Annotated in this window: 104 protein-coding genes (1 of these 104 cut by a window edge); 43 read left to right on the top strand and 61 right to left on the bottom strand. The window is 68.9% G+C overall.

Going from position 1 to position 115,343, the window contains the following annotated elements; all coding sequences use genetic code 11:
* A protein-coding gene (locus IG75_RS0112330) for a tripartite tricarboxylate transporter permease (protein ID WP_030521370.1) crosses the window boundary here: on the top strand, positions 1-236 show its end. 1,144 nt of this gene lie to the left of the window's left edge; only the last 236 of its 1,380 coding nucleotides appear in the window; its start codon lies off the left edge, out of view; its stop codon occupies positions 234-236.
* Positions 237-368: 132 nt separating this feature from the next.
* On the opposite strand, the gene IG75_RS0112335 is transcribed toward IG75_RS0112330, so the two are convergent.
* Positions 369-554 carry a hypothetical protein gene (locus IG75_RS0112335; RefSeq protein ID WP_030521371.1) on the bottom strand — a complete coding sequence of 62 codons (186 nt, stop codon included), beginning with the start codon at positions 552-554 and terminating at the stop codon, positions 369-371.
* Between the two features lie 71 nt (positions 555-625).
* Between IG75_RS0112335 and hisD the strand changes: the two genes are divergently transcribed.
* Complete coding sequence (hisD, locus tag IG75_RS0112340) at positions 626-1,954, top strand: histidinol dehydrogenase (protein WP_030521372.1); 1,329 nt, start codon at positions 626-628, stop codon at positions 1,952-1,954.
* Between the two features lie 361 nt (positions 1,955-2,315).
* Here the strand turns inward: hisD and IG75_RS0112345 are convergent, their stop codons facing one another.
* Positions 2,316-3,200 carry an SDR family oxidoreductase gene (locus IG75_RS0112345; protein WP_030521373.1) on the bottom strand — a complete coding sequence of 295 codons (885 nt, stop codon included), beginning with the start codon at positions 3,198-3,200 and terminating at the stop codon, positions 2,316-2,318.
* A gap of 544 nt (positions 3,201-3,744) precedes the next feature.
* Here IG75_RS0112345 and IG75_RS40220 point away from each other — a divergent pair.
* Entirely contained in the window at positions 3,745-4,143 is a 399-nt protein-coding gene (locus IG75_RS40220; RefSeq protein ID WP_081876833.1) for a MerR family transcriptional regulator, read from the top strand.
* Positions 4,144-4,203: 60 nt separating this feature from the next.
* Here IG75_RS40220 and IG75_RS36255 read toward each other — a convergent pair whose 3' ends face one another.
* Both IG75_RS36255 and IG75_RS0112360 read right to left on the bottom strand, forming a co-directional pair.
* A complete protein-coding gene (locus tag IG75_RS36255) occupies positions 4,204-4,611 on the bottom strand; it encodes an ATP-binding protein (protein WP_373863745.1) in 408 nt (135 codons plus the stop codon).
* Between the two features lie 327 nt (positions 4,612-4,938).
* Entirely contained in the window at positions 4,939-5,142 is a 204-nt protein-coding gene (locus tag IG75_RS0112360) for a cold-shock protein (RefSeq protein WP_030521376.1), read from the bottom strand.
* Positions 5,143-5,606: 464 nt separating this feature from the next.
* Between IG75_RS0112360 and rph the strand changes: the two genes are divergently transcribed.
* Entirely contained in the window at positions 5,607-8,255 is a 2,649-nt protein-coding gene (rph, locus tag IG75_RS0112365; protein WP_245713190.1) for a rifamycin-inactivating phosphotransferase, read from the top strand.
* Between the two features lie 106 nt (positions 8,256-8,361).
* On the opposite strand, the gene IG75_RS0112370 is transcribed toward rph, so the two are convergent.
* From IG75_RS0112370 to mftE, 3 genes are all read right to left on the bottom strand, one after another.
* The gene (locus tag IG75_RS0112370) at positions 8,362-10,038 is read right to left on the bottom strand and encodes a fumarate hydratase (protein ID WP_030521378.1); all 1,677 of its coding nucleotides are present in this window, start codon (positions 10,036-10,038) and stop codon (positions 8,362-8,364) included.
* Positions 10,039-10,269: 231 nt separating this feature from the next.
* Positions 10,270-11,487 (bottom strand): pre-mycofactocin synthase MftD, encoded by a 1,218-nt coding sequence (mftD, locus tag IG75_RS0112375; RefSeq protein ID WP_030521379.1) that lies wholly within the window; start codon positions 11,485-11,487, stop codon positions 10,270-10,272.
* The gene (gene mftE / locus IG75_RS0112380) at positions 11,484-12,182 is read right to left on the bottom strand and encodes a mycofactocin biosynthesis peptidyl-dipeptidase MftE (protein WP_081876908.1); all 699 of its coding nucleotides are present in this window, start codon (positions 12,180-12,182) and stop codon (positions 11,484-11,486) included. Before mftE ends, mftD begins: the two co-directional genes overlap by 4 nt.
* Before the next feature lie 173 nt (positions 12,183-12,355).
* Here mftE and mftR point away from each other — a divergent pair, with 173 nt between their 5' ends.
* From mftR to IG75_RS0112415, 7 genes are all read left to right on the top strand, one after another.
* Positions 12,356-12,973 (top strand): mycofactocin system transcriptional regulator, encoded by a 618-nt coding sequence (gene mftR / locus IG75_RS0112385; protein WP_036513665.1) that lies wholly within the window; start codon positions 12,356-12,358, stop codon positions 12,971-12,973.
* A gap of 117 nt (positions 12,974-13,090) precedes the next feature.
* Entirely contained in the window at positions 13,091-13,993 is a 903-nt protein-coding gene (locus tag IG75_RS0112390) for an STAS domain-containing protein (RefSeq protein ID WP_030521382.1), read from the top strand.
* Between the two features lie 12 nt (positions 13,994-14,005).
* Positions 14,006-14,395: an STAS domain-containing protein gene (locus IG75_RS0112395; protein ID WP_030521383.1), complete on the top strand. Its 390-nt coding sequence runs from the start codon at positions 14,006-14,008 to the stop codon at positions 14,393-14,395.
* Positions 14,373-14,798 carry an anti-sigma regulatory factor gene (locus tag IG75_RS0112400; RefSeq protein ID WP_036513668.1) on the top strand — a complete coding sequence of 142 codons (426 nt, stop codon included), beginning with the start codon at positions 14,373-14,375 and terminating at the stop codon, positions 14,796-14,798. The genes IG75_RS0112395 and IG75_RS0112400 overlap by 23 nt, the downstream gene beginning before the upstream one ends.
* Positions 14,791-15,435: a SpoIIE family protein phosphatase gene (locus tag IG75_RS0112405; protein ID WP_030521385.1), complete on the top strand. Its 645-nt coding sequence runs from the start codon at positions 14,791-14,793 to the stop codon at positions 15,433-15,435. Before IG75_RS0112400 ends, IG75_RS0112405 begins: the two co-directional genes overlap by 8 nt.
* 16 nt (positions 15,436-15,451) lie before the next feature.
* On the top strand, positions 15,452-17,782 hold the full coding sequence (locus IG75_RS0112410; RefSeq protein WP_051714537.1) for a SpoIIE family protein phosphatase: 2,331 nt from the start codon (positions 15,452-15,454) through the stop codon (positions 17,780-17,782).
* Positions 17,783-17,828: 46 nt separating this feature from the next.
* Positions 17,829-18,167: an STAS domain-containing protein gene (locus IG75_RS0112415; protein WP_030521387.1), complete on the top strand. Its 339-nt coding sequence runs from the start codon at positions 17,829-17,831 to the stop codon at positions 18,165-18,167.
* A 73-nt stretch (positions 18,168-18,240) separates the two neighbouring features.
* Here the strand turns inward: IG75_RS0112415 and IG75_RS0112420 are convergent, their stop codons facing one another.
* Positions 18,241-19,281: an LLM class F420-dependent oxidoreductase gene (locus IG75_RS0112420; protein ID WP_030521388.1), complete on the bottom strand. Its 1,041-nt coding sequence runs from the start codon at positions 19,279-19,281 to the stop codon at positions 18,241-18,243.
* Positions 19,282-19,411: 130 nt separating this feature from the next.
* Between IG75_RS0112420 and IG75_RS0112425 the strand changes: the two genes are divergently transcribed.
* From IG75_RS0112425 to IG75_RS0112455, 7 genes are all read left to right on the top strand, one after another.
* A complete protein-coding gene (locus tag IG75_RS0112425; RefSeq protein ID WP_245713189.1) occupies positions 19,412-20,074 on the top strand; it encodes a cyclodeaminase/cyclohydrolase family protein in 663 nt (220 codons plus the stop codon).
* Positions 20,075-20,292: 218 nt separating this feature from the next.
* The gene (locus tag IG75_RS0112430; RefSeq protein WP_063045284.1) at positions 20,293-20,577 is read left to right on the top strand and encodes a hypothetical protein; all 285 of its coding nucleotides are present in this window, start codon (positions 20,293-20,295) and stop codon (positions 20,575-20,577) included.
* Between the two features lie 269 nt (positions 20,578-20,846).
* Positions 20,847-21,998 carry a glycosyltransferase family 4 protein gene (locus IG75_RS0112435; protein ID WP_245713195.1) on the top strand — a complete coding sequence of 384 codons (1,152 nt, stop codon included), beginning with the start codon at positions 20,847-20,849 and terminating at the stop codon, positions 21,996-21,998.
* Positions 21,995-24,106, top strand: coding sequence for an amylo-alpha-1,6-glucosidase (locus IG75_RS0112440; RefSeq protein ID WP_030521392.1), 2,112 nt, complete (start codon positions 21,995-21,997; stop codon positions 24,104-24,106). Before IG75_RS0112435 ends, IG75_RS0112440 begins: the two co-directional genes overlap by 4 nt.
* Positions 24,107-24,225: 119 nt before the next feature.
* Positions 24,226-24,978, top strand: coding sequence for a L,D-transpeptidase (locus IG75_RS0112445; RefSeq protein ID WP_030521393.1), 753 nt, complete (start codon positions 24,226-24,228; stop codon positions 24,976-24,978).
* Between the two features lie 110 nt (positions 24,979-25,088).
* Positions 25,089-26,231: a DUF8176 domain-containing protein gene (locus IG75_RS37340; protein ID WP_051714538.1), complete on the top strand. Its 1,143-nt coding sequence runs from the start codon at positions 25,089-25,091 to the stop codon at positions 26,229-26,231.
* A gap of 68 nt (positions 26,232-26,299) precedes the next feature.
* Complete coding sequence (locus IG75_RS0112455; protein ID WP_030521395.1) at positions 26,300-27,292, top strand: Acg family FMN-binding oxidoreductase; 993 nt, start codon at positions 26,300-26,302, stop codon at positions 27,290-27,292.
* A 117-nt stretch (positions 27,293-27,409) separates the two neighbouring features.
* Here the strand turns inward: IG75_RS0112455 and IG75_RS0112465 are convergent, their stop codons facing one another.
* The 15 genes from IG75_RS0112465 to IG75_RS0112535 all read right to left on the bottom strand — a co-directional run bounded on the left by IG75_RS0112465 (position 27,410) and on the right by IG75_RS0112535 (position 43,279).
* Positions 27,410-28,654 (bottom strand): cytochrome P450, encoded by a 1,245-nt coding sequence (locus IG75_RS0112465; protein ID WP_030521396.1) that lies wholly within the window; start codon positions 28,652-28,654, stop codon positions 27,410-27,412.
* Between the two features lie 505 nt (positions 28,655-29,159).
* The gene (locus IG75_RS0112470) at positions 29,160-30,428 is read right to left on the bottom strand and encodes a cytochrome P450 family protein (protein ID WP_036513673.1); all 1,269 of its coding nucleotides are present in this window, start codon (positions 30,426-30,428) and stop codon (positions 29,160-29,162) included.
* 145 nt (positions 30,429-30,573) lie between these two features.
* A complete protein-coding gene (locus IG75_RS0112475) occupies positions 30,574-31,791 on the bottom strand; it encodes a cytochrome P450 family protein (RefSeq protein WP_030521398.1) in 1,218 nt (405 codons plus the stop codon).
* Between the two features lie 11 nt (positions 31,792-31,802).
* On the bottom strand, positions 31,803-32,924 hold the full coding sequence (locus tag IG75_RS0112480; protein WP_373863744.1) for a cytochrome P450 family protein: 1,122 nt from the start codon (positions 32,922-32,924) through the stop codon (positions 31,803-31,805).
* 146 nt (positions 32,925-33,070) lie between these two features.
* A complete protein-coding gene (locus IG75_RS0112485; RefSeq protein ID WP_051714539.1) occupies positions 33,071-33,694 on the bottom strand; it encodes a GTP-binding protein in 624 nt (207 codons plus the stop codon).
* A complete protein-coding gene (locus tag IG75_RS0112490) occupies positions 33,669-34,016 on the bottom strand; it encodes a DUF742 domain-containing protein (RefSeq protein WP_030521401.1) in 348 nt (115 codons plus the stop codon). Before IG75_RS0112490 ends, IG75_RS0112485 begins: the two co-directional genes overlap by 26 nt.
* Positions 34,013-34,447, bottom strand: a complete 435-nt coding sequence (locus IG75_RS0112495) for a roadblock/LC7 domain-containing protein (RefSeq protein WP_030521402.1) — start codon at positions 34,445-34,447, stop codon at positions 34,013-34,015. The genes IG75_RS0112490 and IG75_RS0112495 overlap by 4 nt, the downstream gene beginning before the upstream one ends.
* Complete coding sequence (locus IG75_RS0112500; RefSeq protein ID WP_030521403.1) at positions 34,447-36,027, bottom strand: ATP-binding protein; 1,581 nt, start codon at positions 36,025-36,027, stop codon at positions 34,447-34,449. Before IG75_RS0112500 ends, IG75_RS0112495 begins: the two co-directional genes overlap by 1 nt.
* Before the next feature lie 823 nt (positions 36,028-36,850).
* Positions 36,851-37,240: a metal-sulfur cluster assembly factor gene (locus IG75_RS0112505; RefSeq protein WP_030521404.1), complete on the bottom strand. Its 390-nt coding sequence runs from the start codon at positions 37,238-37,240 to the stop codon at positions 36,851-36,853.
* Positions 37,237-37,740 carry a Fe-S cluster assembly sulfur transfer protein SufU gene (gene sufU / locus IG75_RS0112510; RefSeq protein WP_030521405.1) on the bottom strand — a complete coding sequence of 168 codons (504 nt, stop codon included), beginning with the start codon at positions 37,738-37,740 and terminating at the stop codon, positions 37,237-37,239. The genes IG75_RS0112505 and sufU overlap by 4 nt, the downstream gene beginning before the upstream one ends.
* 3 nt (positions 37,741-37,743) lie before the next feature.
* The gene (locus IG75_RS0112515) at positions 37,744-38,997 is read right to left on the bottom strand and encodes a cysteine desulfurase (protein WP_030521406.1); all 1,254 of its coding nucleotides are present in this window, start codon (positions 38,995-38,997) and stop codon (positions 37,744-37,746) included.
* Position 38,998: 1 nt separating this feature from the next.
* Entirely contained in the window at positions 38,999-39,769 is a 771-nt protein-coding gene (gene sufC / locus IG75_RS0112520) for a Fe-S cluster assembly ATPase SufC (RefSeq protein ID WP_030521407.1), read from the bottom strand.
* A 44-nt stretch (positions 39,770-39,813) separates the two neighbouring features.
* Positions 39,814-40,992, bottom strand: a complete 1,179-nt coding sequence (gene sufD, locus IG75_RS0112525; protein WP_030521408.1) for a Fe-S cluster assembly protein SufD — start codon at positions 40,990-40,992, stop codon at positions 39,814-39,816.
* A complete protein-coding gene (gene sufB / locus IG75_RS0112530) occupies positions 40,992-42,428 on the bottom strand; it encodes a Fe-S cluster assembly protein SufB (RefSeq protein WP_030521409.1) in 1,437 nt (478 codons plus the stop codon). Before sufB ends, sufD begins: the two co-directional genes overlap by 1 nt.
* Positions 42,425-43,279 (bottom strand): helix-turn-helix transcriptional regulator, encoded by an 855-nt coding sequence (locus tag IG75_RS0112535; RefSeq protein WP_030521410.1) that lies wholly within the window; start codon positions 43,277-43,279, stop codon positions 42,425-42,427. Before IG75_RS0112535 ends, sufB begins: the two co-directional genes overlap by 4 nt.
* A 464-nt stretch (positions 43,280-43,743) precedes the next feature.
* Here IG75_RS0112535 and mptB point away from each other — a divergent pair, with 464 nt between their 5' ends.
* From mptB to IG75_RS0112555, 4 genes are all read left to right on the top strand, one after another.
* Positions 43,744-45,465, top strand: a complete 1,722-nt coding sequence (gene mptB / locus IG75_RS0112540; protein ID WP_373863743.1) for a polyprenol phosphomannose-dependent alpha 1,6 mannosyltransferase MptB — start codon at positions 43,744-43,746, stop codon at positions 45,463-45,465.
* On the top strand, positions 45,462-46,394 hold the full coding sequence (locus IG75_RS0112545; RefSeq protein WP_030521412.1) for an ABC transporter ATP-binding protein: 933 nt from the start codon (positions 45,462-45,464) through the stop codon (positions 46,392-46,394). Before mptB ends, IG75_RS0112545 begins: the two co-directional genes overlap by 4 nt.
* Positions 46,395-46,526: 132 nt before the next feature.
* Positions 46,527-47,318, top strand: a complete 792-nt coding sequence (locus tag IG75_RS0112550) for an ABC transporter permease (RefSeq protein WP_030521413.1) — start codon at positions 46,527-46,529, stop codon at positions 47,316-47,318.
* A 65-nt stretch (positions 47,319-47,383) separates the two neighbouring features.
* Entirely contained in the window at positions 47,384-48,358 is a 975-nt protein-coding gene (locus tag IG75_RS0112555) for a COX15/CtaA family protein (RefSeq protein ID WP_030521414.1), read from the top strand.
* A 199-nt stretch (positions 48,359-48,557) separates the two neighbouring features.
* Here IG75_RS0112555 and IG75_RS0112560 read toward each other — a convergent pair whose 3' ends face one another.
* Together IG75_RS0112560 and IG75_RS0112565 are read right to left on the bottom strand one after the other, a co-directional pair.
* Complete coding sequence (locus IG75_RS0112560) at positions 48,558-49,790, bottom strand: PucR family transcriptional regulator (protein ID WP_030521415.1); 1,233 nt, start codon at positions 49,788-49,790, stop codon at positions 48,558-48,560.
* Between the two features lie 138 nt (positions 49,791-49,928).
* Positions 49,929-50,279 (bottom strand): hypothetical protein, encoded by a 351-nt coding sequence (locus IG75_RS0112565; protein ID WP_030521416.1) that lies wholly within the window; start codon positions 50,277-50,279, stop codon positions 49,929-49,931.
* A gap of 137 nt (positions 50,280-50,416) precedes the next feature.
* Between IG75_RS0112565 and IG75_RS0112570 the strand changes: the two genes are divergently transcribed.
* Positions 50,417-51,382, top strand: a complete 966-nt coding sequence (locus IG75_RS0112570; protein WP_030521417.1) for a quinone oxidoreductase family protein — start codon at positions 50,417-50,419, stop codon at positions 51,380-51,382.
* 21 nt (positions 51,383-51,403) lie between these two features.
* Here IG75_RS0112570 and IG75_RS0112575 read toward each other — a convergent pair whose 3' ends face one another.
* Complete coding sequence (locus IG75_RS0112575; protein ID WP_030521418.1) at positions 51,404-52,006, bottom strand: TetR/AcrR family transcriptional regulator; 603 nt, start codon at positions 52,004-52,006, stop codon at positions 51,404-51,406.
* A 96-nt stretch (positions 52,007-52,102) separates the two neighbouring features.
* Between IG75_RS0112575 and IG75_RS0112580 the strand changes: the two genes are divergently transcribed.
* Positions 52,103-53,530, top strand: a complete 1,428-nt coding sequence (locus IG75_RS0112580; RefSeq protein WP_030521419.1) for an FAD-dependent monooxygenase — start codon at positions 52,103-52,105, stop codon at positions 53,528-53,530.
* A 71-nt stretch (positions 53,531-53,601) separates the two neighbouring features.
* Here the strand turns inward: IG75_RS0112580 and IG75_RS0112585 are convergent, their stop codons facing one another.
* Entirely contained in the window at positions 53,602-54,591 is a 990-nt protein-coding gene (locus tag IG75_RS0112585; RefSeq protein ID WP_030521420.1) for a heme o synthase, read from the bottom strand.
* A 349-nt stretch (positions 54,592-54,940) separates the two neighbouring features.
* Here IG75_RS0112585 and tkt point away from each other — a divergent pair, with 349 nt between their 5' ends.
* From tkt to pgl, 5 genes are read left to right on the top strand one after another with little or no spacing between them, the layout of a single operon-like run.
* Positions 54,941-57,082 carry a transketolase gene (tkt, locus tag IG75_RS0112590; RefSeq protein ID WP_030521421.1) on the top strand — a complete coding sequence of 714 codons (2,142 nt, stop codon included), beginning with the start codon at positions 54,941-54,943 and terminating at the stop codon, positions 57,080-57,082.
* A gap of 6 nt (positions 57,083-57,088) precedes the next feature.
* Positions 57,089-58,297, top strand: a complete 1,209-nt coding sequence (gene tal, locus IG75_RS0112595) for a transaldolase (RefSeq protein ID WP_081876835.1) — start codon at positions 57,089-57,091, stop codon at positions 58,295-58,297.
* Positions 58,298-58,302: 5 nt separating this feature from the next.
* Positions 58,303-59,877: a glucose-6-phosphate dehydrogenase gene (zwf, locus tag IG75_RS0112600; protein ID WP_030521423.1), complete on the top strand. Its 1,575-nt coding sequence runs from the start codon at positions 58,303-58,305 to the stop codon at positions 59,875-59,877.
* On the top strand, positions 59,874-60,785 hold the full coding sequence (gene opcA, locus IG75_RS0112605; RefSeq protein ID WP_174561181.1) for a glucose-6-phosphate dehydrogenase assembly protein OpcA: 912 nt from the start codon (positions 59,874-59,876) through the stop codon (positions 60,783-60,785). Before zwf ends, opcA begins: the two co-directional genes overlap by 4 nt.
* A complete protein-coding gene (gene pgl / locus IG75_RS0112610) occupies positions 60,775-61,518 on the top strand; it encodes a 6-phosphogluconolactonase (RefSeq protein WP_030521425.1) in 744 nt (247 codons plus the stop codon). The genes opcA and pgl overlap by 11 nt, the downstream gene beginning before the upstream one ends.
* On the opposite strand, the gene IG75_RS0112615 is transcribed toward pgl, so the two are convergent.
* The gene (locus tag IG75_RS0112615) at positions 61,510-62,043 is read right to left on the bottom strand and encodes an anthrone oxygenase family protein (RefSeq protein WP_051714541.1); all 534 of its coding nucleotides are present in this window, start codon (positions 62,041-62,043) and stop codon (positions 61,510-61,512) included. The two genes, pgl and IG75_RS0112615, sit on opposite strands and share 9 nt — an antisense overlap.
* An 86-nt stretch (positions 62,044-62,129) precedes the next feature.
* Between IG75_RS0112615 and IG75_RS0112620 the strand changes: the two genes are divergently transcribed.
* Positions 62,130-62,735, top strand: a complete 606-nt coding sequence (locus IG75_RS0112620; protein ID WP_030521427.1) for a TetR/AcrR family transcriptional regulator — start codon at positions 62,130-62,132, stop codon at positions 62,733-62,735.
* 220 nt (positions 62,736-62,955) lie between these two features.
* Here the strand turns inward: IG75_RS0112620 and IG75_RS0112625 are convergent, their stop codons facing one another.
* Entirely contained in the window at positions 62,956-63,678 is a 723-nt protein-coding gene (locus IG75_RS0112625; RefSeq protein WP_030521428.1) for a TetR/AcrR family transcriptional regulator, read from the bottom strand.
* Between the two features lie 75 nt (positions 63,679-63,753).
* Here IG75_RS0112625 and IG75_RS0112630 point away from each other — a divergent pair, with 75 nt between their 5' ends.
* Positions 63,754-64,068 (top strand): DUF1330 domain-containing protein, encoded by a 315-nt coding sequence (locus IG75_RS0112630; RefSeq protein ID WP_030521429.1) that lies wholly within the window; start codon positions 63,754-63,756, stop codon positions 64,066-64,068.
* 282 nt (positions 64,069-64,350) lie between these two features.
* Positions 64,351-66,591, top strand: a complete 2,241-nt coding sequence (locus IG75_RS0112635) for a thiamine pyrophosphate-dependent enzyme (RefSeq protein WP_425600713.1) — start codon at positions 64,351-64,353, stop codon at positions 66,589-66,591.
* A 97-nt stretch (positions 66,592-66,688) separates the two neighbouring features.
* Here IG75_RS0112635 and IG75_RS0112640 read toward each other — a convergent pair whose 3' ends face one another.
* Positions 66,689-68,767, bottom strand: coding sequence for a glycosyltransferase family 39 protein (locus IG75_RS0112640; protein WP_373863742.1), 2,079 nt, complete (start codon positions 68,765-68,767; stop codon positions 66,689-66,691).
* Positions 68,768-69,078: 311 nt separating this feature from the next.
* Between IG75_RS0112640 and IG75_RS0112645 the strand changes: the two genes are divergently transcribed.
* Together IG75_RS0112645 and IG75_RS0112650 are read left to right on the top strand one after the other, a co-directional pair.
* A complete protein-coding gene (locus tag IG75_RS0112645; RefSeq protein WP_030521432.1) occupies positions 69,079-69,315 on the top strand; it encodes a hypothetical protein in 237 nt (78 codons plus the stop codon).
* A gap of 204 nt (positions 69,316-69,519) precedes the next feature.
* Positions 69,520-69,909: a hypothetical protein gene (locus IG75_RS0112650; protein WP_030521433.1), complete on the top strand. Its 390-nt coding sequence runs from the start codon at positions 69,520-69,522 to the stop codon at positions 69,907-69,909.
* A 65-nt stretch (positions 69,910-69,974) separates the two neighbouring features.
* On the opposite strand, the gene IG75_RS0112655 is transcribed toward IG75_RS0112650, so the two are convergent.
* From IG75_RS0112655 to IG75_RS0112665, 3 genes are all read right to left on the bottom strand, one after another.
* On the bottom strand, positions 69,975-70,811 hold the full coding sequence (locus IG75_RS0112655; RefSeq protein ID WP_036513689.1) for an SMP-30/gluconolactonase/LRE family protein: 837 nt from the start codon (positions 70,809-70,811) through the stop codon (positions 69,975-69,977).
* Between the two features lie 96 nt (positions 70,812-70,907).
* Entirely contained in the window at positions 70,908-71,576 is a 669-nt protein-coding gene (locus IG75_RS0112660; protein WP_030521435.1) for an HAD family hydrolase, read from the bottom strand.
* A 5-nt stretch (positions 71,577-71,581) separates the two neighbouring features.
* Positions 71,582-72,058 carry a MarR family winged helix-turn-helix transcriptional regulator gene (locus tag IG75_RS0112665; protein WP_030521436.1) on the bottom strand — a complete coding sequence of 159 codons (477 nt, stop codon included), beginning with the start codon at positions 72,056-72,058 and terminating at the stop codon, positions 71,582-71,584.
* 80 nt (positions 72,059-72,138) lie between these two features.
* Between IG75_RS0112665 and IG75_RS0112670 the strand changes: the two genes are divergently transcribed.
* On the top strand, positions 72,139-73,008 hold the full coding sequence (locus IG75_RS0112670) for an alpha/beta fold hydrolase (RefSeq protein WP_051714543.1): 870 nt from the start codon (positions 72,139-72,141) through the stop codon (positions 73,006-73,008).
* 29 nt (positions 73,009-73,037) lie between these two features.
* On the opposite strand, the gene IG75_RS39070 is transcribed toward IG75_RS0112670, so the two are convergent.
* Together IG75_RS39070 and IG75_RS0112680 are read right to left on the bottom strand one after the other, a co-directional pair.
* A complete protein-coding gene (locus tag IG75_RS39070; RefSeq protein WP_156058874.1) occupies positions 73,038-73,661 on the bottom strand; it encodes a hypothetical protein in 624 nt (207 codons plus the stop codon).
* Positions 73,662-74,360: 699 nt separating this feature from the next.
* A complete protein-coding gene (locus tag IG75_RS0112680; protein WP_051714599.1) occupies positions 74,361-75,287 on the bottom strand; it encodes an alpha/beta fold hydrolase in 927 nt (308 codons plus the stop codon).
* A gap of 96 nt (positions 75,288-75,383) precedes the next feature.
* Here IG75_RS0112680 and IG75_RS0112685 point away from each other — a divergent pair, with 96 nt between their 5' ends.
* Positions 75,384-76,232 carry an SDR family NAD(P)-dependent oxidoreductase gene (locus IG75_RS0112685; protein ID WP_030521440.1) on the top strand — a complete coding sequence of 283 codons (849 nt, stop codon included), beginning with the start codon at positions 75,384-75,386 and terminating at the stop codon, positions 76,230-76,232.
* 8 nt (positions 76,233-76,240) lie between these two features.
* On the opposite strand, the gene secG is transcribed toward IG75_RS0112685, so the two are convergent.
* The 3 genes from secG to IG75_RS0112700 all read right to left on the bottom strand — a co-directional run bounded on the left by secG (position 76,241) and on the right by IG75_RS0112700 (position 79,694).
* Positions 76,241-76,474, bottom strand: a complete 234-nt coding sequence (secG, locus tag IG75_RS0112690) for a preprotein translocase subunit SecG (protein WP_030521441.1) — start codon at positions 76,472-76,474, stop codon at positions 76,241-76,243.
* A gap of 114 nt (positions 76,475-76,588) precedes the next feature.
* Entirely contained in the window at positions 76,589-78,196 is a 1,608-nt protein-coding gene (locus IG75_RS0112695; protein ID WP_030521442.1) for an MFS transporter, read from the bottom strand.
* Between the two features lie 148 nt (positions 78,197-78,344).
* Positions 78,345-79,694, bottom strand: a complete 1,350-nt coding sequence (locus tag IG75_RS0112700) for an MFS transporter (protein WP_081876911.1) — start codon at positions 79,692-79,694, stop codon at positions 78,345-78,347.
* A 145-nt stretch (positions 79,695-79,839) separates the two neighbouring features.
* On the opposite strand from IG75_RS0112700, the gene IG75_RS0112705 reads away from it, so the two are divergent.
* Complete coding sequence (locus IG75_RS0112705; protein WP_030521444.1) at positions 79,840-80,634, top strand: META domain-containing protein; 795 nt, start codon at positions 79,840-79,842, stop codon at positions 80,632-80,634.
* Between the two features lie 53 nt (positions 80,635-80,687).
* Here the strand turns inward: IG75_RS0112705 and IG75_RS0112710 are convergent, their stop codons facing one another.
* The 8 genes from IG75_RS0112710 to uvrC form a co-directional block, all read right to left on the bottom strand.
* Positions 80,688-81,443: a CPBP family intramembrane glutamic endopeptidase gene (locus IG75_RS0112710; protein WP_162183791.1), complete on the bottom strand. Its 756-nt coding sequence runs from the start codon at positions 81,441-81,443 to the stop codon at positions 80,688-80,690.
* 225 nt (positions 81,444-81,668) lie between these two features.
* Positions 81,669-82,454 (bottom strand): triose-phosphate isomerase, encoded by a 786-nt coding sequence (tpiA, locus tag IG75_RS0112715; protein ID WP_030521446.1) that lies wholly within the window; start codon positions 82,452-82,454, stop codon positions 81,669-81,671.
* Positions 82,455-83,678 carry a phosphoglycerate kinase gene (locus IG75_RS0112720; RefSeq protein WP_030521447.1) on the bottom strand — a complete coding sequence of 408 codons (1,224 nt, stop codon included), beginning with the start codon at positions 83,676-83,678 and terminating at the stop codon, positions 82,455-82,457.
* Positions 83,679-83,686: 8 nt separating this feature from the next.
* Positions 83,687-84,706: a type I glyceraldehyde-3-phosphate dehydrogenase gene (gap, locus tag IG75_RS0112725; protein ID WP_030521448.1), complete on the bottom strand. Its 1,020-nt coding sequence runs from the start codon at positions 84,704-84,706 to the stop codon at positions 83,687-83,689.
* Positions 84,707-85,015: 309 nt separating this feature from the next.
* Positions 85,016-85,993 carry a DNA-binding protein WhiA gene (gene whiA / locus IG75_RS0112730; RefSeq protein ID WP_174561180.1) on the bottom strand — a complete coding sequence of 326 codons (978 nt, stop codon included), beginning with the start codon at positions 85,991-85,993 and terminating at the stop codon, positions 85,016-85,018.
* Entirely contained in the window at positions 85,990-87,054 is a 1,065-nt protein-coding gene (locus IG75_RS0112735) for a gluconeogenesis factor YvcK family protein (RefSeq protein WP_030521450.1), read from the bottom strand. The genes whiA and IG75_RS0112735 overlap by 4 nt, the downstream gene beginning before the upstream one ends.
* On the bottom strand, positions 87,051-88,007 hold the full coding sequence (rapZ, locus tag IG75_RS0112740; RefSeq protein ID WP_030521451.1) for an RNase adapter RapZ: 957 nt from the start codon (positions 88,005-88,007) through the stop codon (positions 87,051-87,053). Before rapZ ends, IG75_RS0112735 begins: the two co-directional genes overlap by 4 nt.
* 142 nt (positions 88,008-88,149) lie before the next feature.
* On the bottom strand, positions 88,150-90,210 hold the full coding sequence (gene uvrC, locus IG75_RS0112745; protein WP_030521452.1) for an excinuclease ABC subunit UvrC: 2,061 nt from the start codon (positions 90,208-90,210) through the stop codon (positions 88,150-88,152).
* A 217-nt stretch (positions 90,211-90,427) separates the two neighbouring features.
* Here uvrC and IG75_RS0112750 point away from each other — a divergent pair, with 217 nt between their 5' ends.
* Positions 90,428-92,380, top strand: a complete 1,953-nt coding sequence (locus IG75_RS0112750; RefSeq protein ID WP_030521453.1) for a gamma-glutamyltransferase family protein — start codon at positions 90,428-90,430, stop codon at positions 92,378-92,380.
* Positions 92,381-92,452: 72 nt separating this feature from the next.
* Positions 92,453-93,799 carry a DUF1254 domain-containing protein gene (locus tag IG75_RS0112755; protein ID WP_030521454.1) on the top strand — a complete coding sequence of 449 codons (1,347 nt, stop codon included), beginning with the start codon at positions 92,453-92,455 and terminating at the stop codon, positions 93,797-93,799.
* 83 nt (positions 93,800-93,882) lie between these two features.
* On the opposite strand, the gene IG75_RS0112760 is transcribed toward IG75_RS0112755, so the two are convergent.
* From IG75_RS0112760 to IG75_RS0112775, 4 genes are all read right to left on the bottom strand, one after another.
* On the bottom strand, positions 93,883-94,383 hold the full coding sequence (locus IG75_RS0112760; RefSeq protein WP_081876838.1) for a PH domain-containing protein: 501 nt from the start codon (positions 94,381-94,383) through the stop codon (positions 93,883-93,885).
* Positions 94,384-94,386: 3 nt separating this feature from the next.
* Positions 94,387-94,866 (bottom strand): 6,7-dimethyl-8-ribityllumazine synthase, encoded by a 480-nt coding sequence (gene ribH, locus IG75_RS0112765; RefSeq protein ID WP_030521456.1) that lies wholly within the window; start codon positions 94,864-94,866, stop codon positions 94,387-94,389.
* 28 nt (positions 94,867-94,894) lie between these two features.
* Positions 94,895-96,139, bottom strand: a complete 1,245-nt coding sequence (locus IG75_RS0112770) for a bifunctional 3,4-dihydroxy-2-butanone-4-phosphate synthase/GTP cyclohydrolase II (protein ID WP_030521457.1) — start codon at positions 96,137-96,139, stop codon at positions 94,895-94,897.
* Between the two features lie 77 nt (positions 96,140-96,216).
* Entirely contained in the window at positions 96,217-96,837 is a 621-nt protein-coding gene (locus IG75_RS0112775) for a riboflavin synthase (protein ID WP_030521458.1), read from the bottom strand.
* A gap of 660 nt (positions 96,838-97,497) precedes the next feature.
* On the opposite strand from IG75_RS0112775, the gene IG75_RS0112780 reads away from it, so the two are divergent.
* Positions 97,498-97,959 (top strand): hypothetical protein, encoded by a 462-nt coding sequence (locus IG75_RS0112780; protein WP_030521459.1) that lies wholly within the window; start codon positions 97,498-97,500, stop codon positions 97,957-97,959.
* A 91-nt stretch (positions 97,960-98,050) separates the two neighbouring features.
* On the opposite strand, the gene IG75_RS37345 is transcribed toward IG75_RS0112780, so the two are convergent.
* From IG75_RS37345 to rpe, 3 genes are all read right to left on the bottom strand, one after another.
* Complete coding sequence (locus IG75_RS37345; protein WP_051714545.1) at positions 98,051-99,931, bottom strand: caspase, EACC1-associated type; 1,881 nt, start codon at positions 99,929-99,931, stop codon at positions 98,051-98,053.
* Entirely contained in the window at positions 99,931-100,296 is a 366-nt protein-coding gene (locus IG75_RS0112790) for an effector-associated constant component EACC1 (RefSeq protein WP_156058878.1), read from the bottom strand. Before IG75_RS0112790 ends, IG75_RS37345 begins: the two co-directional genes overlap by 1 nt.
* 139 nt (positions 100,297-100,435) lie before the next feature.
* Positions 100,436-101,107, bottom strand: coding sequence for a ribulose-phosphate 3-epimerase (gene rpe / locus IG75_RS0112795; protein WP_030521462.1), 672 nt, complete (start codon positions 101,105-101,107; stop codon positions 100,436-100,438).
* A gap of 237 nt (positions 101,108-101,344) precedes the next feature.
* On the opposite strand from rpe, the gene IG75_RS0112800 reads away from it, so the two are divergent.
* From IG75_RS0112800 to IG75_RS0112810, 3 genes are all read left to right on the top strand, one after another.
* Positions 101,345-101,767: an ATP-binding protein gene (locus IG75_RS0112800; RefSeq protein WP_030521463.1), complete on the top strand. Its 423-nt coding sequence runs from the start codon at positions 101,345-101,347 to the stop codon at positions 101,765-101,767.
* A 116-nt stretch (positions 101,768-101,883) separates the two neighbouring features.
* Positions 101,884-102,657: a SigB/SigF/SigG family RNA polymerase sigma factor gene (locus IG75_RS0112805; RefSeq protein ID WP_030521464.1), complete on the top strand. Its 774-nt coding sequence runs from the start codon at positions 101,884-101,886 to the stop codon at positions 102,655-102,657.
* A 193-nt stretch (positions 102,658-102,850) separates the two neighbouring features.
* Positions 102,851-105,001 carry a molybdopterin oxidoreductase family protein gene (locus tag IG75_RS0112810; RefSeq protein ID WP_030521465.1) on the top strand — a complete coding sequence of 717 codons (2,151 nt, stop codon included), beginning with the start codon at positions 102,851-102,853 and terminating at the stop codon, positions 104,999-105,001.
* A gap of 56 nt (positions 105,002-105,057) precedes the next feature.
* Here IG75_RS0112810 and IG75_RS0112815 read toward each other — a convergent pair whose 3' ends face one another.
* The 8 genes from IG75_RS0112815 to metK all read right to left on the bottom strand — a co-directional run bounded on the left by IG75_RS0112815 (position 105,058) and on the right by metK (position 115,181).
* Complete coding sequence (locus IG75_RS0112815) at positions 105,058-105,405, bottom strand: MmcQ/YjbR family DNA-binding protein (protein ID WP_030521466.1); 348 nt, start codon at positions 105,403-105,405, stop codon at positions 105,058-105,060.
* A 66-nt stretch (positions 105,406-105,471) separates the two neighbouring features.
* Positions 105,472-106,782 (bottom strand): RsmB/NOP family class I SAM-dependent RNA methyltransferase, encoded by a 1,311-nt coding sequence (locus tag IG75_RS0112820; protein WP_030521467.1) that lies wholly within the window; start codon positions 106,780-106,782, stop codon positions 105,472-105,474.
* 866 nt (positions 106,783-107,648) lie between these two features.
* A complete protein-coding gene (fmt, locus tag IG75_RS0112830; protein ID WP_030521468.1) occupies positions 107,649-108,569 on the bottom strand; it encodes a methionyl-tRNA formyltransferase in 921 nt (306 codons plus the stop codon).
* Positions 108,569-109,111, bottom strand: a complete 543-nt coding sequence (def, locus tag IG75_RS0112835) for a peptide deformylase (RefSeq protein WP_030521469.1) — start codon at positions 109,109-109,111, stop codon at positions 108,569-108,571. The genes fmt and def overlap by 1 nt, the downstream gene beginning before the upstream one ends.
* 231 nt (positions 109,112-109,342) lie before the next feature.
* Positions 109,343-110,296, bottom strand: coding sequence for an esterase/lipase family protein (locus IG75_RS0112840; RefSeq protein WP_030521470.1), 954 nt, complete (start codon positions 110,294-110,296; stop codon positions 109,343-109,345).
* 134 nt (positions 110,297-110,430) lie between these two features.
* Entirely contained in the window at positions 110,431-111,102 is a 672-nt protein-coding gene (locus tag IG75_RS0112845) for a PadR family transcriptional regulator (RefSeq protein WP_051714547.1), read from the bottom strand.
* A 480-nt stretch (positions 111,103-111,582) separates the two neighbouring features.
* Positions 111,583-113,955: a primosomal protein N' gene (locus tag IG75_RS0112850; RefSeq protein ID WP_373863741.1), complete on the bottom strand. Its 2,373-nt coding sequence runs from the start codon at positions 113,953-113,955 to the stop codon at positions 111,583-111,585.
* A 14-nt stretch (positions 113,956-113,969) separates the two neighbouring features.
* The gene (metK, locus tag IG75_RS0112855) at positions 113,970-115,181 is read right to left on the bottom strand and encodes a methionine adenosyltransferase (RefSeq protein WP_030521473.1); all 1,212 of its coding nucleotides are present in this window, start codon (positions 115,179-115,181) and stop codon (positions 113,970-113,972) included.
* Positions 115,182-115,343: the final 162 nt, after the last annotated feature.

The raw sequence follows: 115,343 nt of genomic DNA on the forward strand, positions 1-115,343 counted from the left end.
ATCGGGCCGCGACCGTCGTCGTGCGGTTCGTCAGCCACGAAGCCATCATCGCCGCCTTCGCCGGACTCGTCGTGGTGATCAGCGTGTGGGAGGGCGGGATTCTGGGGCTCGCCGTGACACTCACGGTCGGTCTCGTGGGCGGCCTGCTGTGCCGATTCTTCAAGATCCACGCCGGAGTGTTGTTCATGGGTTACTACGTCGCGGTACTGACGATCCCCGCGGTGCTCGCGCTCTGAGCGAGCACCGACCGCCCCCGGGAAATCCGATGGTTTCCGCCGCCGCCACCGACCACGGTGGCGGCGGCGGAGTCATTGGCTACACAGATCTCAGAGTCCACGCCGATTCCGGTGTAGTGAGCGAGCGTATTCCTACAGGGCATCAGCAAAGCCGGCGGAATCGCCTCCGTGGGACGGGCTCACGTCGTCGGCAGACTTCGCGGCCGGCATCCAGCCCCCGCCACCGCGATCGCCGCAACGCTGCTCCTTCTTTTCGGCGCACTCCTCGAGGTCGTCGACATCGCCCTCTCCCGCCGATCGCCCGGTGGATATCTCCATAGGGTTATCCTTCAACTAACCCAGGATTGCAACGGGTTGTCCATTGCCGGCGCCCGCCATACCGTCGAACTATGAAGTTCACCCCCGCCCGCCTCGCCGAACTCGAAGGCTCCTTCCAGATCCTCAAGCGCCCCGCGCTGGACCGCCCGGCCGCCCAACGCGACCCGAAGGTCATCGCCACCGTCTCGGAGATGCTCTCCACGATCGAGCAGGGCGGCCTCGACGCGGTGCTGGCCTATGCCCGCGATCTCGACGGGTTCACCGCCACTCAGGTCGAACTCGGCGCGGCCGAACTGGCGCGGTCCGGCGATTCGCTGTCGCCCGAACTGCGGACGGCGCTGGAACTGGGCCACGAGCGGACCAGTGCGTTCGCCCGGGAAGCCCGCTCGCATCTGGTCGATTTCGAGACCCGGCCGGCACCCGGCCTGACCACCGGCGTGCGCTATGTGCCGATCTCCCGGGTGGGTGCCTACGTCCCGGCCGGTCGGTTCCCCCTACTCGCCGGGGCGTTCATGACCGTCGGCGTCGCCAAGGTGGCCGGGGTCCCGACCGTGCTCGCGTGCACTCCCCCGCGCCGCGACGGCACCGCCGACCCCGCCGTGCTCTACTCCTGCCATCTCTCCGGCGCCGACCGCGTCTACGTGCTGGGCGGTGTCCAGGCACTGGCCGCCATGGCGTTCGGCCTGCTCGGTGAACCGTCGGTCGATATGCTCGTCGGCGCCGGCAACGCCTATGTGGCCGAGGCCAAACGGCAGCTCTTCGGCAAGGTCGCGATCGACCTGTTGGCCGGCCCGTCCGAGGTCGCGGTGATCGCCGACGAGACCGCCGATCCGGCCACGGTCGCCGCCGATCTCCTGGGCCAGGCCGAACACGGCACCGAATCGCCCGCCGCCCTGGTCACCACCTCGCGGCAACTGGGCGAAGCGGTGATCGCCGAGGCCGACCGGCAACTGGAAACCCTGGAAACCCGCGATATCGCCGGGCCGGCCTGGCGCGACTACGGGTCGGTGACCTGGGCCAAGGACCCCGCGACCGCCGCGGCCCTGATGGACGACCTCGCACCCGAACACCTGGAGATCCAGACCACCGACGACGAGTACTACCACAACACCCTGCACAACTACGGTTCGATCTTCCTGGGCCGCTGGAGCACGGTGGCGTACTCGGACAAGGGCATGGCGGGCACCAACCACGTGCTCCCGACCGCCGGCGGGGCCAAGCACAGTGCGGGCCTCTCGGTCTCCCGCTTCCTCAAGCCGCTGACCTACCAGCGCGTGGAACGGTCGGCCACGCCGGAAGCGGCCGGTGCCGTCGAAACCATCTCGCGGTACGAAGGTATGGCCGCTCACGAAGCGACCGCGACCATCCGCCTCGACGCCTACCGGACCGGCGAGGACTGAGATACGCCCCGGCGGGCCACCAGCCCAGCCGGCCGTAATCGGAGTGCCCTCACTCGAGTTCCGCGGGTGGGGGCACTCCCACTTTCGAGCGACCGCATGCGCGTTACGTCGTCGGCCGGGCCCGTCGAACCATCGATCGTTCGGTATAGCAGGCCTGGGCTTCTCGCCCGGCGTCCAGCCCCGGCGCTGGTCGACACACCGTCCGCTGACACGGCCACCCGGCTCGGCCCACCGACCGCGCTGTGCAAGATCGGCACCAGCGCCCGCGCAGGTGATCGTCGTATGCACGACACAGCCGATAGCACGACCGCGAACGGCACGACGACGGAAAGGTCGCTCTCGACCGAGGCCGGCGTCTGCCCTAATTGTCCGCGCTGAGCGCGTGGGTGCGGGCGCTCAGCGAACGGCCGAGCTCGCTCACCTCCGCGTCCATCTCGGGCAGCCAGGTCCGGGTGGCCGTGCCGACGAATCGCTCGACCAGCGGGGTTTGCAGCACCGGTTTCAGCCAGCGCAGCGCGCCCGCCCAGCCGGGCACATTGATCCGCTCGGCACGCCGCTCGATGCCCCGTTCGAAGGCGGCAGCGCACTCCCGCACCGTGACGGTTTTCTGGAACAGGCCCGGCAACGAGGCGAGCGCCCGCGCGGCCGCCGGCAGATCGGTGAACGTTTCCCGCACCAGCGCGGTGTCGATCCACAACATATGCGCCGACCCGACCGCGACGCCACGGTAGCCGACCTCCGCTCGCACAGCATTGGCGAACTGCTCCACCCCGGCCTTCGTCGCGGAGTAACCCGCCAGCCCCGGCATCGCCACGTAGGCGGCGACCGAGGACACGAACAGCACGTAGCCGCGACGTTCGATGACCGAGGGCAGGGCGGCGCGCACGGTATTGAAACATCCGACGAGGTTTACGTCGATCACCCGCCGGAAGGCAGCGGGGTCCACCGCCAGGACCGATCCGTAGCTGCCGATACCGGCGTTGGCCACGACGACATCGATTCCGCCGAACCTTTCGATGCCTCGCGCGACCGCGGCCTCCATCGCGGCGAGATCGCACACATCGGCGGTGACCGCCACGACGTACTCGTCACCGCCCAGTTCCACGGCGAGCTCCCGCAGCGGAGGCGGATCGATATCGGTGAGCACCAGCCGCGCGCCACGCGCCCGCAGCTGCCGGGCGAGTTCCGCACCGATACCGCGGGCGCCGCCGGTGATGAGTACGACCTTTCCGGTGAAGGCGGTCATGACGTTGAAGGTTAGACCGGTCGGCCCGGTTCCGGAAGGGCTCGACCGCCGATTTCAGCGCCTGTGAGCGTGCTGTTATCCGGACGCCGGGATTCGCCCGCCCCGGCCCGAATCGTGACTCGTCCATCCGGCCGCGGGACATGGTGCCGACATCCCGCGCCGCGCGGACCGTGGCCGTGTAGCCGGCCGGGTCCCAACGATACGTTCCGTCGGCGCGCATGACACCCACTGGACAGCAACTCCACCATGAGAGGCACGGCGCGGAAAATCTACAGTGAGAACTGTAGACATTCGCGATCAGGTGAGGTAACTTCTGTGTCGTTGGTAGCGAAGGAAGTATCCATACGGCACGGGAGATAATGGAACTGCCCGTGAAGTAAGACCGGCGGGCGCGGCCACTGGGCCAGTAGATACGACGGCCCTGCCGCCCGTCGGGCAGCACAATGAAGTTGCCCGGAAAGATGAAATGAGGAGAAAGGAGGCGTTGCCCGTCGGGTCACCCGTGAAGATCTGTGGTTCGGGTGATCACCGACGTATCGGTTACATGTCGGAAGACGAAGTAATTCCCCCTTTCAGTGCCCCGGCGCCGCTGGCGCCGGGGCACTTCGGCGCGTCTGGAGGCCGTACGATTTCTGAACCCCCGACCACGAACGAGAAGTTCGACGATGACGACTACCCCGCCTACACCATGGGCCGGGCCGCGGACATGCTCGGCACCACCCAAGCATTTCTGCGCACCCTGGACGAGGCGAACCTGATCACCCCGCAACGCTCCGCCGGCGGGCATCGCCGCTACTCCCGATACCAGCTGCGCATCGCCGCCCGCGCCCGCGAACTCATGGATTCCGGCACCCCCCTGGAAGCGGCGTGCCGGATCATCATCCTCGAAGACCAACTCGCCGAAGCCCGCGAGATCAACGCCAAACTCACCGAACAGGACTGACCACACCGGCGTGCCCGCCGGCAAGGAAATTCCCCGGCCCCGCGGCCGGTCACCGCTGGATCAGATACCGGCGCGCCGGTCGAGTTCGGCCCAGACGGTTTTCCCGCCCTCGCGATAGTCGGTCCCCCACCGGGTCGCGAGCTGCGCGACCAGCAGCAGCCCGCGCCCGCCCGTGTGGTCGGGCCGCCGGACCCGCGCCAGCGCGGGCGAGGCGTCGTCCACCTCGACACGGAAGCCACCCCGGCCGTCGACCATCAGCCGGCAGGTGCGCGGCGAGCGGGCATGGCAGCAGGCGTTGCTCACCAACTCATCGCTCACCTGCACCGCGTCGCAGACCTCGATCCCGGTGCCACGACCTATCAGGTGACGCACCTCGGCCCGCACCTGCGCCGCCGGTGCCGTCCGGAGATCCACCTCGACAACCAGACCATCCGGTCCAACACCGTTCCGCACCGGATCCCGTGTCATCACACCCACTGCGGCTCCTCCTCCGCTCCGGCGAGCCCCCTACCCAAGGCCGCTCCCACTGCGCCCTGCTTACCCGCCATCAACCGACGGAAACCACCCGGCCGCCTGGGCCTCGGTTCGTCGCGGTCGGCCTCTGCCGGGCGACTTGTCGAGCACGAGAAATCAGTAGCCGCGCGACCGGCGACGCCTCGGATGTGCACGGAGCCGGCCCGGCCGGACCAGCTCATCGGTCGATCATGGCCGGCAGCCGGCCGAGCCACGGCCCGGCATCGCGCCCGGAAAGCAAGAAACCCGCGCCGTGGCGCGGGTTTCTGTGTTGGTCGGCTCTTAGATAGCGCGGACGCTCTGAGCCTGCGGGCCCTTCTGGCCCTGCTCGATATCGAACTCGACACGCTGTCCCTCTTCGAGAGACTTGAAGCCGGAGCCGGAAATCGCGGAGTAGTGGACGAAAACGTCAGGACCGCCACCGTCTTGCGCGATGAACCCGAAGCCCTTTTCGCCGTTGAACCACTTCACACTGCCTTGCGACATACTGTTATTTTACTTCCTGTTGTGAGCCGAGCGATCACTTCAACAACCCGTGCTCATCTCCAGCATGCCACAGACCGGCCGCAACTCCCCCGAAGGGTGAGGCAGCGCACGCCCGGCTCCGAAGCCGGCCGGTCCTCGTCGGCCATCCGAGCTGTACAGCGACCGTCGTCTATCGGGGGCATACCTCAGATGGACGGGTCCGCAGCGGCGCGATCCCCAGCGCCGAGTGGCCGAGGGTGGCGGCGAGAGCGCGGGAGAGCAGTAGATAGGAGGCCATCGCGGCGCCGGACGGAAGAGTTGACGGGTCGCTGACCGCGACAGCTGCTCGAGAAGATCCGGTAGGCCCCGGCCGACGGACACAGACCTGCTCGGCTTGTCGTGCCGCTTTCCCCATCCCCCTTCTACGTTATACACGATCCGCGGCCCTCATGAGACGCCGATTTGTGGTCCATAATCGCCCACTGATGCGGAAACCACCAGGTGAGGAGTGGCGGATGAGTTATGTGCTGGGCTTCGAGGAAATCGACCGGACGCACGTCGCGACCGTCGGCGGCAAGGGCGCGAACCTCGGCGAGCTGTCGCGGATCGACGGTATCGCGGTACCGGAGGGTTTCTGCGTGACGACGGCCGCCTTCCAGCGGATTGTTGCCGAAGTGCCGGCGATCGACGACAGGATCGATCGGTTGTCGCAGCTCGAACCCGATGACCGGGAGTCGATTCGGGTGCTGAGCGCGGAGATCCGCGCAGCGATCGAAGAATGCGCTGTTCCCGGCGATGTGGCGGCGGCGATCACCGGTGCACTCGCCCGGCTGGGGGCGCAGGATGCCTGTGCCGTCCGATCCAGCGCGACGGCCGAGGACCTGCCGACCGCGTCGTTCGCCGGCCAGCAGGACACCTTCCTGAACGTCGCGGGACCGGAGGCGGTGCTGCGGCACGTCGGCCGGTGCTGGGGATCGCTGTTCACCGAGCGCGCCGTCACCTACCGCCTGCGTCACGGCTTCGATCAGCGGAAGGTGCGGATGGGAGTGGTCGTGCAGCGGATGGTGTTTCCGCGGGCGGCCGGCATCCTGGTCACCGCGGATCCCCTGACGTCCAACCGGAAGGTGGTTTCCGTGGACGCCGGGTTCGGTCTCGGCGAGGCCCTGGTCTCCGGTCTGGTGAACCCGGATGTCTACACGGTGCGTGACGGCGAAGTCGTTTCCGAGACGGTGGCCACGAAACGGGTCGCTGTCGAGGCCGCACCGGAGGGCGGCACGCGCGTCGCGGAGATCGAGCCCGAACGGCAGAACCGGCCGGTGCTCACCCCGGCGCAGATCGTGCGCCTCGCGCAGCTGGGCCGCCGCATCGAGGCGCATTTCGGCAGTCCGCAGGATATCGAATGGTGCCTGGTGGACGACGAGTTCCGCATCGTGCAGAGCCGGCCGATCACCACACTGTTCCCGATTCCCGAGGCCGACGACGACGAAAACCACGTATACATCTCCGTCGGCCATCAGCAGATGATGACCGACCCCATGAAACCACTGGGGATCTCCGTATGGCAGCTGACCAGCCCGGCGCCCATGCGGCACGCGGGCGGCCGGTTGTTCGTCGATGCCACCCGGGGCCTGGCGACGCCCGCGACTCGCGCGGCCATGGTCGAGGGTTTCAGCAAATCCGATCCGCTGACCGGGGACGCGCTGCGGACCGTTCTCGAGCGTGACGACTTCCTCCCGCCGGGCCCGGACGAGGGGCCCGGCGGTCCGCTGGCCGCCGCCGGCCCCACCCTGATCGAGGCCGATCCGGCCGTGGTCGCCGAGCTGATCGCGGACAGCGAGGCGTCCATGGAGGCCCTGAAACGCGATATCGGAACCACCTCCGGGCCGGAGCTGGTCGACTTCGTCCGGGCCGATATCCAAGAGCTGCGCCGGGTGCTGTTCCACCCGCGCAGCCAGCAGGTCATCAAGGCGGGGATGGAGGCCACCTGGTGGCTCAACGATCAGCTGCAGGAGTGGCTGGGCGAGAAGAACGCGGCCGATATTCTCGCGCAATCGGTTCCGCACAACGTCACCGCGGAGATGGGTCTGGCGCTGCTCGATGTGGCCGATGTGATCCGGCCGCACCCGGAGGTGGTGGCTTTCCTGCGGCACATCGAGGAAACGGGTGCCGAAGGGAGCGGTTTCCTGGACGAGCTGGCACAGCTGCCCGGCGGTCGTGCGGCGCGCGCGGCGATCGACGCCTATCTCGACCGGTACGGAATGCGCTGTGCCGGCGAAATCGACATCACGCGACCGCGCTGGAGTGAACACCCCGCCGCGCTCGTGCCGACGATCGTCAACAACATCAGAAGTTTCGAACCGGGCGCCGGCACCCGACGCTTCGCGGACGGCCGGCTCCAGGCCGAGCAGAAAGCGTATGAACTGCTGGAGCGGCTGCGCGCGCTACCGGACGGGGACCGCAAGGCCGAGGAGACCGCGCGGATGATCGACCGGGTCCGCACCTTCTCCGGATACCGGGAGTATCCGAAATACGGCATGGTCAGCCGCTACTGGGTCTATAAACAAGCTTTGTCGCGGGAGGCCGAGCGTCTCGTGCAGGCCCGGGTGCTGCGCGAGCCCGACGATATCTTCTTCCTGACGTTCGAGGAACTCCACGAGGTCGTGCGCACGCATCGGGCGAGCGCGGAACTCATCCGCGAGCGAAGGGACGCATTCCGGTCGTACGGGGCGCTCACGCCGCCCCGCGTGCTCACCTCGGACGGCGAGGCCGTCACCGGAGCGTATCGGCGCGCGGATGTCCCGGACGGTGCGCTACCCGGAATGCCGGTATCCGCCGGGACCGTCGAAGGGCGGGCCCGGGTCGTCCCGGATATGGCGCAGGCCGATCTCGAACCGGGCGATATCCTGGTCACCGCCTATACCGATCCGAGCTGGACTCCCCTGTTCGTCGCGATCACGGGCCTGGTGACGGAGGTGGGCGGGCTGATGACCCACGGCGCCGTGATCGCCCGCGAGTACGGCCTGCCCGCCGTGGTGGGTGTGGAGCATGCCACCCGGCTGATCCGGGACGGGCAGCGGATCCGGGTGAACGGGACGGACGGGTATATCGAGATCCTGTCCCGGCCGGGCGAGTGAGATTCGAGGCAGCCCGGGTCCCGAATTGGGTCTCCGGGCTGTCGATCGACTTTCGTGGTGGCGCTCCGCAACCCGGCCCCGTGCCGCGAGTTCGGTACCAGAGGACTCAGACGCGCTCTTTGGACCTGGTCCGCACCCGCAGCGCGATCGGTTTCTGGGTTTCGGCGAAGAAATCGTTGCCCTTGTCGTCCACCACGATGAACGCCGGGAAATCCTCCACTTCGATCTTCCAGACTGCTTCCATACCCAGTTCGGGGTATTCCAGGACCTCCACCGATTTGATGCAGTCCAGGGCGAGCCGGGCGGCGGGGCCACCGATGGAGCCGAGGTAGAAGCCGCCGTGTTCCTTACACGCCTTGGTGACCTGAGCCGACCGGTTGCCCTTGGCCAGCATCACGAACGACCCACCGGCCGCCTGGAACTGGTCGACGTAGGAGTCCATCCGGCCCGCGGTGGTCGGGCCGAAGGAACCCGAGGCGTAGCCGTCGGGGGTTTTGGCCGGTCCCGCGTAGTACACCGCCATATCGCGCAGGTACTGCGGCATCTCCTCGCCCGCGTCCAGCCGCTCCTTGATCTTGGCGTGCGCGATGTCGCGGGCCACCACCAGCGGACCCGACAGCGAGAGCCGGGTCTTCACCGGGTATTTCGACAGCTCCGCGCGGATCTCGTCCATCGGCCGGTTCAGATCGACCTGCACCACATCGCCGCCGAGGATCTCGTCGGTCTGCTCGGGCAGATACTGCGCGGGTTCGCGTTCGAGCTGCTCCAGGAACACGCCCTCGGGGGTGATCTTGGCCAGCGCCTGCCGGTCCGCGGAGCACGAAACCGCGAGCGCCACCGGGCAGCTCGCGCCGTGCCGGGGCAGCCGCACCACACGGACGTCGTGGCAGAAGTACTTGCCGCCGAACTGGGCGCCGATCCCGAAGGACTGGGTCAGTGTGAAGACTTCCTGCTCGAGTTCGAGATCGCGGAAGGCGTGCCCGGTCATCGAACCCTCGGTGGGCAGGTTGTCCAGATAGTGCGCGGACGCGTATTTGGCGGTCTTGAGCGCGAATTCGGCGCTGGTACCGCCGATCACCACGGCGAGGTGGTAGGGCGGGCAGGCCGCGGTGCCCAGCGAGCGGATCTTCTCGTCGAGGAATTCCAGCATCCGGGTGGGGTTCAGGATGGCCTTGGTCTCCTGGTACAGGAACGACTTGTTGGCCGAACCCCCGCCCTTGGCCATGTACAGGAACTTGTAGGACGGCTGCGCGGGATCGCCGGGCGTGGAGTACAGCTCGACCTGCGCGGGCAGGTTGGAGCCGGTGTTCTTCTCGTCCCACATGGTGAGGGGCGCAAGCTGGGAATACCGCAGGTTCAGCTTCGTATAGGCGTCGAACACGCCGCGGCTGATCCACTCGGCATCGTCGGCACCGGTGAGCACGCCCTCGGACTTCTTACCCATCACGATGGCGGTGCCGGTGTCCTGGCACATGGGCAGGATGCCGCCGGCCGAAATATTCACGTTCTTCAGCAGGTCCAGCGCGACGAAACGGTCGTTACCGCTGGCCTCCGGGTCGTCGATGATCCGGCGCAGCTGGGCCAGATGCGCCGGCCGCAGGTAATGGCTGATGTCGTGCATCGCCTCGGCGGTCAGCAGTCGCAGGACCTCGGGGTCGACCTGGAGGAAGGTCCGGCCGCCGGATTCGAAGGTGCTGACGCCCTCGGTGGTGAGCAGCCGGTACCGGGTGTCGTCGGCGCCGATCGGGAGCAGGTCTGAATAACGGAACTCGGGCGCGGTCACCGATCGCACTCCTTTGGAGGTGGGCTGCGGGTCGAACACGACGCAGCCGCCGGTGAAGGCCACTGCGCCGGGGTCTGGCACAGCGAGCCTAGCGACCGGCAGCCGCCCCACTTGGAGTTAGGCAAACCTAAATCGTAACCCGGCGGCCACTCCGGTGGGCGACCGTCCGAATCCGGCGCACGTTGCGCGGTGACGCATGGCCATCAGGCCACGAAACGCACAGCGACAGCGTTACACCGCTTCCGTGGCCGATTCCGGGAGCCGGAGCTGCGCCGACGCGTCGACCCCCAACCGGCGCTCGAACCCCTCCGGGATCACGATATCGGACCGGTCCAGATCGGTGACCGTGGTCTTGCGGAGCCCGAGCAGGGCGGAATCTATTCCGCCGCGCAGGATATCGAGCACGTTCTCCACCCCGGCCTGCCCGTTGGCCGCCAGGCCCCACAGGTACGCGCGGCCGATCATCACCGCCCGCGCCCCGAGCGCCACGGCCTTCACCACATCGCTGCCGCGGCGGATCCCGCCGTCGAGCAGGATCTCGATCTCGTGGCCCACCGCATCCGCCACCACCGGGAGCGCGCGAATGGAGGCCGGGGTGCCGTCGAGGTTGTTCCCGCCGTGGTTGGACACCGAGATGGCGGCCACGCCGGCGTCGACCGCGCGCCGCGCGTCGTCCACCCGCATCACGCCTTTGAGCATGACCGGCCCGCCCCACTGTTCGCAGACCCAGGCGACATCGGCCCAGTCCGGCGGCGGCGTACCCATCCACTCCCCGTAGGCGCCGAAGAATCCCGGCGCGGGCGCCTCACCCAGCGCCATATTGGGCGCGGTGAGGTCGGGCAGCGAACCCGACTTCAGGTAGCGGGTCAGCCAGCGTGGTTTGGCCACCACCTGCGGCGCGAAACCCGCCATCGTCTTCAGGTCCAGTTTCTCCGGGATCACCGGACTGCCCCAGTCGCGGCCGTGCGAGAACGACCAGTCGAGGGTGAGGATGAGGCCCACCGCGCCCGCCGCCTTCGCGCGCGCCATCCGGCCGGCGATATCGTCCTTGCTGCCGCACCAGTAGAGCTGGAAGAACGTGGCCGGGTTGGCGGCGACGACCTCCTCGACCGATTTGCTGGCGAACGAGGAGAGCCCCATGGCCGTACCGCGGGCCGCCGCGGCACGGGCCACCGCGACCTCACCGTCGGGATGTACGGCCTGGACGCCGGTGGGCGAGATGATCACCGGCATGGAGATCCGCTGCCCCAGCACGGTGGTGGACTGGTCGCGGTCGCCGATGGGTCCGGCGACATGCGGGGCGAACCCGAGTTCACCGAAGGCGGCCTGGTTGTCGTCGATGGTCAGCCCGCGTTCCGAACCGGCCACCAGCGCGCCGTACACAGATTTCGGCAACCGTTTCTTCGCCCGCCGATGCGCCTCGGCGACAGTTTCGAACCACGGATTCATGGTCGGATCCTTTCCACTGGTTCCGGCCACCACTGCCGGATCTGGTCGTACAACTGGGAGATGAGCAGGTCGAGCAGCCGGACCCCCTCGGCCGCGGTGGCACCGGTGGGATCGCCGAGCACACCGTTGGCGCTCACCGCCGCGACCCCACCGGCCCGCAGCCGCGGCAGGATTTCGGCGAGCGGCCGGGTATCACCGGGTTCGGCGCGGTCGGCGCGCACGCGGTCCGGGTCGAGCGCCAGCTGCAGCGAGGTTTCGGTCCGTCCGGCGTGCGCGTCGCCGTCGTGGCGCGGCAGGAACAGCCGGATATCGCGGGATTCGCGCCGCAGCAGATCCACTGCCCGGCGCAGCGCCTCGATATTGCCGCCGTGCCCGTTGACCAGCACGATCCGCTCGAAAGTAGCGGTCGCCGAACGGCACAGTTCCACGATCAGCAGTTCCAGGGCCGCCAAGCCTATCGACAGCGTGCCGGGGAATCCGGCGTGCTCACCGCTGGCGCCGTAGGCGATCGCGGGGGCGACGAGCACATCGGGACGTCGCGCGGCCACACCCGCGCACAGTGCGGCGGCGAGATCGGTGTCGGTGGACAGCGGTAGGTGCGGTCCGTGTTGCTCGGTCGCGCCCACCGGCACCACCAGCACCGGCGCGGCGGCGCGTAGCGCGTCCACGTCGGGCGATGTGAGGTCCGCCACCATCATGGGCCGAGATTAACGTCAGCCACTGACATAATCAATAGGCCCGCACCCGGGAGTGGCCCGCAGACTACGACTCCGACCCACCACCCGGAAGTGAGAGGTCCTCTCCCGGCGGACCCGAAAACATAGGGGTACCGTCCCCGAACACGGTGGCAGCAGCGCAGTATTACCGCGTGACACCACAGCACTCCCGCGGCCGACCGCGGGGAACCACCAAACGCGAGCTCGAGCTGATCGCGATGCGGTTGTTCAGTGAGCGGGGCTTCGACGAGACCACCGTGGAGCAGATCGCCGCCGCGGCCGGGATCAGCGGTCGTACCTTCTTCCGTTACTTCCCGGGGAAGGCGGAAGTGCTCTGGTACTCGTTCGATGACGAGGTCACCGCGCTCCGTGCCGCGTTCGCCACCGTGCCCGATGCCGAACCCATGATGGCGGCGGTCCGGCGGGTGGTGGTGAACGCCAACCGGTACCGCGCCGAGGACGTCCCCGAATTGCGCATGCGGATGAAACTGGTCGCCGACGTGCCGGCACTGGCCGCCACCGCCGGCACCCATTACGACGCGTGGGAGCGGGCGGTGGGCGAGTTCGCCGCCGGCCGGCTCGGCGAACCCGCCGATTCGCTCGTCCCGATGGCGGTCGGCCGCACCACACTGGCCGCCGCCCGGGCGGCCTTCGACGCGTGGCTGGCCCGGGCGGACGCGGATCTCACCGTGTATCTCGATCGGGCACTGGCGGCGCTGGAGCGAGGTTTCGCCACCCCCGGCGCGACGCCGCTCACATCGGCGCGGTAGAACCGGACCGGCAGGTTTCGCCAGTATGGGCGCGGGGGTATGACTAGGCTCGGTAACGGCACGACCGCCGGAAAATCTATGATGTACCCGACCGCCGTCGAAAGGGGCACAAGTTACATGTCCGAGGTGTCCATGGGCCTTTCGGCGGACTCATTGGCTGCGGGACCCGTAGACAATCTGCTTCCGCAGCTCGTCGAGCATCTGCGCCAGAACCGCACCGCGCTGCGTGAGGAGTGGGCCCGCCGGATCACCGAGGCGCGCCTGCTCACCGCGATGACGCCCGAGGAGGTCTTCTCCGAGGCGACGTCGGTCTACGACAATTACGTCGAGGTTCTGGAGACCGGTAGCGTCGAGGCGCTGCAGGCCTACGCCCGCGACCTCTCCGAGCGCATCATTCCGCGCGGGGTGGAGACCGACGAGGTCCTCGGCATGGTGCTGCTCCTGCGTGACGTACTGGCCCGTTCGCTGTTCGAGAAGTACCAGTCCAATTTCGAATTACTGAACGCGGTACTCGACGCCTACGAGCCGGCGGCCAACCGGATCGCCAACACGGTGGGCGTCTCCTTCGTGCAGGAGCGCGAGCGCGTCATCCGGCAGCAGCAGGAAGCGATCCGCGAACTGTCCACCCCCGTGCTGCAGGTGCGCGAACAACTGCTGATCCTGCCGATAATCGGTGTCCTGGACAGTCAGCGGGCCCGGCAGCTCACCGAACAACTACTGCGCGCCATCCGCAACAATCGCGCCAAGGTCGTGGTCATCGATATCACCGGTGTGCCCGATATCGACTCCACGGTGGCCAACCACCTGGTCCAGACGGTCGACGCGTCGGGCCTGATGGGCGCCAGCGTCATCATGACCGGCCTGTCCTCGGAGATCGCGCTGACACTGGTCACCATCGGTTTGGACCTGTCGAAGATGAACGCGGTCGGCGATCTCCAGGGCGGTATCGAGGAAGCGGAGCGGTTACTGGGCTACGAAGTGTCCAGAGTGACCGAGCGCAGCGAACGCGATTCGCGCTGACCGGAAACCACTATGCCAGTACCGATACTCAAACAGGGCACCTATCTGATCGCGTCCGTGCAGTCGGCGCTGACCGACGCCGATACCGAGCGGTTGCAGGACGACCTGATGAAGCAGGTCAGCAAATACCGCGCGCAGGGCATCATCGTCGACGTGACGGCCATCGATGTGATGGATTCCTTCGCGGCCAGATCACTGCGCACCATCGCGCACATGACCCAGCTGCGCGGTGCCGAAACCGTCATCGTGGGCCTGCAACCCGAGGTCGCGTTCGCCATGGTGCAGCTCGGCCTCACCTTCGAGGACATGCACACCGCACTGGATCTCGAGGAGGGCCTGGCCTGGCTGAACCACAAGGCTTCGCGGCGCCAGCACCGAGATGGTCGTGACAGTGCCCGCTGAACAGGTGGTTATCGCGGTGAAGATGTCGAACGACATCGTGACCGCACGTCAGGCCGGGCGTGAGCTGGCCGAGGAACTCGGCTTCACGCTCACCGACCGGACCATGATCTCCACGGCGATCTCGGAGGTCGCGCGGAATATCACCAGTTACGCCGGTAGCGGCGAGATCCGGCTGCAGGTCGACGAGCGCGACGGCCGCCGCGCCCTGGTGGTCCAGGCCAAGGATCAGGGTCCCGGGATCATCGATATCGCCCGGGCCATGGAGGACGGTTATTCGACCGGCCTGGGCCTGGGGCTCGGTCTCCCCGGTGCCAAACGGCTGATGGACGGTATGGCCATCGAATCCGCCCCCGGCCGAGGCACATTGGTGGAGATGTGGAAGTGGGTACCCCACGGTGCATGAGGACGGGTACATCGGCCGGATCGAATGGGCGATGGCCGGCCGAGCCCTCCCCGGACAGGATGTGTCCGGGGATCGGTGTGTCGTCCTGGACACCGGTACCGGCACCGTATTGTTCGCGGTACTCGACGGTCTCGGCCACGGGGCGGCCGCGGCCGCCGCGGTGGACCGCGCGACCCGGGTACTCGCCGAGAACCGCGCCGAGCCGCTGGACGTGCTGATGGTGCTGTGCCATCGGGCCATGTCCGATACGCGTGGCGCCGCGGTCACCCTGGCTTTGTTCGGTGCGGAGGAAACGCAGTGGCTGGGTGTCGGGAATATCGATTCGATCGTGCTGACCGCGGGCCCTACCGGGCCGCAGGTCAGCGCCACCGCGCTACAGAGCGGGGGGATCGTCGGATACCGGCTGCCGTCCACCCTGCAGCCGCAGACCGTTCCGGTCCGGCCGGGCGATCTGCTGCTGATGTCCACCGACGGGGTGGAGGTGGAACCGGGCCAAGGTGTGGACCTCGCGAAATCCACCGCAGATATCGCCCAGGAGCTGCTGAGCCGGCACGCCAAGGACACCGACGACGCCCTGGTACTCGCGGCGCGGGTGCGGGGCGTGTCGAACGGAACCGCCCAGCGGGAAGCGTCGTGATCCGGCGAGGCCGGCAATGAGCACCGTACTCGCGGCGTTCCTCGACGCCTACGCCGACGCGTTGCGCCGCCATCTCGCCGACCCGGAGGGCGACGGCCTGGCCGAGGGGCATGAGCTGGGCCGCCGAGCGCTGGTCGAGGGCATCAGCCTGCTCGACCTCACCGAGCACCACTTCCGGGTGGCGAAACAGGTACAGGCCGAGGCCGGCGAGACGGCCGGGCCGCACGATGCGGGCCGCGTGGAGAATCTGCTCGCCGAGGACGCGCTCGAATTCCTGCTGCAAACCCTGATCACGCTGGATGTCGCCACCCGCGGCTACCTCGACGGCACCCGCCGGTACGAACAGCAGCGATCCCGGGCCGACGATCTGGCCGGGCGCGACGAGTTCCGCACCGCCCTGGTCGAATCGCTGCAGGACGGGTTCTTCGTCGCCGACGCCCGCGGCACCATCATCGAGGTGAACAAGGCGTTCGGCGAGCTCACCGGCTACGGCGCGACCGGCGTGCCCTATCCGTTACCGCATCCCTGGTCGATCCCGGAGGGCCCGCGCTACCCCGACCTGGGTACCGAGGCGTCCCGTTTCGTGGTACCGATCCAGCATCGGGACGGCCGCCGCCGCTGGATCGCGGTGAGTACCAGCGCGCTGGTCAAACCCGACGGCGAGGAGCACATCTTCGTCGGCACCGTCCGTGATGTCACCGCCGAACACGACGCCCAGGCGCGCGACCAGGCCGCGAACCGGCTGGCCACCGCGCTGGCCTCGGCCACCACGGTCGCCGAGGTCCTCGAGGTGGGGCTGGACGAGCTGCGACGCACGGTCGGCGCGGAGACCGCGGTGGTGGCGGTCTGGGCCGGTCTCACCGCGCCGGAGGTCTACATTTCCGGGAACCCCCCGGCCGCCGCGGGCGGTTCCCGACTCGAACCGGCGACGGAGGCGATTCTCAAACGCGCCCGCGTGCGGCCCGGCCGCACACTCATCGCGGTCCCGGAGGGCGCGGGCAGCGCACAGGGCATCGTGGCGCCGCTCGGCGAGAAGAGCGATGCCGCGCTGTGGCTGCGCTTCGCCGTCCCGCGGGTCGTCGACGCCGCCGACTGGACGCTGTTCTCACTGCTCATCGGGCATCTCAGCCTGGCCGTCCAGCGCGCCCGCAACTTCGATCAGGCGCGTTCCACCTCGCTGACCCTGCAGCGCGCCATGCTCGGTCCCATCGAACTCCCACCGCGGTTCTCGGTGCACTACGAACCGGCTCTGCCACCGCTCGAGATCGGCGGCGACTGGTACGACGTGGTCCCGCTGCCCGACGGCACCATCGGCGTGGTGGTCGGCGACTGTGTGGGCCGCGGCCTGTCCGCGGCCGTGGTGATGGGTCAGTTGCGTACCGCCGCCCGCGCGCTGCTGCTGCGCGGCGCCGGACCGGCCCAGTTGCTCACCGAACTCGACCCGGTGGCGGCCCGGATTCCGGGAGCGCTGTGCACCACCGTCTGCGCCGCGGTGCTGGATCCGGTGCGCGGGCTGGTGCGGTACAGCAACGCCGGCCATATGCCGCCCATCCTGGCCGATGTGGACAAGACCGGGCGCATGCTGGAGGGCGGCCGGTCGGTGCCGCTGGCGACCTTCGAGATCCCGCGCCGCCCGGAGGCCACCACACCGCTGCCGCCCGGATCGACCCTGGTGTTGTTCACCGACGGTCTGGTGGAACGCCGCGGTGAGGATATCGACGAGGGTTTCACCAAAATCGCCACCATCCTGGCCGACACCGCCGAGAAGTTACCGCGCCAGGTCGCCGACTCGGTATTGTCGGCGCTGCGGCCCGAGGGCGGATACGACGACGATATCGCCATGGTGGTCTACCGGCAGCCGCCCGCGCCGCTCCGGCTGGATGTACCGGCCCGCCCGGACCGGCTGGCCATGCTGCGTCGTACGCTGACAGCATGGCTGTCGTCCGCGGCGGTACCGCACAACCTCACCTCGGATCTGGTGGCCGCCACCAACGAGGCGTGCAGCAACAGTATCGAGCACGCCTATCGCAACGGCGGCGGTGACGCCGAACGGGTGGTGCTCACCGCCGAATGCGTAGGCGACCGGGTGGTCATCGAGACCACCGACACCGGGACCTGGCGTCCGCGTCCGGCCGATCCGGGACCGCGAGGTCGCGGCATCGATATGATGCGGGCGCTCACCGAAGAACTCGAGATAGATCACCACCTGGGGCCCGGAACCCGGGTACGGATGTCGGTCACGCTTCCGGCGATCACGTTCCCGGTGGCCAGCGCCCTGCGCGGGACCGCGAATCGGTCCGGCGGGGATACGATGCAGCGAGATCGAGAGACTCATGGCAGATTGTGATGATGTGACCAATACTCCTCCAGACGCGAACCCGCTCACGGATACGATGACGACCTCGGTCGCCGACCACGACGGTGTCACCGTGCTCACGGTGACCGGAGAGGTCGACCTCGCCACGGCTCCTGCCCTGGAGACCGCGATCGACGCCGCCCTCGACGCCGAACCGGCCGGCCTGGTGGTCGACCTGGCCGCCGTGAGCTTTTTGGCGTCGGCCGGGATGGCCGCGCTGGTCGCCGCCCATCAGCGGGCCGGTGACAAGACGACGATCGCCCTGGTGGCCGACGGGCCCGCCACCAGCCGGCAGCTCAAGATGACGGCTCTGGACCAGGTCTTCGCCCTGCATACGACGCTGGACGCGGCCCTGGCCGGCTTCCGGGCGGGCTGAACCCCGGATACCGGAGCGGGCCGGGCCGGCGGATTGCTCCGCCGGCCCGGCCCGAGTCGTTTCCGGAGCGGGATCAGTCGCAGATGGCGCGGAACTGTTCGATCAGCTTGACCCGGTCGGCCGGTGTCGCGGCCAGCGGCGCGACATTGAGCACGGTGACCCCCGCTTCGGCGAACGCGGCGACCCGTTCCTTCACGTATCCGGCCGGGCCGATCAGCGAAATATCGCGGACCAGCGCGTCCGGAACCACCTGCGTCGCTTCCTCTTTCTTGCCCGCCAGGTACAGCTCCTGGATCCGGTCGGCCTCCGCGCCGTAGCCGTACCGGGTGGCGAGGGTGTGGTAGAAGTTCTTGCCCTTGGCACCCATTCCACCGATGTAGAGCGCCAGCATGGGCTTCACGAATCCCAGGAGGGGCTCCACGTCCTCACCGATGGCCAGAGCCGGACCGGCGTAGATGTCGAGCGGGCCGAGTTCGGGGTCGCGCCGCTCCTTTCCGGCACGCAGCGCGTCACCGAAGACCGCGTCGGCACGTTCGGGCAGGAAGAAGATCGGCTGCCAGCCCTCGGCGACCTCGGCGGCCAGTGCCACGTTCTTGGGGCCCAGCGCGGCAAGCAACACCGGGATACGTTCGCGCACCGGGTGATTGATCAGCTTCAGCGGTTTGCCCAGACCGGTGCCGGTCCCCTCGGGTAGCGGGATCTGGTAGTACTTGCCCCGGTAGTCCAGCCGTTCCCGGCGCCAGACCTTGCGGCAGATCTCCACGAGTTCACGGGTTCGTCCGATCGGCGCATCGTAGGGCACCCCGTGGAATCCCTCGATGACCTGGGGTCCGGAGGCACCCAGGCCGAGCACGAACCGGCCGTCGGAGACGAAATCCAAACCGGCCGCGGTCATCGCCGTCAGCGTGGGCGTCCGGGTGTAGAGCTGCAGAATCCCCGACGCCAGCTGCAACCGGGAGGTCTTGGCGGCGAGATAGCCCAGAGCGCTCACCGCGTCGAAGGAGTAGGCCTCCGGCACGAACACGATGTCCAGGCCGGCGCGCTCCAGATCGGCCACTTCGGCCGCCGCCTCGGTGAAGCCACCCGAGTAGTTGATGCTCAATCCGATCCGCATGCCCTCAACATAATCCCGGCTACGGGGTGGCCACGCACCGGCCACGCCGGGCGACGCGGTAGGTTGAACCCGATAGCACAGTGCACCGTGCAGCTAACTTCGAGCAATTATGATCGAGAAAGGCCGAATCGTGTCGGAGCCCACCCAATCGCCACAGCACGCCGCCAGCGGTTTCGCGGGTTCGCCGATCAGCGACTACCTGGGCGAACTCGCGGCGAAGGTACCGGCCCCGGGTGGCGGCGCGGTAGCCGCGCTGCACGCCGCACAGGCGGCCGCACTGGTCGCCATGGTCGCGCGCTACACCACCCGGGCCAAGGACGCCGACCATCGGCCGGTGATCGACCGCATCGTCGCGGCCGCCGATATCGCCCGCGAGCGCGCACTGACGCTGGCCGACGCCGACGCCGAGGCCTTCACCGCCGTCGGCGCCGCCTACAAGCTGCCCAAGGGCACCGACAGCGAAGCCACCGCACGGACGGCGGCGATCCACGAAGCGCTACTGGAGGCCGCCCGGGTCCCCGCCGCGGTGATCGACGCGGCCGACGAGATCCTCGCGCTGGCAACCGAATTGCTGCCTATCGGAAACCCGAACGTGGTCACCGATATCGGCGCGGCCGCCGCGGCGGCCCGGGCCGCCGCGGTGACCTCCCAACTGAATATCGAGATCAATGTCGTCTCGCTTCCGGAAGAACACGCCGCCGCTTTCAGCGAGGCGCTGGTGCGGATCGAGGAAATCACCGACCGCGCCGAAACACTGCACCAGGAGGTGCTTCGCGCGGTTCGCGGCGGGTGATTCGGGTACACATATCAGCACGCGCGAATTAACCAGGTTTATGCCGAACTGGGATTATTCGAGATCAAGTGCAGAACGGAGCACGCGTAGAATGGGCTTCGTTCCTGATATTCACACTGCTCCACCGCTCGACCCAGGCTCGAGCAGCTAGACCGGCCGGCGGGGCACCGGCGGCCGGGGAACTGTTTGCCCCAGCTCGACGAGTGCAGGAGGTAACGGTGAGGATCGGGTACACATCGGCTCCGGTCGCGGCGGAACTCCCCGACCCAGGTATCGATGTCATCACCGAACACGGAGTCGTATCCAATATCGCCGACTGTTCGGCGGATCCAGGAGTGTTGACGCTCGGCCAGGCCCGGCGCGCACACGATATCCACCGGCTCTGTTCTCCCGAATGTCAGGTCCGCAGACGGGCCCGTCTCACCTTGGCCATCGCTTCGGCCGCCCCGGACCGTCCCACGTTCGGCATTTCGCCCGGGCGGTCCGCGCACTACGGCGATTGATTCCCGCGTGCCGGGTGAAAACAGCTGCCCGTCACGCCTCTTTCCGGCGCCGGGTATTCCGGCGCGCTTTCGATAGCGCTACGAACTCGCACCGAATGGTTCTCTAGCAGCTCCACCCATTGGCCGGGTGGCGATTGGCGTATGCCGCGCGGTCACTAGTAGAGGAGGAAGAGTTGAGCACCATATTCACGAATGCGGAATCCGAATCGGATACTCCGGCGCGAAAACCACGGCGCGCCCGGTTCGGTGGTAACGGCCGGAACCACCCGCTGAACATCGTGTTGGTGGCCCCGCCCTATTTCGACGTCCCCCCGGCCGGTTACGGCGGCGTCGAGGCCGTGGTCGCCGAACTCGCCGACACCTTGATCGCGCGCGGTCACCGGGTGACGCTGCTGGGCGCCGGAAAGCCCGGTACCGAGGCCGAATTCGTCCCGGTCTGGGAGAGTACGCAGGCCGAGCGGCTGGGCGACCCCTTCCCGGAAGTGGTCAACGCGCTCAAGGTGCGGCGCGTGGTGGAGAAATTGGCCCGCTCCCGGCATATCGATATCATCCACGACCATACTTTCGCCGGCCCGTTGAACGCTCCCGCCTACGAGGCGCTGGGCATTCCGACCGCGGTCACCGTGCACGGGCCGGTCGACAACGATATGTGGGAGTACTACGGCGCTCTCGACGAACACACTCGCCTCGTCGCGATCAGCGACCGGCAGCGTGAACTGGCGCCGAGTTTCAACTGGATCGGCCGGGTGCACAATGCGCTGCGGCCCAGCGAATGGCCCTTTCGGACCGAGAAGCAGGACTATGCGCTGTTCCTCGGCCGCTACGCCTCCTACAAGGGCCCCCATCTCGCATTGCACGCCGCGCACGAGGCCGGGATCAAGCTGATCCTCGCCGGTAAGTGCAACGAGCCGCCCGAGAAGGCCTTCTTCGCCCAGGAGATCGAGCCGCTGCTCACCGATACCGACCACGTCTTCGGGGAAGCCGACGCGGTCGCCAAACGGGAACTGCTCGCGGGCGCCCGCTGCCTGCTGTTCCCCATCCGCTGGGAAGAGCCGTTCGGCATCGTGATGATCGAGGCCATGGCCTGCGGCACCCCGGTGGTGGCGTTGCGCGGCGGCGCGGTCGAGGAGGTGATCGAGCACGGTGTCACCGGCTTCATCTGCGATCACCCCGACGAACTGCCCGCGGCCATCGCCCGCGCCGGCGAGTTGGACCCGCACGCGTGCCGACGGCGTGTCGAGGATTATTTCGGCGTGGATCAGCTGGGTGCCGGGTACGAGACGGCCTATTACCGCATACTCGATGCGTGGGACGAAGCCCACAGCAACGCCCAGGCATTGACCGCCGTCGGTACGCGTCGCACTGCGGTACCCGAGATACGCGCCGACGCCGGCACGACACCGGTATGGAGTAGGGCATGAACGCACCGCCGAGAATTCTCAACTCCGGCCAACCCGCCGCCATCAATGGCGGCGGGGGGACCGTGACCCTGGTCGAGGCGAGCACTTTCTGCTTGTCCGACCCTCTCGGCGATATCCATTCCGGCACCTCGCAGGGCCTGTTCTACCGGGACTCGCGGGTGATCTCACGGTGGGAGCTGCGCCTGGACGGACAGCCGGCGGAACATCTGACGGTGCTCACGCCGGAAGCCTTCAAGGGCCGCTTCATCCTGCGCAAACCCCCGCGCGCCGGAGTCGCCGACAGCACCGTGCTGGTGGTGCGTCGGCGGCTCATCGGCAACGGGCTCAAGGAAACGATCACCGTGCGCAACCTCGGGCACGAGGACACGGCGATGACCATCACCCTGTTCGTCGATTCCGATTTCGCGGATTTGTTCGCGGTCAAGGAGGGCCGTAACCACGGCGGTGGCGCCGAGCACAATGCCGTCGACGGCGATCTGCACCTGACCGACCATGCCGAACCCGGACGCGGCCTGACCATCAGCGCCACCGCCGGGGCGGTCATGCTGCCCGGCACCATCACCTGGCAGGTGGTGGTGCCGGCCCGCGGACGCTGGGATACCGAGATCCTTGCCCATCCGGTCATGTCGCACCGCCGGGTGCCGATGGCGTTCGGCGACGACGAGGACAGCCCGATCAGCCGGTTGAAGGCGTGGCGGGCCACCGCCACCGACCTCACAGCCACCGATCCGGCCCTGTCGGAGGTCCTGCAGCGCACCGAGAGCGATCTCGGCGCGCTGCGCATCGACGGCAGCACCGACGGCGCTCCGGCGTATGTGGCCGCGGGCGCCCCGTGGTTCATGGCGCTGTTCGGCCGGGACAGTCTGCTCACGTCGTGGATGGCGCTGCCACTGGATTCCGCGCTCGCCGTGGGCACCCTGCGCCGGCTGGCGGATCTGCAGGGTACGAAGGTCAACCCGATCACCGAGGAAGAGCCCGGGCGCATCATGCACGAGATGCGGCACGGCCCGGCCAGCGGCCAGGTACTCGGCGGGACCGTCTACTACGGGTCGGTCGACGCGACGCCGCTGTTCGTGATGCTGCTCGCCGAATGCTGGCGCTGGGGCGCGGGTGACCAGGTGATCCGCGAACTGCTTCCGGCCGCCGACGCGGCCCTGGCCTGGATCGACGAATACGGCGACGCCGACGGCGACGGGTTCGTCGAATACCGCCGTAAAACCGATCGCGGCCTGAGCAACCAGGGCTGGAAGGACAGTTTCGACGCGATCAACGACGCCTCCGGTCATCTGGCCGAGCCGTCGGTCGCACTGTGCGAGGTCCAGGGCTACGTGTACGCGGCCCGCCTGGCCCGTGCCCAGCTCGCCGACCATTTCGGCGATACGGGCACCGCCGCCCGGCTACGCGAGCAGGCCGAGAACCTCAAGGACCGGTTCGATGAGGCGTTCTGGGTCGCCAAGAACGGCTGGTATGCCGTGGCCCTGGACGGCCAGAAGAACCAGGTCGACGCGCTGACCAGCAACGCCGCTCAATGTCTGTGGACCGGCATCGTGTCCGACGAGCGCGCCGCCGAACTCATCGAACGGCTGGCCGATGTGAGTATGGACAGCGGTTTCGGCCTGCGCACGCTCGCTGCCGGCATGGGCGCCTTCAACCCGATGAGCTATCACAACGGCTCGGTGTGGCCACACGACACCGCGATCGCGGTCGCCGGCCTGCTGCGGTATCGGCATATCGCCGGCGCCTCCGACCTGGCCGAGCGCCTCACCACCGGCCTGCTCGACGCGGCCATCGACTTCGGCGGCAGGCTGCCGGAACTGTTCTGCGGTTTCGCCCGGACCGAGTTCCGCTCGCCGGTGCCCTACCCCACCTCCTGCTCCCCGCAGGCGTGGGCGAGCGCGGCGCCGCTGCTGCTGGTGCGGTCCTTCCTGGGGCTCTCGCCGTGTGTACCGCATCGTGTCCTGCGGGTGACCCCGCAGTTGCCCCGGGAATGGGGCAAGGTGGGCCTGACGGACCTGAGACTGGGCTCTGCCACGGTGAGCATCCACGCCGAAGGCTCCACCATGCACGTCCACGGGCTGCCCGACGACTGGAAACTCGTCACCGAATAGCAATCGCCCGGTGTGTCTACATCCCGAACGGGTGCCGGGACGATATCTTGGGTGGTTGAGTTGATCATGGCCCCTTAGGATGGACGTCTGTCCACCAGTCGTCCGTAAGGGGTGGAACCATGAATATTGTTGCCCGGCACCTTTTTCTAGCGATCGCGATCGCGCTCTCGCTGGCCGTCGCCCCCGCGGGGGCGAACGCCATGACGATCGATCCGCCCGGCCCCGCACCCGTGGCCTCGGTAACTCCCTCCGACGGCGCTCTCGTCGGCATCGCCCATCCGGTTACCGTCCGGTTCTCCGGCGCGGTCACCGATCGGGCCCGCGCCGAGCAGTCGCTGGCGGTCACCGCCGGCGATCCGCTGCCCGGCTCCTACACCTGGCGCGGTGACCGGGAACTGACCTGGACGCCCACCGGATATCTGCCGGCGAACAGCACGCTCACCGTGAATTTCGGTGATCACCGTACCCAGTTCCAGACCAACGGAGGGGTGGTCGCCGACGCGAACATGTCCACCCACACCTTCACCGTCAGCATGGGCGGTCTGGTGGTGCGAATTATGCCCGCGTCCATGGGCAAACCCGGTTACGAGACGCCCACCGGCACCTACCCGGTGCTGGAGAAGTTCCGCAACATCATCTTCGATTCCCGGACCATCGGTATTCCCCTGGATTCCCCGGAGGGCTACCTGATCGACGGAGAATGGGCCGAGCGGCTCACCTGGGGCGGCGTCTTCGTCCATTCCGCGCCCTGGTCGGTCGATCAGCAGGGTAATTCCAATGTGAGTCACGGGTGTATCAATCTGTCTCCCGACGACGCCGCGTGGTACTACGAAAACGTCGGTGTCGGCGATCCGGTGAACATCCACTGGTGATCGGGTGACCGGCGCGCCCGGTGCCGGCCCCCGCGCTGCGGTCCGGCCGGCGATCCACTAGAACAATGAAGAGCGATCGCGCGTCGTGAACCGATGAAGGGGGCCGCGCCATGGATCGACCGCCCTCGGGTCCCGCCGACGGGGAGCAGTACCCCCGAGACCACACCGGCCCACCCCGGGAGCGGGACCCGCGCACGGCACCGGAACCCGGATACGCCGATCCGGACCCGTATGGCCACACCGACCCACCCGGGCAGTGGGACCCGCATCCGTCAGTCGCACCCGGATACGCGGACCAGGATCCCGCCACTCCGCACCCCGACCTGTACCGCCCGCACCACGGCGATCCGGCCGGCTCGCCGGTGCCGGCCGATTCGATGCCCACCGAACCCATACCGGTGCTCCGGCTGCCGGGATGGGACAGCGGCAACGCCCACTACGAGGGTTCGTGGTCGGATTGGGTCGCGCGGGCGAGCGCCGACGCGGCCGAGCCCGAGGGTGTCACGGCGGAGGATCCCGGTGTGGTCCCGCCTCCCACCGTCGATACCCGACCCCCGTCCGGGGCCGCCGCGGCGGCCGACACCACCGTCGCGCCCGAGAACGAGCCGATGGCGACCACCGCGGACACCTCTCCCGCGGGCGCCCGGGAACGCCTGCGCCGGCGGTTGACCCCACCCGACCACACCACCCCTGCGCCGGTCCACGCCACGGCCCCCTCCGGCCGGATCCGTGTGCTTCCGGTGCTGCTGGGGGTCGCGGGGGTCGCGGCTCTCGGCGCGGCCGCGTATGTGCAGTTCGCGATCGTCGGCGGGGACGAACCGCGCGCCCCCGCCGCGGCGGCGCCCAGCGCCACGGTGCCCGCCGCCCCCGGCGCCGACCCGCACTGCGTGGCCGAACGGGTCGGTAACACCGTGCAGGGCAACGAACCGGGCGGCACCGATTCGGGGCCCTCGGCCATCTTCGGGTTCCAGCACGCCTACTACGTCGCCCGGTCCGGGGAGCAGGCCCGCGCGCTCGTCGCGGGGGACGCCGCCGTCCCACCGGCCGCCGATATCCAGCGCGGTATCGACACCATCCCGGAGGGGACCACCTACTGCGTCCGGATCGCTCCCGGCGCGTTCGTCGGCCAGTACACCGTCACCATCACCGAGTACCGGCCCGGATCGGCGCCGCTCGGATACAACCCGCAACTGGTCACGACGATGCGAATCGGTGACCGGACCTTGATCACCGGTATCGGCCCCATGCCCTGAGTGCCACGATTCGGCCCGGATCGGCGAACGAGGTGGTCCGGCGCGCTCGCGAGGCGCAGACTCGGAGGATGGACGCCATCGGTACAGCCCGGGTGCCCGATCATCCGACAGTGCAGGCCGCGCTGTCCCTGGCCCGGCGGGCGCCGTCGGTGCACAATACGCAACCGTGGCGCTGGGTGTTCGACGGTCACCGGCTGCATCTGCACCGCGACACCAGTCGGCAGCTGTTCTCGGCGGATCCGCAGGGCAGACAGCTGACCATCAGCTGTGGGGCCATCCTCGACCACACCCGGACCGCGTTCGCGGCGGCAGGCTGGGACACCGAGGTGATCCGGCTGCCCGATACCGCGCCCGACCACCTCGCCACCGTCGACTTCGCTCCCGCCGCCGAGGTCTCCGATACCGTCCGGGCCCGCGCCGCGGCCATCGAGCAGCGCTACACCGACCGGCTGCCGATGCTGCCACCCCGCGACTGGGACCGGGTCGAGCCGGGCCTGTGTGCGGCGGCCGGTGCCCGCGGGGCCCAGCTCGAGGTACTGGGCGACTCCGCCCGGCTGCGCCTCGCCGCCGCCTCGGCACGATCGGCGGCGTTGCGCGAATACGATCCGCAATATCTGAACGAGCTGCACTGGTGGGCGGGTAACAACTCCCCCGCCGACGGGGTGCCGATCTCCGCGCTGGTCTCGGCGGCGGAAGCGGCGCAGGTCGGGGTGGGCCGGGCCTTTCCCACCGCGCCGCCCTCGCTGCGGCGTGGTGAGCTGACCGACGCGTCGCGGCTGCTGGTGCTCGGTTCGGCCACCGACAGTGCCCTGGATTGGCTGCGGGCCGGGGAAGCGCTGTCCGCGGTACTGCTGGACTGCACGGCCGCCGGGCTGTCGACCTGTCCGCTGACCCATATCACCGAGGTCCCGGTCAGCCGGCGCGCCATTGCGAATCTACTGGCCGAGCCCGCGATTCCGCAGGTCGTCGTGCGGGTGGGCACCGCGCCTACCGCGGCCGCACAACCGCCGACACCGCGGCGCACCGTGACCGATTTCCTGGAACTGCATCGCGGCGGCTGAGCTGGCCTGGGCCTGGGCCACGGAGAGAGTGGTGTCGAAGAAACCCCGAACCACCTGGATCCAGGACGAACGGGGCGGTGGCATTCTGCATCGGAGACTCCTGACCGAACTGCCGAACTAGTGAAAACCGGCCACGCTGATCGGCGGGCTCTTCGGGAAGGTGACCGGAAGTGCGGACAGTGCCCGGTGGAATGGGCCCGGCCGCCACTGCAATTCCGCGGCGGGCACCGCCAGTTCCATCTCCGGGAGCGCATCCAGCAGCTGATCGATCGCGTCCTGCACGATCAGCACCGCTACCGGCCGCGCCGGGCAGGCATGCGGGCCCGTTCCGAAGGCCAGATGTGAGCGATTGTCGGTCACGTTCCCGGTGCGGATCGCCGGATCGTTGTTACAGGCCGCCATACTGATCACCACGGGCTGATGCGCGGGCAACCACACATTGTCGATCAGGATCGGCTGCCGCGGATAGCTGAAGCAGTAGTTGGCTATCGGCGGATCGTTGAACAGCACCTCGTCCAGCGCATCCCGGGTCGACAGGCTTCCGTCCAGTACATTCGCCGCGAACCGCTCGTCGGTCAGCATGAGCAGCAGGGTGTTCGCGATGAGATTCTGCGGTGGTTCGATCGCCGCCCCGTACAGCGTCACCAACTGATGCATCATTTCTTCGTCGTCCAGTCGCACCGGGTGTTCGACCAGCCGGCTGGTGACATCGTCACCGGGTTCGGCGCGTTTGAGCCGGGTCAGCTCCAGGAGCGCTTCGGACAGCATCTGATTGCCGCGTTCGGCGTCGATGGTATCGAACAGCGCCGCCATCCCGGTGGCCGCGCGCCGGCTGATATCGGGCGGGCAGCCGAGCGTGGCATTGAGGGTGGAGAAGGCGACCGGCAGAGCGTATTGGCTGACCACGTCGCAGTAACCGACTTCGCAGAACGAGTTGATCAGTGGGACCGCGACCTGTTCCACGGTGGCGTGCAGGCGGTGCAGATCGATCTTGCCGAGCGCCGCCGCGGCCGCCGAACGATACCGCGTGTGCTCACTGCCGGCGCTGCGGATCGGGTTGGGCCGCCACTCCATCATCGGGCGGATCGGGCAGTCGGCGGGGATATCCTGTTCCCACGCACGCGGATCGGCCGGAAAATGGTCCGGATCGTGCAGGATCTGCAGGGCGGCGTGGTAGCCGATCACCAGGGTGGCCGGGACGCCCGGCGCCAGCTCCACCGGAGCCAAGGAGCCGAAACGCTGCCGCATCTCCCGGTAGGCCCGGTGTGGATCGGCTGCGTACTCTTCCGCGTACAGCGGGATTCGCGGACCGTCGAAATCCCGGGGTCCCGCGGACGATAGGGGTGTGCTCTCGATAGTCAAAAGTCTGTGGTTCCTGCGCGAAGGGTCTCGCGGCCGGAGGTCCGGCCGCCGGGCTGAGTTCGCGACTCTACCTGGAACCCAGCGCGGCCGATCGGGATTCGCAGCGCCACGGATGGTCGTGCACATGCACGGTCGGCTGTGTTCATCGGCCGCGCGGGGTCGAGACCTCTCGGTCTGGCCGTTCAACGCCCGAGACTCGCGTATGCGATGTGCGGTCCGCCCTTCACGGAGTGCGACCGGTGAGCACCCCGGCCGAGGGCGGGACGGCTTCGACCCGCTGCGGGCCGCGGCGGCCCCGGCGCCGGGTCGTGTCATCGTTCGTCCGGCCGGATGCGCGTGCCCCGCCGGCACTTTCACGTCTTCCTCGCGCACGGCCCGGCCGCCGGGCTTTCACGTGGTAGCGCACTGCGAGATGCTGCCGCCGGGGCGAGAAAACAGCGCACCCGGCGCAACACAGTGCGGCCATCCACGAACAGCACCGGCCCGGCCGACCGATATGCGACGTTCAGCGACCGTTTATCCGGATCGGCGGGGACTCGGGAAAGGTGACCGGCAGCGATACCAGCGCCCGATGGAACGGGCCGGGCCGCCATCGCAGATCGGCCTGCGGTACCGCCAGCTCCATCTCCGGCACCGCGTCCAGCAACTGGTCGATCGCGTCCTGGACGATCAGCAACGCCACCGAACGGGCCGGGCAGCTGTGCTGGCCCGCGCTGAATGCCAGATGCGACCGGTTGATGGTCGGCCCATCGGCTCTGATGGCGGGATCGTTGTTGCAGGCGGTCATACTGATCAGCACCGGCTGGTGTGCCGGCAACCAGATACCGTCGATCAGCATCGGCTGCCGCGGATAGCTGATGCAGTAATTGGACAGCGGTGGATCGTTGAACAGCACCTCGTCGAGGGCATCCCGGGTGGAGAGACTGCCGTCCAGCACATTGGCCGCGAAACGCTCATCGGTCAGCATCAGCAGCAGCGTGTTCGCGATCAGATTCTGCGGCGGCTCGGTCCCCGCGCCGTACAACAGCGCCAGCTGCTGCCGGGTCTCCTCGTCGCTCAACTGCACCGGATGCCGGACCAGCCGGGTGGTGATGTCGTCACCGGGCTGAACCCGTTTGAGCCGGGCCAATTCCAGCAGCGCGTCGGCCTGGGTGACATTGCCCTCGGCCGCGTCCACTGTATCGAACATGGCCGCCAGACCGCGGGCCGCGCGGTGCCCGAGTTCGGGTGGGCAGCCGAGCATGGCGTTGAGGGTCGCGAAGATCAGCGGGGAAGCGTACTGCCCCACCACATCGCAATAGCCGTCGGTGCAGAACGAGTTGATCAGCGTGACCGCGATCTGCTCGATGGTGGGACGCAATTCGTGCATATCGATCTCGCCGATGGCCGAGACCGCGGCCGACCGGTAGCGGATCCGCTCCTGGCCGACGGTGCGCAGCGGATTGGGCCGGTACTCCATCATGGGCAATACCGGGCAGTCCTCGGCTACCCCGCGCTGCCATACCCGCGGGTCGGCGGGAAAGTGTTCGGGGTCGTTGAGGATCCGCAGGGCGGTGTGATAGCCGATCACCAGGGTGGCCGGGACGCCCGGGGCCAGCTCCACCGGAGCCAGCGAACCGAACCGCTGCCGCATCTCCCGGTACATCTTGTGCGGATCGGCGGCGAACTCCTCCGAATACAGCGGGACGTACGGGCCGATGGGATCCACCGGGGAGCCGTGGATCACCAGGCGTGGATCGGAAACGCGGTACCGATCATGTTGTGCTGTGGTCATGACATCACACTCCGAGGTTCGTATGAATCGGTGAATAGTGCGTTCTCGCAGACCTATCCGCCGACCCATACATCCCGCTCAGCGACGTCCGCGACGAGCCATCAGCATGAAGTTGTAGTAACCAGAACCTTTTACGCTACCGGCTTCAGCCCAGGTACACAGGCAATTCCTGGTGACCGTTGGAAACGAAGCTCACCACCGGCTTCAACTCGCCGACCGCCACGGCCAGCCGGATATCCGGGAACCGCCGGAACAGCGCGGGCAGCGCCAGCTCGCCCTCCATCCGGGCCAGCGGCGCACCGATGCAATGGTGCGCCCCGTGGCCGAAGGACACATGATCCTTGGCCGCCCGGGTCACGTCGAACAGATCGGCGGTGTCGCCGTGGATCTTCGGGTCGCGGCCGGCCGCGGCGTAGGAGGCCAGGATGGCCTCGCCCTTGCCGATCCGCAGTCCCTCGATTTCGATGTCCTCCACGGCGTACCGCAGCGGCAGATGCGCCACCGGGGCCTGGTAACGCAGCGTCTCCTCGACCACCTCCGACCAGCTCACCTCGCCCGCCAGGGCGGCCGCGCGCTGCTCCGGATGGGTGAGCAGCGCGACGATGGCCTGGTCGAGCAGGTTGACCGTCGTCTCGTGACCGGCATTGATGACCAGCATCAGGGTTTCGACGATCTGCTTCTCGGTGAGCTGCGAACCGTCCTCGTCGCGACTGCCGATCATCACGCTGGTGATGTCGTCCCCGGGGTTGTCGCGCCGATAGGCGACCAGTTCGGTGACCAGACCGTACATCTCGACGAAGTTGGCCTGGGCCCCCGCCTGATCGATCGTGGTGTCGAAATACCGGTCCACACAGACGCGCAGACCCGCGCCCAGCGAATCCGGAACCCCCAGCAGTTCGGTGATCACCTGGATCGGTACCGGATAGGCGTAGCCCTCACGCAGGTCGACGACCTGGCCCGCGGGCACGGCGGCCAGCCGGTCGAGCAGGTCGGCGATAAGCGCTTCCACCCGCGGGCGCAGCGCCGTGGTCCGCCGGTGGGTGAAGGCCGGGGACACCAGCCGGCGCAGCCGGCGATGGTCGGCCCCATAGGTGGTGAACATGTTCTCCACCGCGATCCACGGCAGCAGCGGCCAGTCCTCGGTGATCTCACCGTTCACGAACGCCGTCCAGTGCTGGCGCGGGTCCTTGGACACCCGCGGATCGGCCAGCAGGCTCTTCAGGACCGTCGCGTCGGTCACCGACCAGGCGGGCACGTTACCCGGCAACTCGATCAGCGCGGCGGGACCCTGGGCGCGCAACCTCGCCGCTTCCCCTTGGGTATCGGCACCTGCCATATCCAGGACGATGGGTTGGCGTTCCAACGACTGACTCCTTATACGAGATGCAACGGAGGAGAAGGCGGGAAAACGACCGGCAGGGCGGCCAGGGCCCGGTGGAAGGGCCCCGGACGCCAGATCAGTTCCTCGGGTGCCATCGCGAGTTCCAGTTCGGGCAGCGCGTCGAGCAGCAGGTCGATCGCCCCCTGGACCACCACGAACGCCGGCGACTGCGCGGGGCATGCGTGCGGTCCGATACTCCAGGCCAGATGGGAGCGGTTGCCCGTGTGGTCGGCGCCCCGGATGGCCGGGTCGTTGTTGCACGCCGAGAGGCTGATCACCACCGGCTGGTGGGCGGGCAGCCAGGTGTTCTCGACGAGAATGGGCTGCCGCGGATAGGTGGTGCAGAAGTTGGCCATCGGCGGGTCGTTGAACAGCACCTCGTCCAGCGCGTCGCGGGTGGACAGCGCACCGCCGAGCATGTTTCCGCCGAACCGCTCGTCGGTCATCATCAGCAGCAGGGTGTTGTTGATGAGGTTCTGCTGCGGCTCCACCCCGGCGCCGTAGAAGCTGATCAGATTGGACAGCAGCTCCTCGTCGTCGAGTTTCGCCGGATGGTGTACCAGCCGGGAGGTCACATCGTCGGCCGGATCGGAGCGCTTCATGAAGACGAGCTCCATCAGCGCCTCGCTGAGATGGGTCATCCCCCATTCGGCGTTGACCGTGTCGAACAGCGCGGCCATCCCATTGGCGACGCGCTCGCCCAGTTCCAGTGAGCAACCGACCATCTGGTTGATCACCTCGAACACCAGCGGAAACGCGTACTGCGTGACCAGGTCGGCCTTGCCCGTCTCACAGAAGGAGTTGATCAGCGGAACTGCGATCCGCTCCACGGTCTGGTGCAGTTCGTGCAGGTCGATGCCGTCGATCGCGTGCACATACACCTGGCGGTAGCGCTGATGCAGCTCACCGCTGTTACGCAGGGCGTTCGGGTACCACTCCATCATCGGTTTGACCGGCGAATCGGGCGGGATACTCGTCTGCCAGGTCCGCGGATCGGCCGGGAAACGGTCGGGATCATTGAGGATCCGGACGGCCGCGTCATAGCCGATCACCAAGGTGGCCGGCACATCCGGGGCCAGATCGATGGGAACCAGCGAACCGTATCGGCTCCGCATCGCGGCATAGGCGCGATGCGGATCACCGGCGAATTCTTCGGAAAAGAGGCTGAAGCGGTCGCCAACGCCTCCGGTGGGGTCTCCGTGAACGACCGGGCAGCCGGTGAACGGAGGTTGCTGTTGCGGAACCGGAGAGAACTGCGTGGTCAAAGACGAGACTCCAATCGGCGGAACAGAAATTCGACGAGCGTGATCAGCGACTGCAGGCAGGTTCGCCGATCACGGGCGTCGAGGGCGATGAGCGGAGTGTCTTCGGTCAGGTCGAGTGCCTCGCGCACTTCCGACAGCGGGAAGCGGTTCGAACCCTCGAACTCGTTCACCCCGACCGCGTACGGCACACCGCGCTCCTCGAGTACGGCCAGTACCTCGTCGGCCTTCTCGATACGCCGGGTGTCCACCAGGACCAGGGCACCGAGTGCGCCCTTGGCCAGTTCCTCCCACAGCGGGATGAACCGCTGCTGGCCCGGCGTACCGAAGAGGTACAGGGCCAGTTCGGGATTGAGCGTGATACGGCCGAAGTCCATCGCGACCGTGGTCTGCGTCTTCGATCCCAGGCCGCCCAGATCGTCGATACCGACGCTGGCCTCGGTGATGGTCTCCTCGGTACGCAGCGGCTTGATCTCGGAAATACTGCTCACGAAGGTGGTCTTACCGACGCCGAAATTACCGGCTACCAGCAATTTCACCGATCGGGTCACCGTCTCCGGCACATAGTCGACCGCGCGGCCGTATTCCGCGGACCGATCAGGCCGGGAGAGCACGGAGCCCATTGAGTACCTCCTCGAGCAGGGCGATCTCCGGCATTATTTCCGCCGGGGTCGGGATATTGAGATGTCCGCTGTCCAGCAGGTCGGACACGACGATCGTTACCACCGACGGCGGGAGGTCGAGATAGGCGGCGACCTCCGCGATCGACAGGGCGCCGCGGGCGCAGACATCGACCACCCGGCGCGCATCCGGTGTGGAGCCCGGCGCCGGATCTCCGACGGCGACGACCAGGGTGACCAGGCCGAGCTCACGGGTCGGACGGGAGCGCCCGCCGGTCCGCACATACGCGCGGACCAGGTCTGGATCACGCCGCGACCGGCTCATTGCAGATCGCCGCCGTGTGCGCCTCTGCGAGGTTCACTCCCGAGCTCGTGGCCGACCCGGCCGGCGAGCTCGTTCATCCGGTGGGCGATCAGGCCCACATCGATATCGGTCATGGTCGCCACACCCAGGAGCGCGCCCTCGCCCGCCGCGGTGATCATGATCATGCCCTGGTCGTATTCGGTCATGTTCTGCCGCACATCGTTTCCGTTGCTACCACAGAACTCGCCGAGCGCCTTACCGAGCGAACGCAGGCCGGAGGCGGCGGCGGCGAACCGCTCGGCATCGTCTTTCGCGATACCCGCCGAATGGGCGATACGCAGCCCGTCCTCGGACAACAGGACGGCGAATCGGACGCCGGGAACCTCGAGATCGTCCAGTAACCAGCCCAGTTTATTGGTGCTGTCGGATACCACTGTCCTCGGTGAACCCATCAGGATGTCATCCCTTCGGTGTGTTCGGATGCGGCGGCACGGCCGCTCTTGGAGCCGCTCTGCCAGGCAGCGGCGATATCGGGGCGGGGCTGCCCCGGTTCGGTCCTGTCCTGTCCGGACACGCGATCGTTGATGTCATCAGGGACGGCCGCGGCACGGCGCCGGCGCCGGGGCAGACCGCCGCTGGTGATGTCGTGGACTGTCGTACGCTGCTCGCTCTCGGTCTCGTCGATGCCACCTGCCGCCGAAGTCCGCTCGACAGGCCGGGAGCTCTCGGATACGACCGGGATCGCGGCGTGCGCGCCGGTGCTCGTCGCCGAATGTGCTCCGATACCGGACGATACGGCGTTACCGACCAGAGCGTTAGCGGAGCTTCCCGATACCGACGAGGTCTGGCCGCCGGGGACCGCGGCGAGTTCCCGCGGCGCGGGGGCGCCGACCGGCGACGCGGCGTCGTTGTCCTGGTTGGCCTTCGGTGCGACCAGCAGTGCCTCCGGGATGTAGACCATGGCGCGCATACCGCCGTAGGCGTTGGGTCCGTCGATGTAGACGGTGAACCCGTAGCGGCGGGCGAGCGCGGCGATACCGGGGAAACCGACCTTGGGGGCCGGGCCGAGCTGATGGATGTCGATCGAGCGTTCGTTGGCCAGGACCTGGCGGGCCTCTTCCATCTGCTCGGCGTTCATCCGGACACCGGCGTCGTCGACGATCACGGTCACACCGTGATGACCTTCCTGGAAGGTCACGTCCACGAAGGAGGTCGGCGGCGAGTAGCGCAGCGCGTTGTCGATGAGCGAGGCCAGGGTGTGCACCAGCGGTTCCACCGCACGACTGATGACGATGCGGTCGAGCTGGGACGGGCGCACCCGCAGGTAGTCACGGACACGACCGGTCGCGCCACCGACGACATCGGTGAGCGACTGGGCGGGCCAGCGGCGGCCGGGCAGACCACCACAGACGATCACGTAGGACTGCGCCTGGCGGATCATCTGCTGCACGGTGTGGTCGATCCGGATGAGGGTCTCGTAGACGCGGTCGTCGCGGTGTTCACGGAGCGCGGAGCTCACGACCTGGGAGACGTCGGCTCCCAGGCTCACCACGGAGGTGCCGAACGAGCGGACCGCGGCGCTGGTGGCCTCACGGGCAAGGGTTTCCGAGCGTTCGCGGCCGGCGTCGGCCTCGGTACGCACGTTCCGCTCGGCGGCCGAGACGGCGGTGCGTACCTGCTCCTCCATCTCCCGGGTGACGGCTTCGCGGGTTTCGCTCTGGACGGTCCGCAGGTCCTCGGTGACCCGGTCGACTATCCAGCGCAGGCATTGGGCGAAGCGCGAATTCTCCAGTCCGGGGGGCACTTCGGGTGCCACGGCGGTCTGGTCGAACCGGCGGGTGGACTCCGAGAGGGCGGGCAACGTGCTGGCCGCGAGATGCTCGAGCGCATCCTCGCGCACGGCTAGTTCCCGCTCGAGCACATCGAGTCGTTTCTGTTGGTCTCGCACGGCCCGAACGGCGTACCACGCCACGCCGAGCACCAATATGGGGGCGAGTATCCAGGGAAGCAGCACGGCGGTATTCAGATTCATCAGCTTTCTCGTCGTTGACGGGGCTCGAGGTGCGCCACGCGGTGCCGTGGCATGCCACGGCGCTTCGTCTCGCCTTCCTCGCGACGCCGACCATGTTCGCCCCTGGCCGGATGAGGGTCCGTGCCGGGCACCGCGGTAACGGTCGGTGACATATCCCTTAGTTACTTTCGACTACCCGAAAGTAACTAAGGGACAAGTCATTCGGCCGATCGATGACCATCGGAGCACATCCTCCGATGGCCCGGAACCCGACGACTCGCTCACAGTAGCAGCATTGTGGTGAACTCTCTCAATAACGGCCGATAATCGATTGTCACCTTTCCGTGATAGGGCCGCGACCTCGCAGAATGCGGAAAGGTATTGCGACCGTGAAGATCACGACCGCGGAGCGCTGCGGGGACTGCGCGCGCGGCACGGGGTGCTCCAAGGCACACCGTGATCGCATCCCCTATCACCAGGGACGGAGCACAGAAAGCAGACCGAACGGTCGGTGATTGGCGGCGGGCCCGGAAAATTGATATCAAGACAGGTCCAATACTGCGCGCGCCCACTCGAATCGGGCGCCCGGCCCGGGCCGAAATGCCCAATGCGCGCCTCCCGGCAGACGGCGCGACGATCACCGCGGAGACGTGGAATAGCCGTATTCCAGTAAAGCCCCGGCATTACCGGGCGAAATGCGACCGGGGCTCGGGAACGGCCGACCGGTCCGTACCGGCAGCCGGCTTCCCGGCCTTCTGTCCGCACCAATTCGGGTACAGACCAGAACGCGACGGCGACCGTATCGGTCGCCGTCGCGAAGTGCCGCGCGGTGGGTGCGCGGGCCTCAGACCGTGAAGCCGAGCGCCCGCAACTGTTCCCGGCCGTCTTCGGTGATCTTGTCCGGACCCCACGGCGGCATCCAGACCCAGTTGATCTTCAGATCGTCGACCAGCCCGCTGCGGACCAGCGCATTGCGGGACTGATCCTCGATCACATCGGTGAGCGGACAGGCGGCCGAGGTCAAGGTCATATCCAGCACCGCGGTGGTTTCCTCGACCCGCATTCCGTAGACCAGGCCGAGATCCACGACATTGATACCGAGTTCGGGATCGACCACATCGCGCATGGCCTCCTCGAGATCGGCGAGCTGCGCCAGATCCTCGGCCGAGAGTTCGGCGTCGGGGCCGGCCGCCGGTTCCGGCACGGTGGCTTCGGTGGCAGAAGTATCGGTCATGCTGTTTCCCCGTTCCGTGAGCGGTCGGTCGCGGACGCACCGGATCCCGCGGCGGAATCGGCCGCGCCGTCGACCCGCAGCACCGCGTCCTTGAATGCCATCCAGCCCAGCAGTGCGCATTTCACCCGGGCCGGGTATTTGGCGACACCGGCGAAAGCGATTCCGTCGCCGATTATGTCCTCGTCGCCCTCGACGGTGCCCCGGCTGCCGATCATCTCGTTGAACGAGTCGACCACACCCAGCGCCTCCAGAACCGGCAGTCCGATCACCTGATCGGTCAGCACCGAGACCGAGGCCTGGCTGATCGAGCAACCCTGGCCGTCGTAGGACACATCCTCGACCTCGCCGTTGTCGCCGAGCCGCACCCGCAGCGTCACCTCGTCACCGCAGGTGGGGTTGACGTGGTGCACCTCCGCGCCGAACGGTTCCCGCAGGCCGCGGTTGTGCGGATGCTTGTAGTGATCCAGGATCACTTCCTGGTACATCTGCTCCATGCGCATGTTCTAGGCAACCCCGAAGAAGCTCTGGGCCTTCCGCACCGCGGCGACCATCTTGTCCACCTCATCCACGGTGTTGTACAGCGCGAACGAGGCGCGGGCGGTCGCGGCGACGCCGAAACGCCGGTGCAGCGGCCAGGCGCAGTGGTGACCCACCCGGATCGCCACGCCCTCGTCGTCCAGGATCTGGCCCAGGTCGTGGGCGTGGATTCCGTCGGCGAGGAAGGCGACCGCGCCACCGCGGTCGACGTTCTCGGTGGGGCCGATGATCCGCACACCCGGTACGGCGCCCAGCCCGGCGAGCGCGGCGTCGACGAGGGTGTGCTCGTGCGCGGCCACCGCGTCCATCCCGATCTCCTCGAGATAGCGCACGGCGGCGCCCAGCCCGATGACCTGTGAGGTCATCGGCACCCCGGCCTCGAAACGCTGCGGCGGCGGCGCGTAGGTGGTCTGCTCCATGGTGACGGTCTCGATCATGGAACCGCCGGTGATGAAGGGCGGGGTCTCCTCGAGCAGCGCTCGCTTCCCGTACAGCACACCGACCCCGGAGGGGCCGAGCATCTTGTGCCCGGAGAAGGCCGCATAGTCGACATCCAGTGCGTGGAAGTCGACCGGGGCGTGCGGTACCGACTGGCAGGCGTCGAGCACCACCAGCGCGCCCACGGCGCGGGCCCGGCGCACCAATTCGGCGACCGGCGCCACCGCACCGGTGACATTGGACTGGTGGCTGAAGGCCACGACCTTGGTGGCCGGCGACAGGTCGAGCGAGTCCGGATCGATGCGGCCGTCGTCGGTGACGCCGTACCAGCGCAGGGTGGCGCCGGTCCGGCGCGCGAGTTCCTGCCAGGGCACCAGATTCGCGTGATGCTCCAGTTCGGTGATCACGATCTCGTCGCCCGGGCCCACGTGATACGGGAACCGGTCGTCGGAGAACGCGTAGGTCACCAGATTGAGCGATTCGGTCGCGTTCTTGGTGAACACGAGCTCGTCGGCGGCGGCGCCGACGAAACGTGCGATCTGCGCGCGGGCGTCCTCGTAGGCGTCGGTGGCCTCCTCCGACAGCTGATGCGCGCCGCGGTGCACGGCGGAATTACTCGCCAGCAGGAAGTCGCGTTCGGCGTCCAGTACCGCCAGCGGCCGCTGCGCGGTAGCCCCGGAATCCAGGTACACCAGCGGCTTCCCGTCCCGGACCGTACGGTTCAGGATCGGGAAGTCGGCCCGGATCCGGGCGACGTCGAAGGCGGGAAGGGTCGCGGTCATCTCAGGCTCCGGCTCCGGCGGTCTGGGTGAATTTCACATAGCCGTTGGCGTCGAGTTCCTCGGCGAGTTCCGGGCCGCCCTCGGCGACGATGCGGCCGCCCACGAAGACGTGCACGAACTGCGGCTGGATATAGCGCAGGATCCGGGTGTAGTGGGTGATCAGCAGGACCCCGCCGTTCTCCCGCTCCCGGTAGCGGTTCACGCCCTCGGAGACGATCCGCAGCGCGTCCACATCCAGGCCGGAATCGGTTTCGTCGAGGATGGCGATCTTCGGCTTGAGCAGGCCCAACTGCAGGATCTCGTGCCGCTTCTTCTCGCCACCGGAGAAGCCCTCGTTCACACTGCGATCGGCGAAGGCGGCGTCGATATCGAGTTCGTTCATCGACTCCTTCACCTCCTTGACCCAGTGCCGCAGCTTCGGCGCCTCACCGCGGACCGCGGTCGCCGCCGTACGCAGGAAGTTCGACATCGAGACACCGGGGACCTCCACCGGGTACTGCATGGCCAGGAACAGCCCGGCCCGCGCCCGCTCGTCCACCGACATCTCCAGCACATCTTCACCGTCGAGGGTGATAGAACCCGAGGTGACGGTGTACTTGGGATGCCCGGCGATGGCGTAGGACAGTGTCGACTTACCGGAGCCGTTGGGGCCCATGATGGCGTGCGTCTCGCCGGATTTCACGGTGAGGTTCACACCGTTGAGAATCTTGACGGTGTCCCCATCGGGGGTGGCGACCTCGGCGTGCAGGTCCTTGATTTCCAGGGTGGTCATAGGGTGTCGAATTCCTTCGGTGGTCTGGGAGGCCGGGTGGTCGGTCAGGCGCCGATCGCGGCGAGTTCGGCTTCGATGGCCGCCTCGAGCCGCTCGGCGACCTCACCGACTCCGATCTTGTGGATGATCTCGTGGAAGAAACCGCGCACCACCAGGCGGCGGGCGGCGTCTTCCGGAATACCGCGGGCACGCAGATAGAACAGCTGCTCGTCGTCGAACCGGCCGGTCGCCGAGGCGTGGCCCGCGCCGACGATCTCACCGGTCTCGATCTCCAGGTTCGGCACCGAATCGGCGCGGGCGCCGTCGGTGAGGACCAGGTTGCGGTTGATCTCGAACGTATCGGTTCCCTCGGCGGCGGCCCGGATCAGCACATCGCCGACCCAGACCGTGCGAGCGTCCCCCTTGGGCGAATCGGGATCACCCTGGAGCGCGCCCTTGTACAGCACGTTCGATTTGCAGTGCGGCACCGCGTGATCGATCAGCAGACGCTGTTCGAAATGCTGACCAGCGTCGGCGAAGTACAGGCCGAGCAGTTCGGCGTCACCGCCCGGGCCCGCGTAGCGGACATTGCCGGTGAGCCGGACCAGTTCGCCGCCGAGGGTGACCGCGGTATGCCGCAGTACCGCGTCGCGACCCACCAGGGCGTGGTGCGCGGTGGCGTGCACGACATCGTCGGCCCAGTCCTGGACCGCCACCACGGTCAGCTTGGCGCTGTCGCCGAGCACGAATTCGATGTTCTCGGCGTAGGTTCCACTACCGCGCTGGTCGATCACGACGGTCGCGACGGCGAATTCGGCCAACCGCACCTGCAGGTGACCGTAGGCGGTCTTCCCTTCACCCGGTCCGGTGATCCGCACGACGACGGGTTCGGCGACCTCGATCTCCTTACCCACCGAGATGACCGTCGCCTGTTCGAAGCCGGAGTACGCCTGGGCGGCGACCCGGTCGGACGGGGTACCGCCCTGCCCCAGGCGGGAATCTTCGCGACCCACGGTCTCCACGGTGACACCGGTGACCTGCCCGATCTCGACCCCGGCCCGCCCGTCGGCGGTGGCGGTGCCGTTGTGCAGGCCGCGCAGCCGGCGCAGCGGGGTGAACCGCCACACCTCGTCCTTACCGGAGGGGATTTCGAAGGCGTTCACATCGAAGGAGGTGAACACCTCCCCCTTGTTGATCGCCGGCTGGCGAGCCTCGGCGGCCTCGGCAACGTTGTCCAATGCCATCAGCCGACGGCTCCTTCCATCTGCAGTTCGATCAGCCGGTTGAGTTCCAGGGCGTACTCCATCGGGAGCTCCTTGGCGATGGGCTCGACGAAGCCGCGCACCACCATGGCCATCGCCTCGTCCTCGGTCATCCCGCGGCTCATGAGGTAGAACAGCTGCTCCTCGGACACCTTCGACACCGTCGCCTCGTGCCCCATGGTCACGTCGTCCTCGCGGATATCGACGTAAGGGTAGGTATCGGAACGGCTGATCGTGTCGACCAGCAGCGCATCGCATTTCACCGTCGACCTGGACCCGTGCGCGCCCTTGTTGACCTGCACCAGGCCGCGGTAGGAGGCACGGCCACCGCCGCGGGCCACCGATTTGGACACAATGGTCGAGGAGGTGTGCGGGGCCAGGTGCAACATCTTGGCGCCGGTGTCCTGGTGCTGCCCCTCACCGGCGAAGGCGACCGAGAGCACCTCGCCCTTGGCGTGCTCACCGGTCATCCAGACGGCCGGGTACTTCATGGTGACCTTGGAGCCGATATTGCCGTCGATCCACTCCATGGTGGCGCCCGCCTCGGCCTTGGCCCGCTTGGTGACCAGGTTGTAGACGTTGTTCGACCAGTTCTGGATGGTCGTGTAGCGACAGCGGCCGCCCTTCTTCACGATGATTTCGACGACCGCCGAGTGCAGCGAATCGGATTTGTAGATCGGCGCGGTGCAGCCCTCGACGTAGTGCACGTAGGCGCCCTCGTCGACGATGATCAGGGTCCGCTCGAACTGGCCCATGTTCTCGGTGTTGATCCGGAAGTAGGCCTGCAGCGGGATGTCGACGTGCACGCCGGGCGGCACATAGATGAAGGAGCCACCCGACCACACCGCAGTGTTCAGCGCGGAGAACTTGTTGTCCCCGGCCGGGATGACCGTGCCGAAGTACTCGCGGAAGATCTCCGGGTGCTCCTTCAACGCGGTATCGGTGTCGAGGAAGATGACGCCCTGCTGTTCCAGGTCCTCGCGGATCTGGTGGTACACGACTTCGCTCTCGTACTGTGCCGCGACACCGGAGACCAGCCGCTGCTTCTCCGCCTCCGGGATGCCCAGCTTGTCGTAGGTGTTGCGGATGTCCTCGGGCAGGTCCTCCCAGCTCTCGGCCTGCTTCTCGGTCGAGCGCACGAAGTACTTGATGTTGTCGAAGTCGATGCCGTCGAGGTTGGAGCCCCAGTTCGGCATGGGCTTGCGGTCGAAGATGCGCAGCGCCTTGAGCCGGTTCTCCAGCATCCAGGCCTGCTCGTCCTTCTTGGCCGAGATATCGCGAACGACCTCCTCGGAGAGACCACGCTGCGCGCTGGCTCCGGCCGCATCCGAGTCGGCCCAGCCGTAACCGTATTTACCCAGCGAGGCAATGGCCTCCTCCTGGGTGAGCGGTGGCACCTGGTCGGTGGTGGTCGTCATTCGGCGCTCCTTCCGGAGTCGTTCGGTGCGTCCGTTGCGGGCTGTGCAACGGTGGCAGGTGAAGCGTGCTTCGGTCGATCGGCGGCCGCCGTGGGCAGCACCGTCAGTGGTACGTGGGTGGTGCAGGCGCAGTCCCCGTTGGCGATGGTGGCCAGGCGCTGCACATGGGTACCGAGAACCTCCCGGAAGGCCGCGAGTTCGGCCTCGCACAATTCGGGGAATTCCTCGGCCACATGGGCGACCGGGCAGTGGTGCTGGCAGATCTGGACACCCGCGCCGACGCGGCGGGTACTCGCGGCGAACCCCGCGTCCGAGAGCGCCGTGGCGATCTCCTCGGCCTTGGCAGCCGTACCCGATTGCACGGAGCCCTCCGCGGTGGCGGGCTCGTCCGCCGCCGGCTCCGTACGGTGGCCGGGGAGCGGTTCGATCCCGTCGACCAGGGTCCGTGCGCGTTTACGGGCGAAAGCGGTGACCGCTTCCTCGCCGCCTATCTCGCGCAGCTGCCGGATGGCCGCACCGGCGAGATCGTCGTAGGCGTGACCGAGCATGCCGCGCCCGGCCGCGGTGAGCTGATACTGCTTGGCCGGCCGTCCGCGACCCTTCTGCTGCCAGGGCGCCGACCGTCCGGCGCGGGCCTGACCCGATTCGATGAGCGCGTCCAGATGCCGGCGTACCCCGGCGGGCGCCAGGCCCAGGGCACTGCCTATCGCGGTCGCGGTGATCGGTCCCTCCTCCAGCAGCAGCCGGACGATGGCGGCGCGGGTATGGCCTTCGCCGCCGGTCGCGGGCACGCCGACGGACCCGGTACCGGCCCGGTGACCAGCCCTTTCGTCCACATTCGGCAAACCCATAGTTTTCACAACATCAGTGTGGCGGAATTCGTTCCCGAAATCTAATAAGGGTGCCCTGAGCAGGCGGGTCGCCCGAACCGGCCACGTCCGGCCGGAGACGCCGAAATCGCCTGTTCGGACGAGAAAGTGCCGCTCGCGCCTCTCCTGCCGGATCAGTGCAGTGATGTGCTTCACTACGCCTGAACTCCGGACGGATCACGGGACCCCACGCCGAAGAATTGCTGCCCGGCTGCGCTCACGCCCGACGCTCCGCCGAGCGAACGAACCGCCGGGCTCTCCGGACCGGGCGCCCGGAAGCCGTTCGCGGAGCCACCGGCGTCGAACACCGCGCACCGGGCGCCGGATACCCACGGTAGCCAGAAGATGTCCGGCCCGGAAACGACGCCTCGGCACGCGTCCGGCCCGCCACACGATGCCGCGGCCCGGGCACCGGCAGCGCCCCCGGCGAACTAGTCTCGGTGACCGTGGCAGGACAGGCAGGCGCCCCGGGCGCAGTGGCGTCGCGCGAGCAGCGCGCACTGAAACTGGTGCGGCGCGCCCTCGGGCTCGACGTCCCGCCCTCGGATCACACCATCGCGATTCTGCACAGCGACGAATCCGAGGTCCCGGGGCTCGACCGCCGGGAGCGGGCCCAACTGGACCGGATCCGGCTGATGGGCGCCACCGGCACTGTGCTCATGGCGATCAGCGCCCTCGGTATCGGCGCGCAGCCGGTGCACCAGAATCCGACTTCGGGCATGCGGGTGCTGGGTATTTTCGCGCGGGCGCACACCGGATCACTGGCCATGTGCATGGTCGGCACGGTGACCGTGGTGCTGGCATGGCTGCTGCTGGGGCGGTTCGCCGTCGGCGGGATCGGCGGTTCCCCGCGGCACCGGCTCACCCGGCGCCAGTTCGACCGGACACTGCTGCTGTGGATCATCCCGCTGTGCGTGGCGCCGCCGATGTTCAGCAACGACGTCTACTCCTATCTGGCGCAGAGCGAGATCGCCGCCCGCGGGATCGACCCGTATCAGGAGGGCCCCGTCGCCGGGCTCGGTATCGACAATGTGCTCACCAACAATGTCCCCAACATCTGGCGTGAGACACCCGCGCCCTACGGACCGCTCTTCCTGTGGATAGGCCATGGGATCGCCGAGCTCACCGGGGAGAACATTCTGGCCGGGGTCTGGGTGCACCGGCTGCTGGCCCTGGCCGGGGTGGCGCTGATCGTCTGGGCGCTGCCACGACTGTCCGTGCGCTGCGGGGTGGCGCCGGTGAGCGCACTGTGGCTGGGTGTCGCGAACCCGCTGGTGCTGTTCCACCTGATCGGCGGGGTGCACAACGACGCGCTCATGCTCGGCCTGATGCTGGCCGGCCTGGAGTTCATGCTGCGCGCGATCCACGGGGTCCCCGGAGACGGCGGGCCACCTCCGCTGGACGGCCGCGGCTGGACCCTGCTGGTGGGCGGCGCGGTCGTGATCAGCCTGTCGTCCTCGGTGAAGGTCACCTCGATCATCGCGCTGGGCTTCGCGGGAATGGCCCTGGCCCGCCGCTGGGGGCCGGCGCTGCGGCCGATCCTGGCCGCGGCCGGATTACTCGGCCTGATCGCGGTGGTGGTGACCGTGGTGATCAGCATGGCGAGCGGTCTCGGGTTCGGTTGGCTCTACACCCTGAACACGGCGAACGCGGTGCGCAGCTGGATGTCGCTGCCCACCGCCCTGGGCATCGTCACCGGATTCGGGGGCGTCCTGCTCGGCCTCGGCGACCACACCACCGCGCTGCTCAGCATCACCCGGCCCATCGCCGCCGTGGTGGCGGGTTTCATCACGGTGCGAATGCTGGTCGCCACCTGGACCGGACGCCTGCATCCGGTCGGCGCGCTCGGGGTCTCGCTGGGCGCGATCGTGCTGCTGTTCCCGGTCGTCCAACCCTGGTATCTGCTGTGGGCCATCGTGCCGATGGCGGCCTGGGCCACCCGGCCCGCGTTCCGCGGCCCGGCGATCGGCATCTCCGCGGTGGTCAGTGTGATCCTCATGCCGCGCGGCGCCGACCTCGAGGTGTTCCAGATCGTGGGATCGGCGGTGGCCACCGTGATCGTGTCGCTGCTGTTCATCGTGGTCACCCGGAACTCACTGCCCTGGCGGGCGCAGCAGGGGGTGTCGGCCCCGTCACAGCCGGCCGGGGCCTACGGTGGGACCTCGTGACCGCTTCCCGGGTGCCCGCCGTACAGGTGGACCACGTCGCCAAACGCTACGGCGAGACGATCGCGGTGGACGGTATCGGTTTCACCATCGAACCCGCACAGGTTTTCGCCCTGCTCGGCCCGAACGGCGCCGGCAAAACCACCACGGTGGAGATGTGCGAGGGCTTCGTCCGCCCGGATTCGGGGCAGGTGCGGGTCCTGGGCCTGGACCCGATCGCCGATTCCGAGCGGCTGCGCCCGCGGATCGGAGTGATGTTGCAGGGCGGCGGCGCCTATCCGGGCGCACGTGCCGGAGAGATGCTGGATCTGGTCGCCTCCTATTCGGCGAACCCGCTGGACCCCGCGTGGCTGCTCGGCATGCTCGGCCTGGCCGACCACCGCCGCACCCCCTATCGCCGGCTCTCCGGTGGTCAGCAGCAGCGGCTCTCGCTGGCGTGCGCGCTGGTCGGCCGCCCGGAGATCGTCTTCCTCGACGAACCCACCGCGGGGATGGACGCACAGGCCCGGATCCTGGTGTGGGAGTTGATCGACGCACTGCGGCGCGACGGTGTCAGCGTCCTGCTCACCACCCATCTCATGGACGAGGCCGAGGAACTGGCCGATCACCTGGTGATCATCGACCACGGGCGCATCGTCGCCTCCGGTACGCCGGCCGAGGTCACCGCGCACGGTGCTGCCGGACAGTTGCGTTTCGCCGCGCCACCGCATCTGGACCTGGACCTGCTGCAGTCGGCGCTGCCGGAGGGATTCGCGCCGAAGGAGACCAGCCCCGGCTCGTATCTGGTGGAGGGCGAGATCAACCCGCAGGTGCTGGCCACGGTGACCGCCTGGTGCGCCCGGGTGGACGTGCTCGCGACCGATATCCGGATCGACCAGCGCCGGCTCGAGGACGTCTTCCTGGAACTGACCGGACGGGACCTGCGCGCATGAGGCGATACCTCCGCCTTCGCTACGGCCTCCGCGGACCGCATCCATCAGCTTCGAGGGAGGCCTTGTGATGCGATACCTCCGCCTTCGCTACGGCCTCCGCGGACCGCATCCATCAGCTTCGAGGGAGGCCTTGTGACCAAGCCGGAGCTGACGGCCAATCGGTTCGAGCCGGGTACTTTCGCGCCCGCGCCCCGGCCCGCGCCGCGGGTGGCCATGTTGCTCGCGCAGACCCGGCTCGATCTGGTGCTGTTGCTGCGCAACGGCGAACAGCTGCTGCTCACCATGTTCATTCCGGTGACGCTGCTGATCGGGCTGGCGCTGTTGCCCTTCGGCGACATGGGCCCGGACAAGATCGACAAGATCGTACCCGCGGTGATGATGGTGGCGGTGATGTCGACCGCGTTCACGGGCCAGGCCATCGCCATCGGTTTCGACCGCCGCTACGGGGCGCTCAAGCGGCTGGGCGCCACTCCCCTGCCGCGCTGGGGGATCATCGCGGGTAAGAGCGGGGCGGTCCTGCTGGTGGTGATCCTGCAGGCGGTGCTGCTGGGCCTGATCGGGGTGGCGCTGGGCTGGCGGCCGACACCGCTGGGGTTGCTGCTGGGCGCGGTGCTGATCGCGCTGGGTACCGCCACATTCGCGGCGATGGGCCTGCTGCTCGGCGGCACGCTCAAGGCCGAAGTGGTGCTGGCGCTGGCGAATATCCTCTGGTTCGTCATGCTCGGTATCGCCAGCGTGGTCTTCGCCTCCGACGAACTGCCCACCGCGGTACACACCCTGGTGCGCCTGGTCCCTTCCGGTGCGCTGGCGGTCGCGCTGGAACACGCGCTGAGCGGCGGCGTCGACTGGCTGGGAGTGGGCGCGCTGATTGTCTGGGGTACCGGCGCGGCCCTGCTCGCGGCCCGCTGGTTCCGCTTCGAATGATCTTCCACGACACGTTGTAGTAGTCCGGGTGCGGGCCGGCGGTGGCCGCCCGCTACCATCGGAACGTGCTGTATCGCGCATTCCTGCGACTCGTCGACCGGCTGCCGCTCCCCTCGCGGCGCACCCAGCTGCTGATCGCGCTGGCGGTGATCGCTTCCCAAGCCGGCATCGCCGTGACCGGCGCGATCGTCCGCGTCACCGCGTCGGGTCTGGGCTGCCCCACCTGGCCGCAGTGCTTCCCGGGAAGTTTCACCCCGATCGGGGTCTCCGAAGTGGCCGTGCTCCATCAAGCGGTGGAGTTCGGCAACCGCATGCTCACCTTCGCGGTGACACTGTGCGCGGCACTCATCGTTCTCGCGGTCACCCGGGCCCGGCGGCGGCGGGAAGTTCTCGTCTACGCCTGGCTCATGCCCGCCGGCACCGTCGTACAGGCGATCATCGGCGGTATCACGGTGCTGTCCGGGCTGCTGTGGTGGACCGTCGCGCTGCACCTGCTCGCATCCATGCTCATGGTGTGGGTGGCCTCGGTGATGTACGCGAAGATCGCCTCCCCCGACGACGGTGTCGACACCGTCCGTGCGCCCGCGCCCCTGCGCTGGTTGACCGCACTGAGCGGAATCGCCCTGGCCGGGGTGCTGATCGCGGGCACACTGGTGACCGGCGCCGGCCCGCATGCCGGCGACAAGAGCATCGAACGCCCGGTGGCCCGGCTCGAGGTGGAGATCGTGACGCTGGTGCATCTGCATTCGCAGCTGCTGATCGGCTACCTCGCGCTGCTGATCGGTCTCGCCTTCGGACTCTTCGCGACCGGTATCACCAAGCCGGTGCGCGACCGCCTGTTCGTTCTGCTCGGGCTGGTGCTCGCGCAGTCGATGGTCGGCATCGTCCAGTACTTCACCGACGTCCCGGCGGCGCTGGTCGCGATCCATGTCGGTGGCGCGGCCCTGTGCACCGCCGCGACCGCCGCGCTGTGGGCGTCCCTGCGTACCCGGGAACCCCTACCCGCCCCGGTCGTGGAACCGAGCGCCCAGCCGGCCTGAGGCGACCGCGCCGGAAGGTCGGCCGGACTCGCCTGAGCTCGGTCACCGGTCGCGTCGTTCGGCCGTGCGGATTCCCCGACCCCGCCGAGCCACTGCGGGCGGCTCGCATCCGTGATCACCGAACAGTCCGGCCGCCACGGATACACGTGACTACCCGGCTCGCGACGCCTCCCCGAACGGGCATCGCCGCCGGGCCGCCTCAGGTCGCGCTCGGCCCGTTCTGGTAGCTGCGCGCCACCAGCGCCGAAGTCAGATACCACAGACCCGTGGGGATCGCCGGATCGAATCCGGTGAGCATCCGGACCCGTTTGAGCCGGTAGTCGAGCGTATTGGTGTGCATATGCATCAGCCGGGCGGTGCGCTGCCGATTGAAATTGTTGGCGATGTGCTGGCGCAGCGTTTCCAGCAGTTCGGGATGTTCGTCGAGCGGATCGAGGATGGCGCTCAGGTGCTCGCGGGCCGGGCCCGGCCGGGTGATCTGGAATTCCAGGGCCAGATCGGTGAACCGGTGCAGACCGCCGCCGTCGGTGATGCGCTGCACGGTGTCGAGGAGTTCATGAGCGCGGTCGGTGGCATCGGGGATCTCGGCGGTGGCCGCGGTGACGACGGTGCCCGTGACGGGCACCTGCGCCGCCTGCGCCAGGCGCGCGATCAACTCGTCCAAGGTGTCCTCGGGGAAAGCGTCCGCGGGCAACAGCACCGTGCCGCCGTCGATACTGAGCAGCGACAGCGCCTTCTCCCCGCAACTGCGGGCGAGCTCGGCCTGGACGCGGCGCAGTTTGCGCCGGGCGACGATCCGGCCGTCGACCTGCGGCGCGGATTCGTCCGGATGCGGCGCCAGCGCCAACGCCAGCACCTGGTACGCCTCGGCGATCTCGATCCCGCATTCCCGGGCCATGGTGGCGGTACTGTGCCCACCGAGCAGCGCGGAGGTCAGCGTGTGCACCGCGGTGTGGTGTTCGGAGACCACCCCCCGGTATTCGCCGACATAGGCCAGCGCCACCTCCGAGGTGATCGTGTCCAGGATTTCCAGCATCCGGCGGGCGGTGTCGACCAGGGTCGCCGAATCGGCCGGCCCCGCGGTGACCATGATGCGATCGAATCCGAGTTTGAAACCCTCGTGGATGGCATGGTTGATCGTGTCGATCGGGATGCCCTCGCGAGCCCATTCGGCGGCGGCTTCCCGGACCTGTTCGATCTTTTCCGGCAGCTCGCGGCCATCGAGCCGGCTCACCGTGAGTTCCAGGCAGAGCCGGGTGACCGCGGTGACATCGCCCTGGAGCGCGTCGCCCGGAAGGGTCCCGCAGGGCGCCACGTGTTCGACGAAATGACCGACCATCTGACGCGACAGGGTCGATACGTCCCGCAGGTGGTTCGAGATCGGACGGCCGGACACCGTGAGTCTGGAACGGGTCGGACTGCTGACCGTCATATCGGCTCCTTCTACCCCGGGGCTGACGCTCGAGGCACTAACGGTAGCGCGAACCGGTTACTCGTCAGTAGTTTTTGATCGGGAAACTGTTCGAGCTACCTGCGGCCCGGGCGCGCGACCTGTGAGCACCCACAGGTGTCAGTTCTCGTTGCGAGCCTTCGGAAATCGTGTCTGACCGGCGACCCAGCCGGCCATCTTCGCCCAGTGACCGGTCCGCGGCGTGGTACGTGCCACCAGATCGCGTTCCCAGCCCTCGGCGGCGGTGAGCCCATCCACCGCGTCGATCACAGCCTGCGCGGTGGCGGTATCGGCGACCATCCGATCTCCGAGAACACCGTCGGAACCGACCAGGGTGAGCCGCACACCCCGGCGGCCCACCGGCTGCGGCACGGCCTCGGCCGAACCCCCGTGCGCGGCGACGAACTTACGCACCGACTCGACGATCTCCCGGGGAGCGGCGACGGTGGCGGTAACGGAATCTGCACTCATGGCGAGGAGTTTACCGGCGAGTAGGTCGGCGCCGCCGGACCCGGTCCGAACCACCCGGTCGCCACGGCGGCGGCCTTCGGCACCGCCGCGGCGGACCCCTGTTTTCCGGGTGCGGGCACCGGTGTAGAACTGGACCCATGCGCGCGATCCAGGTAGACCGGCACGGCGGTCCGGAAGTGCTGACCCTCGCCGAGGTTCCCGATCCGGAGCCCGGGCCGAATCAGCTACTGGTCGATATCGATGCCGTCGGCGTCAATTTCATCGATACCTATTTCCGCACCGGTACCTATCCGCGCCCGGTGCCCTACATTCCGGGTTCCGAGGGCACCGGAGTGGTGGCCGAAATCGGCTCCGACGTCACCGAATTCGCGGTCGGCGACCGGGTGGCGTGGGCGGCGGGGCCGAGCAGCTACGCCCCGCGCGCGGTGGTGGACGAGGCGGTCGCGGTCGCGGTACCCGGCGATATCGATCCGGCGGTGGCGGCCTCGGCCCTGCTGCAGGGTATGACGGCGCACTATCTGATCGAATCGGTCTACCGCCCTGAACCGGGCGAGACGATCCTGGTGCACGCGGGCGCCGGCGGGGTCGGGCTGCTGCTCACCCAGCTGGCCGTGGCGCGCGATATCCGGGTGATCACCACGGTGTCCACCGACGAGAAGGAGGCCCTGTCGCGCGGCGCCGGCGCCTGGGAGGTGCTGCGCTACGGCGACGATCTCGCCGAGCGGGTCCGTGAACTGACCGGCGGCGAGGGTGTCGCGGCGGTCTACGACGGCGTGGGCGCGGCCACCTTCGACGCCAGCCTCGCCGCGCTGCGGGTCCGCGGCACGCTGGCACTGTTCGGCGCGGCCAGCGGCCCGGTCCCGCCGGTCGATCTGCAACGGCTCAACGCGGCCGGGTCGGTATTCGTGACCCGCCCCAATATCGCCCACTACACCCGCGATCGCGCCGAGCTGGACTGGCGGGCCGGCGATATCTTCGAGGCCGTCGCCGACGGCTCGCTCACCGTCCGCGTCGGCGCCACCTATCCGCTGGCCGAGGCCGAACAGGCGCATCGCGATCTGGAGAGCCGTAAGACCACCGGCTCGATCGTGCTGCTGCCCTGATCCGTTCGACCGGGCGCGGTCTCAGTAGTCGCGCCCGGTCAAGCCGCGATAGACGAAGCGCGTCAGGCTTGCCACGGCTTCGTCGTCCGCGATCTGCACCGCGCCGTCCTCGACCCCGGCCGCGATGGCCTGGACGAGATAGAACATCATCGCCAGACTGGTGTCGACCGTGCCGGGCAGCGTCATCCCCTGCGCCATCAGACCGTCCAGATGGTCGGCGATATCCCGGCGCTGTTCCGCGCCGAATTGCGCTATCTCGCGGGCGAATTCCTCGTTGACAAGGGCAGCCTGCCCCATCGCCCGCATGATCACGGCGTGCTCGCGGGCGAAGTGCCAGAAGCCGGCGATATGGAACCGGACGGCGTCGGGGTCGCTGAAATCCGGATTGTGCTCGGCCTGCCCGGCCTGTTCGTCCCCGGCCTCCCCCAGATCGGCGAGCAGCGCCCGGAGCAGTTCTTCTTTGCTCGCGAAATGGTTGTAGAACGACCCCGCCGACCGGCCTGCCGCCGCCGTGATGTCGGTGATCTTGGTGTTCAGATAGCCGCGCTCCGCGAAGACCCGCCGCGCGGCCGCCTTGAGCGCCAGCTCTGTTTCTTCCGCCCGTTCGCGCCGGCTCGATCCCACCGACCTCACCTCCTTGACACGGCAACCTACCAACCTCAATACTGAATGTAGATTCACTGAATCTAAATTCACTCAACTTGTCGATCAGGAGCTCTCATGTCGCCTTCCGTCCTCATCGCCGGCGCCGGCCCCACCGGCCTCACCCTCGCCCTGGATCTGGCCCGCCGGAACATCGCCGTGCGTATCGTCGACAAGGCCGTCGAGTTCTGCCCCGGATCGCGCGGTGACGGCATCCAGCCGCGGTCGCTCGAAGTGTTCGACGATCTGGGGGTACTCGAGGCCGTGCGGGCAGCGGGCGCCCCGGCGCCGGTCATGCGGGCCTATTTCGACGGGCAGCCGGTCGGCGAGCACCGGATGGCCGAGCCCGTCGATCCCACCCCGGCGGTCCCCTACCCCAACAGCTGGTTTCTCGGACAGGCGCAGACCGAGGCGATCCTGCGGACCCGGCTGGCGGAGTTCGGTGTGCGGGTAGAACTCGGCACGACGCTCCTGTCGTTCACCCAGGACGACTCGAGTGTCACGGCGCGCCTGTCGAGCGACCGGGGCACGGAAACCCTGCGGGTCGCCTACCTGGTCGGCGCCGACGGCGGCGGCAGTACCGTCCGTAAACAGGCAGGGATCGCGTTCGAGGGAACCACCGACGAATCACTGCGGATGCTGCTCGGTGATGTCCGGGCCGACGCCCTCGACCACAACTACGGCTACTGGTTCGCCGCAGCCGCCGAGCCGACCCGGGGCGTCGCGCTGTCGCCGCTTCCGGGCGGGCGTCATTTCCAGTTCGCCGCGCCCTTCGCCGACGGCACCGAACCCACCCTGGAGACATTGCAGACAGCCATCGATCGCTGGTCGGGACGCAGCGATATCACCCTGACCGATCTGATCTGGACAACGGTCTGGCGGCCCAATATCCGGCTCGCCGGGCGATTCCGGGCCGGGCGCGTGCTGCTGGCGGGCGACGCCGCGCATGTGCACCCGCCCACCGGCGGGCAGGGTATGAACACCGGCCTCCAGGACGCCTACAACCTGGGCTGGAAACTCGCGGCCGCGCTGGCCGGCGACGAGGAGCCGCTGTGGACCTACGAACCGGAACGCCGCACGGTCGCGGCCCGGGTGCTCGGTATCAGCTCCGCGCTGCTCGGCAAGCTCGTCGACGGGGCGGAAGACGCCATGGAACGCGGCGCGGAGACCCGCCAGCTCGACATCAGCTACCGCGACCCGGCCGACACCCGACCCGTCGCGGCCGGCGACCGCGCCCCCGACGCGCCGCTGAAAGGTGCCGATGGCCGGCCGCTGCGGCTGTTCGATCTCTTTCGCGGGCCGCACGCGACCCTGCTCTGCTTCGGCGCCACGGGCGAGTTGCCCGGGTTGCCCGGCACCCGGAGTTATGCGGTGGTCGAGCCGGGCGCCCCGGTCTCCGGTCCCGCGGTGATCGACGTCGAGGGTCACGCCCGCGCCGCCTACCACGCCGGCGCGGGGACTCGGATCCTGATTCGCCCGGACGGCTATATCGGGCAGGTCGGTTGACGGCGGACCGACTCCGGCAGGCCACCCCGAAAGCAGGCGCCGGTGCGGCTCACCAGGGTGGTGCCGGGGGTTCAGCCGAAGAAGACGTCACCCAGCGTGGTCCAGCCGAGTACCGAATCGACGGCCAGGCCGCAGAACACCACCGCGAGGTAGTTGTTGGACTGGAGGAACAGCCGCAGCGGTTTGACCGATTCGCCCCGGCGCACCCCGGCGTAGAGCTGGTGGGCCATCAGCAGGAACCAGGCGCCGGCGACCAGGGCCACCGCCGTGTAGATCACCCCGGTGGCCGGGACCAGTGCCAGCGTGGTGAGCACGGTCAGCCAGGTGTAGATGACGATCTGTTTGGTGACGGTCCGCTCGGTGGCGACCACCGGCAGCATCGGCACCCCGGCCGCGCGGTAGTCCTCCTTGTAGCGCATGGCCAGCGCCCAGGTGTGCGGCGGCGTCCAGAAGAAGATCACCCCGAACAGCGCCAGGGCGGGCCAGCCGATGGTGCCGGTGACCGCCGACCAGCCGACGAGCGCGGGCATACACCCGGCCGCGCCGCCCCAGACCACGTTCTGCGAGGTACGCCGTTTGAGGCCGAGGGTGTACACGAAAACGTAGAACAGGATGGTCGCGACGACGAGCACACCGCTGAGCAGATTGGCCTGCCACCACAGCCAGGCGAACGAGCCGATACCCAGGACGACCCCGAAGACGAAGGCGTGCGAGGTCGGGACCGCGTCTCGGGCGAGCGGCCGTTTGGCGGTCCGCTTCATCACCTTGTCGATATCGGCGTCGGCGACGCAGTTGAGCGTATTGGCGCTGGCCGCGCCCATCCAGCCGCCGAACAGGGTGGCCAGGATCAGCCGGATATCGACCGTGCCCCGGTCGGCCAGCAACATCGTGGGGATGGTGGCCACCAGCAACAGTTCGATGACGCGCGGTTTGGTGAGCGCGATATAGGCGAGCGGACGGCGGGCGACGCGGGCGAGTTTCTCACTGCCGAGGACGCGGTCCGCGGGTGCCGGAGCGGAATCGTGGGCGCCGCCGACCCCCGTGTCATGACCGATCCGCACTATCTCTCCTCGCACGCTGTGCTTCCGCATCCGGTTTGGGAAGGAGCAGCGCGCGGCTGCGACGCGGCTACTACTACAGACGATGGTAGACCCACGCCCGGTGCGCGCCGCCGCTCGCCCCTGCGCTCGACCCGGACGCCGCGCTCCCCGGGTGTGCCGGTGCGGCCGGACACCGCGGCCATCCGGGGAACGACCGGCTCGCGCGACTGGCCGGGGGGCGTGCACCGGGGGCGGCCGGTCGCAATTAGGGTAGGGGGTGTATGCGGCGCCACAGTCACCGCGCCGCACCGGTTCGCCACCCCGCCCGCCCCCAATTTCGACGCCTCGAAATGTCAGGAGAAACACGGTCGTGTCAGTGACAGACGACATCCGCGCCCTCACCCAGCCGCACCTTCCGGACGACTGGACGGATCTGGACACCAAAGCTGTCGACACCGTCCGGGTCCTGGCCGCCGACGCGGTGCAGGCCGCGGGCAACGGCCACCCCGGTACCGCCATGAGCCTGGCGCCGCTGGCCTACACGCTGTTCCAGCGCACCATGCGGCACGACCCCGCCGACCCCGAGTGGGTGGGCCGCGACCGGTTCGTCCTGTCCTGCGGACACTCCAGCCTGACCCTCTACATCCAGCTGTACCTGGCCGGTTTCGGCCTGGAACTCGACGATCTGCGCAACCTGCGTAAATGGGGTTCGCTGACACCGGGCCACCCGGAGTACCGGCACACCAAGGGCGTGGAGATCACCACCGGCCCGCTGGGCCAGGGCCTGGCCTCGGCGGTGGGTATGGCCATGGCCGCCCGTCGTGAGCGCGGCCTGTTCGACGCCGAAGCCGAGGCCGGGGCCAGCCCGTTCGATCACCACATCTACGTGATCGCCTCCGACGGCGATATGGAAGAGGGCGTCACCTCCGAGGCCTCCTCCCTGGCGGGCACCCAGCAGCTCGGCAACCTGGTGGTGATCTACGACGACAACAAGATCTCCATCGAGGACGACACCACCATCGCCTTCACCGAGGACGTGGCGGCGCGGTACGCGGCCTACGGCTGGCATGTGGAGGTGGTGGAGGGCGGCGAGGACGTCGTCGCGATCGAGTCGGCGCTGGCGGCGGCCAAGGCCGAGATCGGTAGGCCGTCGCTGATCCTGCTGCGCACCATCATCGGTTACCCGGCCCCGAACAAGATGAACACCGGTGCCGCGCACGGCGCCGCGCTCGGCCCCGACGAGGTGGCCGGCACCAAGCGCGCCCTCGGTTTCGATCCCGAGCAGAGCTTCCAGGTCGCCGACGAGGTCATCGCGCACACCCGCAAGGCCGCCGAACGCGGCGCGCGGGCGCACGCGGACTGGACCGTCGAGTTCGACGCCTGGGCCCAGCGCGCACCCGAGGCCAAGGCGCTGTTCGACCGGCTGTTCAACGGACAGCTGCCGGAGGGCTGGGACAAGGGCCTGCCCACCTGGGAGCCCGACGCGAAGGGCCTGGCCACCCGGAAGGCTTCGGCCAAGGTACTGAGCGCCCTGGGCCCGGTGCTGCCGGAGCTGTGGGGCGGATCGGCCGACCTCGCCGAATCGAACAACACCACCATCCCGGATTCGCTCAGCTTCGGCCCCGAGGCCATTTCGACCGGTATGTGGAAGGCGAGCCCCTACGGCCGGACCCTGCACTTCGGCGTCCGTGAGCACGCCATGGGTTCCATCCTCAACGGCATCGCCCTGCACGGCCCCACCCGGCCCTACGGTGGCACCTTCCTGGTGTTCAGCGATTACATGCGCCCGGCCGTCCGCCTGGCCGCGCTGATGCGGGTGCCGGTCACCTATGTCTGGACCCACGATTCGATCGGTCTCGGCGAGGACGGTCCGACCCACCAGCCCATCGAGCATCTGGCCGCGCTGCGCGCCATCCCGGGTCTTTCGGTGGTGCGTCCCGGCGACGCCAACGAAACCGCCTACGCCTGGCGCACCGTGATCGAGAAACACAGCGGTAAGCACAATTCCCCGTTCGTCTCCAGCGACGCCGTGGGCACCGGCGGCCCGGCCGCACTGGCCCTGACCCGCCAGGACCTCCCGGTCCAGGAGGGCACCAGCCTCGAGGGCGTCGCCAAGGGCGGCTACATCCTGGCCGAGGCCTCCACCGGCGTACCGCAGGTGATCCTGATCGGTACGGGCTCCGAGCTCCAGCTCGCCGTCGCCGCCCGCACTACGCTGGAGGAGCAGGGCATCGGTACCCGGGTGGTCTCGATGCCGTGCGTGGAGTGGTTCGACGCGCAGGACAAGGCGTATCGCGACGAGGTGCTGCCCCCGGCGGTCGCCGCGCGCGTCGTCGTCGAGGCCGGTATCGCGATGCCGTGGCACCGGTTCACCGGCGACGCGGGCGAGATCGTTTCGATCGAGCATTTCGGCGCCTCGGCCGATTACAAGACCCTGTTCCGCGAGTTCGGCTTCACGCCGGAGGCTGTCGTCGCCGCTGCGCAGCGCACGCTCGACAATGTGAAGGGATAAGGGCCCATGGCACAGAACGAGAACATCGCCGCCCTGGCCGCGGCCGGGGTATCGGTGTGGCTGGACGATCTGTCCCGCGATCGGATCAATTCCGGCAACCTGGCCGAACTGATCGCTACCCGCGGGGTCGTCGGAGTCACCACCAACCCCACCATTTTCCAGGGCGCCCTCAGCAAGGGCCATGCCTACGACCAACAGGTCCGTGAGCTGGCCGCCCGCGGCGCCGATGTCGACGCCGCGATCCGCACCATCACCACCGATGACGTCCGCGCGGCCTGCGATGTGCTGGCCCCGGTGTTCGAACGGACCGGCGGAGTCGACGGCCGGGTCTCCATCGAGGTGGATCCGCGGATGGCCTTCGACGCCGACAAGACCGCCGCCCAGGCGGTGGAACTGTGGAAGATCGTCGACCGGCCGAACCTGTTCATCAAGATCCCGGCCACCGAGGCGGGCCTGCCCGCCATCACCGCGGTGATCGAGGAGGGCATCAGCGTGAACGTCACGCTGATCTTCTCGGTGCAGCGCTACCGGGCGGTCATGGGTGCCTACCTCGACGGGCTGCGCAAGGCGCGGGTCGCCGGGCACGATCTCGGCAAGATCCATTCGGTGGCGTCGTTCTTCGTCTCGCGGGTGGACACCGAGATCGACAAACGCCTCGAGGCGATCGGCACCCCGGAGGCGCTGGCACTGCGCGGTAAGGCCGGCGTGGCCAACGCCCGCCTCGCCTACGCCGAGTACGAGGACGTTTTCGCCCCGGGCGGCAACCACGTCTCCACCTACAATCACCTGGCCTCGGCCGGGGCCAACCGGCAGCGGCCGCTGTGGGCGTCCACCGGTGTGAAGAACCCCGACTACCCGGACACCCTCTACGTGACCGAACTGGTCGCGGCGAACACGGTGAACACGCTGCCGGAGAAGACGCTCGAGGCCGTCGCCGATCACGGCGAGGTCCGCGGCGACACCGTCTCCGGTACGGCCGCCGAAGCCGCCGAGGTCTTCGATCGGCTGCGGGCTGCCGGTATCGATCTCGACGACGTCTTCGCCGTGCTCGAACGCGAGGGCGTGGACAAGTTCGAGAAGTCCTGGGAGGAACTGCTGGAGGCCACCACGGCCGAACTCCAGTCTGCTGTATCGACGGCGTCCTCCGCGGGTCCCTCCGTGGCCACGCAGGCTACCTCCTCCGGGCCCGACGCTGCGGACGCGGGAGGTAACTGACTCAGATGGCCGGCGCTCCGGAGAGCACACAGACGGCATCCGGCACACCGTGGCGTAACCCGCTGCGGGACGGCCGGGACAAACGGATTCCGCGGATCGCGGGCCCGTGCAGCATGGTGATCTTCGGGGTGACCGGAGATCTGTCCCGGCGCAAACTCATGCCGGCCATCTACGATCTGGCGAACCGGGGGCTGCTGCCCCCGGGTTTCGCGCTGGTCGGATTCGCCCGCCGGGAGATGTCGGACCGGGATTTCGGCGATATCGTGCACGAGGCCGTCCGCGAACACGCGCGCACCCCGTTCCGCCAGGAGGTCTGGGACCATCTGGCCGAGGGATTCCGGTTCGTACAGGGGACCTTCGAGGACGGCGAGGCGTTCGGCCGCCTCGCCGAAACCCTCGCCCGGCTCGACGACGAGCGCGGCACCGGCGGTAACCACGCCTTCTACCTGTCGATTCCGCCGAACACCTTCCCGGTGGTGCTGGACCAGCTGCACCGCCACCGGCTGACCAGTTCGGCGGCCGCACTCGGCCGCGCGCCATGGCGGCGGGTCGTGATCGAGAAGCCGTTCGGGCACGATCTCGACAGCGCGCACGAGTTGAACGCCCTGGTGAACCGGGTGTTCCCCGAGGAGACGGTCTTCCGGATCGACCACTATCTCGGCAAGGAGACGGTGCAGAACATCCTGGCGCTGCGTTTCGCCAACCAGCTCTTCGATCCGATCTGGAACGCCAACTACGTCGACCACGTCCAGATCACCATGGCCGAGGACATCGGTCTGGGCGGCCGGGCCGGGTACTACGACGGTATCGGCGCCGCCCGCGACGTGATCCAGAACCACCTGCTGCAGTTGCTCGCGCTCACCGCCATGGAGGAGCCGATCAGCTTCGAACCCCGTCAGTTGCAGAACGAGAAGATCAAGGTCCTCTCGGCCACCAAACTCGTGGAACCGCTCGATGAGACCACCGCCCGCGGCCAGTACGCGGCCGGCTGGCAGGGCGGCCAGGAAGTGGTGGGCCTGCTGGACGAGGAGGGTTTCGATCCGCAGTCGCGCACCGAGACCTACGCCGCGCTGACCCTCGAGGTCGATACCCGGCGCTGGGCGGGCGTGCCCTTCTATCTGCGCACCGGGAAACGCCTCGGCCGCCGGGTCACCGAGATCGCGGTGGTGTTCAAACGCGCCCCCCATCTGCCCTTCGATCAGACCATGACCGAGGAGCTCGGCGAGAACGCACTCGTCATCCGGGTGCAGCCGGATGAGGGCATCACCATGCGGTTCGGGTCGAAGGTGCCCGGGTCGTCGATGGAAGTGCGCGATGTGAACATGGATTTCAGCTACGGCGAGGCGTTCACCGAATCGTCCCCGGAGGCCTACGAGCGGCTGATCCTGGATGTGCTGCTCGGCGAGCCCTCCCTGTTCCCGGTCAACGCGGAGGTCGAATTGTCCTGGCGCATCCTGGATCCGGTACTGGCCCACTGGGCCGCCGACGGGAAACCCGAACAGTACGAGGCCGGGACCTGGGGCCCGGATTCCGCCGACGCGATGCTGGCCCGCACCGGCCGGGAATGGCGGCGGCCGTGATCATCGATATCCCCGACACCACGACCGGCGCGGTCACCAAACGCCTGGTGCAGCTGCGCGAGAGCAACGGTGTGATCACCATGGGCCGGGTGCTGACCCTGGTGGTGTGCACACTGGACAGTTCCGAGGCCGAGGAGGCCATCGACGCCGCCAACGACGCCAGCCGCGAACACCCCTGCCGGGTGGTGGTTCTCGCACGCGGCGACCGGTCGGCACCGACCCGGTTGGACGCGCAGATCCGCGTCGGCGGGGACGCCGGCGCCGCCGAGGTCATCGTGCTGCGCCTGCAGGGGCAGCTGGTGAATCACGAGAACAGTGTGGTGATCCCGTTCCTGCTGCCCGATACCCCGGTGGTGGCGTGGTGGCCGCGGGGCGCCCCGGACTTCCCGTCCCGGGATTCGGTGGGCCGGTTGGCGACCCGGCGGATCACCGACGCCACCTTCGCCCCCGACCCGCAGGCGACCATCAAGAAACGTCGCGGCTCCTACGCGCCCGGTGATTCCGATCTGGCGTGGAGCCGGATCACCTATTGGCGGGCATTGCTGGCCGCCGCGATGGACGAACCACCGTTCGAGCCCGTCCAGTCGGTGTCCGTCTCGGGTCTGCGCGACGAGCCCGCGCTGGATATGCTCGCGGGCTGGCTGGCCCGGCGACTGGGCTGCCCCGTGTACCGGCAGACCGGGGAGCTGCGGGTGGAGTTGCGCCGGAAGTCGGTGTCCATCGCCATCGCCCGCCCGCAGACCGGTGTCACCGCCACCCTGACCCGCACCGGCGATCCCGTGCAGCGAATTGCGCTGGCGCGCCGCGAGACCCGCGACTGCCTGGCCGAGGAATTGCGCCGGCTGGACGCGGACGAGATCTATGCCGAGGCCCTGGCCGGAATCGAAGGGGTTACCTATGACCACTAGCTCCGCAGCCGCCGTCGAAATCCATGCCGACGGTGACGCCCTGACCACCGCCGCCGCCCGGCTGTTCGTCGAGGTCCTGGTGGCCGCGCAGGCCGAACGCGGTGCGGCGTCGGTGGTGGTGACCGGCGGCGGGACCGGTATCACCCTGCTCGAGAAGGTCCGGGACGATCCGGGCGCTCTCGACTGGTCGAAACTCGATGTGTTCTGGGGTGATGAACGTTTCGTGCCCGCCGGGGATCCGGAGCGCAACGAACTCCAGGCGCACCGGGCGCTGCTGGACCACGTCCCGGTGGACCCGGCCCGGATCCACGCCGTGGCCACCTCCGACGGCGAATACCCCGACCCCGTCGAGGCCGCCGCCGAATACGCCACCGCCGTACGCGCCCATCTCGCCGCCCACGGCGCGTTCGACCTGCACCTGCTCGGGATGGGCCCGGATGGGCACATCAATTCGCTGTTCCCCGGTCATACCGACGCGATCGGAGAGGAACACGAATACGCCGTCGCGGTCACCGATTCCCCCAAACCACCGCCGGTGCGGGTCACGCTGACCTACCCGGCGATCCGCCGTTCCCGTCATGTGGTCCTGGTGGTCTCCGGCTCCGGGAAGGCCGAGGCCGTCGCGGCGGCGGTGAACGGGGCCGAGCCCTTGGAGGTCCCGGCGGCCGGCGCGCACGGTGCGGAGTCGACCACCTGGCTGCTGGATGAGGACGCCGCCGCCGGATTACGCTGACCGCGGCTCGACGGTCGCCGGCGGTTGCGCGCGCACCGCGGGAGCGGTGGCTGCGTTCGAGCTGCCGGCCCGGGCGGTGGTGAGGACGACGCCGATCGCCAGGACGAACGCTGCCAGCGCGCAACCGGTCCGGAGGAAGTGGAACATCTCCCAGCGGTGCAGGACCTCGGCGTAGTCGGCCGGTGGAGTTCCCACGGCCCACTGCTTGATGTGCTGGTTGATCGGGACGTTCCCGAATCGGGTCACCAGGAAAGAGGTGATCACGAGCGCCGACGCGCAGCCGGCGAGCAGGCGCAGCCGCCCGCTCGATCGCACGGCCAGCACCAGTGTGCTCAATACGGCAAGACCCATCAGCGACTGCACGACCGGACCGTTCACCCGCATCAGCGCGGTATGGAACGTGAAACGGACGTCGAGCGGGACCTCACGAAACGCGTACAGCACGTTCACCGCCCCGTAGCCGAAGGCCCCGGCCAGCAATCCGGGAAACAGGAGCGCAGCCGCGCGTATGGGTGTCGACCACATCGGAAACTCCCTTTCGGTATCGCAACAGTGAGTTGCGTTATCGTCAGCATGCCCGCCGTTCGCAGATAACGCAACAAGGAGTTGCAATGAATGCCGCATCCCTCGGCCGCGGGCCCAAGGTTCGCGCCGCCGTCTTGGCCGCGACCGTCGCCGAGCTGGGTGAGCACGGATATGCCGCGTTCACCATCGAGAACGTCGCGCGGCGCACCGGCGTGCACAAGACCACCGTCTACCGCCGCTGGCCCGACCGCGACACCCTGATCACCGAGGCACTGAGCGAGAGCGTCGCCACGGAACTCCCCATTCCCGACACCGGTTCGATCGACGACGACCTACCCGCGCTGGCCCGCGGCCTGGTCGAATGGATCACCAGCCCGGCCGGCCGGGCGGTCCTCGCGGTGATGCCGACCGGGCCCACCGGCGCACCGACCCCGTCGGATCCTGTTCGGCACGTCTTCCGGGACCGCATCCGCCGAGCGCTCCCGCCGGTCGCCCGGGCCGTCGCGCGCGGTGAGCTGCCGCCGCACACCGATCCCGCCGAATTGATCAAAGCCCTCGTGGCGCCCATCTACTTGCGAGTCGCGATCACCGGCGAAAAGGTGGACGACCGCACCGCCGACAGGGCGGCGGCGGTGGCGCTCACCGCCGCGCGCGCCGGCCTCTTCGCCGAGGATCCGCCGCCACGACGGTGACCGCCGGAATCCACATCTCGGGCACCATGTCCGGCCGAATACCCCGGACGCTTCCGACTGCCCGGGCGCGAACGGAATCGCGTCGGCGACGGCACACCGCACACCCTGTCGCCGGGTTCCGCGCCACCGGGCGTCGCGACCAGCAGGAGCCGCCGGGACGCGGTCGCCGGGAGGGCGAGCGGGACTCGGGCGGCACCCGGCGTCGGTCCGGGATCGTCTCTCAGTCGGTCGGCGTAGCTCCCGGGCGGGGCAATCCCAGCGATGCCACGAGGTCCAGCATTTCCGCATGGTGCAGCGCCGCGGGATCCCGCGCGACCGGATGGATATGGCCGTCGATCTCCAGGGCCACCAAACCGTGCATACGACCCCACACCCGGAGTGCCAGCGCCGCCGTGGCCGGGGTCACCTCCGGGATGTCCTCGCGAACCTTCGCCACATAGTCGGGGTGCAGCTCGGCCCAGGAGCTGCTCTCGGACAGTGACGGTTCGGTGGCGGCCACCAGCCGGGTGAGTTCGCGGCAGACGCGGCGCGCGGCGCGGTCCACCGGGCCGTCCTCCGGCGGACGGTAGCCGGGGACGGGTTGCCCGTAGAACAGCCGGAATCCTTCCGGGTTCGCCAGCGCCCAGGTGCGCAGCGCACGACCCCAGGCCACCAGTCTGCCCGCCGGATCGCGCTCGGGCACGGCGTCGACCGCCGACCGCAGTGACGCCGCCAAAGATTCGCCGATACCCCGGATCAGCGCGGTGATCAGATCGTCCCGGGTCGGAAAGTAGCTGTAGATGGCACGCGCGGTCATGCCCATCTCCCGGGCGATACCGCGTAGCGAAATCGCGCCCGGCCCTTCCTCGGCCATCTGTCGCAGCGCGATCGATTCGATCTCGCGCGTGGTTTCCGCGCGCAGCCGCGCCCGGCGGCTCGGCACGCCCGTATCGGTCTCGACCACCTTGACAGGATACAGAGCATCAATACTCTTATCCGTGTCATTACTACACGCCGTGTACTAACAGATCGGAATCGTATGCCCGCCTATGTGATAGCCAATGTGGAGGTCCTCGACGAGGAGGCGGGCCGGGCCTACGCTCCAATCGCCCAGCAGTCGATACTCGAATACGGCGGCCGCTACCTGGTCGCCGGGCCCACCTCCGGCACCGTCGAAGGCAGCTGGGATCTACCCCGGCTGGTGATCATCGAATTCCCCCATATGGACCGGATCCGGGAGTGGTACGAGTCCCCCGGGTATCGCGAAGCCCGCCGGATCCGCGAGGGCAAGATGCGGATACGCCTGCTGTTCATCGAGGGCACCCCGCCCGAGGGCTTCACACTCCCGTCCTGAGTCCACGGTCGGCGGGGTGATGATCTGACATCAGTCCGGACGCGCCGAACATCGCCCGGCGTCCGGGGGCCCGAAAACAGCCACCACGCCGGGCACCGGCCAAGAGCACCTGCACCGGGCGCACAGCGGCCGCGTGGTCATCTGTTCCAGGGCGACCCGGAGACACAGACGATCCGCAGCCGCGGCAACGGCGCACCCGAGCGGTGCGACACGATGCGGTCCGGTAAACCACCCGGTCACCGATTCCGCCCCCTAGGCTGGTGCGGTGAGGACCCGGTGAGTATCCAGGACCCCGACCAGCGGTTCCGCGCGGAGATCGCGGCGCTGCGCGCCCCCGCGCCGACGCACTCCGATCAGGCCCTGCCCCCGGGGTTCACCGGGCCGGACTTCGTGGAGTTGTTCGAGGCCCAGGTGCTGAGCCGGCAGGCCGATCTCGCCGCACGGCGGCTGGGTGCGAGCGGGCGCGGCTTCTACAGCATCGGATCGTCGGGACACGAGGGCAATGTCGCGCTGTCGGCGGCGACCCGTATCACCGATCCGGTTCTGCCGCATTATCGTTCGGGCGCCTTCTTCGTCCATCGCGCCCGCCGTGCCGGCGTGACGGACCCGGTGCGCGATATCCTGCTGGGCGTGGTGGCCGCCGCGACGGACCCCATTTCCGGGGGCCGGCACAAGGTGTTCGGCAGCGCGGTGGCCAATATCGTCCCGCAGACCTCCACCATCGCCTCGCAGCTGCCGCGCGCGGTCGGGCTCGCGTTCGCCCTCGAGCGCGCCGACCGGCTCGGGGTGGCCTGTCCGTGGCCGTCGGACGCGGTGGTGCTCTGCGGTTTCGGAGATGCCTCGGCCAATCATTCGACCGCGACGGGCGCGATCAACGCCGCCGTCCACACCGCACATCTCGGCGTTCCCGTCCCGGTGCTGTTCGTCTGCGAGGACAACGGAATCGGGATCAGTGTGCCCACCCCGCCCGATTGGATCGAGCACGCTTACGGGCGCCGGCCGGGCCTGCGCTGGTTCGCGGCCGACGGCTGCGATCTCCGCGACGCGGTGGCCGGCGCCCTGGCGGCGGTGGACTGGGTACGCGCCCGACGCCGTCCGGCGTTTCTGCATCTGCGCACGGTACGACTGTTCGGGCACGCCGGATCCGATGTGGAGAGCGCCTACCGCGACACCGCCGCGATCGAAGCCGGCCTGGCGCGCGATCCGGTCACCGCTACCGCGCGACTCCTGATCACGGCCGGTATCCGTACCCCACGCGAACTGCTCGACCACTACGACCGCCTCGCCGAGCAGGTCGCGGCGACCGCGGGCGAGGTATGTGACGAACCCAAACTCGCCACCGCGAACGAGGTACTCGCATCGCTGGCCCCGGACCCTCCGGACGACGAGGCACCGCGGCGGAACCTCCGCGCGCCGGTGACCGCCGGGCTGTCCCCCGCGCCCCGCCCGGCAGCGGACGAGCCCCGTGCCACAACGGAGGCCGAGGACAAGGCGGACAGCGCGCCCCCGCAGACCCTGGCGCAGGCGATCAACCACACCCTCGCCGACCTGCTCGCCCGCGACCCCGATGTACTGGTCTTCGGCGAGGATATCGCCCGCAAGGGCGGTGTCTACGGTGTGACCAGAGGGCTGCGCAAACGGTTCGGTCCCCGGCGGGTGTTCGATACCCTCCTCGACGAGCAGAGCATCCTCGGCACGGCCCTGGGCGCCGGGCTCGCGGGATTCGTACCGATCCCGGAGATCCAGTACCTGGCCTACGTGCACAACGCGCTGGACCAGTTGCGCGGCGAGGCGGCGACCCTGTCCTTCTTCTCGGCCGGCCGCTACCGCAACCCGATGGTGGTGCGGATCGCCGGCTACGCCTACCAGCGCGGATTCGGCGGACACTTCCACAACGACAATTCCGTTGCCGCGCTGCGCGATATACCCGGCGTGATCGTGGCGTCGCCGGCCCGGCCGGACGATGCCGCGGCCGCGCTGCGCACCTGCGTCGCCGCCGCCCGCGCGGACGGCCGGGTCTGCGTTTTCCTGGAGCCCATCGCCCTGTACCACACTCGCGACCTGTACGAACCCGATGACGGGCAGTGGGCGGCGGCCGGTGCGGAAACCGTCTCCGCGCCGATCGGCCGGGCCCGCGTCTACGGCGAGGGAACGGATCTGACAATCGTCGCCTTCGCCAATACGGTGCCGATGAGCCTGCGCGTGGCCCGCCGCCTCGCGCGCCGCGGTATCGGTGCGCGCGTCCTCGATCTGCGCTGGCTCGCCCCGCTCCCGTACGCCGACCTGATCCAGCACGCCGCGGCCACGGGGCGGGTCCTGGTCGCCGACGAGACCCGGCGCAGCGGCGGCGTCTCCGAATCCGTGTGCGCGGCACTGGTGGACGCCGGTTTCACCGGCACACTGGCCCGGGTCACCAGCGCGGACAGTTTCGTACCGCTGGGGCCCGCCGCCGCGACCGTCCTGCTGAGCGAGGCCGATATCGAGGCCGCCGCCGACCGTTCGCTCTTCCCGGGCCGGGCGTGATCCACCGCCGCGCCACAGGTCAGCGGTCGATACCGCGAATCTTCTGTGCGCCTGCCGGGTTCACCACCCGGGCGACGCGACTGCCGGCCGGCCGCGGTCAGTCGATCGCTGTGAGGTCGTACACGGTGACCCCGTCGACTTCGGTGGCGGTGTAGTTGTCCTGCACCCACTGGGCGATCTTCGAGGCTTCCGATTGCGACGCCGACCCCGGTCCACCGCCGCGGCCACCCGCGATGAAGTAGTGGATCGCGCCGCCGGCCACGTACTGCTGGAACTGTTCCAGCGTGGGAGACGGATCGCCGCCGCCGAAACCGCCGATCGACATCACCGGCACGTCTCCGGCCAGCTGATAGCCCGCGGCATTCATCGAACTCACGGTGGCCGCGGCCCAGGTGTAGGACCCGGCGTTCTGCTGTAGCAGCGCGGTGACGGCCGCACTGCTCTCGCCGCCGGGTCCGCCGCCCTGTCCCGGGGTGCCCGCACCGGCACCCTGTTGCCCGTCGGGCCGTCCGCCCGCACCGTCGCCCGGGCCCTCGTCTCCTGTTCCGGCGGACGCGGCACCGGAACCACCGGGCATCGCACCGGCGCCGGATCCGTCACCCACTGCGCCGGGCGTGGTGCCCATTCCTCCCGGTACGGCATCCGTGCCACCGAGGGCAGCGTCCGCGCCACCGGGAGCACCGTCCATACCGCCGGGTCCCCGGCCCGGACCACCGGGTCCGCCGAAACCGCCCGAGCCGGTGCTCGGCCCGGCCAGCACGATGGAGCCCGTATGCGGCGTGGCCAGGGTGTCGACGGTGTAGGCGACCGGACCGGCCAGCCCGACGAACAGTGCGGTCAGCGCCGCGACCACCGACACCTTCCGTGCGCGGATCAGCACGGCCACCGCGGCGGGCGCCCCGGCCCCGAGCACCACCCAGCGCAGCCACGGTACGAACTCCGCGGAGCGGCCCAGGAACACCCATGAGGTCATCACGGTCAGTGCCACGGTCCCCGCGAGGACCGACCGCACCCACAGCCGGTCGCGTTCCCGCCACAGCGCGACCCCGCCCGCGCCGGTCACCGCCGCCACCGCCGGTGCGAGTGCCACGGTGTAGTACTGGTGGAACGTCCCGGTCATGAAGCTGAACACCACACCGGTGACCAGTCCCCACCCACCGAACAGCAGCAGGGTCGCCCGCTGCCGATCGGTACGCACCGCGCGGCCGCGCACCACCGTCGCCGCGACCAGCAGGATCAGTGCCGCCGGTAGCAGCCAGCCGATCTGGCCGCCGATCGAGGCGCCGAACAGGCGCGCGATCCCGGCATCGCTGCCGAAGCCGCCGCCCGGACCGCCACCGGCGGAACTGAGCCGGTCGAGCCCGTTGTAGCCCAGGGTCAGTTCGATGATCGAATTGTGCTCCGAGCCGCCGAAGTAGGGCCGCGAATCCGCCGGCCACAACTGGGCGATCAGAATCCACCAGCCCGCCGCGGCCACCATCGCCGCTCCCGCCGCGCACAATTGGGTGATCCGCGTGCCCAGCCGCGGCGGTCCGGCGAACAGGTAGACCACGACCAGCGCGGGCAGCACCAGCATCACCTGCAATTGTTTGGTCAGGAATCCGAATCCGACGAAGGCGCCGCACAGCACCGGCCAGCGCCAGCGTCCGTCCTCGACGGCCCGGGCCATCGCCCAGACCGCCGCGACCATCAGCAGGACCAGCAGCGCGTCGGGGTTGTTGAACCGGAACATCAGCGCGGCAACCGGGGTCACCGCCAGCACCAGGCCGGACACCAGCCCGGCGGTGGCGCCGAACGCGCGCCGCACCGTCGCCCACAGCAACGCCACCGAGGCGACCGCCATCAGCACCTGTGGCGCCAGCATGCTCCCGCTGCCGAAGCCGAATATTCGCGCCGACAATTCCATCGGCCACAGCGCCGCCGGTGTCTTGTCGACGGTGATGGCATTGGACCAGTCGGAAGAGCCGAAGAAGAACGCCTCCCAGGATTTCGTGCCCGACTGCACGGCGGCCGCGTAGAAGGAGTTGGCGAACCCGTTCGCGGTGAGATTCCAGAAATAGGCCGCCGCCGTACCCAGCAGCAGCGCCGCGAGGCCGATCTTCTCCCAGAGCGTGTCCCGCCGGGCGGGTGCCGCCGCCGGGACGGGGGCCGGACGGCGCGTCATCAAGGTGGTCACGGCGCCACCTCCCGCACGGGACCGCCGACGGCGGCGGAACTGCTCGAATTCTCGGTCATGTGTTCCACGGTCGCCCTCGATGCTCCTTCCCCCCTGGGGGCAGGCCGGGAAGAACCTGGGAGTCCGGCGGGCGGCCGGATCACCGCGGGTTTCCGAGGCGGGAGCGGGGGGCTTCCCGGTTGCCAGGGAATTCGCAGGCCGTTGGCAGCGAGCCTCGAGGCCGGTTGCCCAGGATGGCCGTTGTCGGACCGGGGAACGCCCGGACCGGTGGCCTGAGGGTCAGGCCGCACGCAGAGGAGGAATATCTCGCAATGGCGAAGGTGATGAAGTCGAAGCTCGCGAAGGCGGCCGTGGTCGGCGGGGTCGGACTGGGGATGATCGGTCTGGGCGCGGGCGCGGCCAGCGCACAGCCGGGCCCGGACCAGCACGGGAACCAGCCGCAGCAGAACCAGCCGCACTGGGACCAGCACCAGAACAACCCCGGGCCGAACCATCCGAACGGCCACGGCTTCTGGATCTTCGACCGGTGGGTGCCGCTGCCCTGGTGACCCGGGAGAGATCGCACCCGCGACCGGACCGGTCGTGACGCCCGGCCCCGCGGCGCAGTTCTGTCACCACGGAACCCACCGCGGGGCCGCGTTCGTATGGGTGGGGGCACACCGGCAACCGGGCGGCCGCCAACCCCACCGCGGCCCGTTCTGGGCGGATTCCGCTGTGCCCGAACGCCTTTTCGGGCACCATCTGATCGTGTGATGATCAGACGAGTTCATGGAGCTGCCCTGCTGGCCCTCGCCGCCGCGACGTTCGCACCCCTCACCACCGCACCCGCGGTCGCGGACGCACCGTTCACCGCACCCCAGGTCACCTTCGCGGGTACCACACCGGGAACGGTGACCGCGACCCTGCACAACCCGAACGACCGGGGTCAGTGCTGGGCGGAGGCGGGAGTCGGCCCGGAGAACAACCACGTCTTCTTCGGGGAGGCGAAACCGGAATCGCTGGCCGGCCCGGGCCAGACCGTCGAGACCTCGCTGACGGGTCTCGAATCGGGGACCACGATCAACGCCCGCGGCGGCTGCGCGGACACGGGCCCCGCCGGCGGGTACGAGCTGGGCGAATTCGTCACGGTCACCGTCCCCTAGCCGGATCCGGCCCCGCGAGCATCGAGACATTCATCCTGTTGCGCGGAGCGGTAGTGCGCTCTGCTTCAGGGCCGGCCCGCCCCCGGCGCGGGCGCGGGGAAGGCCACCACCCGGCCGCTGGGTCCGGGTGTCTCCGCGCCGTACTCCTGACCGACCACGAACAGCCGGGGGCGGTCGGGGTCACGGTCGAGCACACAGGCGAAAGCACCGCGGTCGAATTCCACGGTGTCCAGGACCGCGCCGCCTTCGGCCACCCGGACGCAGTGCCGGTTACCCACATCCGCGTACCAGGCCGCGCCTTCGGTATCGAGGCAGATACCGTCGGGATGGTCGCCGGGCGTGGCTGCCCAGACCCGGCGGCCCGCGAGATCACCCGAAGGTGTGATGTCGTAGGCAGTGAGTCGCTCGGCATAGGATTCGGCGACGATCAGGGTGGCCCCGTCCGCGGTGATCGCCATACCGTTCGGGAACGCGAGATCGTCCGCGACCCGGCGCACCGTACCGGCCGGAGTCACCAGCACGACGAACCCCGGCGCGAACTCCCCGCCGGGGAAATCGAATCCGATGCTGTTGACGTAAGCGTTGCCCCGGGCGTCGACGACGATATCGTTCCACGGTGTATCCGTTTCACCGGCGAGATCGGCGTGCGTCACCAGGCTGCCGCCGGGTTCGCGGCGCAGCAGGCGCCGCCGGCCCGAATCGACGATGAGCAGCCGCCCGTCGGGCAGGAAGTCGATACACATCGGGAACGAGGGCACAGCGGCGATCACCTCACCATGTCCGGGGCCGTCCACCGCGATCACCTGATTCGCGCCCCAGTCGGAGAACCACAGCCGGCCCTCGTGCCAGCGCGGCGATTCACCGAACACGATTCCCTCGAGCACTACCTCTGGTGCCTCCACGTGATATTCCCTTCGTTCGCCGGTGGTGATACAGACCTGGCGACTGCCCGGAATTCATCGCTGGGCGCGGCAGTGGTGCGCGGTGGCGGGCTGCGATCAGCCGATGCCGTACGCGGCGAGGGCATCGAGCAGGGCGCGCGGCCGCTGATCGGTCGGTAACGGATCGACGAGTTCGACCAGGCAGCCGATCTCGGCGGCGGCGCCATCGGCCTCGGCGCTGTCCCCGATCATCAACGTCTCGCCCGGCGGTACACCGATGCGTTCGCAGGCCAGCGCGAACAGCCGCGGATCGGGTTTTACGGCACCTTCGCGATACGAGAGCACGAATTCGCGTACGTAGTCGGCCGTTCCGGCGTGTTCGAATGCCGACCGGATATCCCAGGCGATATTGCTCAGGACCGCGACCGGCAACTCGAAACCCGCCACCGCCTTCAAGGCGGCCGCCGCATCCGGGTACGGGGCCCACGCGCCGGCCGATATCAGCTGGTCGTAGAGATAGCCCGGGTTTCCGACCCCGGACCCCTCCAGCACGGCCGTATACAGTTCGCGGTGCAGCGACGGGTCGAGATCCCGGCGGTGCCAATCGTCACGCAGACGGTCGGGCAGCCCCTCGGGTCGCCCGGTCGGAGCGGTCATCCGGCGCATGATCTCGGCCTGGCGTGCACCGGCGAGCGGCGCCCCGCGATGATCGATCAATCCGTCGAGTATCGGTTCGAACCGGAAAAGTGTGCCGGAGAAATCGAAGAGCACGCCGCGGATGGTCATGCGAGTCAGGTTACGGATGACCGCGGGCGCCCGGGCCGCAGCCGCGACAGGGTTCCCGGGGTCAGCCGCTGCGCGAGTGTTTCCAAAGCGGTGACCACCCCGGCGACCTCCTCGGGATCGTCGGTACCGAGCGCCGCCGCGAGCGCGGTATCGACCGTGGTCGCCCGGACCGTATCGACCCGATCGGAGGCATCGGGCGCTTGACGGATCAGGACGCGACGCCGGTCGGCCGGATCGGGTTCGCTCACGATCGCGCCCGCCTCCCGTAGGCGCGCGACGCATCCGGAGACCTGGCTCTGCGGCAGACCCGTGCGCGCGGCGATCTCCCCCACCGTGCTGCCGGGGTGCTCGACGATATCGCTGGCCACGATCAGCACCGATCGCACACTCGTCGAGTACCGCGGCAGCCCCTCGGTCGGCATCGCCTCCTCGCCGATCTTCATCAGCGTGCGCCCGAGCAGGAAGAGTTCGACTCCGTTCACCAAGGGCACGCTACCCGAGACGCATCGTTCCAAATACATCTTTCTTGATGTATCTAAAAAGATGGATTACGGTGCTCGGTATGACCCGCTTCAGAACCGGCCGCCTCCCCGTCCCCGGCGCGACCCTGTACTACGAGATCCGCGGCAGCGGCCCACTGCTCTTGCTGCTCCAGGGCGGCGACGGCAACACCGCCCGCGGCGCCGACCTGGCCGGACGACTCGCCACCGACTACACCGTGGTCGTCCCCGACCGCCGCGGCCTGTCCGGCAGCGTGCTCGACGACCCGGACGCACCTGTGACGGTGGCCACCCACGCCGATGACACCCACCGCCTCCTGGCAGCCCTCACCGACGAGCCGGCCCGAATATTCGGCTCCAGCTACGGCGCGCTCATCGCGCTCACCCTGGCCGCCGACCACCCGGAACAGGTCTGCACCCTCATCGCCCACGACCCCGCCACGATCGGCCTGCTGCCGACCGCGGCCCGCGACCGTGCCGAACACGACCTCGCCGCCCTCGACGAGGTCTACCGTCGCGACGGCGCACTGCCCGCGCTCCGGAAACTCGCCGAACTGGTCCACGCCGATCGCTCCGATCGGGAGCCCGGCGTCACGCCACCGGCACCGCGTGGCTCCGGAGACCTGGACGACCTGGACTTCTTCCTGTCCCGGGACCTGCCGGAGATCCGCTCGTCGACGCTGGACGCCGCACATATCGCCGCACTAGCCAGGACCCCGGTCCACATCGTGCCCGCCGCCGGTCACGGCTCCCGGGAGATCTGGAACTACGACTGCGCCCGCGCCCTGGCCGCCCTACTGGACAGCACGGTCACCGAATTCCCGGGCGGCCACAGCCTCTCCACCCACCCGACCGCCTTCGCCGCACGGCTGCGCGAGGTGCTGGGCAGCCGGCGGCACCCAACCACCACATCGGCCTCGGACCACGGCTGAAGGGCCTACCGCCCGTCGAGGCCACGGGATCAGTCGGCGATCGGACGCCCGGCCGCGCGCTCGGCCCCTCTCTCGATCACGGCTTTCGCGAAGTCCGCGACCGGGACGACAGTACTGCCGTCGTCGGTCAAATCCATACGTTTCAGTCCATCCCGGAAGTCCTGGTCCCAGAACGGGTAGACGCTCAGCTCGACTTGCTCGTCGCCCGAGCGCAGCTGCACAAAGGAGGGCTCGAGGTCGGTCGAGCCCGCGTGAAGTCGCGCGTGGTTGATCCGCGCCGCATGCCGTAGACCAGCGTCCATATTGTCCTTGGCCACATCGAGCGGAGAGCCATGAGGGGACAGCGGCCCCAGCGCATCTTCCAACCTCGGCAAGAATTTGGAACGTACAGCGATGGCGAGGTCGTCGCCCGCGTTCAATCTCAGGTGGCGCGCCGATTGCAGTGCGTCACCGAGCCACCCCGGGAGCGGAGGCGTCTCGCGAACTGTGAACGAAATCTCCCTGGTCCACCCGTCCGGGTCGTCCACCAGCGACCGGTGGTCGAGTCGGCCGAATACCGAATCATCGAGCACCTCGGCAGGCGGGGCGCCGTCACCCCGGTCGAGAATCCGGACCCGCAACGTCCGGTCGGGACGCTCGCCCGCGGTTTCCAACACGACGTGCGGGTCCGCACCGGTGGAGCGAGCCGAATACGCAGTCGTATCACTCAGGGTCAACCCGATATCGTCTCGCCGGCCGGCGGGCCAATCCGGTAGCTGCCGATCGAGCCAATCCCACGCTCGGGCAGTTCCTTGCGCATCGGCGCGCGGGAGGGTCACTTCGGGAGCACCGTCCGAGAGGCCGCGAGTCGCAGCAGCAACGAGTTGCCGGCCTTGCTCACCGGCGTGTTCGCCGGCCGATGCGCCCGCACCGGCCTGCTCGGCGTGCCGGTGGGTCCAATTGGACTCCCCGCTCGAACGCCGGGTCAGTAGCTCCGCCAAGTCGTCCCGGAGCCGCCGGAACACCTCGTCTCCTGCCCACCTCACCGGTTCACACCCGAGGCCGGCGCCGCGGTATCGGGCCCACCACGGAGACGGAAACGAAAGCCGCGAGCGACGGAGAGACACCGCACCGAAGCGCCGTCGCGCAGGAACCGACCGGCGTACAGCCCTTGCAAAATTCCACAATTTCACAATAAGGCCCGCTGAACAGCGCCTGCCACAGCCAGGTTCTGTGAGTTGTTACGTATTCGCTCCGCTACTTTCCCGAGGGCGCAGGAATGTCCACCGCCGGGCCTGACACACGTGAGGACCGACCTACCAGGCGAGCAGGCCCGGCGCCGCCATCAGCGGATCGAGTGGACGCTCCGCCGGTTACTTTCCGGTCAGTTCCCCGAGCGCGCCCAACAGGAATTCGTTCACAGCGTCCGTCGCCTCCAATTGCACCAGATGACCGGCGCCCGGCACCGATTGCACGGCGCGCAGATCCGGAAGCAGCGCGCGCATCGTGGCCAGCGGGTCGCGGCCGCTGAACCCTTCCATATCGGGGTCGTTCTCGCCGTAGACGAAGTACACCGGGACCGTGGGCACCGCCTCCGCATACTCGGCCGTCAGTTCCCAGTTGCGATCGATGGCCCGGTACCAGTTCAGGCCACCGGTGAACCCGGTGCGCTCGAAATCACCGGCCAGGATGTCGAATTCGTCTTTCGAAAGCCACGACCAGGGCAGTTCCGGCGCTGCGGGCAGCGCATCGATATAGCGGGTTCCCGGCGGGTTCTTCCACACGTCGAGATAGTGGAAATCTCCGCTCAGCGCGAAGTAGACCCGGGAAAGGAATTCGCGTGGCCGTTCGGCCAGATGCCCGTCGGCCACGCCGGGTTCCTGGAAATACTGCAGGTGCAGGAAATGCCGCTCGGCCATCTTCCCCCAGTAGTACCCGGGCGGTTTCGGGGCGCGCGGGCCGAAGGGGTTGTTCAGGATCACCAGTCCGCGCACCCGCTCCGGCGCGCGTAGCGCGAGTTCCCACAGCAGGGCCGCGCCGAAATCGACGCCCACGAAAATCGCCTGGTCGGCGTCGATATCGTCGAGCAACGCGAGCAGGTCACCGACCACGGCCTCGTTGGTGTAGTCGTCGATCGACTCGGGCGCGCCGGTCCGGCCCGCGCCGCGCAGATCGGGGGCCAGGGCCCGGTATCCGGCGGCGGCGGCCGCCGCGAGCTGGCGGTGCCAGATGTACCAGGTGTGCGGAAACCCGTGGCAGAAGATCACCGGGTGGCCCCGGCCCTGTTCGGCGATATGCATCCGCACGCCGCCGGTGTCGACGAACCGGTGTGTCGGCTCCACCGCACCTCCCGAATACTAGAACGCGTTACAGTTTCACGGTAACGTCCCGGGACTGTGAGCGGAACACCACACCCCCTGCAGAATCGGATCGCGGTGGTCACCGGCGCCAGCCGTGGGATCGGCAAAGGTATCGCCCTCGAACTGGGCGCCGCCGGCGCGACCGTCTACGTGACCGGACGATCGGACCGGCCGGGCAAACTCCCGGGCACCGTGGGCGAAACGGCCGCGCGGATCGACGAACTCGGCGGCACCGGCGTGCCGGTGGTCTGCGATCACCGCGACGACGAGGCGACCGCCGCGCTCTTCGAGCGGATCGCGAACGAACACGACCGGCTCGATATCCTGGTGAACAACGTCTACAACTCCCCCGCCGCCGCCCGCTGGCTCGGCCGCAAATTCTGGGAGGTGCCGCCCGCGGCGTGGGACGAAACCTTCGAGGTGGGCGTTCGATCGCATTACGCGGCCGCCGTCTACGCCGCGCCGCTGCTGCTGAAGGGCGCCGGCTTGATCGTCAATGTCTCCTCGCCGGGCTCCCGGCGGTATATGCACAACGCGGTGTACGGAGTCGCCAAGACCGCACTCGACCGGATGACCGCCGATTTCGCACGCGATCTCGCCGGCACCGAGGTGACCGCCGTCTCGATCTGGCCGGGCATCGTCGATACCGAACTACTGCAGATGGTGCCCGCCGACGCGGACGGCAACCGGGTGGTGGCACTTCCCGGAGAGGGCAGTTTCGACCTGAATCAGGCGGAGACCCCGCGGTTCGCGGGCCGCGCGGTGGTGGCCCTCGCCACCGACCCCGACCGCGGGAAACGATCCGGGCAGGCATGGAAGGTCGCCGATCTGGCCGGCGACTACGGGTTCACCGATGTGGACGGGAGAGTCCCCCGCCACGACTGACCGGCAGGTCAGGCGAATTTGATCTCCAGCCCGATCCCCAGGATCGCGATGAACCAGACCATGCCGGTGAAGATGGTGATGCGGTTGAGGTTCTTCTCGGCGACGGTCGACCCGGACAGGCTCGACTGCATCCCACCACCGAACAGGCTGGACAGACCTCCGCCCTTGGCCCGGTGCAGCAGCACCAGCAGCACCAGCAGCAGGCTGGTGACGATCAGGAGGATATCCAGGAACATCCGCATGCCGGACAGTCTAGAGGGTGCGACGGAATGAATCCCATTCGCCGTCCGAGCACGGCCGGAGCGGACGCGGAGGTACGCACGACGCGCACGGCCGGAGCGGACGCGGAGGTACGCCTATGGCCGCGGTTCCACCGATACCAGGTGGGTGAGCGTCTCATCGTGCGCGAACTCCGACACCGCCCGCTCGCGCAGCAGGTCCTGGGCCGTCAACCGCACCTTGTGCTGCTGCATGTGTTCGGACCAGGATCGCACCACGAACGCCTCCACATAGCGGTCCGTACTGCCCACATCGCGGTACACCCGCCATTCCATCGCGCCGGTGCGCTGCCGCGAGCGTCCCACGAAGCTCATGGCCGCCAGGAATTCCGGCACCTTGTCCGCCGGGACGTCGTAGTCCTTGAGCACCAGTACCGGGCCGTCGTCGGGGTCCGGTTCCACCACCAGTTGGGGTTCCGGCCAGTACGCGTGCGGCGTGAGATCGAACCCGGGCGCGAACTGCCGCAGCGGCAGCCAGATCGTGCTGACCGCGCACACGCCGAGCAGCACCCCCGCCGCCAGCAGCGCGGTGACCGCACCGTAGGCCCCGGCGGCCAGGCCCCACACCACCGAGCCGATGGCCTGTCCGGCCATGAACACCAGCAGATACACCGACAGTCCCCGGGCCCGGACCCAGCCGGGCAGCAACAACTGCATGGTCGCGTTCATGGTGGCCAGGGTCAGCAGCCAGGACGCGCCCGCGAAGACGAGCAGAAGCAGCACCAGCGCCTCCACGCGCAGCAGCGCGGTACCGCAGCAGGCGATCCCGAACACCACCGCGGCGACCGCGACCTGCTGGGTCGGGGACAGCAGGGCCCGCACCCGGGCCAGGCCCAGCGCACCGAGGACCGCGCCCACGCCGAGCGCGCCCAGCATGAGGCCGTACCCGGAGGAACCGAGACCGAGCTGGTTGCGCGCGATCACCGGTAGCAGCGCCCACAGCGCGCTGGCGGGCGCGACGAACAGGGCGGTGCGCAGCAGCACGCGCCGGATCGCGGGCGCGGATTTGATGAAGCGGGTCCCCGCCTGCAAAGCCGCCAGCGGCCGTTCACTGGGCAGGTCCTTGGCCACTCGCGGCCGCCGCCAGAACAGCAGCGCCGCGACGATCGCGGCGAACGATACGGCGTTGAGCGCGAATACCAGTGCGGGACCCGACAGGGCGACCAGTACACCGGCGATGGCCGGGCCCACCGCCCGGCCGATGTTCATGTTCATACTGCCGAGCGCGGCGGCCGAGGGAATCTGATCCCGGGGCACCAGTTCGGGCTGGATCGCCTGCCAGGCGGGCCCCACCACCGCTTGGCCGCAGCCGAGCAGGAACAGCAGCGTGAGCAGTACCGAGGGGGTGGTGTGCCCGGCAGCGGTGGATACCGCCAGCGTGATCGCCAGTACCGCCATGGTGGTTTGCGCGCCGAGCAGCAGACGGCGGCGGTCCAGCAGGTCGGCCAGCACCCCGGACGGGATGGCCAGGATCATCACCGGCAGTGTCGTCGCGGTCTGCACGAAGGAGACCAGCGCGGCGGCATTGGGTTCGTCGACCAGCACCCACTGCGCCCCGACCATCTGCATCCAGGTGCCCAGGTTGGATACCAGCTGCGCGATCCACAGCGCCCGATAGACCCGCGACCGCAATGGCGCCCAAGTGGAAACTGGTTTCGCTGCGGCTGTAGTCACTCGGGACAGCATAGCGTCGCGCTCTGACCGGCCCGCCGGGCGAAGGGACCCCCGGCCGGTTCCCGGCGGGGCCCGGCTCCGGCCCGCATCGACCGGGTGCCGGAGCCCGCCGACTCGGGCATCGGCTCCGCGCGCGACCGTGATCCGGCGCGGCGCGGGCTCACGCGGTGAGCCGGTCGTCCTCGCTGATGAACCAGGTCGCGATCACGCTCACCACCGCGGTCGCCACCAGGTAACCGCAGGCCAGCCATGGTGTCGAACCGCCCACCGCGATCAGCGCCGTGACGATCATCGGGGTCAGGCCCGATGCGTAGATTCCGGAGAACTGGTAGACGAAGGACAGTCCGGTGTACCGCACCTCGGCCGGATACAGTCCCGCGTACAAGGTGCCCTGCGCTCCGTAGAAGAGCGCGTGCGCCACGCCGAACACCGCGATGATCGCGACGGTGAAGACGACGATGTTCCCGGTCTCGAAGAGCGCGAACACCGGGTACACCAGCACGCCGTAGGCCGCGATGCCGGCGATGTAGACCCGGCGCGGCCCGAAGCGGTCGGCGAGCAGACCGGACACCGGGATGAGCGCCGCCATCGCCACCGCGGCGACGGTGACCGCCACCAGCACCGGCACCTGCTCGAAACCGAGATGCCCGGTCGCGAACGTGATCGCGAAAACACCCCAGGTGTTGAACGCCGCGCCCTCACCCCAGCGCGACAGCAATCCGAGCATTGTGTTGCGCCGCGAGCGGGCATTGCGGAACAGTTCCACCACGGGCACTTTCGAGATCCGGTTGAGCCGGTCGACCTCCCGGAAGGCGGGTGTCTCGTCGATCTTCAGACGCACCACCAGGCCGATCAGTACCAGCACCAGGCCGGCGCCGAACGCGATCCGCCAGCCGTAGTCGAGGAACGCCGCTTCGCTCAGCGTCGTCCGCAGCACCGCGAACACACCCGTTCCCAGGGCGAGCCCGAGTGCCAGCCCGACCTGCGGATAGCTGCCGAACAGGCCGACCTTGCGGCGCGGGCTGTGCTCGACGGCGAGCAGCACCGCGCCGGCCCATTCACCGCCCAGCGCGAAACCCTGCAGCATCCGCAGCAGCAGGAGCAGGATCGGGGCCGCGACACCGATCGCGGCGGCGGTGGGCAGTACACCCATCAGCGCGGTGGACCCGCCCATGATCGCCATGGTCAGGGCCAGTGTCTTCTTCCGGCCGATCCGATCACCGATATGGCCGAAGACGAGTCCGCCGATCGGCCGCATCACGAAGCCGACGGCGAAGGTCGCGAACGACAGCATGGTTCCGACGAATGCGCTGTTGTTCGGGAAGAAGAGTTTGTCGAAGACGAGACCCGCCGCGGTGGCGTAGAGGAAGAAGTCGTACCACTCGACGGTGGTGCCGATCAGACTCGCCACCACGGCTTTTCTGGTGTCGGCCGCCCCGAGCCCGTCGGCGGGCGCCGTGGTGCGATCGTCCGGATGGGTTGCGGTCGGCCCGGTTTCCAGTAGTGACATCATGTTCCCTTCGCTCCCGCGTCGATCGCCGAGCGAGAATATGAGGACAACGGCGCAGGTAGGAAGCGTTGGAATCAGCAAGATTCGAGCAACGGGCGGGTTTCGGCGCACCGAACCCGGTCGCGCGCCGGGTAGCATCGCCGTCATGCCGGGACCAGTGCTCCGAATCGGTGCGGCCGTGTCGTTGCTTCTGCTCGCCGCGACAGCATGCTCGGACAACGAGCCGGCGCCGACCGCACCCGAACCCACTCCCATGGGCCACACCTATATATCCACCGAGGTCACCGGCGCACCCATCCCCGGCGGCGGCCCGCTCACCCTCACCTTCGCCGACGACCGGATCTCGGCGGCGGCCGGATGCAACACCCACAGCGGCGCGGTGGATCTCCGCGACCACGTCCTGCACGTCTCCGAGCTCGCGAGCACGCTGGTCGGCTGTCCGGGCGACCGGGCCGGCTCCGACGCCTGGGTCGGCGACCTGCTGCGCGCGGACCCCACCTGGCAGCTCGATCAGGATCGGCTGACCCTGACCGGGAAGGACACCACCGTCGTCCTCACCGACAAGAAGGTGCTGCAACCGGACCGCCCGATCCGCGGCACCGAATGGGTGGTGACCAGCCTGCTCACCCCGGAAGCGCAGACCAGCTCACAGACCGTCGATCAGATCCGGCCGGCACTCAACGTCGCCGCCGACGATTCGCTCACCGGGTTCGCCGGCTGCAACCGGATGACCGGCCGGGCGGTGGTGACCGGAACACCGGCCGGAGCCGATATCACGTTCACCGCGGCCACCACCCGGATGATGTGCGGTCCGGAGATCATGGAAGTCGAACGGGCAGTGCTGGCCGCGCTGGACGGTACGGCACAGGCCACCGTGGACGCCGAGACCCTCACCCTGCGCAACCCCAACGGCCACGGACTGATCCTGCGCGCCGGATAATTCCTCCGGCCGTCTCCCCGGCCGGGCGACCGTCTCCGCGGCGCCCGCGGTCGCTACCGCGCCCGCGCACCGCCGGGCCGGGCCGAAAGGGGTTTCCGCGCAACGGCTCCCGCCACCGCCGGCACCACGACCACGGTGACCGCGCCGGTCACGGTGTAGAGCACCTGCGGGTACTCCAGGGTGCGGTCACCCGACACCACGTACAACCCGATATTCACCAGCCAGTGCCCGAGGGTGGCGACGAGTATCCGCTGGGCAGGGCTACCCGCACCGACACAGCCGAACAGCACCGCGAGACACAGCGTGGACAGCAGGAACGACAGGGCGATCACCGGCCCCGCCGCGAAGGCGTGCACATGCCACAGCGCCCACACCAGTCCGGTCACCAGTACTGCCGGTAGGCGGCCCACTGCCGGTTCGAGCACGGGCTGCGCGAGACCGCGCCAGCCGATTTCCTCCCCGCACGCGCCGATCAGTTGCAGCAGCAGAAGCAGCGCGAACGAGACGCCACCGACGGAGACGAAGCCGGCCGGATCCGCGCCGGCGGCCCACGCCGCACCGGCGACCACCGCCGTGCAGAGCAGGCACAGGCCGACCATCACCGCCAGGCGTGCGGCCGTCGCGGACCACGGGATCGCGGTGGGGAGCAGACCGGTCAGCCGCCGGCGCCACACCGCCCACGTCAGCACAGCCGCCAGTCCGGGGCCGAACTGTACCAACGACAGCGCGGCGGGGTCGATACCCGATATCGGCTGCACCGTCAGCAGGGCTCCCGACACAAGGAAGGTGAGCACCGCGAACGCGGTCACCACGATCCAGGGGTTCGCGCGGCCCGGTCGACTAGCCGATGCAGTTGTCACACACACTCCCGACCGATCCGCCACGGCGTCGTCTACCGCCGCTACGCCGCCCGACCACCCGGCCGACGACCCTCGCGTGATCGTATCCGGACCGGGCAGGCGACGGCACACGGTGCGCGAACCGACGAGGCCCGCCGGTGGGGAACCGGCGGGCCTCATCGGGTTATCGATCGGTCAGGGCAGCGGCCCGCCCGCCGCGATGGCGGACAGGGTGGCGAATTCGTCGCCCTTGAGCGACGCCCCGCCCACCAGGGCCCCGTCGATATCGGTCTGCTTGGTCAGCTCGCCGACATTCTTGGCGTTCACCGAACCGCCGTAGAGCACCCGGACGGTCTCGGCGACCTGCTCGCCGGCCAGCTGCACCAGTTCGCCGCGGATCGCACCGCAGACCTCCTGCGCGTCGGCGGGTGTCGCGACCTTGCCGGTACCGATCGCCCACACGGGTTCGTAGGCGATCACCACCTTCGCGATCTCCTCGGCCGACAGGCCCTTCAGCGAACCCCGCAACTGTTCGAGGTTGTACTCGACATGGGTGCCCGCATCGCGCACGTTCAGTCCCTCACCGATGCAGACGATCGGCGTGATGCCGTGCTTCAGCGCCTGCTTGGCCTTCGCCAGCACCGTGGCGTCGTCCTCGTTGTGGTACTGGCGGCGCTCGGAATGCCCGACCACCGCGAAGGCGCAGCCCAGCTTCGCCAGCATCGCCGCGCTGACCTCGCCGGTGTAGGCGCCCGATTCGTGTACCGACACATCCTGCGCACCGTAGGTGATACGGAGTTTGTCGCCCTCGACCAGCGTCTGCACGCTGCGGAGATCGACGAACGGCGGAATCACCGTGACATCGACCTTGTCGAAGTACTTGTCGGGCAGCGCGAACGCGATCTTCTGCACCAGAGCGATGGCCTCGAGGTGATTGAGGTTCATCTTCCAGTTGCCCGCGATAAGCGGTTTCCGGGCCATCTACGCACCCTCCGCTTCCTCGAGCACGCTGATACCGGGCAGCGTCTTGCCTTCCAGGTACTCCAGCGACGCGCCGCCACCGGTCGAGATATGCGAGAAATCGCCCTCCGGGATACCCAGCGCCCGCACGGCCGCGGCGGAATCGCCGCCGCCGACCACGGTGAACGCGCCCTTACCGGTGGCCGTGGCGATGGCCTCGGCGACCCCCCGGGTTCCGGCCGCGAACTTCTCGAACTCGAACACACCCATGGGGCCGTTCCAGAACACGGTGCGCGCTTCGGTGAGCAGCGCCGCGAAACGCTGCACCGACTCGGGCCCGATGTCCAGACCCAGCCGGCCGTCCGGGATCTCGTGCGCCGATACGACCTTCGACTCCGCATCGGCGGAGAAGGAATCGGCGACGACGATATCGCGCGGCAGATGGATGACATCGGCGTAGCGATCCAGCAGACCCTTGCAGGTCTCGATCATCTCCTCCTGCAAGAGCGAGGAGCCGACCGAAAGACCTTGGGCGGCAAGGAAGGTGAAGCACATACCGCCACCGATGACCAGGGTGTCGACCTTGGGGGCCAATGCCTCGATCACCGCGAGCTTGTCCGACACCTTGGACCCGCCGAGCACCACCGCGTACGGGCGATCGGTGGATTCGGTGAGCTTGGCCAGCACCTCGGCCTCCGCCGCGACGAGCGTGCCCGCGTAGTGCGGCAGCAGTTTCGCCACGTCGTACACCGACGCCTGCTTGCGATGCACCACACCGAACCCGTCGGACACGAATGCACCGTCGTCGCCGACCAGCTCCACCAGCGCAGCGGCCAGTTTCGCGCGCTCGGCATCGTCCTTGCTGGTCTCGCGCGGATCGAAGCGGATGTTCTCCAGCAGCAGCACATCGCCGTCGGTCAGGCCCTCGGACCGCGCCAGCGCGTCCTGACCCACCACATCACCGGCGAGCTGCACATTGCGGCCCAGTTCGGCGGCGAGCCGGGTCGCCACCGGAGCCAGCGACAGGGCCGGGTCCGGGGCGCCCTTCGGACGACCGAGGTGCGCGGTGACGACCACTTTCGCACCGGCTTCCACCAGCGCGCGGATGGTCGGCACCGAGGCCACGATGCGGCCCGGATCGGTGATCTGCCCGTTGTCCAGCGGAACATTGAGGTCGGAGCGCACCAGCACCCCGCGCCCCTCGACGCCCTCGGCGAGGAGATCTTCCAGAGTTTTGACAGTCACGCCGTTCCTCAGAGGGACTTGCCGACGAGGCCGATGAGGTCGGCGAGGCGGTTGGAGTAGCCCCACTCGTTGTCGTACCAGGAGTAGACCTTCACCTGGTCGTCGATCACCTTGGTGAGCGGCGCGTCGTAGATCGACGAGTGCGGGTCGGTGACGATATCGCTGGACACGATCGGGTCGACGCTGTACTTCAGGATGCCTTTCAGCGGGCCCTCGGCGGCCGCCTTGAACGCCGCGTTGATCTCGTCGACCGTGGCCTTCTTGGCGAGATCGGCCGTCAGGTCGGTGATCGAGCCGGTGGGAATCGGCACCCGCAGCGAGTAGCCGTCGAGCTTGCCGTTCAGTTCCGGCAGCACCAGGCCGATGGCCTTGGCCGCACCGGTGCTCGTCGGCACGATGTTCACCGCGGCGGCACGGGCCCGACGCAGATCCTTGTGCGGGCCGTCCTGCAGGTTCTGATCCTGGGTGTAGGCGTGGATGGTGGTCATCAGGCCCTTGACGATGCCGAACTCGTCGTTCAGCACCTTGGCCAGCGGGCCCAGGCAGTTGGTGGTGCAGGAGGCGTTGGAGATGATGTTCTGGCTGCCGTCGTACTTGTCGTCGTTGACACCCATCACGATGGTGATGTCCTCGCCCTTGGCCGGGGCGGAGATGATGACCTTCTTCGCGCCCGCGGCCAGATGCCCCTTGGCCTTGGTGGCGTCGGTGAAGATACCGGTGGACTCGACCACGACGTCCACGCCCAGATCACCCCACGGCAGCGCCGCCGGGCCCTCCTTGATGGCCAGCGCCTTGATGCGCTGATCGCCCACCACGATGGTGTCCTCACCGTCGAGCGACACATCCTCGGGCAGCCGGCCCAGGATGGAGTCGTACTTCAGCAGCGTGGCGAGGGTCGCGTTGTCGGTGAGGTCGTTGACCGCCACGATCTCGATATCGGTGGTGCCGAGCGCCTTCTGCGCCTCCACCGCCCGGAAGAAGTTACGCCCGATACGACCGAAGCCGTTGATACCTACCCGGACAGTCACGTTATCGCTCCTCAGCTGTCAAGCGGATCGTTCCGATGCCCTGTCAACCCTAATGCCTCGCGGTCACCTCCCCGACAGGCACCTGGTGTTCGTGAGCACCGGATATCCGCGCACCCGGCCGGAACACTCCGGCAGTTCCGCCGACCGTCCTGGAGGACGGCGGAGATGCCGAACAAGCCCGCAGGTGGAGATCCCGGACAACGGTCCCCGCACCTGGTGCATGACGCGCTGAAAGCCCCGGTTGCGCACCCCGCCGCGCGCCGGCCGGACGGACCGGTGGGGGCCGTCCGGCCGTGGCGGCCGCACGCCTCAGGCGTCGTCGAGAAGCTCCGCTGTCACCGCGGATTCCGTATCCGGCACCCCGAGCTCCTTCGCCCGCCGGTCGGCCATCGACAGCAAGCGCCGAATACGGCCCGCCACCGCGTCCTTGGTCATGGGAGGCTCGGCGAGCTGACCGAGCTCCTCGAGCGAAGCCTGCCGGTGTTCCACCCGCAGCTTCCCCGCCGCGGCCAGATGGTCCGGCACATCCTCGCCGAGCAACTCCAGGGCACGTTCCACCCGGGCGGCCGCGGCCACCGCGGCACGGGCGGAACGGCGCAGGTTCGCGTCGTCGAAGTTGGCGAGCCGATTGGCGGTGGCCCGGACCTCGCGGCGCATCCGCCGCTCTTCCCAGGTGAGCCGGGTGTCCTGGGCGCCCATCCGGGTGAGCAGGGCGCCGATGGCTTCACCGTCGCGGACCACGACCCGATCGGTGCCACGCACTTCGCGGGCCTTGGCGGAGATCCCGAGCCGCCGGGCGGCGCCGACCAGTGCCAGCGCGGCTTCGGGTCCTGGGCAGCTCACTTCGAGGGCCGAGGAACGGCCGGGCTCGGTGAGCGAGCCGTGCGCCAGGAAGGCGCCACGCCACGCCGCTTCCGCGTCCGCGACGCTACCGCCGACCACCTGGGCGGGAAGTCCGCGCACGGGCCGGCCACGGACGTCGAGCAGGCCGGTCTGCCGGGCCAGGGCCTCGCCCTCTTTCGCGACCCGGACCACATAGCGGGAGGATTTGCGCAGGCCGCCGGCGCTGAGCACATGCACATCCGACCCGTATCCGTAGAGTTCGAAGATCTCCCGCCGTAGCCGCCGGGCGATGGAGCCCATATCGACTTCGGCTTCGACAATCACCCGCCCGCCGACGATATGGAGGCCGCCGGCGAAACGCAGCAGGGCGGACAGTTCGGCTTTGCGCGCACTCACCTGTGTTACGGCGAGCCGGCTCAGCTCGTCTTTCACTTCGGCTGTCATCGCCACGAGACGTGCTCCTTTCCACCCAACCCGGACCGCACATCCTGACCCATGTGCCGTCCCTCGACTCGAAGCCCCGGCACCTGAGGCCGAGGGCCGTGGATCAGTTGATCCAGTGCGGCGGCGAGCTTTCCGGGGTCGTGCCGGTCGGTTCCCGCGTCGGCGACATCGGAAAAGACTACTCGCGCCCGTAATTGGCCGGCAGCCCTGGCCACATGCTCACGCTCCCGCCCTTCCGGCACGCACCCGGAATCGACCAGAACCTCGTCGACCGCGAAATCCGGTGCGTGCTGGGACAATACATGGAGATGACGTTCGGCGGAGAACCCCGCGGTCTCACCGGGCTGCGCGGCGAGGTTCAGAATCAGCACTTTACGCGCCCGGGTGTGTACCAGTGCGTCACGGAGCCCGGGTACGAGCAGATGCGGTATGACACTGGTGAACCAGGAGCCCGGCCCCAGGATCACCGCGTCCGCGCGTTCGATGGCGGCGGTGGCCTCCGCGCAGGACGGTGGGTCGGCGGGCAGCAGCCGTACCCGCCGCACCTTGCCCGGCGTCGTGGCGACCGCGACCTGGCCGCGGATACAACGGCTCACCCGCGGATCGGCTTCCAGCCCGGAGACATCGGCCTCGATATCCAGCGGAATATTCGACATGGGCAGGACCCGTCCGCTGATCCCGAGCAGCTCACCCACCTGGTCGAGGGCGGCCACCGGGTCCCCGAGCACCTCGGTGAGCCCGGCCAGTAGCAGGTTGCCCACCGAATGCCCGGCCAGGGCGCCGGTGCCGCCGAACCGGTGCTGCACGGTGCGGGTGAGCACCCCGTCGGCGTCGTCGGCCAGCGCGGCCAGCGCCATCCGCAGGTCACCGGGCGGTGGCACCCCGAGTTCGGCGCGCAGCCGGCCGGAGGAACCCCCGTCGTCGGCGACTGTCACCACCGCACTGATCCGGCGCGTGATGCGCCGGATCGCCGTGAGGGTCGCGTACAGCCCGTGGCCACCGCCGAGCGCGGCGACCGCGGGCCCGGACGGGTCGGCGGCTCCGTTGTCCGCGCGACTCATTCGCGCCCCAGATCCCGGTGCAGCACCCGTACCGCGTCCACCGGCCCGTCCGCGCCCGCGTCGATCCGGCTACCGGTGATCTTGCCGAGGGCCTCGGCGATCGCGACGCTGCGATGTCTACCGCCGGTGCAGCCCACTGCGACCGTCATGTAACGCTTCCCCTCTTGGCGATAACCCTGGGTGGTCAGCTCGATCAGGTGATCACAGGTCCGCAGGTAGTCGTCGGCGCCCGGACGCGACAGCACATAGTCGCTGACCACCGTTTCCTGACCACTGTGCTGCCGAAGTTCTGGTACCCAGTGCGGGTTGGGCAGGAAACGCACATCCAGCACCATGTCCGCGTCCAGCGGGACACCGTACTTGAATCCGAAGGATTGAACGGTCAACTGCAGCGCAGCGGGCGTGCCGCCGCCGTAGACCTCCTCCAGTTTCCGGTGCAACTGGTGAATCGACAGTTCCGTGGTGTCGATGACCACGTCGGCGGCGGCCTTCACTCCAGCGAGCCGGACCCGTTCGGCGGCGATGCCGGCCGACAGGGTCCCCTCGGCGCTGTCGTTCTGCAGCGGATGGCGGCGCCGGGCGAAACCGAACCGGCGGATCAGCACATCGTCGGAGGCCTCCAGGAACAGGATGCGCGTGGGGACGCCGCGAGCGCGCAGTTGTTCGGTGACGGCGGACAGGTCCCCGGTGAAGAACCGGCTGCGCACGTCCATGACGATCGCCAGCCGCAGGATGGGCGGATCGGCCGAGGAACCCAGTTCGACCATGCGGCCGATCAGTTCCGGCGGCAGATTGTCGGTGACGTACCAGCCCAGGTCCTCGAGTACCCGCGCGGCCGTGCCACGCCCCGCACCGGACAGGCCGGTCACCATCACGACTTCGACCGGGGTGCCCGAGCCGGAATCGGTACCCGGCACCACTGTCGTACTGTTGTTCGATTCGACGCGAGTCATGTACCACCCGGATCTTGTTCGGGAATTGCGTTTCGGTCACCCAGCTGTAGTCGGCGGCCCGGAAACTGTCGCGGGACGCAGGAACAAACGTACGTGACCGGCGCCGGTCGCCGTGCAGTTGCCGCGGCCGCCGCGCCGGAGGCTATCGCTCGTGCAGGGCCGCCAGCACCGCCTCCGCGGTGGCGCGGCCGATACCCGGTACCTCGATGATCTCCTCGACGGTGGCCTCTTTGAGTCGCGCGACCGAACCGAAATGGGTCACCAGCGCGGTCCGCCGGGTCTCCCCGAGGCCGCGGACCGCGTCCAGTGCCGACGCCGTCATCCGCCGCGACCGTTTGCTGCGATGGAAGGTGATGGCGAAGCGGTGGGCTTCGTCACGCACCCGCTGCAGCAGGTAGAGGGCCTCGCTGGTGCGCGGCAACACCACCGGGTCGGGTTCGCCGGGAACCCACACCTCTTCCAGCCGTTTGGCCAGGCCCACCACCGCGATATCGGTGATGCCGAACTCCTCGAGCACCTCCGCCGCGGCCGCCACCTGCGGCGCACCGCCGTCGACGACGTAGAGGTTGGGCGGATAGGCGAACTTGCGCGGCCGCCCGGTTTTCGGGTCGATACCGGGCCGGGTCACGATCTCCGCGTCGGCCTCCGTACCGGCCGGGCCGGCGCCGTCGTCCGCCGGCGGCGTACCGAAGTCGGGCACCTGCGCCGACCCCGCGAGGTCGGCCTGCTCGGTGGCGTCGCGCTCCCGGCGCAGCCGGGCGAACCGGCGCCGGGTCACCTCGGCGATACTGGCCACATCGTCCGAGCGCCCCTCGCCGGCGGCCTCCCGGATCGCGTAGTGGCGATAGTCGGACTTCTTGGGCAGCCCGTCCTCGAAGACCACCAGCGAGGCCACCACATCGGTGCCCTGCACATGGCTGATGTCCACACATTCGATACGCAGTGGCGCGGTATCGAGATCGAGGGCGTCCTGGATGTCCTGTAACGCCACCGAGCGCGAGGTCAAATCGCCGGCGCGGCGGAGTTTGTGCTGGGCCAGCGCCTCCTTCGCGTTACGCGCCACCGTCTCGGCCAGGGCCTTCTTGTCGCCGCGCTGCGGTACCCGCAACCGCACCGATGCGCCGCGCAGGGTCGACAGCCAGCGCTGGATCTCCTCGGCATCGGCCGGGAGTTCGGGAACCAGCACCTCGCGCGGTACCACCGCCGCGGCCTGGTCGCCCGTGGTCTGCTCGGCCACGGCGGTCTGCTCCGCGTAGAACTGGGTGAGGAACTGTTCCACCAGCGCGGCCAGTTCACCGCCCTGCTCCGGGGTATCGGCCGCATCGCCGGATTTGTCGACCACCCAGCCACGCTGCCCGCGCACCCGGCCGTCGCGGACATGGAAGATCTGCACGGCGACCTCCAGGTCGTCCCCGGCGAAGGCGATCACATCGGCGTCGGTGCCGTCGCCCAGCACGACGGCTTGTTTCTCCAGTGCCCGGCGCAGAGCCTGCACATCGTCGCGCAGCCGGGCCGCGTTCTCGAAATCGAGGTCCTCGGCGGCCGCCTGCATCCGGCGTTCCAGGTCCTTGACCATCCGATCGGTGCGGCCCGCCAGAAAGTCGCAGAAATCGTCGACGATCTGCCGGTGCTCGGCGGCGGAGACGCGGCCCACACACGGGGCCGAGCACTTGTCTATATAGCCGAGCAGACACGGGCGGCCCATCTGGCTGTGCCGTTTGAACACCCCGGCCGAGCAGGTGCGGGCGGGGAAGACGCGCAGCAGCAGATCGAGAGTCTCCCGGATCGCCCAGGCATGCGCGTAGGGGCCGAAATAGCGCACTCCCTTCTTCCGGGCACCCCGGTAGACGAACAGTCGCGGGTACTCCTCGTTCAGCGTGACCGCCAGTACGGGATAGGACTTGTCGTCGCGATAGCGGACGTTGAACCGCGGATCGAACTCCTTGATCCAGTTGTACTCGAGCTGCAGTGCTTCCACCTCGGTGGAGACCACGGTCCATTCCACGCTCGCGGCGGTGGTGACCATCTGGCGGGTACGCGGATGCAGTGCGGCGATATCGGCGAAGTACGAGTTGAGCCGATTGCGCAGGCTTTTCGCCTTGCCGACATAGATGACCCGGCCGTAGGAGTCCCGGAACTTGTAGACACCGGGTTCGAGCGGAATGGAGCCGGGCTGCGGCCGGTACGTCGCGGGATCTGCCACGTATCCAGCGTAGTAGCGGCCTCGGACACATCCGGCCGCCGGTCGGCACAGGCCGCTCGCACACCGACGGCCCGGCCCGGCGGCGCCACCGGGCCTGCCGGGGCCCACCTCGTGCACCGGCGCCGCCGGTATCCGCCACCCGGCCGGTCACGGCCCGCTTCCCCCATGCGGGGCGAGTTCGGCCGCCGCTGTCGCCGTGTCCCGCTAGAGTTCGAATATGCGCCCGATACAACGGATTCGGTACGCGCTGACGGTGACGGCGCTGCTCGTGGCAGGCTCGCTCAGCGGATGCTCCGACGATACCGGGGCCGCGGGCCCCTGTACCCCGGCACCGAACGGCACCCCGGTGACCGCCGCGCCGGCCCCCGGTTCGGCGGCCCCCACCTCGCGCGACCTGGCGACCAACCCGGAGATCGCGTCGGGCTACCGCAGCGAGATGACCGCCGTCCGCACCAGCGGCTACGCCGTATCCACCGCGAACTCCCACGCGACGCGCGCGGCCTGCGAGGTGCTCCGGGCCGGCGGCACCGCGGCGGATGCGCTGATCACCGCGCAGACCGTGCTGGGGCTCACCGAGCCGCAGGCGTCGGGCCTGGGCGGTGGCGCGTTCCTGCTCTACTACGACGCGGAACACGAGACGCTGGATGCCTACGACGGCCGGGAGACCGCACCGGCCGAAGCGACCGAGAACTACCTGCGCTGGATCAGCGATACCGACCGCAGCGAACCGAAACCGGACACCCGCGCCAGCGGGCGCTCGATCGGGGTGCCGGGGGTGGTCCGGATGCTCGAGCTGGCGCATACCGAGCACGGCCATATTCCGTGGCGGGAACTGTTCGATCCCGCCGTGGCGATGGCGGACCAGGGGTTCGAGATCAGTCCCCGGCTGGCCGGGCAGATCGCGGACTCCGCGGCCGAGCTGGCCCGGGACCCGGCGGCGGCCGAGTACTTCCTGAATCCGGACAGGTCTCCCAAGGCGGCGGGCACGGTCCTCACCAATCCGGCCCTGTCGAAGACCCTCACCACGGTGGCCACCGAGGGCGCGGAGGGCTTCTACACCGGGCCGATCGCCGAGGACATCGTCGCCGCGGCCGCCTCACGGGCCGGCGGGCGCACCCCGGGTCTGCTGGAGGCCGCGGACCTCGACTCCTACCGCGCGGTGAAACGCACCCCGTTGTGCACCGGCTACCGCGCGCACGAGATCTGCGGGATGCCGGGGCCGTCCTCCGGCGGTATCACGGTGGCGGCCACGCTCGGCATCCTGGCGAACTTCGATCTTCCGGCCATGCCGCCGCAGAATGTCGACCGTAACGGCGGTGTCCCGCAGGCCGAGGCCGTGCACCTCATCGCCGAGGCCGAACGACTCGCCTACGCCGACCGGGACAAATTCGTCGCCGATCCCGATTACGTTCCGCTGCCGGGCAATTCACCGGAGACGCTGGTGAACCCCGAGTACCTGGACACACGCGCCGAGCTCATCGACCCACGCCGGAGCATGGGCACCGCGCAGCCCGGTGATTTCGGGGCCGCGCCGGTGGGTATCGGCCCCCAGCAGCCCGAACACGGCACCAGCCATATCTCGGTGGTCGATTCCTACGGCAATGCCGCGGCCATGACCACCACCGTGGAATCGGCCTTCGGTTCCTTCCATATGGTCGACGGATTTCTGCTGAACAACCAGCTCACCGATTTCGCGACCGATCCGCTCGGCGCCGACGGGAAGCCGGTCGCCAACCGGATCGAGCCGGGAAAACGGCCGCGCAGCTCCATGAGCCCGACCCTGGTGTTCGAGCAGGGCAACGACTCCGAGCGGGGCGCGCTCACCCATGTGGTCGGCTCGCCGGGTGGCTCGGTCATCATCCAGTTCGTGGTGAAAACCCTTGTCGGCATGCTGGATTGGGGCCTGGATCCGCAGCAGGCGGTCTCCGCGCCGGCCATCGGCGCCGCGAATACGCCCGTCACGAATGTGGGCGGTGAGCATCCGGCGATCGAGGCGCGCGACGACGGCGTCCACGACCCCCTCGTCACCCGGCTGCGCGAACGGGGCCATCGGGTGTCGGTGGCCCCGCAGACCAGCGGGCTCAGTGTGCTCGGCCGCGACGGTGACAACAGCTGGATCGGCGGAGCCGACCCCCGGCGCGAAGGCGAGGTCCTCGGCGATACGCGATGAACCACGCCGCGCCCTGGCGGCTCACCCGCGGCGGGTGAGCCGCCGAGCGGTATCCGGTGGTCCCCTGGAGTCATGCCGAGCACCGATGCCGCCGGGCTGTCCCGGGCCGAACTCGCCACCCTGGCGGCCGACGCGTTCGTCTACGGTTTCCCGCTCGTCTACGACCTCCGGCAGATCGCGCGGTTCACCGGAGAAGGAATAGGTGGCCTGCCGCCGACACCGCTCAACGTCTTCGGCCATGCCACCACACTGGCCGGGCCGCAGGACACCTTCGTCTCCATCAACAACGACACCGTCTATTCGATCGCGAACGTCTCCACCGCGGCCGGCCCGGTGCGCTTGGACGTACCGGATACGGCGGGCCGCTACTACGTCCTGCAGTTCGTCGACGCCTGGACGAACAACTTCGCCTATATCGGCCATCGCGCCACCGGCACTCTCCCGGGGGCCTACCTGCTGGTCGCGCCGGGCTGGGACGGTATGCCCCCGGAAGGCGTCACCGTCATCGAGTTCCCGACCACGGTCGCCACCATCGTGGGCCGGTGGGCCGTGGACGGGGAGTCCGATCTACCGGCGGTGCGCGCTCTCCAGAACGCCCTGCGCCTCGTACCGACCGCGTCGGCCCCGGACCTGCCCGCCCCCGCGCGGGGGGTCCCGGAGGACCTGCGTTTCTTCGAAGAGCTCCGCGTCGGTATCCGGGCCTTCCCGCCCGCCGACCGAGACCGCCGCTATCAGCGGCGTTACCAGCCGCTGGGGCTACTGGACACCGATACGCCCTACACCGATCTCGACCCGGAACGGGCGTCGGCACTGCGGGAGGGCCTCGCGGCCGGCAAGGAACGCCTCGAGACGGCGGCCACCCACAGCAGCGCGCCCCGGCAGAACGGCTGGAATCTGACCTATCACATCTTCGACTATAATCTGGATTTCTTCGGCGTCGGCGCCCTCGACGATCCGCACTGGAAACTTCCCGACGACCCGGACCGCTATCTGTTGCGCGCGGGTGCGGCCCGCGCCGGGCTCTGGGGCAACCACGGCTACGAGGCCGCCTACGCGTTGGCCTTCACCGATGGCGAGGACCGGCCGCTGCACGGCTCCCACCGCTACGAGGTGCGCTTCGCCGAGCCTCCACCCTGCGGGGCATTCTGGTCGTTGACCATGTACGACACCCCGGATTTCTTCCTGGTCGCGAACCCGATCGGGCGCTACTCGCTGGGTGACCGGACGCCCGGTCTGCGGACGGTGGACGGATCGCTGACCGTGGTGGTGCAGCACGACGAACCCACCGATCCGCAGCGGCGGGCCAACTGGCTACCCGCTCCGGCCGGCCCGTTCCGGCCGATGCTGCGTATCTACGAACCGCGCGACGCCGTTTTCGACGGCAGCTACCAGCTACCGCCGATCGTGCGGGTGGAGTAGTCGGCCGGGCCGGCGAGACCCGCAGCGGCCGGAACGCAACAGGACGATACGGCTCGCCCCGGAAAGCCGGGCACCGGGTCCGATCAGTCCGGCGGGGCGTACTTGACACCGAGGTCGCGGAGCCGGTCCAGTGCCGCCGCGGCGTGCTCACCGTCGTTGGATCGCACCGCCAGCATCGGGACGTAATCGTCGTTCACCAGTTCGAGCCGAGCCCACGCCTTACGGTCCGGGAACGTCACCCCGCGGATATGCTTCCATTCGAACTCGTTGTCCCCGAGCACATTCCGGACCACGACCCCGCGCCGGCCGGCCCGCACGCGCGGGCGGGTGAGCAGTAGGACGGCCGCCGCACCGAAGATCCCGATACACGCCATCGCGAACTGATCGACCACTCGGAAGTTGACCCCGGTGTAGTCGGTTCGCAAGAAGATCCCGAACAGTACGAAGGCCACCACCAGGAGCACCGCGACGATCACCGCCGTGCGACGCGACTTCCGCGGGCGTACCTCCAGCTCCCATTCGGGAGAGCCCCCCGAGTCACCGCCGGAGGCCTGCCCCCGGCGCCAGATCCGTACGACCGGCACGGCTCAGCCTGCCGCGCGCAGACCGCGGAGGGTGAGGGCGGCATCCAAGGCGGCGGCCGCCGCCTGTTCGCCCTTGTTCTCCGCCGAATCCGGCAGTCCGGCCCGGTCGAGGGCCTGCGCTTCGTTGTCGGTGGTGAGCACGCCGTTGGCGACCGGGGTGCTCTCGTCCAGCGAGACCCGGGTCAGGCCGGCGGTCACCGAATCGCAGACATAGTCGAAATGCGGGGTGCCGCCCCGGATCACCACGCCGAGCGCGACCACGGCGTCATGGGTGCGGGCCAGTTCCTGGGCCAGCACCGGCAGCTCCATCGCCCCGGCGCACCGCGCGACGGTGATGTGGCGAACCCCCGCCTCGGCAGCGACGCGTTCGGCGTTGGCGACCAGGGTGTCGCAGATCTCGGTGTGCCAGCGCGAGGCCACGATCGCCAGCCGCAGGTCCTTGGCGTCGGCGAGCGCGAAGCTCGGTACTCCGGTGCCGCTCATCGGTTTCCGCCTTTCGGTCCGGAGGAGGTCACTGCGCTGTCTCCCCCAGATCCAGATCGTCGAGACCCACCAGGTCGTGACCCATCCGGTCGCGTTTGGTGCGCAGGTAGCGCAGGTTCTCGGCATTGGCCCGGACCGGCATGGGCACCCGTTCGGTGATCCGCAGTCCGTAACCGTCGAGCCCGACCCGTTTGGCCGGGTTGTTGGTGAGCAGCCGCATGGACCGCAGTCCCAGATCGACCAGGATCTGCGCGCCGGTCCCGTAGTCGCGGGCATCGGCGGGCAGGCCGAGCTCGATATTGGCGTCGACCGTATCGTGGCCCGAATCCTGCAGCTGATAGGCCTGCAGCTTGTGCATGAGCCCGATACCGCGGCCTTCATGACCGCGCATGTAGAGCACCACGCCGCGGCCCTCGGCGGCCACCATCTCCAGGGCCGCGTCCAGCTGCGGCCCGCAGTCGCAGCGCAGCGAACCGAACACGTCACCGGTCAGGCATTCCGAATGCACCCGGACCAGCACGTCCTCGCCGTCACCGACATCCCCGCGGACCAGCGCGACATGTTCGACATCGTCGTAGATGCTCTGGTATCCGACGGCGGTGAACTCGCCGTGCACGGTCGGGATACGCGCTTGGGCCACCCGCACGACATGCTTCTCGTGCTTACGCCGCCAGGCGATCATCTCGGCGATCGAGATCAGCGCCAGTTCGTGTTCGTCGGCGAAAACTCGCAGCTCGTCGGTGCGGGCCATATGCCCGTCTTCCTTCTGGCTGACGATCTCGCAGATCACCCCGGCCGGCCGCAGGCCAGCCATTCGTGCCAGATCCACGGCGGCCTCGGTATGACCGGGCCGGCGGAGCACGCCCCCGTCCTTCGCGCGCAGCGGCACCACATGACCGGGACGGGTGAAATCGTTCGGTTTGGCATCGCCGTCGGCCAGCAGCCGGATGGTGGTGGCCCGGTCGGCACCGGAGATACCGGTGGTCACACCCTCTCGGGCATCCACCGACACGGTGTACGCGGTGCCGTGCTTGTCCTGGTTGACCGCGTACATCGGCGGCAGTCCCAGCCGATCGCAATCGTCACCGGTGAGCGGTGCACAGATGTAACCCGAGGTGTAGCGGATCATGAACGCCACGAGCTCCGGGGTGGCCTTCTCCGCGGCGAAGATGAGGTCGCCCTCGTTCTCCCGGTCCTCGTCGTCGACCACGACGACCGGTTTACCGGCCGCGATATCGGCGACCGCGCGCTCGATGCTGTCGAACCTGGTCACGTCTGTAATGCTCCATCTCGATAGGTCCCGATCACACTACTGGGTCTGTTCGGCCGGTTCGGGCGCGGCCGCAGTCATCAGCCGCGCTGCTGGAGGCGCTCGACGTACTTGGCGATCACGTCGACCTCGAGATTCACGACGGTCCCGGGGGTGGATGCGCCCAGATCGGTGAGACTCAGTGTGGTCGGGATGAGCGAGACCTCGAACCAGTCCCGGTGGCCGTCGGCGGCCGGTGTATCGGCCCGGCCCAACCCGGAGACGGTGAGCGAAATGCCGTTCACGGTGATGGAGCCCTTCTCCACCACGTATCTGGCGATCGCGTCGGGCAGCGAGATCCGGACCACTTCCCAGTTGTCCTCCGGGGTCCGGGCCAGGATGGTGCCGGTGCCGTCCACGTGCCCTTGGACGATATGACCCCCGAGCCGGCTGTTCACCGCGGCCGCGCGCTCCAGATTGACCCGCGAACCCGGTTCCAGACCGCCGATACTCGACCGGCGCAGCGTTTCGCCCATGACATCGACGGTGAACGCGTCGTCGATCACGTCGACGACGGTCAGACAGACACCGTTGACCGCGATCGAATCTCCGTGTCCGGCATCGGAGGTGACCACTTTCCCGCGGATCGTCAGCCGCGCCGCGTCGGCGGATTGTTCGCGGGCGACGATTTCGCCCAGTTCCTCGACGATGCCCGTGAACATGTCTTCTCCCGTTCGCGTCGGTGTTCCGCATACGGAACGGCGGGAGTGGTACCGAGTATTCCCAGTTCGCCGTCCACGACCAGACTAGTTCCCACCCTCCGGCCCGGCCATGACACGGACCACCCTGCGGGAGCCCTGGTCGCGCGGCCGCGGCGCCGCGGGAGGCGATCCGGAAATTTTCCGATCGAGAGATGGTGGTCACATTCGGACCGCATTCGGCCATACCACTTCCGACGGGCTGCGATCCGGTCCGGACCGGATTCACCCGACTCCTCTTTGCCCCACCGATACCGCATCGAAACCCGAAATGTTTCTCGATTTGCACGCTCACAGGGGCTGACGCAATATTGTGAGGTGACCGGTTCACCCACCTCGACCACCCCGCGGTGCGGCCCGGCGCAGTATTCGTACGAGGACGGCCACCGCCGCGGAACACCGTGCGCCACAAGCCATCACGACAACTGGATCCGCCCACAACAGCGCGGGCCGGGGAGACCCCGCACCGCCGCGGCGATCCAGCGTCTCTCGGCCCGGCGACGGTGCTGTCCGGGCACCGGATCCCCGCGGTGACCACACCCGTCGGATCCGTGCGACATCCGCCCCCCGGTGGATGCCCGCGCCCCGGCCGGGCACGCCACCACTCGAGGAAGCCGAACCGCTATGACCACTTTCACCGAATCCGCCCTGGAGCGGCACTGCCGGCGGTACCGGGAGAAGGATCTGCTGCCCGCGGTGGTCGATGCCGCCTCCCGACGGATCCTGTTGCACGTGGGCGCCACCTACGGCGCCGTCACCATGCCGACCGAACTCGGTGAACAGGTGTTGTCACGACTACGGGCGGCGGGGATCGCCGGACCCGTCTTCGCCCATCCCCGGGCCCGGCGCTGGACCTTCCTCACCGGTCCCACCCGGCACGAGGAATTCACCGCTACCGCGGCCGCCGAACTCTTCCGGCTCTACACCACCGTCGCCGGTACCGGCAGCCAGATCGTGCTGCCCTCGCCCGAGGACGAGGCCAGCGGCTACCGACTGTGGGTCGCTGGCCCCGATGTGCTGGGGACCCGGCCGCCCCAGCACGCGGTGGTCGACGGCGCCCGCGAGTGCTCTGCCGGTACCCGCTGAGCCCGGGCGGATCGTAGCCGCGGGGACCGCGACGAGGCCCCCGCTGTCCCGCTTTTCGCACCGTCCGACGGCACCGCCTCGGCGCACCCGATCATGCCGGAGGTGGCCCGGTCTCTCGTCGGTTCGGATCGGGCAACACTGCCCGGGCCGCCTCCTGCCAGTACCGGGCTTCGATCGGGTCGCCGCGCTGCTCGAGGAGCATTCCCAATACGCTCATACCCTCCGCTCGGCCGGCTTCGGCGGAGGCGCGGCACACCCGCTCGGCTTCGTCCCACCGGTCTCGCAGGATGAGCAGCTTCACCAAGGCGATCACGCCGATATGGGCACCGGCCCTGACTCCTCGCCGATACCAGTCCTCGGCTTCCGCGAGGTCACCGGCCGCCTCCCGGATCTTGCCGATTTCAACCATGGCAAGTCCATTACCCTCGCGGGCCGCCGACCGGAACCACCGCTCGGCCGCAGCCGTATCGCCTGCCTCCATGAGCTCGTTCCCGAGCCGGACCATCCCATCGGTGCTGCCCGCCGCCGCGGCTTCACCGAACCACCGGATCCCCGCCGCCCGCTCGTTTCGCGCCAGGTGCCGGATACCGAGATTTGTCATCGCGTCGGGTTCACCGGCCGCGGCCGCCTTCCGCAGCCATGCGTCGGCCTCGATCGTCGCCCCCTGTTCGGCGGCCATCATGCCCAAGCAGGTCCAACCGGCCGCGTCACCCGCGTCCACCGCTCGCCGGTACCACGACACGGCCTGGCCCGGCTCCCCGCGGCGCTCGAGCAGGCCACCCATCCTGATCATGGAACGCGTCCGGCCCGCATCGACCGCCGCGCGGTACCAGCGCTCGGCCGCGCCGGTGTCGCCACGCCTCTCCAGCACCTCGCCCAGGAGTTCGGCCGCCCGCGGTTGTCCTGCCTCGGCCGCCTTTCGATACCACGATTCGGCTTCGTCGAAGGCACCCCGGTTGTGGAGGAATGTCCCGAGGAGGGTCATCCCGTCGGGCAGTCCCGTGCCGGCCGCTTCGCGGTACCAGCGTTCGGCCCGCGTATCGTTTTCACGTTCCTGGTGGTGTGCGCCCAGCAGGAGCATCACATCGGTATTGCCGGCCGATATCGCTCGCCGGTAGAGCTGTCCGGCCGCCTCCGGGTGACCTTCCGCTTCGAGCCGGCTTCCCAGCCCGTACACCTGGGCCGGATCGGCGAGGTCGACCGGTTCGTTCCCGGCACCGGCCGCGCGCCAGGATGCGTTGCGTACCAAGGGCAGCCGGCCGATGGTATCGCTGCCGCTCATCCTCGGTTCCGGGAGACCGGCACTGCGCAACCGGTACAGCAGCTGCTCGTGCAGCGTGGTGATATCGACCAGCTCCGGGCCGTCTGCCACGCCACACCTCAGGACATCGACGAGTTGACCGGTGTACGCGGTGAAAACCTCGCCCGCCGGTGCTTTCGCCATCTCGTTGCTCTTCGTGGCGGTCAGCACACAGGTGCCCCGGATATCGAGTTGCCCGGCCACCTGCGCGGCACTCCCGGCCATGGTCCCGTGGGCCTGCCCGCTGAAACAGCAGTCGAGCACCACGACCTTGTTGCGCGCACTGGAGTGCAGCATGGCCCGTCGCAGATCGTCGTAGGCGAGCGAGGTGAAATGCGGCTTGCCTTCCAACGCGTGTGAGGTGGCCAGATAGAGGCGGCCGTCGAAGTAGGAGTCGATGAGTCCGTGCCCCGCGAAGTAGACCAGGAACATATCGGTCGCTCGGCCGGCGACGTCTTCGACTCGCAGCGCCAACTCCTGGGCGTTCACCGGGTCCCGGATGACCACGCAGTGGTCGTCGGGGAGGCCGGCGAGCAGCGGATCGGTGAGGATCTCGTGGAGCGCGTCGAGGTTGTTCGGCACGGCGGGCAGGTCATCGAGACCGTCGTCCCGGGGATAGGTACCGACCCCGATGAGGCAGGCCCAGCTCCGGGCCGGATCCGGCATCACCATCACAACTCCCCCGTTGCCTCCCGCAGTATCTCGACCACCGCGCGCGGATCTCCGAGCCGCTGCATGTCCAGCTGGACGGTCCCCTTCTGCCCGCGAATCGTGATCTTCACATCGGAGGTGCGGTGACGTATCCAGACACTCAGCGATCTGGCCAGCACTACACCGGTCCCGGAGCCCAGCACCAATACCAGCGCGTCACTCAGTCCCCCCATATCCTCGGGGCCGGGCGTCGCCGGTACGAATACCGGATTCGGTAGGTCCTCTTCCCGCTGCAGCCACCGGAACAAGGACCGGACCTCGGCAGCGGAGTCGGACGCGGCCGACACACTGATGGAAAGGTCCACGGAATCCCCTGTTACAGACACGAATTCGATCCTACGGGTCGATATCACGGATCCGAGGGTTTCCGGACCGATCCGTTGTTCCTGCTGGTCGGGCGGAAGGTGCGGTGCGGACGTACCGACGCCGCTACGAACCGGTGTGCCACGATGCCGCCCACGGACTTCAGTGGGTGAGGTGATGCGCCGACCAGCTCGATTCGGCCTGCCGGCGCAGTTTCTCCACGGTCGCGCCGGGATCCTCGGTGTTGTACACCGCCGAACCCGCCACGAAGCAGTCGATACCGGCCGCCGCGGCCTGCTCGATGGTGTCGGCGTTGATCCCGCCGTCGATCTCCACCACCAGGCGCAGCTCCCCCGCATCGACCAGACGCCGCACGATCCGGGCCTTCTCCAGCACCTCCGGAATGAAGGACTGCCCGCCGAACCCGGGCTCGACACTCATCACCAGCAGCGTGTCGAAATCGCGCAGGATCTCCAGGTACGGCTCGATGGGGGTGTTCGGCTTCACCGACAGCCCCGCTTTGGCGCCGGCGGCCCGGATGTTACGGGCCACGGCCACCGGATTCTCGGTCGCCTCGGCATGGAAGGTCACGTTGTAGGCACCCGCCTCCGCGTACGGCGGCGCCCACCGGGCCGGATCCTCGATCATCAGATGGCAGTCCAGCGGAATATCGGTGGCCTTCAGCAGGCTCTGCACCACCGGCAGCCCCAGGGTCAGATTCGGGACGAAATGCGCGTCCATCACATCGACGTGCAACCAGTCGGCGGTCGATACCGCATCGGCCTCGTCGGCCAGCCGGGCGAAATCGGCGGACAGAATCGACGGGGCGATCATCGGGACCGTAGGACGGGTGAACGTGGGCTCGGACGCAGTCACAGCGGGAGTGTATGGCGGCGCCCGTGGCGGCGCGGGCCCGGGGGGCAGGGTTCGCCGGTGGCGCCTCCGGCCGGGCGTGGCCGCCGGCCATCGGGACAGACCCGCGGCACCGCGGACCCGGTTTCCCGGCCGGATTCCGTCTGCGGGCGTGCCCCGCTCCCCTCTTTGTGACGATGCGCCCATACACTCGGCTGCGTGATCAATACTTCGGCGGAACAAGGGCTCCACGGTGCCCCGGTGGAGATTCGGGTGGCGGCATCGGTGACACAGTTGCCGATCGTGCGCGGTCTCGCCGAGACTCTGGTCCTGCTCAGTGATTTCACGCTGGACGAGGTCGCCGATATCCGGCTGGCGGTGGACGAGGCATGTTCCACACTGATCGGCCTGGCGGCGCCCGAGACGAGCCTGCAGTGTGTGTTCAGCATCGGCGACACCGAATTACGGGTGCAGGTCGCCGGGGTGGCGGCGCAGGAGGGACTGCCCGACGCGCGCAGTTTCGGCTGGCACGTCCTACGTACCCTGACCGATTCGGTGGACGCGCGGCAGGACCCCTTCGATCAGCAGGTTTCCGGATATCCGACAGCGGTCGAGTTCCGTCGGGTCCGGGGGAAAGCGTAGTGAGCGAGCAGGACAAGCCGCTCGAATCTCCCGAGGACGAGCACGCTCGGGAATCGGCGAGTGAGGCCGACACCGCCGAAGCCGACGCCGAGGCCGATACCGAAACGCGCGAGGAGCTGGAGAAATCGTCCTCGGCGGGCGGATACGATGATGTCGCGGATCTGTTCGTCCGGCTCGCCGATGCCGAACCGGATTCGGCGGAGCAGGCGGCGCTGCGCAACGAGTTGATCGCGCGCTGCATTCCCCTGGCCGACCACATCGCCCGGAAGTTCAGTGGACGCGGGGAGCCGTTCGACGATTTGACCCAGGTGGCCCGGGTGGGCCTGGTGCACGCGGTGGACCGTTTCGATATCTCGCGCGGTTCGAACTTCCTGTCGTTCGCGGTGCCCACGATCATGGGCGAGGTGCGCCGGTATTTCCGGGACAACACCTGGGCGATGCGGGTGCCGCGCCGGGTCAAGGAGACCCATTTGCGGATCGGCGCCGCGGTGGATTCGCTGTCGCAGTCGCTGGGTCGTTCGCCGACGGCCAAGGAGATCGCCGCCGAGCTGGATGTCGATCCGGACGAAGTGACGCAGGCCGTGATCGCCGGTAACGCCTATCAGCCGACATCGATCGATGCCGCCTCGGTGGGACGCGATACGGACGCGTCCCTGCTGGACACGCTCGGCGAAGAGGAAGCGCAATTCGACCGGGTCGAGGAGTACGTGGCGATCCGGCCGCTGCTGGCCGGGTTGCCCGAGCGGGAGCGGCGGATTCTCACCATGCGGTTCTTCGAATCGATGACCCAGACGCAGATCGCGCAGCAGATGGGTATTTCACAGATGCACGTATCGCGCATTCTCGCCAAGACGCTGGCCCGGTTGCGCGAACAGTCGGCCCGGGAGTAATCGCCGCACCTGTTGTGCCCGCTTCGCCGTTCGGTCTACCCTCATCGTTGAGAGTATGAGTGGGTATTTATCTCAAACGACCATTCCGAGAGCCCGCTTTTCTCCCCAGCAACCGACCAGCCGGATCAGCCCGTAATCCGGCGCTCCTGCGGGTCGCGCGTCGACGACGACGCGGCGGAAGGTGACGTGAGTGATGACCGCTGAAACCATCGCCCGGCAATGCACCCTGTGCGAAGCGCACTGCGGCATCCTGGTGACCGTCGAGGACACGAAAGTGGCCAAGGTCGAGGGAAATCCCGACGATGTGCTGTCCAAGGGCTACATCTGTCCCAAGGCCACCGCCATGGCGGGCCTGCACGACGATCCGGACCGGCTGCGCACCCCGGTACGCCGGGTCGGCGAGAAGTTCGAACCCATCGGCTGGGACGAGGCCTTCCGCGAGATCGGCGACCGCCTGCGCCGGGTGCGCCGGGAGCACGGACCGCATTCGGTGGGCATGTACCTGGGCAATCCGGCCGCCCACAATTCGGCGATCATGTATGCCTTCGCGCTCCGCATGGCGCTGATGACCCGCAATTTCTACACGGCCTCCTCGATCGACCAGTTCCCGCAGGAATTCGTGGCCTGGCAGATGTACGGGTCGAATTTCCTCATGCCCATCGCCGATATCGACCGCACCGACCGGATGGTGATCATCGGCGCCAACCCGGCGGTATCCAACGGATCGGTCACCACCATGCCGGGCGCACGCAACCGCATCAAGGATGTGCGCGCCCGCGGCGGCAAGGTCGTGGTGATCGATCCCCGGCGTACCGAGACCGCCCGGCTGGCCGACGAGCACGTCTCGGTCCTGCCGGGTGGCGATCCCTATCTGCTGCTGGCCGTTCTGCACGTACTGATCACCGAGGATCTCTGTGACCGGACCGCCGTCCGCACCCAGTGCGCCGGACTGGACGAATTGCGCGAACTGGTCGCCGGTTTCACGCCCGAGGACGCCGCCCCCTACGCCGGTGTGGACGCCGAGACGATCCGGCGGCTGGCCCGCGAGCACGCGGCCGCGAAATCGGCGGTGATGTACGCGCGGATCGGGGTGTGCCAGACGCTGACCGGCACCGTCACCCACTGGCTGGTCAACACCATCAACGCGATCACCGGAAACCTCGACAGTCCGGGCGGCCAGATGTATGCCACCCCGGCCGTGGACCTGCTGCCGCTGGCGCGCCGGGTGTCGCCCAACTACGGCGCGTGGACCGACCGCTCCGGTAAATACAAATCGTTCCGGTTCGAACTGCCGGTGGCCGCGCTGGCCTCGGAGATCCTCGACGACGGCCCGGACCGTATCCGCGCCATGATCACCTACGCGGGCAACCCGGTCCTGTCCACCCCGCAACGCGGAGAGCTCGACAAAGCGCTGGGTTCGCTGGATTTCTATGTAGCCGTGGACATGTACATCACCGAGACGACGCGGCACGCCGACATCATCCTGCCGCCGCTGTCGCCGCTGGAACGCGAGGATCTCGACATCCTGCTCACCATGTTCAGCGTGCACAACAACATTCGCTTCAACGCGCGAGCCGTCGCACCCGAGCAGGAGGGGCTGGAGGACTGGGAGATCATGGCGCGGCTGACCACCGAGATCCTGCCGCTTCCGCTGCGCTCGCTCACCGGCCGCGCCCTCAACGCGGTCTTCGCCCGGTTCAGCCCGCTGCGGGCCGCGGCGCTCGGTATCGCGGTCGGCCCGCACGGCGTACTGCGCCGGGGCCGTAAGGGTGTGACCGTGCAGAAAGTGCGCGAAGCCCGCGGCGGTATCGACCTGGGCCCACTGCAGCCGCGGCTGCATTCGCTCATCGCCACCGCCGACCGCAGAGTTCAGCTGGCGCCGCGGCAGTTCGTCACCGAGGCGCGCCGGCTCCTCGACGAGGCGCGCGCGGGCGGCGCGGACCGCGACCTCGGTTTCGATCTGCGCCTCATCGGCCGGCGCCATCTGCGCAGCAACAATTCCTGGCTGCACAATGTGCCGTCGATGGTGAAGGGCCGCGACCGCTGCACCGCGCTCATGCATCCGCAGGACGCGACCGCGCGCGGACTATCCGACGGCGGCCGGGTCACGGTGAGCTCACCCATCGGCTCCATCGTGGTGCCGGTGGAGATCAGCGACGAGATCCGGCCGGGTACGGTCGCCATCCCGCATGGCTGGGGTCACGGCGAGCCGGGAGTCGGCTGGACCGTCGCGGCCGCGGTACCGGGCGCGAATGTGAACCTGCTGCACGATCCGGAACAGGTGGACCGTATCTCCGGTAATGCCGCGGTCAACAGCACCTGGGTGAAAGTCCACGCCGTATAGGCGGGTGCCTGCCGAGGGCCGGGCCGTACCGGCTCGCCCCCGGTGGGAGCGTACGGTCACAGGTCGCGCTCGCGGGCGCGCCGTAGCCGCGCGGGCGCGACCAGCCACCAGGCCGCGTCCAGCAGTTCGCGCAACTGGCCGGGATCGACGCGGTGGAGGTCGATGAGGATGTAGGGGTAGCCGTCGTAGTGCGGGATGGTGTAGAAGGCGGGGTCGCCGGAGGCCAGCAGCGCCTCCTTCTCCACCATCTCGCAGCGCAGCGCGAGACCGCCCTCGGCTTCGGTGCGCAGCCGCGCGAAACTCTTGCCCGCCGCTTTCAGAGCCGGGGTGCGGTAGGAGGTCGATTCGGCGACCTCCGGCAGCTCGGTGGCCATCCGTACCACGTGCGCCCAGGTGATACCCATAGCGACAGTGTGCCGGGCGCGGACGCGGCAGGTTCGGAAATCCGTGGCCACTCGCGCGCCCGGCGGCTAAGCCGGTTTGCGCAGCACGGCCACGAACATGGCATCGGTCCCGTGCCGATGCGGCCACAGCTGGACGGCCGGGCCCGCACCGAGCCCGGTGACACCGGGTAGCAGCGGGCGGGCGTCGAGCTGTTCGGCGCCGGTGCGACGAACCGTATCCGCCACTACGGCAACGGTTTCCGGCAGATGAGGCGAGCAGGTGGAATACACCACCACACCACCGGGGCGCACCAGGTCCCAGGCCGCGGTCAGCAGTTCGCGCTGCAGAGCGACCAGATCGGCGATATCGCCGGGGGTCCGCCGCCACCGGGCCTCCGGGCGGCGGCGCAGCGCGCCGAGACCGGTACACGGAGCATCCACCAGGATGCGGTCGTAGCCCGCCGCCAGACCGCTGTCGCGGCCATCGGCGATATGCACCTGCACGGGCAGCCCGCGCGTCGCGGTGCGGACCAGTTCGGCCCGGTGCGGGGCCGGCTCGACCGCGTCGACCCGGAAACCGTCGATATCGGCCAGTGCCCCGAGCAGCGCCGTCTTCCCGCCCGGACCGGCACACAGGTCCAGCCAGCGGCCGCCGTCGGCACCGTGCAGCGGGGCACGGGTGAGTGCCAGGGCCACCAGCTGACTGCCCTCGTCCTGGACCGCGGCCATGCCCTCCCGCACGGGTTCCAGCGCGCCCGGGTCACCGCCCTCCAGATACACCGCGTACGGCGACCACCGGCCCTCCTCGCCACCGGTGACCAGCGCGAGTTCCTCGGCGGTGATATCGCCGGGACGCGCCACCAGGTGCACCAGCGGCCGGGCGTCGTCCGCGGCGAGCAGCTCCGGCAGTTCACCCGCGTCCGCGCCCAGCGCATCGGCGAACGCCTGCGCGATCCACATCGGATGGGCGTATTCGAAGGCCATGCGGCCGATCGGATCGGCGGGGGCGAGCCGCTCGATCCACTCCTGCGGACTCCGCTCGGCGACGCGGCGCAGCACCGCGTTGACGAAACCGGAACGCCCCGTCCCGGATTCGGCACGGGCGAATTCGACCGCGGTATGCACCGCGGCGTGGGGTTCGACCCGGGTGCGCAGCAACTGGTAGGCGCCGAGGCGCAGGATATCCAGCAGCGAGCCGTCGATCTCGCCGATCTCACGACCGGCGCAGTCCGCGATCACCGCGTCGAGTACACCCAGGGCCCGGCACGCTCCGTAACCGAGTTCGGTGGCCAGGGCCGCGTCACGTCCCTCCACACGATATTCGCGCAGCAGTCCGGGTAGCACCAGGTTGGCGTAGGCGTCCCGTTCGCGGACGGCGCGCAGGGTCTCCAGCGCCACGGTGCGCGCCGGATCAGCGGGCGTGCGCGCGGCGGCACCATGGCCCCGCCCGGGCCGGTCCCGAGCCGGACCGTCGGCCCGCTTCCCGGCGCCGCGACCTTGCGCGGCCGCCGACGAGCCCCGGCGCCGATCCCCGCGCCGGTCGTCCCGGCTGTCATCCGTTCGTTTCCGGGCGGCACCGGTGCCCGCGGGGGCTCCACTCCGGCCGGCACGGTCGGACGCTCCGGCCGCGCGACGGCCCCGACTCACACCGTTCTCCCGGTCGGGACGGCGGCCACCGCCCGCACCGCGACCGGGCTCGGCCCCGCGGTGACGCGGCTGCCCGCGGTCCCCGCCGGACTCACCGGATCCCGCGGTGTCGGGTCGATCCGGGCGTCGACGTGGACCGGAGATGCCCTCGGGATTGCCCCGGGGCTCCCCGGCCGGACGATCTCGGCGGGATCCGGCCGTGCGATCCGGCCGGTCGCCGGACGGACGCCGGTCGGTACGGGAACCGCCCTCGCGCCGATCCTGCCGGGAGCCGGCCGGCGGCTCGCCCCGGCGCAAACCTGCCGAGCGCTGGTCCTGCCGCGCCGCGCCCGACCGCTCGCCCTGCCGGGCATCATCCGCACGCTCGCCCCGGCGGAAACCGCCCGGACTCCGGTCCTGCCCGGACCCGGACGTACGCTCGCCCCGGCGAGAATCGCTCGCGCGCTGATCCTGCCGGGATTCGGCCGGATGCCGGCCCGATCCGGGCCCCGCCGAACGGCCGCCCGGCCCGAGATCACCCCGGCGCTCCGGCGATTCGTTACGCGGGGCGCCGGATTCGGTCGCGCGGGGGTCGGCATGACGCCGGAAGCCCCGGGGCCGGTCGCCGCTCGCGCCGGTCATTCGACCACCGCGCCGGGCGCCGGACGGGCGCCCCGCGCCCAGTCGAGTGCGGCCATCATCCGTTTGCCCTGCGGCTGCACCTGATCCAGCCGTACCGCGGTGGTGGCGGTACCGACGAGAACACCGGTTTTGCGCACCTCGATCCGCCGCTCGGGCAGCACCTCTTCGACCAGCTCCACCGGGCCCAGTTTGAGACGGTTCCCGGCGACCGTGGTCCAGGCGCCGGGGAACGGGGTCACCGCCCGGATGGCGCGGCCGACCGCCAGCGCGGGCTGATCCCAGCGGACCTGTGCCGCCTCGACGGTGATCTTGGGTGCGTAGGAGACCCCGTCCGCCGGTTGCGGAATCGCCTGCAGGGTGCCGTCCTCGACACCGTCGAGGGTCTGCTCCAGCAACGCCGCGCCGCTGTCGGACAGCCGGCCCAGGAGATCGGCGGCGGTATCGGTGACCGCGATCCGCTCGGTCACCACGCCGTAGACCGGTCCGGTGTCCAGACCGGTCTCGATCCGGAAAGTGGACGCGCCGGTGATCTCGTCACCGGCCGCGATGGCGGCCTGGACCGGGGCCGCGCCACGCCACGCGGGCAGCAGTGAGAAATGCAGATTGATCCAACCGTACTTCGGAATCTCCAGCACCCCCGGCGGTAGCAGCGCGCCGTAGGCCACCACCGGGCAGCAGTCCGGTGCCAGCTCCGTGAGCGCCTCGACGAATTCGGGATCGCCGGGCTTACCCGGGGTGAGGACCGGAATACCGTGTTCGTCGGCGAGTTGCCCGACCGGTGAGCGTTTCAGCTTCCGGCCACGCCCGGCGACGGCGTCGGGCCGCGTCACCACGGCGACCACCTCGTGCCGGGAATCGAGGAGCCGGCGCAGCGACGGGACCGCCGGGTCGGGAGTACCGGCGAAGACGATCCGCATCAGCGGTCCCGCTCGGCGAGAGCGCGGCTCGGCCGGACGGTCAGCCCGGCGATGAACCAGTCGGATTCACGGATGGTGCGCATGGCCTGCTTCCGGTCGGGGGGGTCGAGCCGGTCGATGAACAGAGTGCCGTCCAGATGATCTGTTTCGTGCTGCACACAGCGCGCCAGCAGTCCTTCGGCCTCGAATTCGACCGGGTTGCCTTCCACGTCCACGCCGGTCGCCCGCACCCGCATGGCCCGCCTCGTATCGTGATTGACCCCCGGGATCGACAGGCAGCCCTCCGGACCGATCTGTTCCTCCTCGTCCAGCGCGGTCCAGGTCGGGTTGATCAGATGCCCGCGGGCGTCGCGGGTGTCGTAGACGAACACCCGCAGGCCGACACCGATCTGCGGGGCCGCCATCCCCACTCCGCCGTCGTCGTACATGGTGTCGGTCAGATCGGTCACCAGCTGCCGCAGTTCGGGGCCGAACTCGGTGACCTCCGCCGCGCGGGCTCGCAGGATCGGATCGCCGAAGAGGCGGACGGACTGGACGGTCACGGTAGCTCCCGAAGACATGTGGCAGGGCAGGAAGGTTTCATTCTAGGTAGCCCGGCACGACCGTGCTCAGGGCGTCCGCGCACACCTCCGGTCCGCTCCGGGTGGTCGGCCTACGCGGCCGGGCCGCACGTTCGCGTATACCTCTCCCCTACGCCGGTCGGTCACCATTCGTAGCCGGGGTCACGAGGGCCCCGGCTACGAGGCACCGGAGGCGACGCCGTCGACCCGGCCTCAGATGTTCCCGCCGATGATCACCTGCGGGATGCCGGTGCCGAGCGGTACCGGCACGCATACCGGTTCGGGGGCGTGTTCGGGGTCGAGGGTCTGGAACAGCAACTGGAACACGTACGGGTCGTAGACCATGTGGAAATGGCCGGTGAGGTCGACCGGGCAGCGGTCCTGCAGGACGATGTTGTGTGCCCCCGCTCCGCGCAGGGCGATATTGCCGAAGGGCTGGATCACTTCGTCGACCCGGCTGCCGACCGTGGTGTAGCGCACCCCCGGCACGGTGTCGCCGCCCGCATTGAGTTCCCGCATGAACGGTGAACCCTGCACCTGCTGGACCGCCGCCACGGAGACCGCCCTGGTCGCCAGGTCCATCGCGCCCGGAAGCTGCTCGGCAATCGGGACCAGGCCGTACAGCACCCCGCCGTAGGTGGGCGAGGCCAGGCCGACCCAGTTGCCGACGTAGGGCGCGCCGCCGAGCTTGTTGATGTAGTAGCGGGTGACATTGGCGCCCTGGGAGAATCCGACCAGATCGACCTGCCCGGCTCCCGTCGCGGCGCGTACCTCGTCGACGAACTGCGCGATCTGGTAGGCGCTGAGCACGATGTCCTCGGTGCCGTAGGTACCGGCGCCCGGTTTACCCCCGTAGTTCAGAGCGAAGACGCAGAAGCCGTGGTCCACGAGCTGCGGCCCGATGACCGACCAGTCGGTGTAGGCGCTCGCGTCGGTGCCGTGCGCGAGGATCACCGGTCGCGGATGGGCCGCGTCCGGGACACACCCGAAATCGTTCGCGCCGCGGGGCACCGCGTCCGGATGGGATTTCATATAGAGCACCGCTCCCAGCTGGTCGGGTTGCGGTGGAGCCGGGTCCGTGGGGACCGACGCGGGGAGGTAACCGGCCGGCTGGGCGGTGCTCTCGACACTCGCGAGCAACACCGACCCAGCCAGTGCGACAGCCACGGTCACCGCCCGCAGAACACGCCTGCCGGTTTGTGAACCGTCCCGCCCCATCGGCCATCGAAGTTGTTTCACACCACAATCTTCTACCCTGTCGGCTCGGTGGAACACCGGGGCCGAAGGTTTTGATCACCCCGTTACTTTCCGGAGTCCTCGTCTCCGGCGAGGATGCGGTACAACGCTTTCCGGGCATCGGTGAGCACCTCGGCCGCCTTGGCCGCCTGCTCCGGGGTGCCTGCCGCCGCCACCTGCGCGACCGCGCCCATGAGCGGGCCGATCAGGGCCCGCAGATCGCTGGTGTGCGCGCCGACCCCTTCCTTGACATCGGCCCACGGGTCCCCGAGCTCTGCCCGGTTCTCCGTCACATGAGCTGTCCCTGTCTCGGTCAGTTGCGCTGTCTTGCGGCCGGCGACTTTCTCGATGGTGATCAAACCCTCGTCCTCCAACTGCGACAGCGCCGGATAGATGGATCCGGGGCTGGGCCGCCAGAGGTCGTCACTGCGTTCGCGGATCTGCTGGATCAGCTCGTAGCCGTGCATGGGGCGCTCGGCGAGCAGCAGCAGGATCGCCGCCCGTACGTCGCCGCGCCGGCCCCGGCCGCCCCGGCCGCGGCCGCGTCCGAATCCCGGGCCGAAACCCGGTCCGAAGCCGGGGCCGAAACCGGGACCGAAGTCCCCGCCGAACCCCGGGCCGAAACCGGGCGGGCCACCGTGCCGGAACGGACCGCCCGGACCGAAGCCGCCCGGACGGGGGCCGCGCCCACGACGCCCGCGACCCCGGCGAAATTCTGTGTTCTCGATGTTCTCCATAGCAGCCTCCTGAGCTACTCGATCGGTTTGCGTAGCATCGACGATATATCGTCAATCTATCCAACGCAACCCTCTGCCGGATTGATTCCTCGATCGTCCCGACACCACGCGGACAGCGGCGCCACCGAATGGCCGTCCGCCTCCGCCACCACCAGCCGGAGGTTCCCTCGGCGCGCGGACACCGCCCCTCGCCGCCGTGGACGAGCTGCTCCCCGCGGAGCCCGAACACTGCGCGGCCCTGATCGTCGACCGGGTGAATCGGTCCGGCTGCGCTGCCGCCGCCCCGATCTCCGACCGACCGGTTCGAAGCCGCCTGGTCGAGTGCTGCCGAAGCGATGGATCGGCGTACGCGACCAGAGTGCGACACCGGCATGCTGAACGACTCCTCCGCCGCGGCCCTGCGGATGCGCGACCGGGCAGCCTGCTCGCCACGGTCTGCCGCACGGCCTCGGTGCGCCATATGGCCCCGGCCCGGTCAGGTCAGCCGATTTCCAGCGGGTCTATCTGAATCCGCGGCGGCGACTCCGCCCGCTGACTGCTCCGGATCGCCTGCGCCGCCGTGAGCGCCCGCGCCAGCGCCGCGCCACGTGTTCGCGGCGTACGCAGCAGCACCCGTTCGACCTCGGCACCCGGGTCGTCGCTGTCGCCGCGCGCGCCGGAGGGCAGCCGCGCGGCAGCCGGTAGCGGCACCGGGCCCAGCACCTCCACCGCCGCCGGGAGTTCGGCGGCGGCGAGCAGTCCGGCGACACCGTCCGGAGTGCCGTCCACCGCCGCCATCCGCACCGCCGGCGGGAATCCGACCTCGGTCCGCTGCGCCAGTTCGGCGGCCGCGTGCCCGGCCGGATCCCAGCGCAGCAGCGCCTGCACGGTCGGCACGGCGGGATCGGCCATCACCAGCACTTCACCGTCCGGCCGCACCAGGGCCGCGGCGCTGAGCCAACGGCGCAGGGCGTCCTCCGCGGCGCGCAGATCGGCGCGGCCGAGCAGCGCCCACCCGTCCAGCAACAGCCCCACCCCGTATCCACCGGCAAGCAACGGTTCGGCCCCGACGGTGGCCACCACGACCTGGGGCCCGGGCGGCACCGTGTCCAGTACGGCCGCGCCGCTGGACCCGCGGATCGGCACCCCGGGGAATGCCCGGCCGAGTTCCTCGGCGGTCCGTGCCGCACCGATGACCACGGCGCGCAACACCCGGCCCCCGCAGGCCGGGCACCGGAACGCCGCCTCGGTGCGCCCGCACCAACGGCAGACCGGACTGTGCGCCGCCCCCGGATCCCCGGCGGGACGATCCGACCCGGGCAACGACAGCGGCCCCACACACCGGCGGCAACGGGCGGGTGTACGGCATTTGGTACAGGCGAGCGCCGGAACGTACCCACGGCGCGGCACCTGCACCAGCACCCCGGACCCGGCGGCGAGTGCCTTCCGGGCCGCGGCGAAGGCGGCGGCGGGGATCCGGATCGCGCGTGCCATCGGATCGCGTTCGAGCGCGGTATCGCTGTCCCCCGGGGCGCTGATCCGCGGCGCGGCGGCCCGTACGGTCGCCCGGTCGGCCAGCAGATCGTGGGCCCATCCGGTTTCCACGACGGCCTGGATCTCGGCGGTCCGGGCGAACCCGGCAGCCACGAACGCCGCACCGGTGTCGTGAGCGCGGAGCATGGCGACCTCCCGCGTGTGCGGGTAGGGGGCGCGGGGTTCGGCATAGGTGTCGTCGCCGTCGTCCCAGATCGCGATGAGACCCAAATCCACAGCGGGGGCGAAAACCGCACTACGGGTGCCCACCACCACGCGCGCGGTGCCGCGCAGAACAGCCAGCCAGCGCCGGTACCTGGCCGCCGGTCCCAGCCCCGCCGACAAGCCGACCGCGGCATCACCGACCAGCCGTTCACATTCGCTTAGCACCCGGTCGAGGTCGCGCTGGTCGGGCACCATCAGGATCGCGCTGCGGCCCTCCGCGGCCACCACCGCCGCGAGCTCGGCCAATCGCCGCGCCCAGTCCTCTCCCGGCAGTGCCTGCCACGCCGCCCGCGGCCCCCGGCGGCCCGCGAGTGCGGTCAGGAAGGCGCCCCCGTGCCGGTACCGGCGCCAGGCGCCGGTGTCCACTCCGGTGGGAAGTGCCGCGCGTCCCGCCACGCCCAACCCGGTACCTACGACTGGCGCAGGTTCCATACGCGGCTCGGCCTCTGCGCCCAGCTCAGCGTCCGCACGCAACCCGGCGCCCACGCCAGATCCGGCGTCCGTTGCTGTCCCGGAATCCGAATCCGCCCCGGCGTCCGCTCGCAACCCGGCGTTCGTGCCCGCCCCGTCATTCGCACCCGACTCTGTCTCCGCGCCCGGCCCTGCCTCGGCATCCGGCCCTGTCTCCGCGGTTTTCTTCGCCGGCCCCCCGTTCTCCACCCGCGCGTGCCGCGGTGGGATCGCCAGGCGCAGCACGTCGGCACGGGTCCCGGCGCACCGCGCCGCCACGGTCGTCGCGAGGCGCAGGATCTCCGGGGTGAGCACTTGTTCGGCGGATACCACCCGCTCCAGCCGGACCAGTTTGCCCGGGTGATCGGATTCGGCGTGCCGGGACAGCAGATAACCGTCCACCAGCCGCCCCGCGAACCGGACCCTCACGCGGACACCGGGGCGGGCGATTTCGGCGAGCTCGGGCGGCACCAGGTAGTCGAAATCACGGTCCAGGTGCGCGGGGGTGAGTAGCGGCAGCACCCGGGCGATCGGGTTCTCGACCGGCCCCGAGGCCGCGGGCGCGGCCTTCTTCGCGCGAGCGGCCCGGCGGCGCGCCGGGCCCGACTCGGCCGACACCCCCGCCGACGCGGGGTCGGCGGGGGTGTCGGTGGGTGGTCGATCCACGCGGGACGTGGAACTTACAGTCCGGCGGCGGCGCGCAGCTTGTCCGCGCGGTCGGTGCGCTCCCAGGGCAGATCGATATCGGTGCGGCCGAAGTGCCCGTAGGCGGCGGTCGGCGCGTAGATCGGGCGCAGCAGATCCAGGTCGCGGATGATCGCGCCGGGGCGCAGATCGAACACCTCGGAGATCGCCGACGAGATCTGGGCCGGATCGACCTTCTCGGTGCCGAAGGTCTCTACGAACAGCCCAACCGGCGCCGATTTGCCGATCGCATACGCGACCTGCACCTCGACCCGGTCCGCCAGACCGGCGGCGACCACGTTCTTGGCGACCCAGCGCATGGCGTAGGCGGCCGAGCGGTCGACCTTCGAGGGGTCTTTGCCGGAGAACGCGCCGCCACCGTGGCGGGCCATACCGCCGTACGTGTCGACGATGATCTTGCGGCCGGTCAGGCCGGCATCGCCCATCGGACCACCGAGCACGAACTTGCCGGTGGGGTTCACCAGCAGGCGGATATCGGAGATGTCCAGGTCGGGGATGGCGATATCGGCCAGCACCGCGTCGACGACCTTTTCCCGGATATCGGGGGCCAGCAGATTGTCCAGATCGATATCGGCGGCGTGCTGGGTGGACAGCACCACGGTGTCCAGGCGTACCGCCTTGTCACCGTCGTACTCGATGGTGACCTGGGTTTTGCCGTCCGGCCGCAGATACGGCAGCACACCGGTCTTGCGGACCTCGGTGAGCTTGCGCGACAGGCGGTGGGCCAGCGCGATCGGCAGCGGCATGAGTTCGGGGGTGTCGGTATTGGCGTAACCGAACATGAGGCCCTGATCGCCGGCGCCCTGCTGTTCGATCTCGTCGTCGGAGCCGCCGACCCGCGCCTCGTGCGAGGTGTCGACACCCTGCGCGATATCGGGCGATTGCGCACCGATCGCGATATTCACGCCGCAGGAGTTCCCGTCGAATCCCTTTGCCGAGGAGTCGTATCCGATCTCGAGGATCTTCTCCCGGACGATATGCGGGATATCCGCATAGGCCTCGGTGGTGACCTCGCCGGCCACATGCACCTGACCGGTGGTCACCATGGTTTCCACGGCGACCCGGCTGCGGGGATCCTGGGCCAGAAGAGAGTCGAGGATGGAATCGCTGATGGCGTCACAGATCTTGTCCGGATGACCTTCGGTCACGGACTCACTGGTGAATAGCCGGCTACCGGACGTGCGCACAGTTTCCCTCTTCCTCAACGGTTACTCGTGTCCGGAGGGACCGTAGCGCACGGCTCCGGTCACGCCCCTGGACTCCCAGACTATTAGAACGGGCGGCGTAATTGGGGTTTCGGACACCATCCTGGACGGGTTTCCGGCCGTGGTGTCCGCTCCGCGGCACGC

This window comes from Nocardia rhamnosiphila NBRC 108938 (genome assembly GCF_000720425.1).
GTDB classification, from domain to species: domain Bacteria; phylum Actinomycetota; class Actinomycetes; order Mycobacteriales; family Mycobacteriaceae; genus Nocardia; species Nocardia rhamnosiphila.

Coding starts and splice junctions, on each gene's coding strand:
- IG75_RS40220 (WP_081876833.1), top strand. CDS start 3,745: ATGTCGGAAGACGAAGTAATTCCCCCTTTCAGTGCCCCGGCGCCGCTG.
- tpiA (WP_030521446.1), bottom strand. CDS start 82,454: ATGGCCCGGAAACCGCTTATCGCGGGCAACTGGAAGATGAACCTCAAT.
- IG75_RS0112390 (WP_030521382.1), top strand. CDS start 13,091: ATGTCCGAGGTGTCCATGGGCCTTTCGGCGGACTCATTGGCTGCGGGA.
- IG75_RS0112500 (WP_030521403.1), bottom strand. CDS start 36,027: ATGAATCTGAATACCGCCGTGCTGCTTCCCTGGATACTCGCCCCCATA.
- IG75_RS0112335 (WP_030521371.1), bottom strand. CDS start 554: ATGGAGATATCCACCGGGCGATCGGCGGGAGAGGGCGATGTCGACGAC.
- IG75_RS0112445 (WP_030521393.1), top strand. CDS start 24,226: ATGAATATTGTTGCCCGGCACCTTTTTCTAGCGATCGCGATCGCGCTC.
- sufB (WP_030521409.1), bottom strand. CDS start 42,428: ATGACGACCACCACCGACCAGGTGCCACCGCTCACCCAGGAGGAGGCC.
- IG75_RS0112480 (WP_373863744.1), bottom strand. CDS start 32,924: ATGCGGAGCCGATACGGTTCGCTGGTTCCCATCGATCTGGCCCCGGAT.
- IG75_RS0112755 (WP_030521454.1), top strand. CDS start 92,453: ATGCCGAGCACCGATGCCGCCGGGCTGTCCCGGGCCGAACTCGCCACC.
- IG75_RS0112535 (WP_030521410.1), bottom strand. CDS start 43,279: ATGGGTTTGCCGAATGTGGACGAAAGGGCTGGTCACCGGGCCGGTACC.
- IG75_RS0112415 (WP_030521387.1), top strand. CDS start 17,829: ATGACGACCTCGGTCGCCGACCACGACGGTGTCACCGTGCTCACGGTG.
- IG75_RS0112810 (WP_030521465.1), top strand. CDS start 102,851: ATGACCGCTGAAACCATCGCCCGGCAATGCACCCTGTGCGAAGCGCAC.
- zwf (WP_030521423.1), top strand. CDS start 58,303: ATGGCCGGCGCTCCGGAGAGCACACAGACGGCATCCGGCACACCGTGG.
- IG75_RS0112565 (WP_030521416.1), bottom strand. CDS start 50,279: ATGAGTGCAGATTCCGTTACCGCCACCGTCGCCGCTCCCCGGGAGATC.
- IG75_RS0112505 (WP_030521404.1), bottom strand. CDS start 37,240: ATGACCGATACTTCTGCCACCGAAGCCACCGTGCCGGAACCGGCGGCC.
- IG75_RS0112660 (WP_030521435.1), bottom strand. CDS start 71,576: ATGACCATCCGCGGCGTGCTCTTCGATTTCTCCGGCACACTTTTCCGG.
- IG75_RS0112560 (WP_030521415.1), bottom strand. CDS start 49,790: ATGACGGTCAGCAGTCCGACCCGTTCCAGACTCACGGTGTCCGGCCGT.
- IG75_RS0112780 (WP_030521459.1), top strand. CDS start 97,498: ATGACCACTTTCACCGAATCCGCCCTGGAGCGGCACTGCCGGCGGTAC.
- rapZ (WP_030521451.1), bottom strand. CDS start 88,007: ATGACTCGCGTCGAATCGAACAACAGTACGACAGTGGTGCCGGGTACC.
- fmt (WP_030521468.1), bottom strand. CDS start 108,569: ATGCGGATCGTCTTCGCCGGTACTCCCGACCCGGCGGTCCCGTCGCTG.
- IG75_RS0112645 (WP_030521432.1), top strand. CDS start 69,079: ATGGCGAAGGTGATGAAGTCGAAGCTCGCGAAGGCGGCCGTGGTCGGC.
- IG75_RS0112570 (WP_030521417.1), top strand. CDS start 50,417: ATGCGCGCGATCCAGGTAGACCGGCACGGCGGTCCGGAAGTGCTGACC.
- IG75_RS0112420 (WP_030521388.1), bottom strand. CDS start 19,281: ATGCGGATCGGATTGAGCATCAACTACTCGGGTGGCTTCACCGAGGCG.
- sufD (WP_030521408.1), bottom strand. CDS start 40,992: ATGGCATTGGACAACGTTGCCGAGGCCGCCGAGGCTCGCCAGCCGGCG.
- whiA (WP_174561180.1), bottom strand. CDS start 85,993: ATGACAGCCGAAGTGAAAGACGAGCTGAGCCGGCTCGCCGTAACACAG.
- IG75_RS0112700 (WP_081876911.1), bottom strand. CDS start 79,694: ATGTCACTACTGGAAACCGGGCCGACCGCAACCCATCCGGACGATCGC.
- IG75_RS0112750 (WP_030521453.1), top strand. CDS start 90,428: ATGCGCCCGATACAACGGATTCGGTACGCGCTGACGGTGACGGCGCTG.
- mftD (WP_030521379.1), bottom strand. CDS start 11,487: ATGAATCCGTGGTTCGAAACTGTCGCCGAGGCGCATCGGCGGGCGAAG.
- ribH (WP_030521456.1), bottom strand. CDS start 94,866: ATGAGCGGCACCGGAGTACCGAGCTTCGCGCTCGCCGACGCCAAGGAC.
- IG75_RS0112580 (WP_030521419.1), top strand. CDS start 52,103: ATGTCGCCTTCCGTCCTCATCGCCGGCGCCGGCCCCACCGGCCTCACC.
- IG75_RS0112845 (WP_051714547.1), bottom strand. CDS start 111,102: ATGGAGAACATCGAGAACACAGAATTTCGCCGGGGTCGCGGGCGTCGT.
- IG75_RS0112775 (WP_030521458.1), bottom strand. CDS start 96,837: ATGTTCACGGGCATCGTCGAGGAACTGGGCGAAATCGTCGCCCGCGAA.
- IG75_RS0112680 (WP_051714599.1), bottom strand. CDS start 75,287: ATGCATATCGCCGAACAGGGCCGGGGCCACCCGGTGATCTTCTGCCAC.
- IG75_RS0112360 (WP_030521376.1), bottom strand. CDS start 5,142: ATGTCGCAAGGCAGTGTGAAGTGGTTCAACGGCGAAAAGGGCTTCGGG.
- IG75_RS0112615 (WP_051714541.1), bottom strand. CDS start 62,043: ATGTGGTCGACACCCATACGCGCGGCTGCGCTCCTGTTTCCCGGATTG.
- IG75_RS0112695 (WP_030521442.1), bottom strand. CDS start 78,196: ATGCTGTCCCGAGTGACTACAGCCGCAGCGAAACCAGTTTCCACTTGG.
- hisD (WP_030521372.1), top strand. CDS start 626: ATGAAGTTCACCCCCGCCCGCCTCGCCGAACTCGAAGGCTCCTTCCAG.
- IG75_RS36255 (WP_373863745.1), bottom strand. CDS start 4,611: ATGACACGGGATCCGGTGCGGAACGGTGTTGGACCGGATGGTCTGGTT.
- IG75_RS0112515 (WP_030521406.1), bottom strand. CDS start 38,997: ATGACCGCGACCCTTCCCGCCTTCGACGTCGCCCGGATCCGGGCCGAC.
- sufC (WP_030521407.1), bottom strand. CDS start 39,769: ATGACCACCCTGGAAATCAAGGACCTGCACGCCGAGGTCGCCACCCCC.
- IG75_RS0112495 (WP_030521402.1), bottom strand. CDS start 34,447: ATGGGTTCACCGAGGACAGTGGTATCCGACAGCACCAATAAACTGGGC.
- IG75_RS0112650 (WP_030521433.1), top strand. CDS start 69,520: ATGATCAGACGAGTTCATGGAGCTGCCCTGCTGGCCCTCGCCGCCGCG.
- IG75_RS0112815 (WP_030521466.1), bottom strand. CDS start 105,405: ATGGGTATCACCTGGGCGCACGTGGTACGGATGGCCACCGAGCTGCCG.
- IG75_RS0112670 (WP_051714543.1), top strand. CDS start 72,139: ATGACCCGCTTCAGAACCGGCCGCCTCCCCGTCCCCGGCGCGACCCTG.
- IG75_RS0112735 (WP_030521450.1), bottom strand. CDS start 87,054: ATGAGTCGCGCGGACAACGGAGCCGCCGACCCGTCCGGGCCCGCGGTC.
- sufU (WP_030521405.1), bottom strand. CDS start 37,740: ATGCGCATGGAGCAGATGTACCAGGAAGTGATCCTGGATCACTACAAG.
- IG75_RS0112440 (WP_030521392.1), top strand. CDS start 21,995: ATGAACGCACCGCCGAGAATTCTCAACTCCGGCCAACCCGCCGCCATC.
- IG75_RS0112345 (WP_030521373.1), bottom strand. CDS start 3,200: ATGACCGCCTTCACCGGAAAGGTCGTACTCATCACCGGCGGCGCCCGC.
- IG75_RS0112485 (WP_051714539.1), bottom strand. CDS start 33,694: ATGGGCTCCGTGCTCTCCCGGCCTGATCGGTCCGCGGAATACGGCCGC.
- rpe (WP_030521462.1), bottom strand. CDS start 101,107: ATGATCGCCCCGTCGATTCTGTCCGCCGATTTCGCCCGGCTGGCCGAC.
- pgl (WP_030521425.1), top strand. CDS start 60,775: ATGACCACTAGCTCCGCAGCCGCCGTCGAAATCCATGCCGACGGTGAC.
- tal (WP_081876835.1), top strand. CDS start 57,089: ATGGCACAGAACGAGAACATCGCCGCCCTGGCCGCGGCCGGGGTATCG.
- rph (WP_245713190.1), top strand. CDS start 5,607: ATGCGGAAACCACCAGGTGAGGAGTGGCGGATGAGTTATGTGCTGGGC.
- IG75_RS0112455 (WP_030521395.1), top strand. CDS start 26,300: ATGGACGCCATCGGTACAGCCCGGGTGCCCGATCATCCGACAGTGCAG.
- IG75_RS0112490 (WP_030521401.1), bottom strand. CDS start 34,016: ATGAGCCGGTCGCGGCGTGATCCAGACCTGGTCCGCGCGTATGTGCGG.
- IG75_RS37340 (WP_051714538.1), top strand. CDS start 25,089: ATGGATCGACCGCCCTCGGGTCCCGCCGACGGGGAGCAGTACCCCCGA.
- IG75_RS0112620 (WP_030521427.1), top strand. CDS start 62,130: ATGAATGCCGCATCCCTCGGCCGCGGGCCCAAGGTTCGCGCCGCCGTC.
- IG75_RS0112470 (WP_036513673.1), bottom strand. CDS start 30,428: ATGACCACAGCACAACATGATCGGTACCGCGTTTCCGATCCACGCCTG.
- IG75_RS0112400 (WP_036513668.1), top strand. CDS start 14,373: ATGGTCGTGACAGTGCCCGCTGAACAGGTGGTTATCGCGGTGAAGATG.
- IG75_RS0112630 (WP_030521429.1), top strand. CDS start 63,754: ATGCCCGCCTATGTGATAGCCAATGTGGAGGTCCTCGACGAGGAGGCG.
- IG75_RS0112395 (WP_030521383.1), top strand. CDS start 14,006: ATGCCAGTACCGATACTCAAACAGGGCACCTATCTGATCGCGTCCGTG.
- IG75_RS37345 (WP_051714545.1), bottom strand. CDS start 99,931: ATGGTGATGCCGGATCCGGCCCGGAGCTGGGCCTGCCTCATCGGGGTC.
- IG75_RS0112410 (WP_051714537.1), top strand. CDS start 15,452: ATGAGCACCGTACTCGCGGCGTTCCTCGACGCCTACGCCGACGCGTTG.
- IG75_RS0112705 (WP_030521444.1), top strand. CDS start 79,840: ATGCCGGGACCAGTGCTCCGAATCGGTGCGGCCGTGTCGTTGCTTCTG.
- secG (WP_030521441.1), bottom strand. CDS start 76,474: ATGCGGATGTTCCTGGATATCCTCCTGATCGTCACCAGCCTGCTGCTG.
- mftE (WP_081876908.1), bottom strand. CDS start 12,182: ATGGTGGCGGACCTCACATCGCCCGACGTGGACGCGCTACGCGCCGCC.